This is a genomic window from Mesorhizobium sp. WSM4935, assembly GCF_029625735.1.
In the GTDB taxonomy this organism is placed as follows: domain Bacteria; phylum Pseudomonadota; class Alphaproteobacteria; order Rhizobiales; family Rhizobiaceae; genus Mesorhizobium.
In genome coordinates this window covers 226,003-339,756 of the sequence record NZ_JARTVR010000003.1, presented here as the reverse complement: position 1 = coordinate 339,756, position 113,754 = coordinate 226,003, and the positions used below count along the sequence as shown (strand labels likewise).

The following is a 113,754-nucleotide window of genomic DNA, read 5'->3' as shown; positions in this document are numbered from 1 at the left end:
GCATGATCTCGGCATCAAGAACAAGGTTTGGGTCAACCGCGGCCACGAGCCGGCCAACCCCTATTACGGCTACGTTGAGATCGCCGACATTTCTGGTCTGCCGGGCGTGGTCGGGCTTTGAGACAGGCGGATTGCCGATGAAATTCGTCTCCTACTGGCATGACACGGCTCCGGTATTTGCCGGCGGGGTAAAAGGCCCGGTCGAAGGGCACTACGACGCCGCCGTGATCGGCGGCGGCTTCACCGGTCTCGCTGCTGCGCGCCAATTGGCGAAGGGCGGCGCCAAGGTGGTCGTGCTGGAGGCGGAGCGGGTGGGCTGGGGCGCGTCCGGGCGCAATGGCGGGCACCTGAACAACGGTCTCGCCCACAGCTACCTTGCGGCCAAGGCGGAGCTCGGCAAGGAACGCGCAATCGCCCTCTACCGGGCGCTGGACGACTCCGTCGACACCATCGAGGCGCTGGTCGCCGAGGAGGGCATCGATTGCAATTTCCGCCGCGCCGGCAAGCTGAAGCTCGCCTCCAAGCCGCAGCATTTCGAAGCGATCGCCCGCAACTTCGAAGCCGTCCATGCCGAGGTCGATCCGGATACGGCGCTGTTGTCGGCGGCCGATCTCAAGTCCGAGATCGGATCGCCGTTCCATGGCGCGATGCTGTCGAGGAAAAGCGCCATGATGCATATGGGCCGCTATGCGGCTGGGCTGGCGATAGCCGCGGTTCGCCACGGCGCTGTCATCCACGAGAGTGCGGCGGTGACGCATCACAAACAGACCGGCAAAGGGCATGACCTGACCACTGCCCGCGGCCGTATCAGTGCCGACAACGTGCTGGTGGCGACCGGCGCCTACACCACGCCGAATTTCAGCTATTTCCGCCGCAGGATCATCTCCGTCGGTAGCTTCATCATCGCCACGCGGCCGCTGAGCGATGCGGAGATCGGCGCGACCATGCCGGGCAACCGGACATGCGTGACCTCGATGAACATCGGCAACTACTTCCGGCTTTCGCCCGACAAGCGCCTGATCTTCGGCGGCCGAGCGCGCTTCTCGGCGACATCGGACCAGCGCTCCGACGCCAAGAGCGGACAGATATTGCGGGCAAGCCTCGCGGCGATCTTCCCGCAGCTCGCCAAAGTCGAGATCGACTATTGCTGGGGCGGGCTGGTCGACATGACCAAGGATCGCTTCCCGCGGGCCGGCTATCATGACGGGGTGTGGTACGCGATGGGCTATTCCGGCCACGGTGCGCAGCTTTCCACCCAGCTCGGCATGACCATGGCCGATGCCATGCTCGGCCGCGAGGATCGCAATCCCATGAAGGGGCTCGAGTGGCCTGCCATTCCCGGCTATTCCGGCAAGCCCTGGTTCCTGCCGATGGTCGGCCTTTACTACAAGGCGCTCGACCGAATCCAGTGATCGGGTTGGGGTTTAGCCCAGCCCGCCCATGTGGAAACTCTTCAGTTCCAGATATTCCTCGATGCCGGCCTGCGCGCCCTCACGCCCGAGGCCGGACTGCTTGACGCCGCCGAAGGGAGCCACCTCCATCGAGACCGAGCCTGTGTTGAGCCCCACCATGCCGAACTCCAGCGCCTCGCCGACCCGCCAGGCGCGTTTCAGGTTCTCGGTGTAGAAGTAGGAGGCGAGCCCGTAAGGCGTGCCGTTGGCCAGCGCGATCGCCTCCTCTTCCGTCTCGAAACGGAAGAGCGGCGCAACCGGGCCGAAGGTTTCCTCGCCGGCAAGCTGCATCTCTTTTGTGGCGCCGGTCAGCACCAGCGGCGCGACATATTGAGGCCCCTCCGGCAGCACCGGCTTTTCCGTGACGATCGTGGCGCCTTTGGCGAGCGCGTCCTCGACATGACGATTGATCTTCTCGACCGCCGCCATGTTGATCATCGGCCCGATGGCGACGCCGGCTTGAGTACCTGGGCCGACCGTCATGGCGTTGACGCGGGCGCTTAGCTTTGCGGCGAAGGCGTCATAGACCTCAGCCTGGACGAGGATGCGGTTGGCGCACACGCAGGTCTGGCCGCCGTTGCGGAACTTCGACGCAAGCGCTCCCTCGACGGCGAGGTCGAGATCGGCGTCTTCGAAGACGATGAAGGGCGCGTTGCCGCCGAGCTCGAGGCTGAGCCTTTTCACACTGTCCGCCGCTCCGCGCATCAGCAGCGAGCCGACTCTGGTCGAACCGGTGAAGGAGATCTTGCGCACGGTCTCGTTCGCCATGATCTCGTTGCCGATCTCGGCCGGCATTCCGGTGACGATGTTGATGACGCCGGCGGGAATGCCCGCGCGTTCGGCGAGCACGCCGAGCGCCAGCGCCGAATAGGGCGTGAACTCGGACGGCTTGATGACCACCGTGCAGCCGGCGGCCAGCGCCGGCGCGACCTTGCGGGTGATCATGGCGTTGGGAAAGTTCCACGGCGTGACGATGCCGCACACGCCGACGGGTTCCTTCAGGACGATGATGCGGCGGTCTGATGTAGGCGAGGGGATGGTGTGGCCGTTGATGCGGCGCGCCTCCTCGGCGAACCATTTGACGAAGGAGGCGCCGTAGCGGATCTCGCCTCTGGCCTCGTCCAGCGGCTTGCCCTGTTCCGTCGTCAGGACCAGGGCGAGATCGTCCAGATGCGTGAGCATCAGGCCATGCCATGCCTCCAGCAGGGCAGCACGTTCGGCGTTGGTCTTCTTCCTCCAATCCCGATAGGCGGAAGCCGCGGCCTCTATGGCCGCACGGGTTTCCGGACCTGCCATGTCTGGTACCGTGCCTATCGATAGCTGTGTCGCCGGATCGATGATATCGACGGTTCTGCCGGAACCGGCCTCGACCCATCTGCCGCCGATCAGTCCGGCTTCGCGGAAGAGAGTTTTGTCTTTCAAGCCTTTCATCGAAAACGACCTTGCAATCATTTGAACGCCGCGACGACCGCGGCTGTGATGGCGTCTGTGCCGTCCTTGCCGGCGGTGGTTCCAATGCCCCGCGCGGTTGTCGCTTCAATCGCGTTCATGACGCGGCCGGCCGCGTCTTTTTCGCCGAGATGATCGAGCATCATTGCGCCGGACCATATGGCGGCGATCGGATTGGCGATGCCGAGATGGGCGATGTCGGGGGCGGAGCCGTGCACCGGCTCGAACATCGACGGCGCCGAACGGTCCGGGTTGATGTTGGCGGAGGCGGCGTAGCCGAGGCCCCCTTGGATCGCCGCGCCGATATCCGTCAATATGTCGCCGAACAGATTGGAGGCAACGACCACGTCGAGGCTCTGCGGCTCCATGATCATGCGCGCGGCGAGCGCGTCGACGTGATAGCTGGTCACCGCGACGTCCGGATAGTCTGCCGCCAGCTTCCGCGTGATCTCGTCCCAGAACACCATCGAGTATTTCTGCGCGTTGGACTTGGTGACGGAGGCAAGCCTGCCTCGTCGCGCGCGCGCCTGCTCGAAGCCGAAGCGCAGGATGCGCTCGACGCCGGCGCGGGTGAAGATCGAGGTCTCCACCGCGACCTCGTCCAGCGTGCCTTGGTGCACGCGTCCGCCGGCGCCGGAATATTCGCCTTCGGTGTTCTCGCGGATGCAAAGGATGTCGAAGCTCTCGGCCCGCAGCGGGCCCCTGACGCCCGGCAGCAAGCGGTGCGGCCGGATATTGGCGTATTGCACGAAGGCCTTGCGGATCGGCAGCAGCAGGCCGTGGAGCGAGACGGAATCCGGCACTTCGGCCGGCCGGCCGACGGCGCCGAGAAGAATGGCGTCGAAGCCGCGCAAGGTCTTGATGCCGTCCTCGGGCATCATGCGGCCGGTCTCCTTGAAGAAGCGGCAGGACCATGGGAATTCGGTTCCCCTGAGGATAAAGCCGGAGTGCTTGGCCGCTGTTTCCAGCACCGTCCAGGCGGCGGCGGTCACGTCGCGGCCGATGCCGTCACCGGGGATAAGGGCGATCGAGTAGGTTTTCATCGGTGTCTCTTCACAGGCTGATCAGGACGCTCTTGGTCCTGCGGTTGGCGAGATAGGCCTCGCGGCCGAGATCCTTGCCGATGCCGGAGCGCTTGTAGCCGCCGGTCGGCAGGATGTGGTCGCGCGAGCGGCTGTAGCGGTTGACCCAGACGGTGCCCGCTTCGAGCTTGCGCGCGAGACGGATCGTGCGCGACAGGTCGCAGGTGAACAGGCCGGAAGCCAAGCCATAGGTCGGATGGCTGGACAGCGCCAGCGCCTCGTCCTCGGTCTCGAAGGTCTGGACCGTCAGGACCGGGCCGAAGATCTCCTCGACGATCGCCGGATTGTTCTGATCGACATTGGCGATCAGCGTCGGCTCATAGAAATAGCCAGGGTGGTCCATGGCGGCGCCTCCGGCCAGGCATTTGCCGCCGGCCTCGACCGCGGCCCGCACGATCCCGTTGACACGCGCCCGCTGCCGTTCGGAGATGATCGGCGAATACTGCGTCGCCTCGTCCCAGGTCGGGGCGGGTCGCACCGCCCTCATTCGCTCAAGGATGGCCGCCGTCAACCTGTCGGCCACGCTCTTCTCGACGATCAGGCGCGTTCCGGCCACGCAAGCCTGGCCGGCGTTGAAGGTGACGCTGCCGGCGATTGCTGCTGCCGCCTTGTCGAGATCGGCATCGGCAAAGACGAGCTGCGGGCTCTTGCCGCCGAGCTCCAGCGTCATCGGCTTCACGCCGGTGCGGGCGATGTTCTCCATTATCGCCGAACCGGCGCGGGTGGAGCCGGTGAAGCTGACCTTGGCGATCTCGGGATGGCCGATCAAAGCCGTTCCGGTGGTCGAACCGTCGCCGAGCACCACGTTGACGAGTCCTGCCGGCAGACCGGCTTTGACGGCGAGCTGCGCCATATAGACGGTAGAGAAGGGCGTCATTTCCGAAGGCTTCAGTACGACCGCATTGCCCGCGGCCAGCGCCGGGCCGAGCTTCCAGCCGGCCATCGAGATCGGAAAATTCCAGGGCGTGATCGCGGCGACCACGCCATAGGGCTCGCTCATGATCATGCCGAGACTGGCGTCGTCGGTTGGCACGAGGTCGCTGCCTTCCTTGTCGGCGAATTCCGCGAAGAAGCGGATCTGCTCGGCGGTGACGGCGATGTCGCCGGCGATAAGCTGGCCCACGGGTCGCGTCGAGCACAGTGCCTCGATCCTGGCGAGCGTTTCGGCTTCCGCTTCCATCAGATCGGCCCAGGCCTGCAGCGCCCTGGTACGCTCGCGTGGCCGAACGCCGCCCCAGTTGCTGGCTTTCAGCGCCGCCTTGGCGCTTTCCACCGCGCGGTCGACCATGTCCACGCTGGCCACGGGGCAGGCGGTGTATGCCTTGCCGTCGGAAGGGCGGCGCATCTCGATCGCACCCTCGGCCGAAATCAGCTCCCCATCGATGAAGTGGCCGACGGGAAGACAGATTGAATCGGGATCGAAGCTCAGGCTCATTGGCAAACCACTCGGCAGCATCGGCTTGAGCCTAGCCCGTGCCGATACGCAGCATGCGCTGTTCGGCGAGCCGCCGCCGACGAATGTTGCGTGCTGGGGACAAGAGACGGCAAAATCTTCCGCGGCGGTCAGGGCCTGCGCGGACGCTCGCTAGCCCACGGTGACGTAGATCTTGCGCACGGTTTCGACGGTCTTCCAAACACCCGTGAAGCCCGGCTTCATGACGAAGCTGTCGCCGGCCCGATAGGTCACCGTTTCGCCGGCGTCGGGCGTGATTTCTACCACGCCGGCGAGGATATGGCAGAACTCGAAAGTCTCGCCCTTGATCGAGCGCGTTTCGCCGGGCGTGGCCTCCCAGACGCCGGTATGGACAAGATCATCCTTGGCGACATCCTGCGCCCAGGTCTTGAAGGCTGGGCTGCCGGCAATCAGCCGCTCTGGCAACGCGTTCGATTCGCGGGGCGAAAAGCTTGGGTTGATATCGATGGACTTGAGCAGGGACAAAGGATGGCCTTTCCAGTTGAATCTCAATAGCCGCGCGACCGATCGACGAGCCCGACGGGATCGAGACCGGCACGGTGGCGCTTGATGTTGTCGATGACGGCCTGCGCGGCGGTCGCGGGCTGGGTGACGCTGGCGATATGCGGGGTCAGGATGATCTTCGGATGCGACCAGAACGGATGTCTCGCGGGCAGCGGCTCGGGATCCGTCACGTCGATCACTGCCGACGACAGATGGCCGCTATCGAGCGCGGCGACAAGCGCCTCGTGGTCGAGCTGCGCACCCCGGCCCGTGTGAACGAGCGCGGCTCCTTCCGGCAGTTTCGCGAACAGGCCAGCGTTCAGAAATCCGCGTGTCTCCTCGGTTAGCGGCAGCAGGCAGATCAGTATGTCACTGGCCGCCAGCATCTGCTCCAGCCCAAGCTCACCATGATAGCAGGTCACGCCCTCGATCTGCCGCGGCGACCGGCTCCAGCCGGCGAGCGGGAAGCCGAAGGGTTTCAGCCGGTCGAGGACCGCCTGGCCGAGCTGCCCGAGGCCGAGCACGCCGATCCGACGCGACCCGGCCTGAGGCTGCGGGATGTCGCGCCATTCCCCGGCGCGCTGCTGCGCCAGATAAGCGGGCAGGTTGCGATGCAAGCCAAGCACGGCGAGCGTCACATATTCCTGCATCATGCGCACGATGCCTTCCTCGATCATACGCACGATCTTCACCTTTGCGGGCACCGCATCGAAGCTGAACTGGTCGACGCCGGCGCCGATCGAAAATAGGATCTCCAGGTTCCTGTAGCGCGCAAGGTTGTCCGGCACGGTCCAGGTGATCAGATAGCGCACGGCATCGGGATCGACGGTTTCGGCATTCGTCGCGAAGGAAAGGTCCGGCAGCTCTTTGGCGAAGGCCTCGGCAAAGACCGCGCCACGCCGCGGATCGGAGTTGAACAGGAAGGTCATTCCGGTTGCTCCTTCAAGCCGCGCAACGCGCCCCCAGCACCTCGATCATCCGCTGGCAGGCGGCGAGCTCGCTGGCGAGAATATATTCGTCCGGCTTGTGGGCGCGACCGATATCGCCGGGGCCGCAGATGATCGCATCGAAGCCGGCGGCCTGGTAAAGTCCGGCCTCCGTCCCGTAGCTGACGGCGGCTAAAGGTGCTTCGCCGGTCAATTCGCGCAGCAGCGCCGCCAGAGCCGCGTCTTGCGGCAGCGACAGCGCCGGATAGGCGCTGATCGGCTTCCATTCAACAACATAGCCTCGAGCGGCAAGGGCTTCAGCCCGCGCCTTGACCGGGGTGAGCAAGTCAGCCGGGTCGATGCCCGGTATTGCGCGCGCCTCGAGGTCGAGCCTGCAGCTGTCGGGGATGATGTTGACCGACTGGCCGCCTGCGATCACACCGGCTTGCAGCGAGGAATAGGCCGGCTCGAAGCTTGGGTCGGATGGGCCATGTGTCAGCCGCTCCGCTTCACTCACAGCGGCGTTCAATATGGCGGCCATCGCATGGATGGCGTTAAGCCCAAGATCCGGGCGCGAGGAATGCCCGGAGCGGCCGTTGATGATTACGCGGGCGGCCGCCTTGCCCTTGTGGCCGCGCACGGCACGCATTCCGCTCGGTTCGCCGACGATGACGCCGAGCGGCTTGGCGCAAAGTTCTGGAAGCCGGGCAATTAAGTGCGGCACGCCTCGGCACCCGATCTCCTCATCGTAAGAGAAGGCGAGGTGGATCGGCCTGGCGAGGCGCAGTCGCGCAAGCGCAGGCACAGCGGCGAGCGCGGCGGCGAGAAACCCCTTCATGTCGGTGGTGCCGCGTCCATAGAACCGTTCGCCCTCGCGGCGCAGCGAAAAAGGGGCCGAACTCCATTGCGGCTCGCCGGCGGGGACGACGTCCATATGGCCCGACAGGATGTAGCCCGGGACATCGGGGGGGCCGATGGTGGCGAAAAGATTTGAACGGTCGCCTTCCGGTCCTGGGAGGAGGGTGACCTTGGTGCCTTGTTCGGCGAGATGAGCCTCGATCCAGCCGGCAATGTCGCCGTTCGGCATGCCGGCGACCGATGGAAAGGCGACGAGACGGTCGAGGATGTCGAAGACGCCCATTCCAGCCCTCAAGGCATTTTAAGGTTCGCCGGGATCGGTGCCGTCGACCGTGTGCTGCAACAATTTCGGAGAAGGTGTGCGCGTTCTCTCGCGATTGCGTGCCGAAAGCGGAAGTGTTTCAGTTGAATCTTGCGTTGGTGCTCGACTTTCGAGCAAATCGTATTGGTCTGGGTTGTTTAGCGTTGGCGGGTAGGGTGGCCGTTGTGCGTCACTCACTGATACGGCAGTCTTTCAGAGGCACGGAATTGAAGCCGTCCGAAAGCTTGAAAATCGACGCCTTCTCGATGCAGATCGGCGACATCCAAGGCGTCGAACTCGACCGGCTGCACGCGCTTTCCCTGTCTGTGGGATGGCCGCATCGGGCCGAGGACTGGCAATTCCTGCGCGAAGCGGGACAAGGTTTCGTAGCGCTCGATGAGATCGGCCGGGTTCTCGGTTCGGCCATGTGGTTCCCGCATGGCGCCAGTTTCGCGACCATTGGGATGGTCATCACCTCGCCGCGGCTTCAGACGCTGGGGGCGGCGCAATGGCTGATGAAGCGGGTCCTCGACAAGGTTAGCGGATGCGACTTGCGCCTCAACGCAACCCGGGCGGCAAGGCGGCTTTATCTCTCGCTCGACTTCCAGCCGGAGAAGACCGTCTATCAATGCCAAGGCATCGCCCGCGTGCCGACGACGGAGAGCCCGGCTGAGGCGCGGGGCGACATCCGGATTTTGGACGCAAGCGATATTCCGGCGGCGATCGCGCTCGACGCGGCGGGCTTTGGCGTGAGGCGGACGGCGCTCATTGAAAAGCTCTTCGCGCATTCGATCGGCTATGGGCTTTTCGACGGGAAGAAGCTGACCGCCTTCGCGCTCTGCCGGCCGTTTGGGCGTGGCCATGTCGTGGGGCCTGTCGTGGCTCAAAGCGATGCCGACGCCGTTGCGATCGTGCGTCCGCACGTCGTCGACCATTCGGGGTCTTTCCTCAGGATCGACACGCACATGGACAGTGGCGAGTTCGCCGCCTTTCTCGCGCACGCCGGGATGCCGATCTTCGACACGGTGCTGACCATGTCGCTTGGCAAACGCCTCGCCGATTTCTCCTACGGCGACGCGGCTAGGCCGAAGACCTATGCCCTGGCGAGCCAAACTCTCGGGTAGGTGGGCGTTGGACTTGTACCGGTATAGCGCTTGCAATGCGAACGTCCAAACAAGGATAACGCCAGAACCCGCCAGGCCGCTCTCTGCCCGAAAGCGGTAGCCGGGGTCGTCCTTGGAGCGCCCGATCTTGGCGCCTATTTCTTCCATGTCCTGACGATGGAGTGTAATTAGATCGCCAAAATTTTTCGCATTCCGAGACCTTCGCGTGACCTTTGGTTCCTGCTTGTCGATCCGACCTTCCACGTCCAGCGCCCATTCCTCTGCACCTTACGACGCAGAAACGTCTCATTGAGATATTGCCCGTGCGGCGGATCTGGCCTCTCCAAGAGCCGGATTTTAGTTTAGTGAAGGTGGCCAATTCTTGTGCGCTCCGTGCACTGAGGCATCGAAAAACCAGAAAACGGGGCGTGTGGTGGCGTAAAATGGAGTGCACACGACGCGATTTAGTTCGCTGAAGTACGAAAAATGCAGAAGTATCAAGATGTTAGAATAGCCGTTGCACCAATGATGGACTGGACGGACAGTTAAGCAAAAACAGCCACTTACGAGATGTCGTGTGCAAAAATCGCACACGAAGGTTCTGCTTCTCTTCTTTTTTCGTTCCCACGATGACGCCGCCGACAGCCCTTTTCGGACGCACTTTTGCCGATGAAATTGACCACTCGGTCGAGGACGTTCGCTATGATATCCGCGGGACCTTAGTGACCCGTGCGGCGTCCAGTTTGGATTCCCGAAAGCTTCTCTAACTTCTGAGTCGTCCTCAGCCGAATTGCGGCTGCTCATGGGCAAGGTCGAATATTAGGGCCGGTTTTTGGATTTCGAAATGAGGGGACGATGGCTGGAAGTTCCTGTGAAACACAATCCGGGATTTTTTGATCGGAACCTCTTCTAGCCCCAGAGTTTCAATTTCACGCGCAGAGGAGCGATCACGGCCGGAAAGGCGGTGGAAGTTCAGGATGTCGAACACGTTTTGCGATTAGCAGAGAAATTGTCTGGGTGTTCGGCAGGTGTCGTGGCGTTCAGCCGTACGGGCGATCCCTCAAGCGGCGAGTTCGATGATGCTATCATCCTCTACGCGCGGTGCAGTGGGCTTCGGAAGGCGTGCCGAACAGCGTCATGATCTCGAAGCCATTCTTCATGCCGCAGATCACCATAGCCTTGGCCAGCCTACTCAACGATCAGCAGCCCGGCGACAACGCTTAGCTGCACGCACCCAACTGGACTCAAACCCATGACAGAAACTGTCACCGTCAAGTCGGAAGGCATGACGTTGTCCGCTCTTCTGGCCCGGCACTATCGCAACGCCTGCTTCGGCATGGTGGCGAAGACCTTCGCGCTCAACCAGGATCTCGCCGCGTCGGGGCCATATATGCCGTTTCTGCGTCAGAGGTCCCAGGAAGGCCCGACCCGTGTAATCCTGTGTCACTAAGATAAACGAGCCGGGCCACTGCAGTTTCGGGAGGATGTTGATGCCTGGCTCTCCAAAGGACGTCCTCGAGCTCGACGATATAGCCATGCTCAAGCGGGTCCTCAAGAAGTTGCTGCCGGTTGGGGACGCCACGGAAAAAGAATGGCTGGCGGGCGTCTTGGTTGCGGCCTTTCAAGCCGGGACACGAGACGAAGCCTCTGCTTAAGACGAATGGCAGGACCGGAGCAGGGGCAGATAATCCGTGAGGCCTTTAGCGTCGCAAAATGGAACAAGGTGCCGCTCGCTGCGTTCTGCACTCGGCGGTCGGTCCCTCGGGGGTGTTAGCCGCTAAAATCGCAAAGGGCCCGTCGCTTAGGCTTATTAGCTGCGACGGGCCTTACGTTAGAGATGGCTAAAAGTTTAATGGGTGGTCGAAGCAGAAGGAGCATAATGCTTCTCTGCCCCCGCGCCGCTTGAATCGGGGTAACGGCCCGGCCTGTCCGCCCGAAGTCCCCCGACTCCCCGCAGGCCGGGTACCGCGTTTGCTGGTTCGGCCGGTGGGAGGACCTCATGCCAATTCACCAGAGAGCGAGAGAGAGTCTGGCTTTTTCAGTCCTTCAGAAGTTGCGCCGCTCGGTCGAGTATTCGAAAAATTGAAGGACAAATATCAATCGTCTGAGCAACGCGAAGCCCTCGCATCTCGCCTGCTGGCAAATTACCCGGCTGGAATCAGGGACGAGGCCGAACTGCTGTCAGTATCTGCCCTTGGGGCGCTGAAAGAGGCGGGCGTACGCAGCCGGTTTGATTAAATCGGCTGAAGCATCCACCACCAGGTGGTCTGGAAAATCGAACTGGGGCGGGCTCAGAAAGATCTGGTCTGCTCCGCGCCCAGTTGCCTTAATACTTCTAAAAACACGTCGAACCGATCCTGCCCGACCTCTTGCGCCCACTGCATCTGTAGCTCGCGAAGGCAGGAGTAGAGGACCTCCGCAACCCGTCTGCCTCGCTCCGTCAGGTAGATTACCCGTCGATCACCCCCGGAGCCGACACGTCGCTCAAGGTAGCCAAGCGCTTCCATCTGACCAACAAGGTAGTTGGTCGCCTGCCGCGACATACGAAGTTGCCGCGCAAGCTCGGATGGCCTTACCCCGTCCGGGAGCGGGTAAGAGAAGATCGCGAAATGAGGCTCCTGCAAGTCGGTGAACCCGTGTCCGCGGATCGCCTCGCGTATCTTCGCCCTGACGTTCTGCCAGCAGAGCCGCAGCAGCGCCCCGACAAAGGGCGGCCCAGAAGTCTTCGCATCTTCCATCTTGTAAAGTCGCTTTACCCAGGTTATCGTAAAGCGACTTTACAACACGGAGGCGTGCTATGGAAGCGCAGCTTGGCGACGTGGTCCGTATCGGAGCCCTCGAACTCCGCTTTCTCCTCGATGAGACGAGTGGCCCCGGCAGTCTCGTGATGTTCGAGTTCGTCGTCCCTCCCGATGCTCGCGTGCCCGCGCCCCACTTCCACAAAGAGGTCGATGAGGTGATCTACGCCCTTGAAGGCACCACCACTACGACCTTGAGCGGACAGAAGCATGAGCTTCGGGCCGGCCAGAGCCTCTTCGTGCCGCGCGGTAGCGTGCATATCCACGAAAACCTGCATAGCGACACGGCACGGTCTCTCATTGTGATGACACCCGGCACAATTGGCAGAGGCTACTTCGAGGAGATAGCGCGCGAGGTGAACGTGCCCAGCAAGCCCGATCTCGGCAGAGTCAAGGAGATCATGCTGCGGCATGGCCTTGTGCCAGCTTAGAGCGCGACATTCTCGACCTCTCGCGCGAACCTGGGCCACAATCGGACTGCGGCGAGCAGGAGTAGTTTGCGCACCGCCGACTGTTGAAACCGCTTCCCGGCAACAGTGTCGTCGGCGAGGCCCGGCTCGCAAATCCTGTGTCAACCTTGATCCGCGGGCCGGGTTCGGGGTGCATTGCCCTTAGCGTCTTTCCCTATTCATAGCCTTGCCCGGCTTTGATTAAGGTCAAAGCGACCCAATTCGTTCCGGGATTACCTGCCTATGATAGCAATGAGAATGATCGGATGGCGTTGCAGAGCTCGGCTGATTCGATGGCGGAGAGATTACATGATCCTGAATAACGGCACTCTTGTCGCGGTGACCGATGGCGAGAGCCTGCGGCTGTTTCACAACAAGGGACAGGAACCCCATCTCGATCTCATCGAAGTCGAGGATCCCATCCTTGAACTGGCCCACGCCGGATCCGGAGGCCGGCATCGCAGCTCAACTGCCAATCCCGACGAGTCCCGGTTGCGTGAGGACGACTTCGCGGGATCGGTCGCGGCCTATCTCAATGATCAGGCGCATGAAACAGGATGCGAGCACATCTTGATCATCGCCGACCCCCGCACGCTTGGCGAGCTGCGGAGGCACTATCACCTGTCACTGAGCGCCAAACTTGTCGGCGAAATCGCCAAAGACTTGGTCAAGCATCCCTTGATGTCGATCAAAAGCGCCATAGAAGCTGCCTGATCGGTTGACGAGCTCGATCGACTCGATTGTATCCATGAACCCCCCTGATTTATACGCTCCAGCGATCGCAAGCGATCACTTGGCCGCGACCTTTGGCCATCGACAACCCGCCCGCAGTCTTCGTGGCGAGCGCGCCATGGCTGATGGCAGGGCGCGCTCGGCGCCGTCCTACTGAACTTTGATGGTTGCCCACATTCCGTTCATGAAATGATCGGGGATGTTGCAGAAGACCGCATAGAAGCCGGGCTTGAGATCAAGTGTCAGCGAGCCTGTCTTGCCTGGATCGAGTTCCGAGACCTCGCCCAGATGACCGGCCGCATCTTCGTCGACACGGTTCTCGTTCGAAACATATGGCAGCATCGTCTTTTTCGGGTCGGCCACAGGCACAACGATCATTTCATGGACCGTGGCCTTCGACGTGTTGGTTACATCGAAGGTCACCTTGCCTGCCGGCACAGCCTTCTTGTCGAGCTCAATCTTCATCGTCGCCGTGCTCATGTTTGCCGGCATGCCCATTCCCATCTTGGCATCCGGGTTCATGTCGCCATTCTTGTCCCACAATTTGACATTGACCGTTGAATCCGCGAACGCCGGCGCCGCGATCGTCAGCGCGGCCAATGCCAACCCAATTCTCAAAAACTGCATAGAAGTACTCCTGACCGCCACCCGGCGACCACGGTTAGCGGGCTGCTTGAAACATGATCGGTCGCGGGCGGTGCCTAGCAATCGCTACCTGACAGGACGCTGACGATCCCGTTGCGGTCCGAACGCTAGGTTGATGACTGGCTTACCCGCGACCGGCGACAATCGGCCGTTGCCGAAGTCTCGCGACCGGGCTGATGTCCTGCTCGGACCGCTTTGGCACTCAGCTCACGAGAGTGAAATGCGAACCTAGGAACACGAGGAACTGGCCGGTAATCAGAGGGACCCTCAAGATAGGGCCGCTCTCTCCGCTAGCTTGAACGGGTTGTCCGCGCACGCAAGGGTGCGCCTTCAGCACATCTCTCCAGATGGTTGGAAAATCCGATCCCTTGCTTCTTTCGGCGTTGCACGTGTCGACAAGTCTCGCGACGGCATTTTTCATCGAGCGGAATTTACCTTAAGTGCCTGATTGCAAGACATATCACCAATTATGACAGCAAAAATTTGATCTCGATCAATGCGTTGAAAAGAGCCGCTCACAGCGGTACCCATGCGCGTCCTCTCTTGCGGTAGCGATGATTGATGGCTGCCCATGCGACACGATGGGCTATTTCCTCTCGCCTCTCGCCGCGGTTGGTATATTCGTCCCAGGCGTGGTTGAACGCGGCGCGATAGATCTCCCTCGCATTCGGCGGGAGATATTCGCGGATTGGTGGAGGCAGATCCTCGATCGATGCGTATGGCATGGATACTCTCCCACGTCTCTAGTGTGAACGAACCCGTCGGATACATCGATGCCGAAGGGGTCCACACGCTGCTGGTTCCTTCTAGAGCCTGATGAAGGTGGATCCTTGATTCCGCGCAAAATCATGGTGCGCTGATAGGATCTGCGCTTAGCCGGGCAAGAGCATCATGATCGATGCTCCTGCCATCATTGCCGCGGCCACCCAGCCCAGAATGACGGTCGGCCAACCGGATGTGAAAGGTCCCATGACCGATCGGCTTGAGGCCAGCAATATGACCACCACCATGAGCGGCACCGCGACGACGCCGTTTATGACGGCGCTCCAGAACAGCGCCTTCATCGGGCTGATGGGCAGATATTGGATCATCAGCGCCGTCAGGATGCTTACCGCGATGACTCCATAGAAGCCGCGAGCATCGCTGGCCTTGAGCTCGAGGCCCTCGTGCCACCCCATGGCCTCCGCCATCGCATAGGCCGCCGAGCCTGCCAGGACGGGCACGCCGATCAATCCGACGCCCAATATCCCGGCGGCAAAAAGAACGAAGGCGAAATCGCCCGCCAGCGGCTGCAGGGCGCTCGCGGCCTGCGCCGCGGTTTCGATGTTCGTGATGCCAGCAACATTGAGCGTTACCGCTGTCGCCAGGATAATGAAGTAGGATGTCACGTCCGAATAGAACATGCCGCTCCAGGTGTCCCACCGGAGCCGGCGCAGCTCAGTCTCCGATCGGCTCGCATCGTCGATAAGGGGAGGATCGCCCTTCATCTCTTCCACCTCCTCGGACGCCTGCCAGAAAAAGAGATAGGGGCTGATCGTCGTGCCGAAGATCGCCACCGCCATTGTGGCGGTGTCCGAATTGAGCGCAAGCTTGGGCCACACGGTGCGCAGCGCCACCTCGCTCCATGGCACATGCACCGTGAAGAGCACCGCGGCATAGGCAAGCAGCGACAGTGTCAGCCATTTGAGGAAATTCACGTAGCGGTGATACGGAACGAGCACCTGCAGGATCAAAGTGCCGAAGCTGAAGAGCAGTGTGGCCGGATGGCTGTTCATACCGGTGACAAGCTCTGCGACCTCGCCCATGGCCGCTATGTCGGCGGCGATGTTCAATGTGTTCGCAACAAGAAGCAAAACCACAACGAATTTGAGCACGAATGGCGGGAAGAACGCCTTTATGTTCGCCGCAAGTCCCTTGCCCGTGACCCGGCCGATGCGCCCGCACATCGACTGGACTGCCGCCATCAGCGGGAAGCAGAGCGGCATCGCCCAAAGCATGTTGAGACCGAACTGGGCGCCCGCCTGCGAATAGGTCGCAATTCCGCTCGGATCATCGTCGGCAACCCCGGTGATCAAACCGGGTCCGACGCGTGCAAGTGGATGCTCCTTCAGGCGGCCGAGCAAGCTCCATGGCTTGCTACGTCCGGGTACTGCGCTGATGTTGCCGTCGATGGTGCCCATGGCCGTCCGGAAAAGAATCCGCGCCCTTCTAGTCCCGACCGTGTCCGACGATCTTTGACCTTGCTCAAAGCATGGGAAAACAACGCGCATAGGATGCGCTTTAATTTCGGCGCTGCGAGGTTTCCATGGCGGCCTTTTCTGCATCCGATCTGCTTCGGGTACTGCCCCAACTGCGAGCGTTCGCCATTTGCTTGGCGGATGACCGGAATATTGCGGACGCGCTGGTTGACGTGGTGCTTGTTCGCGCCTGGAACGGCGACCGGCATGTCACCTATAACGATGTCAGGCTGCTGCTTTTCAATCTCATGCATCGCGAATTTCATGGCTACGAGACCACCAGGACTCTGGCTCGTGTCCCTATGCGTCGGGCAGCGCTGCGAACATGCAGCGTGGATAGCACCGCCAGCTTGTTGCTGCGCGGACTTCATCCTGCCGAGCGTGAAGCGGTTGTCCTCTTGGATGCCTGCGGCTTTTCGGAACCCGACGCCGCGGCAATTTGCGAATGCGATATCCGGACCGTTCGCCTGAGGGCAAGCAACGCATCGGCAAAGCTTTCTCAGTCATTGCAGCCGGAGCGGTCCGCAGCAAAGCCGGCTCTTCGGCTGTGCCGAGCCTCTTGAGGCCCACGACTCCGCTGGAGACTACTATGGACAAGAAGCACAGTTTCAACATCGGCTACGCCGTCCTTGCGCTGGTGCTGTTCGGATTTTTCCAGCTCTGGCTAGGTTGGCGCGACGTCGCAGCTCTCCTACAGTGACGTCATGCGCCTGGTCGGCGAAGGCAGGGTCGCCTCGGTCACGCTGACCGAAACGACCATCCAGGGCCGGTTCAAGGAGCCGCAGGAGGGCAAGAGACTCTTCATCGCCGCGCGCGTTGACCCGGCTCCGGCCGAGCCTTCGAAAAGGCAGGCGTCAAGGTGTCGGGAGGCTCCGACAGCAACTGGTTGACGACCGTCCTCTCGTGGATCCAGCCGGCGCTGCTTTTCTTTGGGCTATGGATGTTTCTTTTCCGCGGCTTCGCCGAACGGCAAGGCATGGGCGGCCTGGTCAACATCGGCAAGTCCAAGGCCAAGGTCTATGTCGAGAGGCAGACCGGCGTGACGTTGCGTTCGACGACGTTGCCGGCGTCGACGAGGCGAAGCTTGAGCTCAAGGAGATCGTCTCCTTCCTGAAGGACAAGGACAAATATGGGCGCCTTGGCGCGCGCATCCCCAAAGGCACTCTTCTGGTCGGTCCGCCCGGGACCGGCAAGACGCTGATGGCGCGCGCAGTGGCTGGCGAAGCGGGGGTGCCGTTCTTCTCGATCTCCGGCTCCGAATTCGTCGAGATGTTCGTCGGAGTGGGCGCCGCGCGCGTACGAGATCTTTTCGAACAGGCAAGAGTGGCCGCGCCATGCATCATCTTCATCGACGAATTGGACGCGCTGGGGCGAGCGCGCAGCCCTTTTGCCGGCTATGGCGGCGCGGACGAGAAGGAGCAGACGCTGAACCAGCTCCTGTCGGAGTTGGACGGCTTCGATCCTCGCGTCGGCATAGTCCTTCTTGCCGCCACCAATCGGCCGGAAATTCTCAATCCGGCGCTGACACGCGCCGGCCGCTTCGATCGCCAGGTGGTGATCGACAGGCCTGACCGGAAGGGACGCGAGGCCATCCTGAAGGTTCACGCCCGCAGCGTTGCTATCGCGCCGGGCTTCGACATTGGCGAAGTGGCAGTCATCACCCCAGGTTTCACCGGCGCCGATCTCGCCTAATCTCGTGAACGAAGCCGCGATCTTTGCTACCCGGCGCAATGCCGACGAGGTGACGATGGATGATTTCACAAATGCGGTGGAGCGCATCGTGGCAGGTTCCGAACGCAAAAGCAGGCTGCTCAATCCGCGAGAGCGCGAGAGGGTCGCGTACCACGAGATGGGGCATGCGCTTGCCGCGGCCGCGCTCCTCAAGACAGATCCCGTGCACAAGGTGTCGATCATCCCGCGCTCGATCGGTGCGCTCGGCTACACCATGCAGCGCCCGACGGACGACCGTTTCCTGATCACCGAAAGTGAGCTGAAGGAGCGGATGGTTGCCCTGCTGGCTGGCCGGGCGGCGGAGGATATCGTCTATGGCGAGGTTTCGACCGGGGCTGCCGACGATCTCGCCAAGGCAACGGACGTGGCGCGCCAGAGCGTGACACGCTTTGGCATGAGCTCCGCTTTGGGTCAGGCAGTGCTCGAGGAACAAAAGCAGCAATGGCTGGGAGACGGGTCGCTGCGCCGGCGCGATTATTCGGAAGCCACTGCCCGGGAGGTCGATGTTGTCGTTCGCCAGATATTGGACGAGGCCTTCGCCGCGGCGCAAGAACTGCTTAGATCCCGGATGGGCGACCTTAAAGCCGGGGCCAGCCTGCTTCTCGAACGCGAGACGGTCACCCCTGACGATTTCCCGCCGCTGCGGCGCCGGGGCCCGACAACGGCCCAAGCCAGGAAGAAGGTTGACCTTGCTGCATAAGCTCACGCGGCGCAAGCTTTGGAAAAAACTCGTTTATCATCGTCAAGGGCGACAATGGCGACGCCTGGCGCTTGCCGGCTGGCCGACCCTTTCCTTGTTTGACTTTGATCAACGTAAGGGAGCGAACCGAGAGCCACATTTGTCAGGTCAGGAAACCGTGCTCCCTAAAACAGCGAGGTGCAAAAATGAGCAACAATACACTGAGACAAGACATTCTCGATGAGCTCGACTTCGATCCCGCCATCGATGCCGCGGATATTGGCGTAGCGGTTGACAACGGCGTCGTGACGCTGAGCGGCCACGTCCCGACTTACGCTCAGAAGGTCAAGGTCGAGGACGTCGTACGAAGCGTCAAGGGCGTGAAAGCCATAGCGCAGGAGATGGAAGTCCGTCCCTTCGGCACTAACAGGACCGCCGATGACGAGATCGCCAAGCGTGCCGTCAACACGATCGCCTGGAACACATCCGTTCCAAGCGGCGCGGTGCAGATCCGCGTGCAGGACGGTTGGGTGAAGCTCACCGGCAAGGTCGAATGGCAATACCAGAAGACCGCCGCGGATGACGCCGTGCGTCATCTCGCCGGCGTTGTCGGCGTGACCAACCAGATCGAAATCAAGCCGCAACCCTCGACCTATGACATCAAGCAGCGCATTGAGAATGCGCTGAAACGTAACGCGGAGCTCGAGGCGCAGGAGATCAAGGTCAACGTCCTCGACAATGGTGCCGTCAGGCTTGAAGGCCGGGTGCACGCCTGGTCGGAACGCAGGGTCGCCGAGCGCGCTGCCTGGTCCGCGGCGGGCGTGAAGACGGTCGAGGACCGGATCACGATCATCTGACAGGCAGGTATAGTCGCCTTAGAGATGCCTGTGCCCCAAGCGTTGGCATCTCTCGTTGGCCTGCCGCCGCAACAGAAATGATCTCATCCGTCATTTCATGAGCTTTCTGGATGTGGACACCAGGCGGCAAAGGAAGCGCTCAGCCTGTAACAGGCAAGCTTCTGGCCCCTAAAAGCTCGTGCTGATGGCGGATATCGCCAAGGTATCTGGCACAATCCGCTCGGCCATCTTCAATGGTGTCTCGCCGGTTGTTGGGCGCGAGCTGCACGATCAGCGTCAGTTTGACATCAGCCGATTGAGCCACACCTCGTCGAGCAGCGAGCGGGTAACGCCACCGAACACCCATTCTCTCAACCGGCTGTGTCCGTAGGCGCCCGACACCACGAGTTCGGCGCTCACCGAGGCGAAAAAATCGACGAGACGATTGTTCTCGTCATCGTCCGTCCTGATGATTTCGGTGCGTGCCTTGATGCCGTGACCGGCCAGGAACCCCGAGACGTCCTTGATGCTGTCCCGGAGCCAATCGTCAGGATTGCGATCGACCGCCACGACTGTGACCTCGTTGGCCATCGCCATCAGTGGCACGGCGTCCGCCACCGCGCGCCGCGCTTCACGCGTATCCTTCCACGCCACCACGACCTTGCGGGCCGGCAGATCCGCCGCGCCATGGGCCGCGACCAGAACGGGTCGACCGGCTCGCAGCATCAGCGACCCTGGATCGGCCGTGCGGTAGGAATCCCCCGTAGATGCACCCTGGGACGCACCAGTCACAACCAAATCGGCCATGCGAGCTCTCCTGGCCAGCGCATGGTCCGGATTTTCAATCTCTCCGTGCCAGTCTGTCTCGACCGCTCCGGCCACGAGATTGCCGAACTCGCCGCTCAGGTCGGCAAGGCGGCGCCGAATTTCATCCCGAGACTGTTCCCAGATCTCGGCGGCGATCGCCGCGCCCTCAGGCGCCATGGTCACCGGCAACGGAGCGTCCGCGGCGCAGAAGCCGACCAGACGCGCGTCAAAGCGCTTGGCCAAACTTGCACCTAGCCGTGTGAGTGGCTCGATCGGACCATCGATGTTGAGGTTCAGCAGGATTGATTTGTAGCTCATCGCACGCGCTTCCGGATTGTCTAGATGAGCTGAATCTTATCTTGGGAAAGTACTCGCGCCTTGATGCGGATCAAAGTCGTCTACGCGCCCGCCACGGTTCACGGCATCCGGGATTCGAAATGGATCACCTCGCCATCGACGACGAAGGCGCCGTTCCCGATATGATGGATGGTTCTCGGCTTCGGCTGACCTGGATCGGTCCAGGCTTGGAGCACTTCCAGCACGAACAGATTATATTTGTCGACCAGCCGCGTATCGACCACGCGGCATTCGAGGTTGGCGAAGCATTCGGCCACAAGCGGTGCCGATACCCGTTTGCCGGGCAGCGGCGTCAGCCATGCCGTTGCGAACTTGTCCGTATCCCGGCCAGAGCAATTGCCGATCTTCACGACCTTCTCGGCAAGGCCGACGTCAGGGATCCCAATCACGCACTCCTTCGTTTGACGCAAGGCGAAGAACGAGAGGTCGTCGCTTGATACCACGCAGGCGATCGTCGGCGGCGCGACCGCCACCATCGTGTGCCATGACATGGTCATGACATTTGAGCGGCCTTGCCCGGATCGCGTCGAAAGCAGGACGACCGGACCGGGTTCGATGAGCCGATAGACTTCGGCAAGCGGCAATTCCTTCATATCCGTCTCTCGCTTCGCATCGACTGTCAGTTACCCTGACTTTGTCGTGGCCATCGCCAGTCGTTGCCTTGATCGGCGTCAAAGCGAGATGCCGAGCCTGATGTCCATGAACCCGATTGATCGCGATCAATGCCGGCTTGCGCGGGCCCTGCGATGATTGCGACAATAAGGAACTCGTCCATGTCCGCTGAAGATATCTTGCTCTGGGGCGCCGTGCTCGTTCTCGGGTTTATCGCCGGAGCCGCGATCTATTTCGAATCCGCGTCTTTCCGGAAGAGTGAACGCTTGTCGGCAAGCCAGAGCACCAGCCGCCGCTCTCCGGCCCCGTCGGCCCAAAACAAATCTGTAAAGCGAGGAGCGAAGGGAAATACACCATGATCAGCAACCCGGAAGAGCCTAGTGCGCCCGAGCTGCTGCCCTTAGTCCAGGCCGGGCCAAAAATTCCTGCGCGCCATCGCGACCATGCAAGGGCATTCGATCCGCGCGCTGCTGCGCTATCAGCTTGAAAACGTGTCCTTCCTCAAGCGGCGATTGGACGATGACCTGAAACGTCTTGAGAGGTTGAGTGACGGTGGCGAAATCGTCGATGCCTTCGACGTGTTCGCTAACTTCATCCAGAACGCCTCTTTCGACTACGCGAACGAGGCGAGAAAATTCGCCATTGGGGCCAAACTTGCTCGGATACCGCCGGCCAGGTCCGCCACAAAGGCGAAGGCAACTATGGACGAGATGGCCGCCGCAACGCTTTCGCCGGCTTGCGCCAAATCAAAGTCGAGCTCTGATTCGTCGCTTATTCAGGAATGATGAAAAGTCGTGTCGTATCGATGATTGTCGCGCTTACGGTCGTTCTTGCTGGCGGGTCATCCGCCTGGGCGCAAGACAGTCTGCAGATCCTCCATGGCAAGGAGCTCGTGGAAGCAAACTGCGCCCGTTGTCACGCAATTGGCGCGACCGGCAAAAGTACGCATCCTGACGCACCGCCATTTCGTCTGCTGCACCTGCGTTACCCGATCGAGGATCTGGAAGAAGCGCTGGCGGAGGGGATATCGACAGGTCACCCTGACATGCCGGAATTTGTTGCTGATCCCCAACAGATCGGAGCCATTGTCGCTTACATCAGGAGCATGAGCCGATGACGAGTCACCGTTCGGCCTGCTCAGGATGCAAAGCTCTTGGCACAGCTCTGATCCTTGCCGGAGTCTGGCTCCTACCAACATTCTCGGTCGGTTGGGCCGCTGACCCCTCTCGCGTTGACAATGAGATGCCCTCGCTGGCGCCAATGCTCGAACGCGTTGTTCCCAGCGTCGTCAGCATCGCCATCCAGGGGAGGGGCAATGCTGAATCCGATCCGATGTCGTCTGACCCTTTCCTGAGAAAGTTCTTCGGGCTCCCGGAGCAACCCTCGGCAAGCGAACGCTCGTTCCAGGTGGCCGGTTCAGGCGTGATCGTCGACGCAAGGAACGGGTACGTGTTGACCAACACTCATCTGCTTCAAAACGCCGACGACATCACGGTGACCTTGCTGGATCACCGATCGTTTCCGGCCAAGGTGATCGGCATGGATCAGCCAACCGATGTCGCGATTGTGCAGATAAACGCCGACAGGCTGACTTCGCTGCCCCTGGGAGATTCCAGCGAGCTCAGGGTCGGCGATTACGTTGCCGCGGTCGGAAATCCATACGGTCTCAGCCAAACCGTCACGATGGGCATTGTCAGCGCATTGGGGCGATCCGGGCTTGGTTCCGACGGCCTGGAGAATTTTATCCAGACCGATGCGTCGATCAATCCCGGCAATTCGGGCGGCGCCCTGGTGAACCTGCAGGGGGAGCTGGTGGGCATCAACAGCGCCATTTTCGGACCGGCCGGCAGCAATGTCGGGATAGGCTTTGCGATTCCGTCCAATATGGCAAAGGACGCGGTGCGCGAGTTGATCGCCCACGGAAAGATCAGGCGCGGGGAACTCGGCGTGGTGATACAGGACCTCACGCCGTTGCTGGCCCAAGCCTTCAGGTTGAAGATTACCGCTGGCGCGCTCGTCAGTCGGGTCGTGACCGGATCGGCGGCAAGCAGCGCCGGCATCCTTGCTGGCGATGTAGTCGTTGCCGTGGACGGTCGGGCAATACGCAGCGACGTTGACCTTCGAACTGCGCTTGGACTGCTGGGCGCTGGCGCTAAAGCCAGGCTCACCATCAACCGGCACAATAAGGTTCTGGAGTTGCCGGTGGAGCTCAAGGAAGCAAACACAGTCAGCACGGCGCTGGTCAAAGGCGAGGGGTTGCTTGCCGGGGTCGCCCTGGCCGATATCTCGCCGGATTCGGCGGCCTATGGCCAAGCGGACGGCGCGGAGATCCTGGCTGTCGACCCGGACAGCGACGCTGCTAAGGCAGGGTTGATCGCCGGCGATTTCATCGTGAGCGTCGATCAGCAACCGGTGCACTCTGCCATTCAGGTGGCGCAGCAGGCCAACCAATTTAACAACCTGCTGCTGCTCGGGATCTTCCGTGCCGGGGATATCCGGTATGTCGTCGTTCCGTGAGCCACAGGTAATGCGCCTTACCACATTCGTGAAATGCATTTCTGCTTGTGGGCACTGTGTCGGCTTGATCCGACAATTCCATCCGGCTGGCCGTGGCATGCTTGATGTAAGCGATGACGGAGCAGCAAATATTCAACGATCCTGAAGACCGGATATTCTTCGCTACTTCCCCAAGATGTTGATCCAGCCCCGCGAAAGCGCATGCTCCGGATCTAGGATTTCATGGCAGGTGGATCACGACGGGTCTCTTGCTGGCGCCGGTTGGAATGGTCTTTTTCCTTAGTATCGGTATTGGCACAATGAAGCCCGCGGCCGCACAACAGGCCTTCTTGGATCTGCGCTGTTCTCATGGAAACATCTCTTTCGGCCGTGTTCCTTGTCTATTCTGGTGTAGGCGAAGGTCTTCTCCATCGCCGCGGCCACGTTCCGCACCATCAGCCTCGATACGCAACCGCGCGCGATCTGACGCCTTTCGGTTCGTTCCTGCTCATGGGCTTGGCCGCCTATGCTCAAACTCTCTGCGGCAATCCGCTTCTCGGCTATCGTCGTGAGGCGGGCCTCGATGCCATCGGCCTGTCGTGCTCAGCTGAAGGAAAGTTGACGTGCATCAAAGCGCGGAGTTCTGGCCCGTGCTGATCTACCGGCCTCTCATGGAGTCCGATATGATCTACACGACGATACTTGTTCAGCTCGACATCGATGCTCCGGCTACCCCACGCCTGCTTTTCGCACAGCAAATCGCGAAGAAATTTGAAGCGGATCTCATCGCCGTCGCCGCCGCCGAGCCTTCCGCTCCTGTGTCGCCAAGCGAGTCTGCGCCACTGGTGGCAGAGGTCCTGCGTCACCGAACCCACGAAGTCGAGGAGCGCATTAAGAGGCTAAAGGACGAGTTCTTCGCCGTCGCCGGCAAGGACGAACGCGCATCATGGCGTGCGGAACTCGATGATCCCACGCGCGCCGTTGCCCTGCATGCGCGTGCTGCCGATCTGGTGATCACCGGAGCGCCGGCCGCGGCAGCCGTCGGCGACTCCCAAAGGACCATAGACCCTGGTGCGTTGGTGTTGTCCCTGGGCCGGCCGGTTCTGTTTGCAGCCGACGGTCTCGCACCATTCAAAGGTGAGAGGGTGATGGTCGCCTGGAAAGATTGCCGCGAAGCGCGGCGGGCTGTGGTTGATGCCATGCCCTTCCTGCGCAATGCCAAGGAAGTGACCGTTTTCAACGCGGCTGAGGATGGAACGCTCGTCGCCAGGGATGGCGCGGCGGACGTAGTGCGCTTTCTGATGAAGCATGGCGTCAAGGCGAGATCCCAGCTGTTTGAGAGCGGAAGGATCTCGGTCGGCGACTCGATCATCGTCGAGGCCGATCGCATCGGAGCCGATCTCATCGTGGCCGGCGGCTATGGCCATAGCCGTTTCCGAGAATGGGCCTTCGGCGGCGCGACGCGGTCCTTGCTCAGCTCGGGCTCGTTCCACAGGCTGCTGTCCAACTGAAGTGCTTCATTCGCCCAAGTCCCTAAGTGGGCGCAACATCCTTGGAGAAACACCTATGCAGCTGCTGGCATCTCTGTTCTTGCCGACATATCCGGACCCGCCCGGGCCGAAAGTTGCGTCGAACGCGGTGGCCGTGGCCAGTCAACTCGGCGCCACGCTGGATGCGGCGGTCATCAACGTCGACATTCCGGACGTCTCGAACGCATTGTCCGGCTTGCTGCTCGACCTTCCCGCGAAGATCCGGGAAGCCAACGCAGGCAGCAGGAACCGGGGCAAGGCACTGCTGGAGACAGTCGCGTCCGAAGCTGCGCGATGCAAAGTCACTCTGACCAGTCAGGAGTTGAAAGCGCAGCCCGCTTTCATGGGTGAAACGGCCGCCAGGGAGGGGCGCTATTTTGACCTCTGCATGGTGGGATGGACGCGCAATATCGAGTCAATTCGTGCGACGGCGGAGGAAATGGTGTTCAGCTCCGGCCGGCCGACTTTGATTTTACCCGGTGACGAAGATGTCGGTGCGCTCGATCATGTGGTGATCGCCTGGGACGGCAGCCGCGTGGCTGCAAGGTCCGTAGCCGATGCCAGGCCATTCCTGGAGCGGGCATCAACGATATCGATCGTCACCGTGACGGATGAGAAAGCTCTGCCGCACGAAGATGCTGGCGATAGGTTGGCGCATGGTCTCGCGGCCCGGGGTCTGCGGGCGAGAGCCGAGTCGATCCACGCCGGCGACAATGAAATCGGCGCTGCGCTCGAGGACCATGCCATCAGGATCAATGGCAGCCTCCTTGTCATGGGCGGATGGGGCCATTCGCGTCTCAGGGATTTTGTGCTCGGCGGAGCAACCGAAGGGATACTTTCGGATCTGCGCTTGCCGGTGTTGATGTCCCATTAGACGGAACGCACCACTCGAACATGTGGACCTGAAGCAAATGCCGAGGGCGCCGGCCAAGCATCAAGTGTATGAACTGGGACCGAGCGCCGTGACCTCTTGTGGCCTGAGTGAGGCCGAAGCGCGGGCCAGACTTCTGGCCGAGGGGCCAAACGAGCTGCCTAGGTCCAATCGGCGTACGCCGTTTAGAATAGCCTTCGAGGTCATTCGCGAGCCGATGCTGGCCCTCCTGCTTGGCGGAGGCAGCGTCTATCTGCTTCTGGGCAACCTGGAGGAAGCGCTGATCCTGCTGGCATTTGGCACGATGTCGATCGGCATAACCATCATCCAGGAGACACGCACCGAGCGCGTTCTGGAAGCACTGCGTGATCTCACCAGCCCTCGCGCCCTGGTCATACGCGGTGGCGAACGCAAGCGAATTGCCGGTCGCGAGGTTGTTCGGGGAGATCTCGTCGTGGTCGGCGAGGGTGACCGGGTACCGGCCGACGCCAGGCTTCTCCAGAGCCAGGACCTTCAGAGCGACGAATCCCTGCTGACAGGCGAATCCGTGCCGGTCCGAAAGATTGCCGCCGAGGGCGCTCCGGCAACGATCGAGCGCCGGCCAGGCGGTGACGACCTCCCTTTTTTATTCTCTGGTTCGCTGATCGTTCGCGGTTCAGGGATTGGCGAAGTCCTTGCGACCGGGCCACGAAGTGAAATCGGGAAGATCGGGCACTCGCTGAGTTCAATGGAGGCAGACCCGCCGCGATTGCAGGGCGAGATGAGGCGCGTCGTACGCATTTTCGCGGTGGTCGGCGGTGCAGTCAGCGTCGCCGCGGTTTTGCTTTACGGGCTGCTGCGGGGCGGTTGGCTTGACGCCGTGCTTGCGGGCATCGCACTGGGCATGTCCATGCTGCCGGAAGAATTTCCCGTCGTGCTCACGATCTTCATGGCTATGGGGGCGTGGCGCATATCGCAGGCGCGCGTCCTGACCCGCAGGGCCGCCGCGATCGAAACGCTCGGCTCCGCCACGATCCTCTGCACTGACAAGACCGGGACCCTTACAGAGAACCGCATGACCATCGCCGAACTGCGGTCGGCGGATGGAAGGCGGTTGCTGCTGGCCGACAATCCGGAGACTGGCCTGCCGGCGGCATTCGCCGATGTGGTCGAGACTGGCGCGCTCGCCAGCGCGCAGATCCCTTTCGACCCCATGGAGATCGCATTTCACAGACTCGGCAGGGAACGGCTGCCCAAGCACAAGGGTGGTCCGGACAAGCCGGATTGGGAATTGGTCCACGCATATCCGCTTCGACCCGGCCTTCTGGCAATGTCGAATGTCTGGCGGTCGACCGGTGGCGAGGGCAATTCGCTGGTTGCGGCAAAAGGTGCGCCAGAAGCGATCGCGGAGCTGTGCCACCTGAGTGCGAGGGACCTGATGATCTTGCAGGGCTTGGTCGAAGCCATGGCGGCCGAGGGGTTACGGGTGCTCGGCGTGGCGCGCGCTTTTCATCGCGGCGCCGACTTGCCGGATACGCAGCATGATTTCAAATTCGAATTCCTCGGGCTGGTCGGCCTGACGGATCCTCTGCGCGCTCGCGTTCCCGAAGCCGTCAGCGACTGCCATTCTGCAGGCATCAAGGTGATGATGATCACCGGCGACTACCCGGCAACCGCCAAAATAATCGCGCGCCAGGCTGGGCTCGACACTGAAAGCGCAGTGACCGGCAGTGAGATGCAAGCGCTCAATGACGACGAACTGGCACTTCGCGTGAAAACAGCAACCGTGTTCGCTCGCATCATGCCCGAACAGAAACTCCGCATCGTGAACGCACTGAAGTCGAGTGGTGAAATCGTTGCCATGACCGGCGACGGGGTCAATGATGCGCCGTCGCTCAAGGCAGCCAACATCGGGATTGCCATGGGTGGGCGTGGCACCGACGTCGCGCGCGAAGCGTCGTCGATCGTCCTGCTCGATGATGATTTTGCTTCCATCGTCAAAGCCGTTCGGCTTGGCCGCCGCATCTTCGACAATCTGCGCAAAGCAATAGGGTTCATCTTCGCGGTCCACGTGCCGATCGCGGGTCTCTCGTTGCTGCCATTGCTGTTTGGCCTGCCGATCCTGTTCGGACCGATACACATCGCCTTTCTGGAGATGGTGATCGATCCCGTTTGCTCTCTGGTTTTCGAGGCCGAGAGCGAAGAAGACGATGTGATGCGCCGTCCGCCTCGCAATCCGGACTCGCCACTGTTCTCCGGGGCGTTGATCGGGTGGGGGCTGATCCAGGGGACGCTCGCCTTCGCGCTTCTCGCGGGCATCTACCTTTTCGCGCTGAGGCAAGACATGGCCGAGAACGAAATACGGGCGCTGACGTTTTTCTCGCTGGTGCTGACAATCGTAGGACTGATTTTTGTCAACCGCTCCTTCAGCGCATCCTTTTTGACCGCATTGATCAGGCCGAACCGGTCGCTCACGATTGTTGTGGTGGCTGTCGCGTCAATGCTGGGCGCGACGCTTTTGTTGCCGTTTGCCACTAGCCTCTTCCGCTTCGGACCATTGCATGTCGATGATCTGGCCGTGACGGTCGGCGCTGGACTTGCCGTGTTGGCATGTCTGGAGTTGCTGAAGCTATTTTGGCGGGATCAACTGAAGACCTAGCCGCAGCCTCAATGAGGCTCCCTGGTCACTTGCAGTGTCGGTCCGAGAAGACGTGGTTGCCAGTAAAGGCTGAAAACATGAGGCAAGCTTCCGGACGCACGGTTTTGGTGTTGGCGCAATGAAGGCCGACAATCCCCGAGTTGGCGGCCACCGCGCGGGGAGGGGTGTGCTAGCCGCCGCCGTGATCGTTGGGATTGTCGTATGCGCGCTTCTGGCCAAGCCATTCTTGGGGGCGATCACGTGGGCCCTGTCACTGGCAATCCTGTTTGCTCCTTTCCATGGCTGGATCGAGACGAAGTTGAAGCATCCCAGCCTTGCGGCGATGGTTTCGGTTTTGACGATAGCGCTGCTCGTCGCCATTCCGGCGGCTTTCGTGGTGGAGCGTCTGGTCGAGGAAGCTGCATCCGGGGCAGCCTCGGTCCGAACTCTGGTGGCTGATGGTCCAACGTCTCCTCGAAGCTCATCTCGGCATCGCACCTATCGGAAGGTGGATAGACCAGCAGATCGATCTGCCTTCGATGATGGCGAGTCTCGCGGCATGGCTGAGCAATGCTGGTGCGACTTTCGTCAAGGGCTCTGTGTTGCAAGCAGCTGAAGTCGTCCTGACGTTCTACATGCTGTTTTGTTTCCTGCGTGATCGGATCGCAGTCGCACGCTTCTTTCGCGATTGGATGCCGCTGGGGAGCACCGATGCCGAGCGATTGTTTCAGCGGGTGTTCGACACCCTCCACGCCACGGTATACGGGACGCTGGCTCTCGCAGCCGTTCAGGGTTCTTTGGGCGGGCTGATGTTCTGGATCCTAGGGTTGCCGACACCCCTTCTTTGGGGCGTGGTGATGAGCCTGCTTTCCGTCGTGCCGGTGTTGGGTTCTTTCATCGTATGGATACCGGCGGCAATCCTGCTCTTGCTTGATGGCCATTGGGGTAAGGCCCTGGTCCTTTCGGGCTGGGGCGCCATTGTTGTAGGCGGCATTGACAATGTCCTTCGCCCGATGTTGGTCGGAAACCAGCTGAGGCTTCACACGATTCCCGCTTTCATCTCGATGATAGGCGGGCTCGCCCTGTTCGGGGCACCCGGGTTCATCCCGGGGCCCCTGAGCGTCACAGTGACGATGCTGCTCGTGGAGGTATGGGCAGCGCTCTAAAAAGATCCGCGACTATTAGGACCAGAGATGATCTCCTTCTGAAGGTCCTGCGGACTGCACCATCGAGCAAGCTATACGGGCCCCTCTGCGCGATTTCACAGGTGCCTGTGGTTCTCGCCCGCGTACCGACAGACCACGCCCCATTGATACAGGTCAAATTCGCAAGCGCTGCCCGTGCTAAGAGTGTAAAATTTGGAGGCGAAATCAATGCTCTGGCGTCGTTGTGCTCTCATCGCCTTTCTGGGCGTATCCGTGGCATGGGCGTCGGGGATCGGTTTGACTCATTCGCAAGCAGCGCCTGCTGTTCCCGACATTGAAATCGAGCAATCGATCACATCGGCGACTGGCTACGACACAAACGCCGTCGAGGTCGCATCCAACGAATTCCAGATCGTTGTAGCTATCGTGAATAGCGACCTGAATGGCCCACTGATTACGCACCGCGATCGAGAGGCGGAGGCGGCGAAGATCGTCGAAGCAATAGTTGCCGTTCTCAAAGGCAACCCTGCCTATGAGAAATTGCTGGCAATTCACATCGATTACGTCTCGCGCGAGCCGCAGGCAAATCATTCACACGTGGTGGACGCTGTTGACTATCGTCGAAACCTGAACGGAAGCTTCGATTTGCACAGAACATAGAGATGGACGGCACATCGAGTGACCGCCGAACAGCAAGTCTACTGGGTCTTGAGCTTGCTCCCCTCGCAAGGCTGGCAGGCGGATAGACGACGATCTCGCCTCCAGGAGGCGCGCACCGAATCCTGGACCCCGCTTCGCGATCTCAGCCACGCGCTCGAACGAATGACAAGGCACTTGACGCGACTGCGAACGAGGGAATGCTCCGCGTCGCGGCTGCTTTCTGACCCCGATGGAGGCACATCATGCAGTGGTCCTACCCGATCCTCCGTGTCGGCGACACCGAGATCCGCATTCACCTGACCTTCCTGCTGCTGCTCGCCTGGATCGGCATCGCCTCCTTCCGGGAGGGTGGAACGTGGGCTGCGATCGAAGGCGTCGGCTTCATCGGCGCCGTGTTTGCCTGCGTGGTATTGCATGAACTCGGCCATGCCGCTGCTGCTAGCCGCTACGGCATCCGAACTCCAAAGATCACGCTCTTGCCGATCGGCGGCGTCGCGGAGTTGGAGCGCCTGCCCGAGAAGCCGTCGGAAGAGATGGTCGTGGCGCTCGCCGGCCCGCTGGTCAATGTCGTCATTGCCTCTTTCCTCGTCGTCGCGCTCGGAGCTACCGTCGGTATCGACGCGCTGACGTCGATGGACAACCCGCATGTCGCGTTCGTGGCTCGCCTCGCGGCGGTCAATGTTTGGCTGGTCCTGTTCAACCTCATTCCGGCCTTTCCGATGGATGGCGGGCGCGTGCTGCGCGCCGTGCTTGCCACGCGCTACGACCGCGTGCGCGCGACGCAGATTGCAGGGACTGTTGGTCAGTTCGCCGCCTTCGCCTTCGGCTTCATCGGTCTGGTCGCCGGCAACGTGCTGCTCATATTCGTTGCGATCTTCGTCTACCTCGCCGCCACTGCAGAAACGCAGGCGATGGGACTCGAGGCAGCGGCGCGTGCCATAAACATCCGCGACGTGATGATCAGCCGGTTCGAAAGCCTGCCGGCGACCGCGACCCTCGACGAGGCGGCACAGGCCCTGTTGCGCACGACGCAACACGAATTCCCAATCATCGACGGTGGCGGCAGATTGCGCGGCGTGCTGACGCGTGAGGGGCTCGTCGCCGGCCTGCAGCAGCGCGGCGGCCAGACTCCTGCGATCGAGGCAATGGCGGCAAATATCCCGGTGGTGCGCGACCATGAGAAGCTCATCAAGGCGCTCGAACCCCTGAAGAGTCGAGCCGCACCTGCCGTCGGCGTGGTTGATGCCGGAGGCCGCTTGGTCGGCTATGTCACAATCGAAAACATCGGCGAGCTCATGCTGCTGCGCAGCGCCGTCGCAAGCTGACATATCTTAACAGGGCCGCTGCCATGGATATACGGCGCTCAAGGTGACGAGGCGCTCCCACAAGGTGATGCTCCTGCTCGCAGCGCTCCATGTGAGCGGCATGGTGCTCGTCTCCTTGCGCCACAGCGAGAATCTGACGACGACACGGTGACCGGACCAAACGGGGGGAGCCAGGGCCCTGCCGATGTTGCCTGATTGCTTCCGGCCTGCCGTTCGTGAATCCGTTGGAGGCGGATCAAGTCGACACGGAAGGACTTTCGGTGGAAAGCGATTGGGCTTCCTACATCATCTAGCCGTGTCGTTTACGGCCTGTGACCATCGCTTTTGCCAAGTTCTCATGGTGCACGAAGCTCGCTAAGAGCACGCCGAGAATGTGGAAAACGACGAGGGCGAACGTCACATTGGCGAGCACGTCGTGCGCCTCCCCAACAGCGCTCCGAGCGCGGCCTTCGCCAGCCTCGTTCTCTTCCTGCTCCGAGGCCTGCGAGACCGCAATGGAAGATGTCTGCGCATAGAGAGACGCCAACGGCCCAGCACCTTCTTCCTCGGCGTAGCGGACGAGCCCCGTCGCGACCGTCGCTGCGAGAAAGGCGAGCAGCGCCAGAACCATCGCGCCACCGGCGGGGCTATGCCCTACGTAGCGCTTCGATCGCCCGCGAATGAGGTCCCAGAAATAGCTGATGGCCGCCGTCGGACCGGTTACAAAGTCGGAAAACCGGGCATGCCGTGGCCCAACAAAGCCCCATACGACGCGGGCTGCGACCAGCCCGCCGACAACATACCCAGCCCAGACGTGGACCGCCGTTGCGTCTTCCGTCAGATAGGCAACGAAGAACCCCACAGTGATTGTCCAATGCGCTATCCGAACGAAGGGATCCCACACAAATATCTCGGCAGCTCGATCATGCATTTCGATAACTCCTTGCTGGAATGATCTCACGACAAGCCAACTCAGCTTCCCTTGCGTTGACTTGAATCAAGCGCAAAAAGCCGCACGCGGTGCGACGTGACCGCCCGTGAACCGTAACTGTGTCGACCCGGCGGTTCCCTGACCCGTGGCGGGCGACTAATGGAGCCTGACCTTGCTCCCATCCGCAAGGCCAGCGGGCGGGTAAGCGACGACGGTTTCCCCAGGACGTACACCTTCCGCTACTGCAGCAGCGCGCGCCGAAAGGTGCGATATTTGTACTTGTTGCAGTCGTGCTCGACCGCCGTCCACAACGAAGACGTTCCAGGCTTCACCTCGCCGAAACAACGCGCCCATCGGCACGACGATTGCCTTGTCGATCTGGTCGACCACGATGCTGACCTCGACACGGTAGCCGTCGCCGAGACTGGTCCAAGTCTGCCGCGGCGAGACTATGTCGATGATGACCCAGACGCGCTGTTCTTCCACGCCGAGCGCGGAGATCTTGGTGAAGCCGGAAGGCTCGACACGCCGGACGATGCCCTGCAAATCCGAGGCCCCGCCCCATCGCCCGATGGTCACCTTGTCGCCCTGCCTTATACGGGCGGCATCGGTCGTCAACACGTCCACCGCGAGTTCTAGGTCGCCCGGGTCCCCCAGTTCGACTAAGGGGGCCGCCATGGAGACCACGCTCTCGCTTTCCTGTTCGACCCTGAGAACGCGTCCGTCTATGGGCGACACTACGGGGAAACCTTCGCTCGGATCGGCATTGCTGGCGGACTGCAATGCTGCTCGGGCCTGTTCCAGGACATGAGTAGCGGCATGCGAGCGGCGCTCGGCGGCATCCGCCTGCCGGCTTGCGGATTGGAACAGAGCTTCCTCTCTTTCCAATTGCGCAACGGCCGCCACATTGCGCCGGGCAAGCTGCCTGGTGCGCTCGCGACCCGCGCCGGCTTGAGCCAGGAGGACCTTGGCCTGCTCGTGAAGTGCTTCGGCCTCTTCGACGCCAGCCTCGGCTGCGCCGACCTGCGCTTCGAGCTCCTGCCGCACCCGTGAATCCAGCAAGGGCGACACAGGCGGCGTGATGATCGCCAGTTTTTGCCCCGTGTGCACGATATCACCGGCCTTCAGCATCAGCCGCTGGACGCGACCCGATAAAGGCGCCGACACCATATACCGATCCCGCACGCGCGTGCGGCCGTCTTCTTCGATCGTGTCCTGAAACGTCGTCGTCACGACGTCGGCGGTCTCGACGAGAATCGGCTGCGGCAAGAGGAGCCAATAGAGGCCGGCCGCCGCAATCAACACCAGCAAGAGTCCACCAGCGATCGAAGTAGGCCGATGCTTCATGATCAGTCTCGGGTCTTGAGGACGGCTACCAGATCGAGCCTGTCGATCTTTCGGCGGATCATGATGAAACTGGCGAAGGCCACGGCGATCACCAGAAGCGAGGCTATGACGTAACTGCTCGGATCGATCACGGGGGGAATTTGAAACGATTGGCTCGCTCGCGCTGAGGCAATAAGCTCGATCAGGTAGCGCCCGATCAGGAGTCCCAATGGAATCGCCACGACAAGCTCGACGACAAGCTCGCTGACGACGATCGCCGACACCTCGCGCCGAGTCAGCCCGATAATGCGCAGACCGGCCAGTTCCCAAGCGCGCTCCTGCAGGGCAATGCGTGCGCTGTTATAGACGACACCTATCGCGATCAGCATCCCGAACCCCGCCAGGATTAGTGCCCCGATCAACACCATTCCGCCAATCGTGTCGTTGAACAGTGACAGCCACAGAGCCTTTACCGAGCTTCCCTCGATCCTTGGCATCGACTTTATCCTGGACCAGACCAGTTCGGATTGAGCCGGGTCAATCCTGAGGGCCGCGACGTTCGCTACAGGACCTTCCCTCATCATGTGATTGAGCGCACTGCGGTCCATGATCACTGACGATCCCAAGATGTCGTCGGAGATCCTGCGGACGATGACTTCCCTCACCGCTCCGGCGCCTTCAAGCACGTCGATCGACACGGTGTCGCCCACATGAAGATCCAGCTGGCTTGCGATCTGCCGGCTTAGCATGATGCCGTCTGCCGGAATGGAAATTGGCTGGAGAGCCTTGTCCCTGGGAATTCTGAGCTCGGAGCCGGGATCCAGGCCAATGGCCGACGTGCGATAAGTTCGATAACCCGCTCGCAATCTGACAGGAACCACTCTCTGGAGTTCAGCATTCAGCACCCCGGGAAGCGCCATTAACTCGTAGAGTGCATCCGTGGAAACAGGTTCGGTGAAAGTGAGAAAGGCATCGCCGCGCTCGACCCGGCTGAAGCTGACGTCGACCATGTAGTCGATGGCATCGAACCAATAGAGCCCAAACAGGATAAGTGGAATGGCAAGGGCGATGCCGATGGTCGACAGCAGCGTCCTGATCGGCCTGCCCAGCGTTGTGCGGGCCGCAATGATATACTGCAGCGGGATGACGCGGCTCCCTGTAGTCTGGAGCCAAGCGAAGGTCCGCAGAGCAGGCGGCGTGGCGGGTCGCATGGCTTCGGCGGGTGGAAGCACAGCTATTCGATAGACCGATGTCGCAGCCGCAAGGTTCGCGGCGACGATGCTGACCAGCGTCGCCGCAACGAGAAGCCACGGCTCAAACCGCGCGTCGAGCGAAGGAAACCGGAAGAAGGCGCGGTAGCTTCCCACGACGCCAACGGCGAACCAGCACCCCAGGACGAGGCCTACGGCCGATCCCAGCAGCGCGATGACCGTGACCAACTTGAAGTAATGAAGCGCGATGGTGCCGTTGACGAATCCCAAGGCCTTGAGCGAAGCGATCTGTCCGCGTTGCGCTTCAACCATTCTGCCGATGACGACGTTGAGCAGAAACGCCGCGATGCCGAAGAAAACGGAAGGCATGAAAATGCTCAAGGTTTCCTGCTCCGCCAGCTCATCCGCAAGAAAGCGGTGCGAGGGCTGATCGCCGCGATCGTAGGCTCCCGTTCCGCCGTATGGAGCCAGCAAGCGGTCCACCTCCTCCAGCAAATGTTTGATACTTGCCTTCGGAGCCAGCGTCATTGCCACGTCATTGAATGCTCCTTTCATATCGAATGCACTGGCCACCGCGTCCTCGCCGGCCCATAGCACGACGAAGTTCCGATCGTCGGGAAGCGGCACTGCGGCCCGCGTGGCGAAGACGAACTCGGGCGACAAGGCGGAACCGACGACGCGAAAATCCTGCAGGCGCCCGTTGAGCACGACCTCAACGGGTTCTCCCATCCGCACGGCACGTGCCTCGGCATAGGCCGCGTTGACGATGACTTCTTTCGGATGCAACGGGTCGGGCCAGTGCCCTTGCACCAGATGGAGACGATTGAGCAGCGGATGCCCCTTGACCGGCAGCGAGATGATGCGTCCCGAGATCGGCAGGTTCGTGTCCTCGCGTATTATCCGAACCGGCTTCGCAACCCGCGGTTCGACGATGCCCATCCCATCAATCTCACGCAATCGGTCCGCGATAACCAGCGGCGCGCGCGTCAGGCCGGCAAAGAGGTCGGCGAAGTGCTCGTTGCGGTAGTGGCTCTCCATGGCGCCCACGAGCGCCCGATAGTTGGACACCGACATCACGAAGACGGCCACGCCAGCAGCGACGAGCATTGCTATGCTGAGTACCTGAAGCCGCATCGACCAGAGATCGCGCAGGACCTTGATGTCGAGGACATTCACCATTGCACGTCGTCGGCGGCGATGCGGTTCGGATTAGGTTCCTCCTTGACGATGCGCCCACCGCTCAGCCGCAAGACGCGGTCAGCCATTCCAGCGATTGCCGAGTTATGGGTGATGACGATGGTCGTCGTGCCTAGCTGCGCGTTCACCTTGGCGATCGCCGCAAGAACCATCCGGCCGGTATCCACGTCGAGGGCGCCGGTCGGTTCGTCGCAAAGCAGGATATCAGGTCGCTTCACGATCGCGCGAGCCACGGCTACCCGCTGCTGTTCTCCGCCTGATAATTGCGATGGGAAGTGATCTGCGCGATGTGACAGTCCGACGAGTTCCAGCGCTTCCCTGGCAGTCATCGGATCGCTGGCAATCTGCGCAACCAGCCTCACGTTCTCTTCGACACTGAGGCTTGGTATCAAATTGTAGAACTGGAAGACGAAGCCGACATGCTCGCGCCTGTATGTGGTTAGCTCATCGTCGCCAGCTCCCGTCAGTTGGTGATCGCGCCACTTTGCCGAGCCTGACGTTGGAGCGTCCAGTCCACCAAGGATATTAAGAAGAGTCGACTTGCCCGAACCGGAGGGCCCAAGAAGGACGATGAACTCGCCTTGCCGAATATCAAGGTCGACGTCCTTGAGAGCTACGACGCAAGAATCCCCCGAGCCATACACCTTGCTCAATCCACGGGCGGTAAAGACCGGGCCCGTCGGTGGTGTTGCTGGACTATTCGCCTCTCGCTCGCTAGCTTGCAGGTGAGGTCTCCGGCCTCGCCGGCGCAAGAGCGCTGCCAAGGCGGGCAGGTAACGTGAGATCATTGTCGCGGATCTTCGCTTGCCGGTATTGATATCGTGCTAGGCGCGGCAAAGTCGATCATCGAAGGGATTGAGTTGGACCGGCTTCAAATTTGACCGGCGTATTGTGCCCCTCGATAAGGACCTCGTCCCATCGTCGCCCAGATCGTCTTGCCAGGTGTCGGTAACGCGGCATCTTAGATCCATGCCGACTTCGATCTTGTCCATTCTCTGTGCCATGCTGGACTTCCGTTCTCTTTGCGGCGCCTCTGCTACGCTTCCCGTCTTTTGGCGTCATTTGCCTCGACTACATCGACATTTCCGGTTCAAGCGTGCGCTCTTTGGCCGGCTCCGGAATCTCGGTCATGGTCGCTTCAGTCAGGAGCAGCACGCTGGCGACGGAGACGGCGTTTTCCAGGGCGATGCGGACCACTTTGGTCGGGTCGATGATGCCGGCTTCGACCAGGTCGACATATTCCTTGCGGCCGGCGTCGAAGCCGAAGTTCCCTTGCCCTCCATCATCCTGGCAATGACCACGCCGCCGTCGACCGCGGAATTCTCGGCGATCTGACGCGCAGGCATTCCGAGCGCGCGCTTGAGGATCTGGACACCGGTGCGTTCATCGCCTTCGCAGCGCGCTTCCTCCTCGGTGACCGCGCCTATGCAGCGCAGCAAGGCCAGTCCCCCACCAGGCACGATACCTTCCGCCACTGCCGCCTTGGTGGCGCTGATGGCGTCGTCCAGCGCTTCCTTTTTTGACTTCATTTCGGCTTCTGTCGGTGCGCCGACCTTGATGACAGCCACGCCGCCGGCGAGCTTGGCTAGCCGCTCCTGAAGCTTCTCACGGTCATAATCGCTGGTTGTATCGCTGATCTCGCGCCGGATCTGCTCGACGCGTCCCTTGATGGCGGTCTGGTCGCCGCTGCCGCCGATGATGGTCGAATTGTCCTTGTCGACGACCACGCGCTTGGCGCGTCCCAGTTGAGCCAGCGTCACATTCTCCAGCTTCAGGCCGACATCTTCGGAAATCACCTGCCCACCCGTCAGGACGGCGATGTCCTGCAACATGGCCTTGCGCCGGTCGCCGAAGCCCGGCGCCTTCACGGCGCAGTTCTTGAACGTGCCACGGATCTGGTTGACGATAAGCGTGGCAAGGGCCTCGCCCTCGACGTCTTCCGAGATCACCAGCAGAGGCGAACCTGATTTGGCCACGGCCTCCAGCAGCTTGATGAGGTCGTTGAGCGAGGAGATCTTCTTCTCGACCATGAGCACGAGCGCGTCTTCGAGCACCGCTTCCATCTTCTCTGTGTCGGTCACGAAATAAGGCGAGAGGAAGCCGCGGTCGAACTGCATGCCTTCGACCACGTCGAGCACCGTTTCGGTGGTCTTGGATTCCTCGACCGTGATCACACCTTCGCCGCCAACCTTCTCCATCGCCTGACCAATCAGTTCACCGATGACAGGATCGTTGTGCGCGGAGATCGTCGCCGCCTGTTCCTTCTCGCGCCTCGTCGAGACGGGCCGCGATATCTGCTTGAGCGTATCGATTGCGCGCTTCGCTGCACGGTCGAGCCCGCGCTTGATATCGATCGCGCTGGCGCCAGCAACGACGTTGCGCACGCCGTCGGCAAATATCGCATGGGCGATGATCGTCGAAGTGCTCGTACCGTCCCCGACCATATCGCCTGTCTTCTCGGCCGCCTGCCGAAGCATGCGCGCGCCAAGGTTCTCTTCCGGGTCCTTCAGGTCGAATTCCTTGGCGATCGTCACCCCATCGTTGCAAACGATCGGGGCGCCCCATTTCCTTTCGATCAGAACTGACTTCGAACGCGGACCGAGCGTCACCCGCACGGCATCGGCAAGCTGAGTGGCGCCGCGAAGAATCTTTTCGCGCGCCGCTGAGCGGAATAATACCTGTTTGTGAGCCATGGTCGCCTCCGGGTGTCAGACCGATTCCCATAGCTCTGCTTTCGCCGACCGGCTTTGATGCGCATCAATTGCGCTATGGCGACAAGTCTGCCGTGTTGACCGCGATCAATGTCGACAACGTCTTTGGCTGCTCTGCTGCCGCTTGCTCACATCAGGAGGGGGGCATGCGGACGAACGAAACACCGCACTACGATGCCAGCGTCAACACGACGGGCTGCTGCCCCAAATTCAACCCAGGCGGCTGGGACGATCAGGAATTGCACTTGACCGACAAGCCGTTCGTGCGAGCGACAACCCGCAGCGTCATGCATGTCCCGGTGAATATGGGCAGCGTCTTTGCCCGTGTTAACGAGCATATCGACGCCGCCGCCTCTGCCGAAGGCCACTTCATCGTCCTAAGCCGCGATCTGTCGCCTTGTACAAGCGAGCATCTTTTTTCGGTTTCGAAGGCTGTGCCCGAGGAGGAAATGATCACGCCGACGGGCGACTTCGTCACCAAGGTTTTTGAAGGGGCGTTCGAGCAGGTAAGCGGCTGGCACCAGGAAATGCTCGAGATCGCGCGCCAGCGCGATCCCAACCTACCGATGTATATTTCTTCTATACGACCTGCCCGAAATGCGCCGCGGCATACGGTAAGAACTACGTCGTTGGCGTCGCGGCCGTGGCTTGGCTCCTGCAGGTCAACGCCTTGCGATGCCACAAAGGATTGAGATATCCACTCGCTTCCAGGTCATGCGGGTCGATCTTCGCTCGTCCCTTGGAGGAGCTTTCGCAATGACTAGAAATGGCGGTTTCCTGCTGGTCATGCTCATTGCCCTGGCGACCGCGGCCGGTGTGGCTTTCTTGCTTTACAGGAGCGAGCTTGGTCGTCTGCGCCACGCCGTCGGCCAGGGCAGCATGGTCGCCAACCTCGACATTGGCACGATCGAATATGCCGACACCGGTGCGGGCATTCCGCTGCTGTCGATCCACGGCGCAGGCGGCGGTTTTGACCAGGGACTCGCCCTTGCTGGCGATCTTGCGGGTCTAGGCTTTCGAGTCATCGCGCCGTCGCGCTTCGGCTATCTGCGCACGCCGGTTCCGCGAGACGCTTCTCCAGCCGGACAGGGCGACGCCCACGCGGCGCTGCTTTCGAGACTTAACGTCCCCAAAGCGGTGGTTGTCGGCGTTTCGGCCGGCGCTCGTTCGGCGGTCGAGCTGGCACTGCGGCATCCTGACAAGGTAGCCGCTCTCATCCTGATAGTCCCCGCGCTTTATTCGCCCACCAGCCCCGTCTCGATCGATGTGAGTCTCGGCAACAGGTTCGCCTTCTGGGCCGTCAATGTCGGCGGCGATTTCGCATGGTGGGCCGCCGAGACCGTCGCTCCGTCGATACTCATTCGCTTTGTCGGCGTGCGGCCGGCGCTGGTAGCGGTCGCGCCCCAGGCCGAGAGGGAACGCGTGATGAGCTTTGTCAGGAGCGTCGAGCCGCTGTCGCTGCGTTTCCCCGGAATCAAAATAGACAGCGTCCCCGAGCTGCATGAGCTGCCGTTGGAAGAAATCACTGCGCCGACAATGATCATCTCCGCGCGCGACGATCTTTTCAAGACGCTGCCGGCGGCCGAATTCGCAGCCAGTAGGATCCCCGGTGCAAAGCTGGTCGTCTACGACACCGGTGGACATCTTTTGGTTGGACACGCGAAGCAGGTTCGCAACGCGGTCCGCGTGTTCTTGGAAGGAGCTGGCGTGATTCCATGATCCGATAGGCCTGACGGCGACACAGGTTGCTCAGCATCGGCGCCTGATCCAGATGGCATATAGCGAGGCTGATCGAATAACGGGACTGGACAGCGGCAACCGGATCGCGCCAGCGCTCAAATTTCAAACTGACCCACCACCCGACCCCGCAACGGGAGGGCCGTTGCGCCGCTATGCGAGCACGTCGCGACCGCGGTTGATCTCGCGCAAAGTGGAACCCGACCAACGGCGTAGAGTATCATTCATCCAAGGTGGAGCAAGCCAATGCAGAAGGCGTTGATGAAGTCCGTCGCGGCAGCGAGCGCCGCTCTGGCCCTTGTGCCCAGCGCGGCGTGGGCGCAGGCACCATCCGACATCGGAGGGTACGGTTGGGGATCCCACATGATGGGGTGGGCCGAAGGTTGGTATCCCATGATTTTCGGTCCGCTGTTCATGATCCTCTTCCTCGCGGCGTTGGTGGCAATCGCGGTCATTCTCGTCCGCTGGCTGGGTGGACCGTTGTCGGGGCCAGTGTCTCCGCATCACCCGGTCGCGAGCCGCGCACCGCTTGATATTCTTCGCGAGCGATTTGCGCGCGGCGAGATCGACAAGGAAGAATTCGAGGAAAGGCGCCGCGTGCTCGGCGAATAGGTGGCGTTGGCGCCTGACTGCGACGATGATTCCGACCGAAGCTATGCTTCGAACCGGGTGCCTTGTCGGCCCTTGACGATCTCCGCGGCGTCCTCGAGCCAGCCGATCGCCGAAGGATTGCCCGTCGCTTGAACGAATTCGATCGCGGCATCGATCTTGGGTCCCATCGAGCCGGCCGGAAAGTCGCTCCCGGACAATTCTGTTGCCCCGACCCTCCGAAGCGCGCGGGCCTCCGGCCTGCCATAGCCGACATAGACCGCATCCACATCCGTGAGCATCAGCAGCATGTCGGCCTTCAACTGGCGCGCCAGCAGCGAGCTGGCCAGATCCTTGTCGATGACGGCTTCGACGCCAACCATGCCGCCGTCCTCGCGCGCAATGACGGGGACGCCGCCGCCACCTGTGCATATGACGGTGACATCGTGCTCGACGAGGAAGGAGATGACGGGTGCCTCCAGAATCTCGATCGGACGAGGCGAGGGCACCACCCGGCGCCATTTGTCGCCATCGGGCGCTATGGACCAACCGCGCTCTCCCGCGAGCCGTCGCGCTGTCGTTTCGTCATAGACCGGGCCGATCGGCTTTGTCGGACGGGAAAATGCGGGATCGTGCGGATCGACTCTCACCTGGGTGAGCAGTGTCGCGTACAGTCTCTGAGAGGCGAGGTTGGCGAGCTCCTGCTCGATCATGTAGCCGATCATGCCGGCACTCTCGGCGCCCAAAACGTCGAGCGGGAAAGCGCCGTCCGGTGAGCCCGCCGACTGCAGTGCAAGCAGGCCGACCTGCGGGCCGTTGCCATGCGTGACCACAAGCGAATGGTCTTCTTCAATCAGCGCTGCCAGCGCGGACGCGGCGCGCTTGACGTTGTTGCGCTGGTTTTCGGCAGTCATGGGTTCGCCGCGCCGCAACAGCGCGTTCCCGCCGAGGGCCGTCACGATCAGCATGTCAGTTGCCGATCGTGGCGACGAGCAGCGCCTTTATCGTGTGCATGCGGTTCTCCGCCTGGTCGAAGACGATCGAGGCGCCGGACTCGAACACCTCGTCTGTCACCTCCATGCAGTCGATGCCGAATTCCCGCGCGATATAGGCGCCGACCTCGGTATCGGTGTCATGAAATGCCGGCAGGCAGTGCATGAATTTCACATGCGGATTGCCGCTGGCCGCCATCACGTCCTTCGTCACCCGATAGGGCGTCAGAAGACGGATGCGATCCGGCCATCCGGACTTGTCCTCCCCCATCGACATCCAGACATCGGTGTAGATGAAATCGACGTCCTGGACGCAGCCGGCAATGTCTTCGTCCAGCCGGAAGCGGCCGCCGCTGTTCCCCGCCAATTCCTTGACATGTGCGCAAAATTCTTCGTCTGGCCACAGCTCCTTCGGCGAGGCGATGCGCATGTCGATGCCGACCTTGGCCGCCCCCAATGCCAGCGACTGGGCGACATTGTCCCGACCCTCGCCAACGAAAGCGACGATCATGTCCGACAGATGCTTGTGCGTGAATTCGCGCATCGTCATGAAATCGGCGAGGATCTGCGTCGGATGCGCTTCATCCGTCAGGCCGTTGTAGACGGGCACGCCGGCATTCGCCGCCAGCATCTCGGCCTGATGCTGGGCAAAACCGCGATACTCGATGGCGTCATAGATCCGCCCGAGCACGCGCGCGGTATCCTTCATGGATTCCTTGTGCCCGATATGGCTGCCCGAGGGGCCGAAATACGTGACGTGGGCGCCTTGATCATATGCGGCCACTTCGAAGCCGGTCCGTGTGCGTGTCGAATCCTTTTCGAAGATGAGCGCGATGTTCTTGCGAACGAGGCGGGGTATCTCGTGTCCCGCCTGCTTGGCGGCCTTCAGGTCGGCAGCCAACTTCAGGAGGAAACGGATTTCTTCGGCCGAAAGGTCATCGAGCGAAAGCACCGAACGGCCATGCAGATTGATCGACATTGGATGTCCTTTCAGATCGGGTCGCGTGCGATAGGGCAGGTCATGCAATGGCCGCCGCCCCGGCCGCGGCTGAGCTCGGCACCCTCGATGGTGATCACCTCGATCCCCGCGCGCCGCAACAGCGTGTTGGTGTAGACGTTGCGGTCGTAGCCGATGACGACACCCGGCTCGACCGCGACAACGTTGTTACCGTCATCCCACTGCTCCCGCTCCGCCTCGTAGCGGTCGCCGCCGGTGGCGATGATCCGCAGTGATTTCAGATCGAGCGCTTCCGCTACGACCTTTGCAAAAGGGGCGCTCTCTTCCCTGACCTCGACCGCAGCATCGCCGTCTCCAGGCCGGATCGAGAAGGTACGCAGCCTGTCGACCACGGGCGGATACATGGTGGCAAGGTCCCGGTCGCAGAAGGTGAAGACGGTATCGAGATGCATGAAAGAGCGGTCGCGCGGCATCAGCGCCGCGATCACGCGCGTGGCCTCTCCGGCTGCGAACAGACTGCGGGCGAGGTCGCCGACTGCCTGCGGCGTGGTGCGCTCTCCCATCCCGACGAGAACGACGCCCCCGCCGACGGGCATGACGTCGCCGCCTTCCAGGCTGACGCCTGTTCCGGCCTGGGGCGATACCAACGGAATGCCGCTGTCACGGAAATGCGGGTGGAAACGGTAGACCGCCTCGACATTGGCCGCTTCCGGCCGCCTGGCGGGCCAGTACATCGCATTCACGGAGACGGAGCGATAGATCCAGCAGGAACTGTCGCGGGTGAAGAGCTGGTTGGGCAATGGCGGGAGGACGAAGTCCTGGGGCGCAAGCGTCCTTCCGGTCAGCCCCTTGGGCTCGAACGGCAGTTCGGCACGCGCAATACCGCCGACGAGGCAGGTTGCCAGCAGGCCGGCCGACATCTCGTTCAGCCAGCCCCGCATCTCGTCGACCATGTCCAGGCCGACCACACCGGCATGCACGCGGCGATCGAGAAGCCAGTCGCGGGCCATGCCGAGGCCCATGGTCTCAGCAAGCAGTTCGCCGAACGAATGCACCACCACGCCGCGCTCGCGCAGGGCATCGACGAACACGTCGTGCTCCTGGCGCGCCCGTTTCACCCACAGCACGTCGTCGAACAGCAGCGACTTGCAGTTGTCGGGCGTCAGCCTGCGCAGGCTGAGATCCGGCCTGTGGACCATCACCTCGCGCAGGCGGCCGACTTCCGAATGAACCCCCAGATTTGCCATGGGACGGCCTTTCAAAGCGCGCTGACAGCGCCGGTCCACATCTCGTAGGCGGCGAGGATTGCTATTGCGACCAGCGCGACTGCAAGGAACGCTTCCACGGGATGGAAGACACGCTGATTGTTCTCGCGGCGGGCCCAGACGTAGAAGATGACGCCGGGTGCATAGAGGATCGCGCACATGAACAGATACGCAGGTCCTGCCGCATAGACGAGCCACAGCCCGTAGATCGTCGCCACCATGCCGGCAACGAGCGGTCCTGTTCTGCCTTCGCCGGTTCGATAGCTTTCCCCGGTCAACGCCAATTTGGCGGCGAAAGCGCCGGAGAAGATGTAAGGCACGAGGATGGCGGCCGAGGCGATGTAGAAGAGCGCCTGGTAAGTGCTTTGGGCGAAGAGCGTGATCACCAGGAAGGCCTGGACGAGCACGTTCGTGATCAGAAGCGACGTCGAGGGAACGCCGCGTCCGCTTTCCCGGCCAAAGAACTTCGGCATGGTCCCGTCTTTGCCGGCCGCGTGCGGGATTTCGGCGGCAAGCAAGGTCCAGCTCAGGAAGGCGCCGATGACCGAGACGACGAGCGCGAGATTGATGAGCACGGCGCCCCAGGGGCCGACAACTGCCTCCAGCACACCCGCCATCGAAGGGTTCTTGAGGGCGGCGAGTTCGGGCTGGCTCAGGATGCCAAGCGAAAGCAGCGACACCAGCGCGTAGAGCGCGAGGCAGGCGAAGAAGCCAAGCACCGTCGCGGTCGCGATATCCTTGCGGCGCTCCGCCCGGGCGGAGAAAACGCTGGCGCCCTCTATGCCGATGAACACCCACAGCGTCACCAGCATCGTGCTCTTGACCTGAGCCGCGACAGTCCCGAGCGAGGCATTGCCGAGAGCCGTGAAGTCGAGCGACCAGACATTGAGCTTGAATGCGACGGCGGCGACGCCGACGAAGAGGACGACGGGAGCAATCTTGGCCATGGTCACGACGGTGTTGACGACCGCAGCCTGGCGAATGCCGGCAAGGATCAGGAAGTGGATGACCCACAACAGGATGGATGCTCCGAGCACCGCCTGCCAGGTGTTCCCGTCACCGAAGGCGGGAAAGAAATAAGACAGTGCGCTGAACACGACCACCGCGTAGGAGACGTTGCCGACCCAAGCGCTGATCCAATAGCCCCAGGCACTGTTGAAGCCGATGAACGGACCAAAGCCGGCCCTGGCATAGGCGTAGGGGCCGGCGTCGAGCTCGGGCCGGCGCACCGCCAGCGACTGGTAGACGAACACAAGCGCAAGCATGCCGACCGCTGTGATGGCCCATCCGATGAGGATCGCAAGCGGGCCGGCGCCGGCAGCCATGTTCTGGGGAAGGCTGAACACGCCCGAGCCCACCATCGAGCCGATCACGAGCGCTGTCAGCGATCCCAGTCGCAGCTTGGTGGACGCCGGACTTACAGCTTCTTGCCCGATAGGGATATTGATGTCTGTTGTGGCCATGAGGCCCTCCCACCTTTGGAACGATGGAAGCAGTTCAGCAGGAAAGCAGGCGGGCAGCTTTGATACGGGTCAAATCAGGATCTCAGCGTCGGCGATGCGGCCGCAACAATCCTACCGGAGCAGCACAGCGCAGTAGCCCGCGACAGCTGCGGCCAAATTCATGCCGGCCAGGGGCAACCAGAATCTCACCGGACCCGCAAAACCTGCCAGGAACAGGCGTCCGATTGCGTTGGCCAGAAGCGCCGTCAGCACCGCATGTCCAACGGTTTCGATCGATATCGACTGCTTGGCCAGCCGTAGGGCGCTGAGCACCGAAGCGTCGACGTCAAACGCACCCGCGATCGCGGAACTCGCCAACAGGCCTTGTTCCTTGAATTGAAAGGCCAGCGCGGCGCTCGCTGTCGAGGCGACCGCGAACAGCAATGCAAAGATCAGCAACGGCATTAGTTCGAATGGATTGCGCGTCGCGCCGGGGCTCTCTGGCTTCCGGCCGTGAATTGCCAATGCGATCGTTCCGCAGACGCCAAATGCCAGCGCGGCAGCCAGCGCGGGCACGGCGATGAAGGCGGTCACCGCCGGCGCCAGTATCAAAACCACGAGGCACACACGCAAGATCGAGATCATCGCGGCCAGCGAAGCCGCGCCCGCGAAGGACAAGGAATTGTCCGACGCATTGGCCATGCGAGCCAGTGACAGGGTTACGGCGGTCGACGAGACCGCGGCGCCGGCAAGCGCGCTCACAATCAAGCCACGAGCGTTTCCGAGGACACGCACGGCGACGTAGCCAACGAACGAAATCGAGGCCATCAGCACCGTCAGCAGCCAGATTTCCCGCGGATTGAAGCCACCCCACGGGTCATATGTCCGATCGGGCAGCAGGGGCAGGACTACGGCCGTCATCACGGCCAGGACCAATGCCGAGCGAAGCTCGATCCAGGTCAGACGCTTCAGGAGTCCATGCAAGATTTCGCGACTGGCGAGAAGTGCCGCCAACGCCGCGCCACCTGCGGCCGCGACGCGGGAATCGCCAGCCACGCAGAGCGCGCCGAGGGCAAACACGGAGAGGCCCGCAATGACGGTCGTAACGCTGAAATCCTCATCATGCACGGCCTCGCGAGCCTTGTACCACGCAAAGATGCCTGCGAAGGCAAGGAAGGCGGCAATCAATACCGAGATGGCATTGGTCGCTTCGGCCAATGCCGCGGCAACGCCGCCGAGAAGTCCGACGATGCCGAATGTGCGAATGCCGGCTGTTCGGCTCCTGTCAGGCGAGTCGCGTTCTCTCCAGCCGCGCTCCACTCCAACGAGCAGGCCTATCGCCAAGGCGACGGCGAGTTGGACGATGAGCGAATCCATGATGCGCCTCAGGCCAGCTGCATTTGCAGCCTGCCTCTTCCATTGGGGGCAGGCTTGCCACAACTTGAGCTTGAGCTCGCCATGGTCGGGTTAGTTCTGCGACGCCTCTCGGCCCGAAACCTCCACGATGAAGATGCTGAAGAACACATGGGGAAGATGCTCCGCGTCTGAGGAGGCTATCGGCTTGAGCGCGCCTGGCTCCCACCAGTCGGCGTGCCTGCTCAGCAACGACCATGCGTGATCGCGCTGCACCTTGTGTCCGATCCGATCCGGAAGTTCCTCATACCGGCCATTGACGACCACGCTCCTCCAGCCTCGGCCGGCGTCATGTTCGCCGACATGCACCGAAACGAGCGGATTGGCACGCATCCAATCGATCTTCCTGCCCGCCATTGAAAATGCGTAGAGGCGGTTGTCAGAATAGGCATAGTAGAATGGCACGACATAGGGCTGCCCGTCCTTGGCGCAGGCCAGGTGACCGACGCGGTTGGCCATCAGCAGTTTTGTGCATTCCAGGGCGGAAAGTGTGCGGATCTGCATCGATGAAGCTCCTAAGTGCCGGCGTCGTGCCGTGATTTGTTGGGGGTTTGCGCCCCGGAACGCCTTCTTTCCTCGGCATTGCGCCAATCTCCGCGGGCCGCGGCCATCACGTCGAGAATCTCGCTGTCGGAAAGCTGCGGGAAGTTGCCATAGTAATAGCTGAGCGCACGAAAGCGCGCAGGCTGATTGAGGCAGATCGTCAGATCAGCTTCCTGCGCAAGTTCGTCGACGACCTCTGGCGGAGCCACCGGCAAAGCGACAATAATCTTTCGCGGCGAACGGCGCTTCAACGCACGAATCGCGACCTTCATCGTCGTGCCGGTGGCAGCCCCATCGTCGACGATAACAACCGTTTTGCCGGCAACCGACAGCGGCCGACCTTTCCCACGATATTCCGTCCGGCGCCGCTCCAATTCGGGGCGCTCCTGCGCGATCAGAACACGAAGGGCGCTGTTCCCGAGAGCGTAAGCTTCCACGATCTCCCGGTTGAGAACGACATCCGGTGGGTCTCCGTCCACGATAGCGGCAACGGCCAGCTCCGGATTTCCCGGCGCTCCTACTTTTCGAACGATCGCCAGATCGAGTGGTGCCTTGAGGACCTTGGCCACCTCGGCAGCAACGGGTACGCCGCCACGCGGCAAGGCGAGTACAATTGGATCCTGCAACTGCAGGAGCTCCAGCGAGGCACCAAGCTTTTGCCCAGCATCTTGTCGATCGCGAAACATCGATCATCCCTCTGGCCAGAGCTCACGCAGCGACTTCTTCATCGAGTTTCGGACCTGGACGATCTCGCCGTGCGAGATGTGGCGGTCGAGAAGCTTGAAGACCGCCCTGATGGCGTTGTCGACATCGATCTCCGGTTCGTAGCCAAAGCTGTTGCGGACGCAGATGATGAAGTCGCGCTTCCTGCGGTCCCAGGCTGATGCGGCCGGATTCCAACCTTCGAAGTAGATGCCTCTGATCAGCGTCGGCAACTGAGCCGACAGATCGGCCATTTCTTCGGGCGAGAGCCAGTCGCGCAAGGCATGTAACACCGATTTCAATAATCGAAATGCGCTCTGTTCGTTCCAATCCAGATCCCTGGCGAGTTCGTTAACCCATTGCTGCGCCTGCTCGGCGGAGTGGGTGATGGACGTGTGTGAAACTGAATGGGTCATCTTTGTCATCCTTCAACTCGGTTCGATTTTCGCTTGGGCCGGACCGGTGTGCATTGCGCGGATCTTACTCCCCGCCCTCAGCCGCCCGCATTGTTCACCAGGAGCGGAATGATTCGGTCGGTCTTGGCGACGGCGGGACGGCCGGATGCAGCATAGGGAATGCCCAGCGCATCCCAGGTCTCGACCAGCGCGTCCTGCAATTCGGCGATCAGCGCGTCCGAATGGAACGGCGTCGGCGTGATGCGCAGCCGCTCGGTGCCGCGTGGCACGGTCGGATAGTTGATCGGCTGGATGTAGATGCCGTGCACGCCAAGCAGCCGGTCGCTGGCCATCTTGCAAAGCTCGGGATCGCCGACCAGCACCGGCACGATATGGGTAGCCGATTCCATCACGGGCAGGCCCGCGGCGGAAAGCACCTGCTTGGTGCGAGCCGCCTGGCGCTGCTGCGCGTCGCGCTCGGCCTGCGAGCGCTTCAGATGCCTGATCGAGGTGGTGGCCGCCGCTGCAATCGCCGGCGGCAGCGCGGTGGTGAAGATGAAGCCCGGCGCATAGGAGCGCACGGCGTCGATGACAGCACTGGTGCCGGTGATGTAGCCGCCCAGCGTGCCGAAGGCCTTGGCCAGGGTGCCCTCGATGACGTCGATGCGGTCGGCCAGGCCTTCGCGCTCGGTGATGCCGCCGCCGCGCAGGCCGTACATGCCCACCGCATGGACCTCGTCGATATAGGTCATGGCGTTGTAGCGTTCGGCGAGCTCGACGATCTGCTTGATCGGCGCGATGTCACCGTCCATCGAATAGACGCTCTCGAAGACGATCAGCTTGGCGCGCTCGCGCCCGGCGGTCTGCAGCAGGCTTTCCAGATGCGCGACGTCGTTGTGGCGGAAGATTTTCTTCTCGGCGCCCGAGCGCCGCACGCCTTCGATCATCGAGGCATGGTTCAACTCGTCCGAGATGATCAGGCAGTTGGGCAGAAGCCGGGCAATGGTCGAGATCGAGGCTTCGTTGGAGACGAAGCCGGAGGTGAACACCAGTGCCGCTTCCTTGTCATGCAGGTCGGCGAGTTCATGCTCGAGTTCGACCAGCGGATTGGAGGTGCCGGAGATGTTGCGGGTGCCGCCGGCGCCCGAGCCCATCTTGCCGGCCGCCGTCTGGAAGGCGGTGATCACATCCGCGTTCTGGCCCATGCCGAGATAGTCGTTGGAGCACCATACGGTGATTTCCTGGGCGCGGCCGTTGGAACGCCAGATGGCGCGCGGGAACTTGCCCACCATGCGCTCGAGGTCGGCGAAGACGCGGTAGCGACGCTCGGCGTGGAGCTGGTCGATCGCGTCTTCGAAGAACCGCTGGTAATTCATTCCCGAAGTCTCCTGTCCAAGTGGCGACCCGTAGCCGCCGGAGGTTCTTCGATTACGTTTGCCGATAAAGGACGGTTCTCACATTGAGCCAGGTCAAATTCTTAAATGCAGGCAAAAACGCGTGAATTAGTCTGGGCCTTGGCCCAAAGGCCGGGAGTCAGGAGAATGTGACTGAATCGGGTAGGATGACGGCCAGGTCCGGTGTAAGCTCAAAACGTTTCAGCGGCGTTTGAGGACTGTCGTGGACCGGTTCATCGCACGGGCCAATATCGCCCATTTCGAAGATTTGCTCGCCCTGGAAACCGATCCGGAGAAGCGGCGGGTCATTGAAGACTTGCTTGCTCGCGAGCGGCATAAGCTCGAAATCGCGGAACGGCAGGCCGTTATCGACAGGAAGGATGCTCCTTCTAAACCGGACGATTAAACTCGGTAAGCTGATACAGCCAGTTCGAAAAGCAGTGCCAGTGCACCTTTCAGGCACTGGCACTCGTATCGCCACTAGCCGGCTTTGACGGTGATCTTTTTCTCAGCCTTCTGGGCTTCCGCCGTCTTCGGGAGCTTCACGGTGAGCACCCCCTTGGTGAAGCTGGCGTCGATCTTGTCGGCATCCACTCCGTCGGGCAACTGGAACGATCGCTGGAAGGAGCCATAGCGCCGCTCCGAGAGATAATAATCCTTCTCTTTTTCTTCCTTCTCCTCGTTCTTCTCGCCTTTGATGGTCAGGACGTTATTGGCAAGCTTGATGTCGACGTTCTTTTCGTCGATGCCCGGAAGTTCCGCGGTGATCTCGAACCCGCTGGCCTTTTCGACTAGATCCATCGCCGGTGCTACCGGCCAGGTAATGCTGCGCAATGCAGGAAGTTCGCTGCCGAAGAGCGAATGCGTGGACGGCAGGCGGAAATCGAACGGATGAAAATCATCGAAAACCCGGTCGATTTCGCGACGCAGGCTCTCGAATGGCCCCACCCAATTGTCGGTCCGGGCGGAGGCGGAGGCATTCTTCTCGGTCCTCACAGGCAGTTTGGTAGCGGCTTCAGCCATGGGTTCTCTCCAAAGAACGGTTGATCAGCAGGTACCGCTGTCTTCCGCTCTTCCGACCGCGGATTGCCCCGCAGGTGTTGGAGCCGGAGGTCGGCGGACCCGCTCGACAGGCTTGCTCGCTGAATTGGCGCATCTGCTTCGCAAATTTCCGCGTTTGGCGCGGATCGTCGCGCCCGCCTTGCCAATTCATGCTGACCCGTCGAGGTCGGCATCAAAGCACCGCCGTGAACAGGCATCGTTGATCCGCGTCAAACGGCAAGAAGTCGATTTCGGATCCAGCGCCGCAACGATCCAATGCCCAAGCGGAGCGATTTTGACTGCTGTCAAGTCGTCAGCTGGCTTTGCCGTAGACGGGGTCACCTCTATGGGGAGCAGCCATCATGGAGATGTTGTCGATCTCAGGCACGTTCCGACAGCGGATTGCCATGAAAAAAAGCACCGGCGGCCGAAAAGTGATTCAAATCAAAGCGCGGGACGGCGCTTCCAGCACACTGATTGGATGTGGAATCCCATCGCAAGCGCACCATCGGGCCGCAATCTCGAACTCGCTGTCATCGACAACGATGGCGTGCATGCGCTTGTGTTTCCCTGTGAGAAGGCTTCCACAGGCTGGAAGAATGTCGTGACCGGGATGCGCGTCGACATACGCCCCACGCATTGGCGTGCCTGGAACCCAGAGGAATATCAGGGCAACTCGCTGCAGGATCCGATTTAACTTTTCGAGTCGGCGATCAATGCCATACGTACCAGGTGCGAGAGACTGCCTGCTCCCATCTTGCTCATCACATTGGCGCGATGGATTTCAACTGTGCGCGGGCTGATGCCGAGATCGTAGGCAATCGTCTTGTTCGGCAAACCTGAGACGAGCCCGTCTAGCACTTGCCGCTCACGTTCCGACAGCGTGCCGAGATTCTTCCGGATCTCGCTTGACTGGGGGTGTGCCGCAACGGGCTGGCTGCGGTGATACAAGGCGTTACGAATGCCGTCGATGAGCACCTGATCATCGAACGGCTTTTCGATGAAATCAGCCGCCCCCTCCTTCATTGCCTGGACGGCAAGCGCAACATCGGCGTGGCCCGTGATGACGATCACCGGCACTTCAAGACCGCGGGATTTCAGTTGCCGCAGGAACTCGATGCCGTCGATACCGGGCATGCGCACATCGGTGACAATGCAGCCCTCGACCAGCTTCGGCTCTGTTGCCAAAAATGCTGTCGCCGACTCGTAGAGTCGCACCGCAAAGTCGGCCGTCGCGAGAAGAAAGCCTAGCGATTTGCGGACATCGACATCATCGTCGACTACATGCACGACATCATTGGCCACTGTCGACCTCTTCCTTTTCTACCGAGCGCAAAGTGAAGCGGAAGGCTGTTCCGCCACCGGGCATCGACTCCGCCCAGATATGGCCACCGTGCGACTCGATGATAGTGCGACAAATAGATAACCCCACCCCCATCCCGTGCTTCTTCGTCGTGACGAAGGGCTGGAAGAGTTGGGCCGAAACCTCGGGCGTCAGCCCCGGCCCGGTGTCGATCACGCCAACCTCTGCCATCCCATCACGTCGAGAGGCTGTCGAGATACGCAACTCCCGGCGCGGCGCGCCCTGCATGGCCTCCACGGCGTTTCTCATAAGATTGAGGAGTACCTGCTCGATCTGGATTCGATCGGTCAGAACAAGCTCTGCCGCTGGGTCGAGGTCATAGGTGACGCGCACGTCGGCCTCTCTCGCGCCAACGAGAGCGAGCGATGAGGCATCCTCGATAAGCGCTGGCAGGCGTTCGACCTGGCGCTCGCTTTCTCCCCTGGCAACAAAATCCCTCAGGCGACGAATGACGTCACCGGCGCGCAAGGCCTGCTCCGCGGCTTTTTCGACAGCCTCTCGCAACATAGTGGCGTTCTCGTCGCTGCTTTTCTCAAGCAGACGGCGGCTGCCTTTGAGATAGTTTGTGATGGCCGTCAGCGGTTGATTGATCTCATGCGCCAAGGTCGAGGCCATTTCGCCGAGCGCGGTGAACCTTGCCATGTGAAGCAGTTCCTGTTGCTGCTCCTGCATCCTGGCCTCTGTTCTGTGGCGTTCCGTCAGGTCGCGGCAGAAGCCGGTGAAGAAGCGGCCTGTTCCCGGATGCATTTCGCCGACGGAGAGTTCCATCGGAAAGGTGGATCCGTCCTTGCGCATCCCCGTTACCGTGCGGCCTATCCCGATGATGCGCCGCTCGCCGGTCGTCAGATAACGATGCATGTATGCGTCATGCTCTTCCCGGTACGGGGAGGGCATCAGCATCTTGACGTTTTGGCCAATGACCTCGCCGGCCTTGTAGCCGAACAATGTCTCGGCGGCCGTGCTGAAGGACTGGATGTTGGCGCTCTCGTCTATGACGACCATGGCATCGGGCACCGTCGCCAGGATTGAGCGCAGGTGATCCTCACGCAGCTGCAGGGCGGCGTTGGCGAAGGACAGCTCGCTGACATCCGTGCCTTGAACGAATATCGCTGTAATTTGGCCGTCCTTAGCTCTGAGGGGCTGATAAACGAAGTCCAGGATGCGTTCTTCCGCGCCCCCCGTTTCGGCGTTGCGGTAGACGACCTTGACACCTCGGCCCACATAGGGCTCGCCGCTTTCGTAGACGCGGTCCAGCAATTCGAAAAAGCCCTGGCCTTCGAGGTCGGGAAAGGCTTCGCGCGCCGATCTGCCGATGATTTTTCGCTGGCCGACCATTCGCTTATAGGCGGCATTCGCTAGCTCGAACACATGCCCGGGCTCTCTGAGCAATGTCATGAAACCCGGCGCCTGCTCGAACATCAATGCAAGCAGCCCATGTTCCGGCTGATCGTCATCATCGGGCTGCCGAGCTGACGAAGCAGCCGCGTCAGTGCTGGCGTCCGCGATAGCTGGGTCTCCCTTGCTCACATCAGATCCTGCTTCTGAATGAAGATAGCGGTTGCTGATTTAGCACCCCGGCACCCGCACAGGCTACCGATTTGACCAGTATCAAGGTTCTGCAGTCAACCAGATGGCAATCAGGAGGACATACGTCATTTCTGAGGTGCACGCATGTCCTACAAAACGATCATCGTCAACCTGGCCGTTGATTCAGACCCGATGCCGATCATAAAGCTGGCTACGGAACTCGCGCAAGGCTTCGATGCCCGTCTCATTGGCTTCGCGGCCGCCGACGTGCCGCCTTTGGTGGCAACGGACAAAGGCATGGTTTACGAAGGCGAGATCATGCAAGTGGATCGCAGGGAGATTGCGGAACGTCTCGCCGAGCTGCATGACAGTTTTGAAAAGGCTTCCCTTAGTAGCTTGTGGACGCAGTATTTTTGCGGCCCGACCCGGGCTCTGGGTTTGGTAGCTCGTTCTGCCGATCTCATCCTGACCGCTAATGGCGGGGAGGATGTTTATCGCGCCGTCGACATCGGGAGCCTTGTGCTCGGAACCGGGCGCCCAGTGCTGGTCGCGGCGGGCAATGCCGAGCATCTCCTCGGAGGGACCGTCCTTGTCGCGTGGAAGGACAGCCGGGAGGCACGAAGAGCGTTGGCCGATGCCTTGCCGCTCCTTACCAAGGCCAAAAAGGTTGTCGTCGCCACAATGGAAGCCCGCTTGGGAACGGATGTTCGAGACAGCCTCGCCGACGTCGCGGTGTTTCTGGAGCAGCACGGCATCATGGCGCGAACCGAAGTGATCATGGGTGAGGCGGACGGCGACAGGCTGGTGGCGTTCGCACGCTCCATCCATGCCGATCTGATCGTTTCCGGGGCTTACGGTCACAGCCGGTTGAGGGAATGGGCCTTTGGCGGCGTTACGCGCTCGCTGATCGGCGAGAGTGGCATCAGTCGTCTCCTTTCGAACTGAATGCCGGGTCATGGCGACCGGATTTGCAGACGACACGGACCGGCCGACCGCCATGGCGAGCGCGGCGCTATCGGTCAACCGCCCCCCTGGCGCTGCCGAGCATGCTTACTGGTCGCTCGAGACAGATCGATTGGTCGAGCAACTGGAGACCTCCACATCCGGTCTTTTGAGCGTCGATGCCGCGATCCGGCTCGGCAAATTCGGCCGTAACGCGCTGGCCCCGCGCTCAAGCGGATCGGCATTCACCGTCTTCGCCCGTCAATTTCGCAGCCCGCTGGTGCTTATCCTTGTCTTTGCCGCGGCCGTCTCGGTGTTTGTCGGCGAGGGCCATGAGGCGGTGATCATCGGCGCGATCGTGCTTGCAAGCTGCGTCCTCAGCTTCACCCAGGAATATGGAGCCTCCCGGGCGATGGAGGCGCTCCAGCAGCGCATCTCCCGCAAGGCCACGGTGCTGCGCGACAGCTTCGAGCAAAGCGTCGATGTCGAGACCATCGTTCCTGGCGACGTCGTCTGCCTGTCGGCCGGCAATCTCATCCCGGTCGATGGCGTGATCCTGGAGGCGCGGGATTTCAATGTCAGCGAGTCCGTTCTGACCGGCGAGACCTTTCCCGTTGTGAAGTCCGCCGGCCGGTCGGCTTCCGGTGCCGGCATCGCGCAGCGGACCAATGCGGTCTTCACCGGCACGTCGGTTCGCAGCGGAACAGCGAAGGTGCTTGCGGTCGCCACGGGAGCGCGCACCGAATTCGCGTCGATCGCCGAGGCCTTGGAGAGACGAGTCCCGGAGACCGAGTTCGCGCGCGGCATCAGGATGTTCGGATATCTGATGACCGAAATCATGCTTGCGATCGTCATCCTGGTGTTCTTCGCCAACGTGATGCTCCATCGGCCCTTGATCGAGTCGCTGCTGTTCTCGCTTGCTCTCGCGGTCGGCCTGACACCCGAACTGCTTCCCGCGATCATCAGCGTCACCCTGGCCAGTGGCGCGCGGGCGATGGCCGCCAGCGGCGTCATGGTGCGTCGTCTCGATGCGATCGAGAATCTCGGCAGCATGGACCTGCTCTGTACGGACAAGACAGGAACATTGACGGAAGGCGTCATCCGCCTCGATGGATCGTTCGATGTCGAGGGCAAGCCTTCGAGCGAGGTCCTGCTTTGGGCCCGGCTGAACGCAATGCTGCAGACCGGGCTGAAGAACCCTTTGGACGAGGCAATAACGACGGCGCAGCCTGTGCGGGACGATCTGTACCGTTTCACCAAGATCGACGAGATCCCATACGATTTTGTTCGCAAGCGGTTGTCGGTAGCCGTGCGGGAAGGGATGCGCGAAGAGATACTCATCACCAAGGGAGCCGTCCACAATGTTCTCGATGTGTGTTCGCTCGTGCAGGGTCCGCACGGTTCGAGATCCCTGGACCTGGCGGAGCGCGAGGCCATCGAGGAGAAATTCAGACACTGGAGTGCGCAAGGCTATCGGGTTCTTGGCCTGGCGATCCGGCGATTTCAGAACAAGGCGGGCTTCAGCCGTGACGACGAAACCGCAATGGCGTTCGGCGGTTTCCTGCTCTTTCTCGATCCGCCAAAGGAAGGGGTGCGCAAGACGTTGTCGGCACTTGCCGATCGCGGCATCGGCGTCAAGGTCATTTCCGGCGACAACCGCTATGTCGCCGCGCATCTGGCCGAAGCCGTCGGCCTCCGGTCCGACAGGATCATGACCGGCGAGGATCTGTCGAAGCTGACGAAGAATGGACTTCTTGCCGGTGTGCGCAAAACCGACCTCTTCGTCGAGATCGATCCGAACCAGAAGGAGCGCATTGTCGAGGCGCTGCGCCGCAGCGGCCACGTCGTCGGCTATCTAGGCGACGGCATCAACGACGCGCCGGCGCTGCACGAAGCCGATATAGGCATCTCGGTCGACACGGCTGTTGATGTGGCTCGCGAAGCCGCGGACATCATCTTGCTCAAGCGCGACCTGAGCGTGTTGGTGCGGGGCGTCGAGGATGGCCGCAGAACATTCGCCAACACGATGAAGTACATCTCGATCACGACCAGCGCCAACTTCGGCAACATGATCAGCATGGCGGCGGCGTCTCTCTACCTGCCGTTTCTGCCGCTGCTGGCCAAGCAGATCCTGCTCAACAATTTTCTGGCGGATATTCCCGCGCTTGCGATTGCAAGCGACAATGTCGATCCGGACCAGCTTCGGCGCCCCCGCCATTGGGATATCCATTTCGTCAGAAAGTTCATGATCAGCTTCGGGCTCGTCAGCTCGCTGTTCGACCTTTTGACGTTTGCCTTCCTGCTGTATGTCGCGCACGCCGAGGCATCGATGTTCCGGACCGGCTGGTTTGTGGAGTCCCTGCTGACGCAACTCTTGATCCCGCTTGTCATTCGTACCCGGAAAGCCTTCTGGACCAGCCGCCCTAGCCGGTTGCTCGCGGCGCTCGCATTGACGGTCGGCGGCATTGCCATCTCAATCCCCTACACGCCTGTCGCGAACTGGTTGGCCATGGTGCCTTTGCCCCTGCCTGTGCTATTGGGGCTGCTCGCGATCACGGCGACGTATGTTGTTGTCTCCGAGCTGACCAAGCACCTGCTCTTCGATCACGAAAACGGCAAGCCGCGCGGACGAAGGAATTCAGGTCGGGACCGATCCGTAAGCAAATCGGCCCGCCTGGCTGGCTGAGCCAGGCGGGAAGCGGCGAGCAATAGAGAGCATGCCGGTGTTAACCTCCGACCGCAGCCTTGGTGACATTCACGCCAAGATCATAGACGAGCTGGCCCCCATAATAGCCGGTTGCCGTGACCAGGACCGCGCCGGCTATTTCAATGGCGGGAATAGCGAAACCCAGCGTCCTGAGTTCGCGATTTCGGATCCACAGCGCAAGCCGGATGACGCCCCATCCCAGAAAGGTAAAGGCGCTGATCGTGCCCAAGCCCTCATGTATCTCGGCTATTTCACTGCTGAAGCCGGCGGCCTCGGCATAATCAAGGGCCATCCCGCCGAAGAGCCAGGTGACGATGGCCAACAATCCCGCGGCGACGGCGACAAAGGTCGAAATCGTTCCGACGCCGGAGCGCATCGTTACCGCGTTGCTGCCGGCAAGCGCGGCGATATCGATGATCACGAGCGTGTAGATGAGCACAATGGGGAAATGCACCAGAATGGGATGGACGTGTTGGATCGCAGGCATCGGAAATTCTCTCCAGGAACGGTGAAAGGGGCAGCGTCAGACGTTCAGGTCCGTCAATCGTCGCTGTCGCCGAAACCTTCGTCGTCCCGATCAGCGCGAGCGCCGGACACGGATTTGCCGGCGTCGCATGCGTCATCGTCGACCCCTTTGACCGACTTCGGACCGGCAGAGCTCATCATGGGGATAGCCTGCAGGTCGATAGTTGTCGCGGAATCGGCCGGTGCTGCCGCGCATGACGCCTGGATGGATTCAGCGGCAGCGGGCATGGCAAAAGCGGTGAGACCTCCGAGGGCGACAAATAAAACAGGGAGATTGCGCATGATCTTCGTATCCTTCTCTGCCCACCCATCATCGGGCGCGGTGGCCCTTTGATAGAGATCTCGTGCTTGCCGCCGGCTGACGATGACTGACAGCGTTTTGACAGCTTTGGCGTGCGACAGCTCCCTCCCATGAAAACCGTGTTGATGCGCCTGGCAGTCCTGGCCGTGCTTATGCTGGCCATGTCCCTAGCCGTCCGCGCGCAGGACGACGACGATGATCACGATCGGGCACGCGAGCTTTATGAGCGCGGCGAGATCGAGGGCCTCGCCGATATCATGGCCATTGTCCGCGCCAAGGCTCCCGGTGAGATCGTTGCGGTCGATCTTATACGGGCAGGGGGCAAGTGGGTCTATCGATTCCAGGTGATCGCTGCCGATGGCAGGCGAAGGATCGTTGACGTCGATGCCGGGGCGGGCGGCGTCTCGAGTGGTGAGGGCGACCGCAAATGAAGATACTCGTGGCCGAGGACGAACCGCGTATCGCGGCCGATATCGGTGCGGTCTTGAAGGCGTCGGGCATGGCGGTCGATATCGTGAACGACGGAGAAGCGGCCTGGTTTGCCGGAGATGTCGAGAACTACGATGCGGCGATCCTGGACCTGGGATTGCCGAAGCTCGACGGCCTCACGGTGCTGAAGCGCTGGCGTGGCAATGGCCGGCGTTTTCCGGTGCTGATCCTGACGGCGCGGGGCCTGTGGACCGAGCGCGTCGAGGGTATCAATGCCGGCGCCGACGACTACCTTCCGAAGCCGTTCGAGATGGAGGAACTGCTTGCACGGCTGCGCGCCATCCTGCGCCGTTCAAGCGGGCAGGCGGCGCCGGTGCTGAAATCGGGCCCTTTGCTGCTCGACACGCGCCAGATGCGCATCTCGCTGCGCGGCGTCCCTATGGCGCTTTCACCGTTGGAGTATCGCCTCCTCGCCTTTCTCATGCATCATGCAGGTCGTGTGGTCGCGCCGACTGAACTGGCGGAGCATCTATACAGCTCCGACAATGACCGTGACCCGAACACGATCGAAGTCATCGTCGCGCGTCTGCGGCGGAAGCTTGGCAGCGATGTGATCGTGACGCGACGCGGGTTCGGATACCTGGTGCCCGACGGACCTGACTGATGCGCAATTCGATCCGCTTCAGGCTGTGGTCGGCCGCAGCCATATCGGTCGTGATCGCGCTTGGCGCAGCCGGCGTTGGCCTGCGTTATTTGTTCGAGCTGAATGTCGAGCGTCGCGTTGTCAGCGAGCTGACTGTCGATCTCAACGAGCTGATCGGCGCGACAAGCTTCGCAGCCGATGGCCGTCTGTCGGTCACGTCGACGATATCCGACCAGCGTTTCGCCATTCCGCTGTCGGGGCACTACTGGCAGGTGGAGGATCTGGCCACGCACAACCTCGTGCGATCGCGTTCGCTGTGGGATGCTACGCTCGCTTTGCCTGGCCAGGCGACCGGCGGTGAACTGCGCAAGGCAGAACTCACCGGGCCGGGCGGCGAGCTCACCGTTGCCGTCTTGCGCACGATCACCGATACCAACGGGCGTGCGTTCCGCGCGGTCGTGGCGGAAGACCATCGCAACGTGGAAGTCTCTGTCGGCGAATATGTCCGTGATCTGGCGCCAGCGCTCATGGTCCTCGCACTCGCCCTGATGGGAGCGTTCTTCATCCAGATCACCGTCGGTTTGGCGCCGCTGGAAGGCTTGCGGGTCGCCGTCAGAAACGTGATCGCGCAGCGCACCGCTCGGCTCGACGTGGCCGCACCGGCCGAGGTGCAGCCACTCGCCGACGAAATAAATCGCCTGCTCGACGCTCAGGAGAAAGCCCTCTCGCGGGCCCGCTCGCGCGCCACCGATCTTGCGCATGGCCTCAAGACCCCTCTTCAGGTGCTGTCCGCCGATATTCGAACCCTGCGCAAAAAAGGCGAAACCGAGCTTGCCGACGAGATCGAAAAGAGTACCGGTGCCATCCGCCGCCACGTCGAGCGGGAATTGGCGCGCGCCCGTCTGGCGCCTGGGGTCTCCGGCAAGGCTGCATGCCGGGTCCGGGAGGTGGCAGCTGGCGTGATCGCAGTGGTCAAACGCACGCCACAGGGCAAGCAGCTCTCGTTCGAGATTGATAGCACCGAGGATTTCATGGCGCCTATCGACGAAGGCGATCTATCGGAGATCCTGGGCAACCTGTTGGAAAATGCCGTGCGGTTCGCGAAATCGCTGATCCGCGTCAGCGCATCCGCGACGGCAGGCGAGGTCATCATCGCCGTGGTCGACGATGGCGCGGGGATCCCCGAGGCCGCACGGCATGCCGCCTTGTCCCGTGGCGTGCAGCTCGACAGCAGGGGCGGCGGCAGCGGTCTCGGCCTGGCGATCGTCTCGGATATTGTCGAGGCGTATGGCGGTCGCCTTGCGATGGCGAACGCCGGTCCTGGCCTGGCGGTTACGATCCACCTGCCTCGGCATGATTGAGCGTCAGGCAAAACCGGGGAAGTAGTCGACCTTTATCCTAGAACGGCTGACGCCCATGGCCAGAAGCTTCTGGCGCAACGCCTTGACCATCGCCTGGGGGCCGGAAATGTAGAAGGTGCGCTCGAGGTAGTCGGGCATGGTGAGGCGCACCAGGCGGGCGTCTATATAACCGGAATACTGGCCGCGCACGGCGCCTTTGGCCACCGCGTGGTAGGTTCTTATGCCCAGTTCGCGTTTCGCGGATCCGAGCACGTCTCGATAGGCGATGTCTTCCTGGCCTTCCGTTCCATAGAGAACGACGATGGGCCGTATTTCCTTGCGATCAATGAGATATTGCAGCATCGAGCGGAACGGCGTGATGCCGATACCGCCCGCCAGGAAAGCGATCTTGGTTTTCGGATCGGACGGCAGCGTGAAATCGCCGGCCAGTTGCGAAGCGTGGATCGTGGCGCCGGGCTTCATGGCGCCCAGCGCCCGTTTGAAGGCGCTCGATTGCGGATAGAACTTGACGCCTAGCCGCACCGATTGCTCGGTGGGAGATGAGGCGACGGTGAAATAGCGCCGGTTGCCGCGATTGTCGGAATGGTCGAGGCCTAGCGTCCACTCAAGATACTGGCCCGCCTGGAAGGCAAGCTTCCGCGGCGAGCTGAAGATGAAGTCATAGCTGTCGGCGGCCGTTTGCTCGATGCGTTCCAGTGTCAGCACGAAGCGGCCCTTCGGGCCAACCAAATAGGCGAAGAGATTGCCTGCCAGAAGCGCAAGTTCGGGTGTGAAATAGAACGAGCCGATATGGATGTTGGGCGCGAACAGGAAGCCGACGATGGCGGCAAAGGCGATACGCGGCCAGCGCTGTGCAGGCGCGGTCAGCGGCTCGGTCAGCATCACGAAGGCGAAGAACAGCAGCGGCGACGAGCTCAACGTCTCCTTGAGGGCATCGCCATATCGCGCGGGCTCGGTCGTCGCCAGGACGGTCATCACAGCCGCGGCCACAAATGTCGCGACGAGATCCAGGCGACGTAGCTTTCGGACAATGAGGATGCCGCCGATCAGCACCAGGGGAAGCAGCCAGGGATTGCCACCGACCCACCAGGTGGCGGGTCTGTCCAGCAGCAGCGCCGACAGCGCCACGCCGAAAGCCGATGGATTGAACAGATGTTTTCGGCCGACGGCGAAGATGAACTTGGATGAGATCGCCCAGACAGAAGCGAAAGCGACGGCTGCGATGCCGTTCAGGTCCGTGACGGCAACCGGATCCAGGATGAGGGCCAGAATGAGTGCGGTGATGTAGACGGATTCGCTGTTCGCCGGAACCTCGAAGACCAGCGCGAAGGCCTTGTTGGTAACCCAGCAGGCCGATATCGTCAGGGCTGTGGTGTCAGCAAATGCAAGCGGATCATGTGGCACGAGCTTGACGAAGCAGAAGGCGAAGGCCGTGCCCAGCAGCGCCATCAGATAATAGAGCACCAGCCGGTACATGGTCAGGTGGTCCAGGAACCGGTCGATTGCCTTGATCATGGTACGCAAAGGTCTCCGAATCTGCTTGTCGGCGTGGCGCGGCCGTTGATGTCGACGAGATAGCCCTCCAGTCCCGGAGTCTGCTCGATGAAGAGAATACCGTCCCGGCCCATGGCGAAGGCAGCGGTGGCGAAGCGATCGGCCTCCAGCACATCGGATCCGATGACCGTCAGGCTGACGATGTCGGTGATGGCGTCGGAAGGCTCATGGGGATTGTAGATGTGCTGGCCGCGCGCATAGGTGCCAGACGTGGCGACGCCGCGACCGCGCGGATAGATGATCTTGATGATCTCGTCCGCCTTGAAGGGGTTGCGGACGCCGACGCTCCAGTCTTGCCCGGATGCACTCTTGCCCAAGGACTGAATGTCGCCGCCCGCGTCGATGAAGAAGTGGCAGACACCGGCCTGGCGGACAATTTCGGCGGCATTGCGGATGGCCCAGCCCTTGACGATACCGGACGGGTCAAGCGAGCCATCGGCCTTGCGGATGTCGAAAAATCCACCTGTCTCGTTCTTTGTCCGCTCGGCGAGCGCCAGCACCTGCATCATCTCGCCGCTCCAATCCCTGACCGGAACGTCGCCCCGGTTGATGGCGGAAATCTCGCTGTCGGTCCTGTAGGTGCTGAAGCGCCGATCGATTTGCTCGAAATAGTCGAAGACGGAGTCGATCAGCGTGCCGGGCACGCCACCGACATCTACCGTGATCGGCATTCCCATCAGAATTCGGGTTTCGCGCATGGCGTCAGGAAGAAGCCTTCCTCAAGGCGCCGCCGAGGGACTGGATAAAGGCCTTGCTGGTCAGCGTCGCGCCCGAGATGATGTCCACATCGGCGCTTTGCGCGCTGATCGCTTCGTCGCGCAGCATCGGCAATGCCTGCCGGTTGATGTTGACCGACGTACGGCGGTCATTGGGGTATTTCAGGACCTTGAGTGCCGTGAGGCGGCCATCCTGGACAAGGGCCTGGATCTGAATGATGCCGTAGTAGGCGTCGGCCGCAGGGCCGGTGAAGACTCCGTCGGTATAGCCGTGCGCCGCGAGCTTCATGCCCGCCTGGATGAAGCTCGCTTGGGGATAATCCGGCCGCGGCTGCGGAATGGGAATGTAGACGGTTGGCGTTACCGCGAATGACAGTGCCTGTGGCAGCGCGCGATCCGCTCTCGGGAGTTCCACCTTCGGCGCCGCTGGCGCAGGCGATGGATGTGTGATTTCCGGGTGGCTATCGGCAAAGGCGGGCCGTGAGGCCGCTACGGCAATCGTCGCGGAGGTATCCTTCCTGGCTTCGACCGTTTTGCGTGGTGCCGGCACCCTTGGCACATCCAACTGGGGAACCACCGGCTGGGTCGCCGCCGGCGCTCGAACGGGATCGGCCGGGGCAAGCGAAGTGACCGGCGGCAACGCGCTCTGCTCTGCCGCATTGGCCCCTTGTGTGTCGATCAGATCGTTGTCGGGAAGCTTGCCTGCCTGATCCCAGACATAAGCTCCTGACGAGGCGATCACGAAGAGAGACAAGGCGATCTGTTTCATAAGCATTGTTCCAGTTCGAACGCGCTGCGGGTGGACCGTTGCGTGGTGTCGGGAGCAATATCTCATGAGCCAGCTGACAACTGGCTGTCAGCGACTGGGTTTGCGAGAAATATCCGATCGGCGGACTGCGGTCGCAAATTGACTTTGATCAAGGCATTTGCTCGGGTCGAGGGGCAGTCTTGGTCGAGCTGCCTTCCTCTGCTGGCCGATGTGGACGCAAACGATGACCGAACCGATTGTTCCCTTGCTCAGATGAGTCGCCTTCATACCGAAAATCACCTGGTGTCGCGCATCGGCTGGTTGCGCGCCGCGGTGCTCGGCGCCAACGACGGCATCGCCTCGACCGCCAGCCTGATCATTGGGGTTGCAAGCGCCAACGCCACCACGGCCAGCGTGCTGGTGGCCGGCGTCGCGGGTCTGGTGGCGGGCGCCATGTCGATGGCCGCCGGCGAATATGTGTCGGTCAGCTCCCAGGCTGACACCGAGCACGCAGATCTCGCGCGTGAACGGAAGGAACTGGCTAGCCAACCCGAGTTCGAGAGGCAGGAGCTTGCCCAGATCTACGTGGATCGCGGTGTGGAGCCTCAGTTGGCGTTGCAGGTGGCTGACCAGTTGATGGCCAAGGACGCTCTTGGCGTGCACGCCCGCGACGAACTTGGTATTTCCGAAGTAACCGCTGCGCGACCGATACTGGCCGCGCTCGCTTCGGCGGCGGCGTTTTCAATCGGCGCGCTCCTGCCGTTGGCGATGGTGCTGCTGTCGCCGCCCGCGAGACTGGTTGCCGTCGTTTCCATCGCGTCACTGTTGTTCCTGGCCGTGCTCGGTGCGATCGGCGCGAGGGCTGGCGGCGCCAATGTACTGAAAGCCACCGCTCGCGTCACTTTTTGGGGTGCGCTGGCAATGGCACTAACCGCAGGCATTGGAGCAATATTCGGTACCGTCAGCTAGGTTCCTCGGCGAGAAAGTCGGTCCGTCTGGCGAAGCAATTCCACGAAATGGATAGCTCCTTGATCGAGATCAACGTCGCGTGCCGCCTCAGATGGCAATGAACTGTCGTCTGGGGAGGTGACGACATGAGCTTTCTCGAATATCTGATCGGTGTTGACGCCAGAACTGCGTTGATGGGACGCATGATGCAGAAGACGGGTGTCGACAGGCAGCTGAAAGTTGTCGCGGATCATGCAGCCGTCACCAGCCGTGCTGTCGACCGGTGCCGGTCTTGCGGCCATCAGGACGAATGCGCGGCCTGGCTCGACGAAACCGCGCATGCCGACCATCCGCCCGCCTATTGTCGCAATAGCGACTTGATCGCTCGATTGCAGTCCGTTCGTGATTGAGCCTTGATGCTGAACGAAACGAGCTGCTTGACGAGCGGGAGCAACCAAGCTCGGAAGGCCCGGCGGTAGACTGATGTCAAACAGCCTGTTTCTTCTCGAAGCATTTCTGGTCTTTGTCGCTCCGGGGCCAACCAACGCTCTCCTGATGGCGGGCGCGGCCAAGCGCGAGCAGACGACCAGGCTCCTGGCGGCACAGGCGTGCGGCTACGGGATCGCGGCAGGTTTCTGGCTCATGTCGCGTCCATTGATGCCGCCTGACGCCATTCAGACGCTCAAATTCATCGCGGTTGGATGGCTTTCAGTCCTTGGGCTGCGCCTGATGGCCAGCAACCCTATCGACGTATCGGGCCGCCGCGATCGCCTTTCGCTGCTGGCAACCACCGCGCTCAACCCGAAGGCTTTCATCTATTGCCTGGCGATGGTGCCGATGGGTGCTGGCCCGGACGAACTTGGTGTCTCCTGGCTGATCCTTGTCGGAAACACCGCCTTGACGGGATCGCTTTGGGTTTTGCTGGGCAAGCGGCTTCGCGGAGGCAGGCGGATAGCCGATAAGGTCGTGGGCGCGGCGCTTGTTGGATTTGCCATGCTGCTGCTTCGGCCGTTGTTTATCGCGATCTGACGCACGTCAGGAAGCGCTGAGCGCACCGCGCCTGTCGCGGTTAGGCTCAGGGGCCGAACCAACATCGAGCGATAAACGCCGACGCCCCGTCACGAGACAAGCACGACCGACAACGGTCCGGCGCAGAAGAGCTTGTCCGTGACTTTCTTGACCCCGGCGACGTTCTCCGCAGCAACAACGGCGGCCTTTCGCTGGCGCTCGTCGAAAATGGCGCCGTTCAGTTCGACCTCTCCTTTTTTGACAGTTACACCGATAAGATCGCCGCCGATGCTCCAGGATTGCCCTCTCAGTTCGGCGACAATGTTCCTGCGTATGACCTCGTCATCGATCGTGGTCGCGCCTGATTTCGGCAACGTGCGAAGGAGGGTGCGCATCAGATCGGAGCGGCTGACGATGCCGACAATGTTGCCCGCATCAAGGATCGGGACGTTTCTAATGTCGTTTATCACCATGAGCTCGACGATGTCGGCCAGCGAGGCGCCGGGCGCTGCCGAAACGACGCCGGTCGTCATCACCTCGTCCACCCGGCGTCCATTCGAACGAACGTATTCGTCGGCCGCCTTGCCAGGACCAACAAGAAATTCGAGCCAGCGAGGCCGCGCCCGCCTGGTGCCAAGCTCGCCTCGGCGCAGGAAATCGCCTTCACTGATGACGCCAGTCAACAATCCGTCGTCTCCCACGACCGGCAGGCAACGGATGTTCCCGGTCAGCATCAGATGGGCCGCTTCCGCGACCGAAGCGGAGGCGGCGATCGTGACCACCGGCGCCGTCATGATGTCCTGAGCTTGCATCGAAATCTCCCGCCTTTCGTCAGGGCCTTTTTCGGACATAGGGGGCAACGGCGCTTTGATACGCGTCAGTTTGATTGCCGCCCCTCGTTGTCTCGCACTTCGGGCTCGAACAGAATCCGCTCGGCAGCGCCATCGAGATCTTCGTACTGGCCACTGCGCAGCGCCCACAGGAAGCCGGACAAGCCGAGTGCGCCCAGGAACAGGGCTACCGGAATGAGATAGACGAGCGTGGTCATGGACGAGCCGCGCTGATGAGGTCGGAGCGGCGTCGGGCCGGGGAGGCTTCAGGTGCCGCTCGCGCCGTTGCCAGAAGCCGCATCGCATTGGCGATGACGATCAGCGAGGAGGCGCTCATCGCGATCGCCGCGATGAGCGGCGTCACATAGCCCAGAACGGCGATCGGAACGGCGAAGGCGTTATACACGATCGCGATGCCGATGTTCTCGCGAATGAGACGGCCAGCTTTGCGAGAGACATCCATCGCCAGTGGGACCCCAAGCAGACTTTCGCGCAGGAAGACGAAATCCGCGGCCTGGCGGCCAATGTCGGCCGCAGTTGCCGGAGCCATCGAAACGTAGGCTGCTCGCAATGCCGGTGTGTCGTTGAGGCCGTCGCCCACCATCAGCACCTTGTGCCCGGCGCGGGTCAGCGTTTCGATCCACTCCACCTTTCCCGAGGGCAGCAGCGCAGGAACGAAGCTGTCGATTCCCAACGATTTGGCAACTTCGCCGCAGGCCTTCGCGGTGTCTCCGGACAACATATCGACCGAAGCCCCGGCGTTCTTCAACTCTCGGATCGTTGCCTTAGCGTCTTGCCGAAGGGCGTCCTCGAAGGCGAAGCACGCGACGATGTTTCCATTCTTGGAAAGCACGGTGCCGCCATAGCCGCCGAGCTTGCCTTCGCCGCCAGTGCTGGCCTTCCAGCCCGCCCATCCGCGTCTTCCAAGCCGCCACGTATTCCCTCCCGTTATGGCTTCGATGCCGAAGCCCGGATGCTCACTGACAGATTCGACACTGGGCTGGCCGACATACGCCGCGTAAGGGGCGATCGCTCTCGAGAACGGATGGTGGGAATGAGTCGCCATGTCTGCCGCGATCGCAAGAACGGTCGGATCGATCGAGGATGCATTCATCAGTTTTGGACGCCCGAGCGTGAGCGTCCCGGTCTTGTCGAACACAGCCGTGTCGATCGCGGCGAGACGCTCCATGGCTGAACCGTCCTTGACCATGATGCCGGCCTCAAACAGGCGTCTGGCCGCAACGACCTGAACGATCGGAACCGCAAGGCCGAGCGCGCAGGGGCAGGTTATGATCAGCACGGCGATGGCGATGGTGAGAGCCTGGTGCCAATCGCCGGAAGCGGCCATCCAGCCGAGGAATGTCACAAAGGCCGCCAGATGGACGACGGGCGCATAGAGCCCGGATACGCGATCGGCGATACGACGGTAACGCGAGCGGCCGCTTTCCGCGGCCTCCATCAGCCGAACCATTTCCGCCAGAAACGAATCCTTCGCGGCGGCGGTTGCCTGCATCGTCAGCGGGCCGGTCAGGTTGAGCGTGCCGGCCTGCACGTGAGCGCCGGCTCCGACCGCCTTTGGAGCGCTCTCCCCGGAGACGATCGAGCAATCCAGGTCGGAATTCCCGCTGACGATATCGCCGTCCACCGGTATGCGTTCTCCAGCGGCGATGAGCAGGCGCATTCCGGGCATCAGTTCGGCGAGGGGCAGGTATTCGCGCTTGCCGTCGTCGCCCAAGACAAGCGAACCTCGCGACGCCAGCCTCGATAGACCATTGACGGCAGTCCGCGCCCGCTCCCGCATGACATGGTCCAGGGTGCGGCCGATCAGCAGGAAGAAAAGCAGCGAAACCGAGGCGTCGAAATAGGCGTGTTCGCCATGGTTGATCGTCTCGTAAAGGCTCATCGCGTAAGCAAGCGACACACCCACCACGATCGGAACGTCCATGTTCATGCGGCCATGGCGCAGCGCGTTCGCGGCAGAGCGGAAGTAGATGCCGCCGGCGAAAGCCAGCGCCGGGATGGCGATCAACGCGGACAGCCAATGAAACAGATCCCGCGTCGCTCCGTCGGCGCCGGACCAGACCGACACCGACAGCAGCATGATGTTGCCGGCCGCAAAGCCGGCAACGGCGACGGCGCGGATCAACTCCGATAGCGTCCTGTCCTTCTCGTCGATTTCCCGATCGAACAGATGTGCTTGATAACCGAGACGACCGAGCACCGCAAAGAACGGCGGTACAGCATCTCCGTGCCAGAGGATTGATACACGCTTCGTCGACAGGTTGACGCGAGCGGATTCGACATTCTCGAGCGAGTCGAGCGCAGCTTCGATCGATTGGATACAAGCCCCGCAATGAATCGTCGGCACCGAGAGGTCAGTCTGATGGATGCCGCCGCCCAAAGAGCGGCTGGCCAGCTTCACTTCTTCGCTGGACGGCACAGCGGATGCCGCGTCCGCGGCCTCCAGAGCCATCTCGGCTCCCGGCGCGCAACAGCTCATTGCAGGGCTCCGTTCTCGATCATGACGCGGCGAACATCGCGGAAAGGAGAGGCAAGGCCCGCGTCGGCGTCGATCTCGACGATCCAGACGCCGTCCTTCGGCGTGTGCCGCACGGCAAACTCTACTGCGCTCCCCGGTGTGGTGCCGGCCGGCGCGGGAAGCGTGAGCGCCTCGTCTTCCGCCTCGTAAGCCGGATGCCGGAACAATATTCTGACGCCATGCAGCGGCAGCGTTTTGCCATCCGCATCAACCAGACTGTAGCGGACTTCTCCAGAGGCGATGGCGAGCTTGCCTGTCCAGCCTAGTGCCGCCTGCGCTCGTCCTTTCCGAGCCTCCTCATTGAACTGCTGGCTCGCCCCATAGGTATTCTCGACGACGAGGCCGGTCCAGCTCTTCCGGGCCAGCATGGCCATGGTGACGTTGACCCCGATCACCACGGCGAAGAACGCCAGAATGGAGATCAACATGTGCTTGCCGGTGAACTCGCGCGGCTTGCGCATTTCGACGCTCATCTGCTGTTCTCCGGGGCATTGAAAGTGGCCGTGTATTCGGCGGCTTCGGAACTTGCCGTGTCGTCTATGCGGAATTTGAACGTCTGCGCCGGCTTCCTGATCTGATCGGCCGGCTGACGGACGAAGACCTTCAGCGTCTTCAGCCGGTCGGGTTCAACCCGGATGGAGAACGAGCGACTTGCGGGTTCGTCGATGCCCACAATGCTCATCTCGCCGCCGTCGAGACCCTGCAGCGTGACCTCGATCGTCCTCGGCTCAGGTATCATGTTGAGCAGTTTGACGGTGTAGCCGTTGCGGATGGAGCCGTCCGAGAGGGTCACGAACTGAGGATTGCGGTCGTGCAGGACATTCAGTTCCAGCCGTTCACGCGTCAGCAGCGAATAGACGAGGACCAATCCGATCGCCGACCATGCGCCGAGATAGATGTAGGTGCGCAACCGGAAGATCTTGCCCAGATGGAAATGCGCCAGGCCGTCGACGAAAGCGCCGCTCGTTGTTCTTACCAGCGACGGATCGACTGAACGTGTGCCACCCGCGGTCGCGACCGCCATGTTCGCGTTGTAGTCCGCCAATGTTGCGTAGGAGATCAGCCCGCGCTCGCGGCCGAGCTTGTCCATGACACCATCGCAGGCATCGATGCAGAGCGCGCAGGTAATGCATTCGAGCTGCTGTCCGTCGCGGATGTCGATCCCCATCGGGCAGACGGCAACGCAGGCGTTGCAGTCGACGCAATCGCCGGCCGGCAAACCGGCGGCAAGAGCCTTCTTGGCGTGGCGCGAACGCGGTTCGCCGCGCCAGTCGTTGTATGTGACGGTCAGCGAGTTTTCATCGAGCATGGCGGCCTGAATTCGCGGCCAGGGGCACATGTAAGTGCAGACCTGTTCGCGCATCAGTCCGCCAAAGACGTAGGTTGTGCCGGTGAGCACAGCGATCGTGACATAGGCGACAGGCGCGGCCGTGCCGGTGACGACTTCGCCGAGCAGCTTCGGCGCATCGGCGAAGTAGAAAATCCAGGCGCCGCCCGTGGCGACCGCGATGATGAGCCAGATCACATGCTTGGATGCGCGCAGGACAAGTTTGCGCATACCCCACGGGGCCCCTTCAAGCTTGATGCGGGCATTGCGATCGCCTTCGATCGCGCGCTCAACGACGAGGAACAGGTCCACCCAGACCGTCTGTGGGCAGGCATAGCCGCACCAGGCTCGTCCGACCGTCGATGTGATCAGGAAAAGGCCGATGCCCGCCATCATGAGAAGACCGGCAACGTAGTAGAATTCCTGTGGCCAGATCTCAATGAAGAAGAAATAAAACCGGCGATTGGCCAGATCGACGAGGACGGCCTGGTCGGGTGCAAACGGGCCGCGATCCCAGCGCAGCCATGGCGTCACGTAATAGATGCCGAGCGTGATCGCCATCACCAGCCATTTGAACTGGCGGAAGCGGCCGGATGCTCGCTTTGGAAAGATTTTCTTGCGCGCGGCGTAAAGCGGCTGTCGAGTCCGTGCGGAGTTGACCGCTTCGGCCTCGAGCCGTTCCACTTGCGTCTGATCCAGCACGATTTTCTCCAATCGCTGCGAAGCGGTGCCGCCTTTGCGGGGCAGTCTTGCAATCGCTCACGCTGCATCGCGTTGATGCAGGTCAAATTAGGGATCAAAACAAGTCGAGGCCCGGCGTCGCCGGGCCTCGTCGCCTGGCTGCCGAGAGCAAAGAACAGGCCCGCGCCTATTCTCCACCGCCAAGCGAATGGACGTAGACGGCCAGTTCCTTAACTGTCGTCTCGCCGAGCCGGCCGACCCATGCGGGCATCACGCCGTTCTTCGGCGTACGCACCTGCGAAGCGATCGCCGCCTCGCCGGAGCCATGGAGCCAGATCGCATCCGTCAGATCGGGTGCGCCGAGGTCGCGATTGCCTTTTGCGTTGTCGCCGTGGCAGGCGGCGCAATTGTCAGCGAAGACCTTCGCGCCAGGTTCGATCAAGCTCTTCTCGCGCACCGGTCCCGAAAGGCTGGCTACGAAGGCGCTGACCTGCGCGATCTGATCCGGCTTAAGCACGTCGACAAAGGCTGGCATCTCGGACTGGCGGGTCTCGGCGTCGGCCGCGAACCGGATGCCGTGGGTGATCGTCTGCTGGATCTGCTCCGCCTTGCCGCCCCAAAGCCAATCGTCGTCATTGAGGTTCGGAAAGTCTGGCGATCCTTGGGCGCCGGAGCCGTGGCACTGCACGCAGTTGACCTTGAATGCAGCGCCGCCCGCCGCAACCGCGAATTCGCGCAAAGCGTCGTCCGTGGCAATCTCCGAGACCGTCTTGGATTGTATTGCCGCCACATATTTTGCCTTGGCTGACTCCGCTGCGGCCAGTTCATTCTTGACGCCGTTGCGGCTGGAAAAGCCTATAACGCCCTTGGTAGCGGAACTCAGCATCGGCCATGCGGGGTAGGCAATCGTGTAGGCGATCGCCCAGGCGATGGTGATGTAAAAGGTTATCACCCACCAGCGTGGCAACGGGTTGTTCAGTTCCTTGATCCCGTCCCACTCATGGCCGGTGGTCGTGACGCCCGAGATTTCATCGATATGCTCATTGCTCATGATCAGTCGTCCTGGAGAGGGATCTGGGCGGCGTGGTCGGCATGCGCCTTGCCACCCGGGCGAAGCGCAAAAGCAATGCAGCCGACAAAGAACAGGGCCATGGCAAGCAAGCCCCAACTATCGGCGAATTCCCGCATCAAGTTGTAGTCCATTGGTTGATCTCCTCAGCGGTAGCCGGCGGCTTCGTCGTAGTTCTTGAAATCGACAAGAGTGCCGAGCATCTGAAGGTAGGCCACCAAGGCGTCCATCTCGGTGACCTGCTGGGGGTTGCCGTCGAAGTCGCCGGTCTTGGCCTTTGGATATCTCTTCTCCAGGCCCGACGTGTCCGCATTGGGATCGGCCTGCGCCATCAGATCCGCATTGGCATTGGCGATCATGTCGTCGGAGTAGGGGACGCCGACGCGCCGGTTGGCGACAAGATGTGTCGAAAAGTTCTTCACCTCGATCGGCGTGTCCTTCAGGAACGCGTAGCGCGGCATGATCGACTCGGGCACGACGGAACGCGGATCGCTAAGATGCTGGACGTGCCAGCTGTTGGAGTAGCGGTCGCCGACGCGAGCGAGATCCGGGCCGGTTCGCTTGGATCCCCACTGGAACGGGTGGTCGTACATCGACTCGGCCGCCAGGCTGTAGTGGCCGTAGCGCTCCACCTCGTCGCGGAATGGCCTGATCATCTGGCTGTGGCAGAGATAGCATCCCTCGCGCACGTAGATGTTGCGACCGGCAAGCTCGAGCGGCGAGTAGGGCCGCATGCCGTCGACCTTCTCGATCGTGTTGTCGAGATAGAAGAGCGGCGCGATCTCGACGATGCCGCCGACTGTCACTACCAGCAGGGATCCGACGAGAAGCAGGGTTGCGTTCTTCTCGATCAGAGCGTGTCTATCCATCAGGCCCATGTCAGGCTCCTCATTCGGCAGGCTGGAGAGCGGGCGCGGAGCCCGGCAGGGTTTGTTCCTCGCGCTGGTAGCCGCGGATGGTCATGGTGATGTTCCAGGCCATGATCAGGGCGCCGGCGAGATACATGGCGCCGCCGGCGGCGCGCATGATGTAATAGGGATGCATGGCGGCGACGGTCTCGGCGAAGGAATAGACGAGGAAGCCCTGTTCGTCGTACTCGCGCCACATGAGCCCCTGCATGATGCCGGAAACCCACATCACTGCCGCGTAGACCACGATGCCGAGCGTGGCCAGCCAGAAGTGCCACGTCACGAGTCGGGTCGAATAGAGTTGCGGCCGGTTCCACAGTTTAGGCACCATGTAGTAGATGGCGCCGAACGAGATCAGGCCGACCCAGCCGAGCGCGCCGGAATGGACATGGCCGATTGTCCAGTCGGTGTAGTGGGACAACGAGTTGACGGTCTTGATCGACATCATCGGGCCTTCGAAGGTCGACATGCCGTAGAAGGCGATCGCCGCGACCATCATGCGGACGATCGGGTCCGTGCGGATCTTGTCCCAGGCGCCGGAGAGCGTCATGAGGCCGTTGATCATGCCGCCCCAGGAAGGCATCCACAGCATGATCGAGAACACCATGCCCAGCGTCTGCGCCCAGTCGGGCAGGGCGGTGTAGTGGAGGTGGTGCGGGCCCGCCCAGATGTACAGGAAGATCAGCGCCCAGAAGTGAATGATCGAAAGGCGGTAGGAATAGACCGGCCGGTTCACCTGCTTGGGCACGAAATAATACATCATGCCGAGGAAGCCCGCGGTCAGGAAGAAGCCGACCGCATTGTGCCCGTACCACCACTGAGTGAGCGCGTCCTGCACACCTGAGAAGGCTGAGTAGCTCTTTGATCCCAGGAACGAGGCCGGAATCGACAGGTTGTTGACGACGTGCAGCATCGCGATGGTGACGATGAAGGACAGGTAGAACCAGTTGGCGACGTAGATGTGCGGTTCCTTGCGCTTCAAAATGGTGCCAAGGAAGAGGATCAGATACGCGACCCAGACGATCGTCAGCCAGATGTCGACATACCATTCCGGCTCGGCGTATTCGCGGCTCTCGGTGATCCCCAGTAGATAGCCGGTCGCGGCCATGACGATGAAGAGCTGATATCCCCAGAACACGAACCAGGCGAGATTGCCGCCAAACAGCCGCGCCCGACAGGTGCGCTGCACGACATAAAGCGATGTGCAAAGCAGCGCGTTGCCGCCAAAGGCAAAGACGACGCCGGAGGTGTGAACAGGCCGCAGCCGGCCGAAATTGAACCAGGGTTGGATGTTTAGGTCGGGGAAAGCAAGCTGAAGCGCGATGATGACGCCCACCAGCATGCCGACGACGCCCCAGAACATGGTCGCTATGGCACCGTAGCGGATCGGACCATCCATATAGGCGTCAGGGACGACTGGCGCCGCGGGCTTGAAATCCGAATTACGGAGCAAGATCGCGGTGAAGCCAGCCACCGCGAAGAACAAAACCCACATGTGCTGGCGAAAAGGTTCATCCGCGCCGAAGCCGGCCGCCACAAGGGCCGCAAAAGCAAACAGCCCTAAAAGGACGATCTCTGTGCCAAATTTCATCGCAAGTCCCCGATCTCGAACTAGCGGCTGATGCCGACGCACGCATGAGTTCCGCAATCGGAGTGCGGTGGCTTTGATCTTGGTCAAAGCCGGTTGGATTTCGGCTTGGTCGGCATCTGCTCCGGGGAAATCACCCAAACCAGCGAGCGGTCAGGCAACTGACCGCATTCGTGGGAGGATGGATTGAAAGCTCGCAAAGCTCAGCTTTTGCAGTTGGCGAAGGCCGCACGCATTGCGAACCGTTACGGCGGCGCCCGGCTCATCCCCGGCCGCTGCTGGTGCGATCAACTCAGCTTGCGTTTTCCTGCGACAAAGGCGCAGCCGAAGCCGAGTAAGGCTCCACGCGCTGGCCGAGACAGTTAATCCCTGCCTTCACCGAGCTGTGCTCGCGCCGCGCTTACGGAAGGGGCGTAGGCTGCAAGCGGCCGCCGAACCCCATGAGTGATCAGCATACGGCGCACCTGCGGGGAGGCGCCGGCGACGATGAACCGGACCCCAGCGCGGTTCGCCTTTTTGGCCACGCCCTCGATCACGTTCGCAGCGGTTGAATCGAGGAATGGCACATCCGAACAGTCGAGCACGAAATTGCGGGGCTGGTCGGCTATTCTGTCAAGTGTCGACGCTACGGTGGCCGCCGCGCCGAAGAAGAAGGCGCCGGAAATGCGGTAGATCACCGTGTCGGGATCCGTCGCGATGGCCGGATCATAGGCAATCCGCGCAACGCCGGCGTCGTCGGCGCGGTCGTCCACGACAGGCGGGGCATGTGCCTGGACCTCGACCGAGCGCGCCATGCGGCCAATGAACAGCAACGACCCGAGCGCGAAGCCGACCACGATGCCGGTTGTGAGGTCGCGCAAGATGACGAGCGCGAACGTGACGATCAGCACCAGCGCGTCCCCACGCGACGACCTCAGCAATGCCGCCACGGCGGACCTCTCCACCATATTCCAGGCCACTATCGCCAGCACGCCCGCGAGGGCTGGAAGCGGGATGTACCTGGCAAGCGGGGCCGCCACAAGCATAAACAGGAGGATGAAAAGAGAGTGGAACATTCCGGATGCGGGTCCGTGGGCGCCGGCTCGGATGTTCGTGGCGGTGCGTGCGATCAGCCCGGTCACGCAGATGCCGCCGAACAGCGCTGAGCCAATGTTGGCTGCGCCCTGGGCTACCAGTTCACAGTTGGAGCGATGGCGCCGGCCCGTCATGCCGTCTGCGACAACGGCGGAGAGCAGCGACTCGATGGCCGCCAGGAGCGCGAATGAGAATGCGTCCGGCAGCACGGCCGCCATCTTGTCGAGGCCGAGCGTCGGCAGCGCCGGTTGCGGCAGCGTGCGTGGGATGCCGCCGAACTGGCTGCCGATCGTCGCGACCGGAAGCTGGAGCAAAATCACGGCCAGCGAAGCTGCCCCGACCGCCACCAGAAAGCCTGGCCAGGAGGGCCGCCAGCGTTTCAGCCCGACAATGACAGCGATGGTAAGCGCTGCGATTGCAACAGCGGCTGGATTGAAGGTGCCGGCCGCTTGCGTGAGCGCGATCAGTCTGGGCACAAGATCGCCCGGCTCCTTGCCGGGGAGCGTCAGGCCGAACAGGTCATGCATCTGGCTGGACAGGATGATGACGGCAATGCCCGCCGTGAAGCCAACAGTCACTGGATACGGAATGAATTTTATGTACGTGCCAAGGCGCAGATAACCAGCGGCAATGAGAAACATGCCCGCAATCAGCGTCGCCAGGATCAGGCCGTCCACGCCGTGTCGGTCGACGGTGGAAGCCACCAGAACGATAAAGGCGCCTGCCGGGCCACCGATCTGGAAGCGACTGCCGCCCAGTGCTCCGACCAGGAATCCGCCGACAATCCCGGTATAGAGCCCGCGCGCCGGCTCAACGTGTGAGGCGATTGCGATTGCCATCGAAAGTGGCAGCGCCACGATCGCCACAGTGAGTCCGGCAATCATGTCTGCCCGCAATTGCTCCAGGCCGTAACCCTCGCGCAGCACTGTAACCAGCTTGGGAGTAAACAGCTCCGCGAAGCTCGGTCGCTCCTGCCGGTTTCCCTCCTGAGGGATGTCACTCATGTTTAGTATCCGCGCCATGACCAGTCCTGGCTAGCTTGATCATCTCCGATGCGTGCGCGCCGCATAAGCCAGCGGCGCGCTCCACCGGACTGGATATAGAAGTACAGGTACGGCCGTCTTAGGCTTTAGTCGATGCACACTGCTGATCCCGAACCCAAAGACCCTGATGCGTCTCGCCTTTGGTGAGCTGTTGTCGCGACTTAGGGCCTGTTCGGCATTGATCGAAATCAAAGCTGCGGCGGTCGAGGGTGGCTAGCTTGCGGCCCATGCAACAGAAAGCCCTGAACAATACTCACCTACATTTGAACCGCGCCTTAGAAGAGAACGTACCCCGTTACACGAGCTATCCAACGGCCCCGCATTTTCATCCGGGGGTCGACGGGGTGATTGTTCACGGATGGATGGATGCGCTTGAAGGCGATGACGAGATATCGCTCTATCTGCATATCCCCTATTGCGACCGTTTGTGCTGGTTCTGCGCTTGCCATACCAAGCAGACGCGCCACTATGCGCCCGTCGCCACCTTCCTGCGTTCGCTCCACAAGGAGATCGAAACGATCGCCGGCCTCCTGCGCGGCAGAGGCAGGGTCCGGGCTGTCCATTTCGGCGGCGGCTCCCCAACGATGCTCAAGCCGGACGATATACTGATGCTGGGAAAAGCCTTGCGGGATCAGTTCGACTTTCTCGACGACGCGAGCCTCAGCGTCGAGATCGACCCCAACGACATGGACGAAGGCCGGATCGATGCCTTCGCCGCGATCGGCATGTCCAGAGCGAGCCTCGGTGTCCAGGATTTCGATCCCAAGGTGCAGAGGGCAATCAATCGCGAGCAAAGTTTCGCGCTGACCAAGAGCATTGTGGATGCAGTGCGCGCGCGGGGAGTTCACTCTGTAAACCTGGACCTCCTCTATGGGCTCCCGCACCAGACCTGCGAGAGCGTTGCCGCAACTGTCGCTCAGGCACTGACGCTGACGCCAGACCGGCTGGCGTTGTTCGGCTACGCCCATGTGCCATGGTTCAAGAAACACCAGACTATGATCGATGAGGCTTGGCTGCCCGATTCCACGGCGCGCCTGGTGCAATCGCGCCATGCCGCTCAGCTGATCGTCGATGCCGGCTACGAGGCGGTGGGGCTGGATCATTTCGCAAAACCGTGGGATGCGCTGGCGGTTGCCGCGCGTGCCGGCAAGATCCGCCGTAATTTCCAGGGTTATACCGAGGATCAGTGCGAGACATTAATCGGGCTTGGCCCATCCTCGATCAGCCGGTATCGCCAGGGGTATGCGCAAAACATCGTCGCGACCGGCGAGTACGAGAAGGCCGTGGATCCGGGGCAACTGGCAATAGCGCGAGGTATCGAGTTCAGCCTCGATGATCCGGCGCGGGGCTGGATCATCGAGCGCCTTATGTGCAATTTCACCTTCTCGGCCGTGGACCTTGTCGAACGCTTTGGTGCCGTCGGGCAAGGGCTGCTCTGCGAAGCGAGCCGCTTGGCCATCAGCAGCCAGGGCGGGCTTCTCCGGCTCGAGGGCGAGAACTTCATTGTCCCCGAGGAAAGCCGTCCGCTCGTCCGGACAGTGGCGGCGAAGTTCGACAAATATCTGAGAAATGGAACCGGCAGGCACTCGCTGGCGGTTTAAGGGCGGAACCGTGGATCAGAAGTGCTCGCCGATCTTGAAGGGACCGACACGAGTTCCGGCCGCGATCAGATAGGCGGTCGACCAGCCGATCAGCAGAAAGCCGTTGATACCTTCCAGGGCCGCCAGAATGCGCCAGCCAGGGGCGGGCACCACATCTCCGTAGCCGACCGTCGAAAAGGTGATGGTCGAAAAGTAGAGCGCCGTCTCGAAGTCGCTCAGGATCCTGAGTAGCCGGTAGATGCCGGCCCATAGCCAGACTTCCGCCGTCATGACCGCAAAAAGTCCCATCACTACGCTGATCATGGCGATGACCCGGCTGCGCCGGCCATGCATACGGAAGAGCGCGACAAGATGCGCCATCACGCGCGTGATCGCGATAAGGCCGAAGGTGTGGATCAGGACCGTCAGACTGATGACGAGCGTGCCGACGCAAAGGTTAAGGATCATTCGAGGACACTACGGCCCGAAACGCCCTGTTCCTTGCGCCAGATCAAACCTCCCGGTCCGGTCGTCCCGGGAACGCCTTACTGGCCGTCTGTGAGCGTGGCACGATCAAGGCGAAAGAACATGGCGAGCTTCAGGCTTGCGGCGATCCGTTTCGCTCGTTCGACGAACACCGCCGCGGTTTCGGGCGCGAACAGCTCTGCCGCCGTTTCATCGAAGAGGGCCAGCCATATGTCGAAGTCGGACTCGGTGACGTCCTCGAGCTTCGCATGAGCCGGGACTGGTCGCCCCTGATAGTCGCCGCTCTTCAATATGACGGAGCACCAGAAGTCCGTCATCTTCTCAAGATGGGGTTCCCAGTCGCCAACGATTTCTCGGGCGAAAATCGGGCCGAGCCGCTCATGTCGTCTCACCTTGGAGTAGAATTTGCGGACCAGCGTCCCTATCGAAGCCCGATCGACGCCGGGGCGCGTCAATGGCTGTTCGGGGGCAGGGCGAACGCTGTCAAGCAGGACGGGGTTCGAAGTCATTCATATTCCTTGTTCTCTAGTCACTCAGGTCAAGCCAAGGCGACGAAGGGCCTGCGCGAGGCTGCTGCGATCGCGAACAAGGCGAAAGCCGAGATTGTCCGGCGGGGTGCCGACCGCGCAGCCGCCGCTTTTGCCGTCGCGTATGAAGTTCGACATGTAAGTGCGGTGGAAACCCTCCACAACATGCACGCCACAATTGCTGACCGAACTGGCGACGGCACCGCCCGACATCGTCACATGGGCATAGCAGGTCGACGTCCATTCCCAGACGTTGCCGGCGATATCCGCAACATCTCTTGAGTTGGTTCCGAATGCCCCAACGGGCCGCGGTTCAGGATCCGCCTTGCGGCCGAGCGCGGACTCGTTGCGATATTGGGTGAGCCATCGCCTCGCCGGATCGGCCGGGTCGCCCTCACCAGCTTCTATATCGGCTCGAAACCGCTCGGCCGCCGCATAGGCCCACTCGACATCCGTCGGCAGCCGCCACGTCTTGCCCGTTTTTGCCGATAGCCAATTCGCATAAGCCGCCGCATCGAGGAAGCTGACGCCCGTCGCCGGGACGTTGCCGACAACGCTCGAATCGGCAGGCTTGCAGGCGCCGTCCGAAACGCAACGGTCATAGTCTGACGCCGTGACCTGGAACTTCATGATTTCCAGAGGCGTATCGATGGTTTCTTTCGCCACAGGCGCAGGCACGGGATGGTTGTCCCTGAGGAATTCGCCAGGCTGTGGGTGTTCGAATGACCCGGGCTTTAGGGTTACCATTTCCGCCACCGCAGCTGGAACCCGGGACCGAGAGGACGTCCCGTCGATCGCGTTGCTGACGCCCAGTCCGATGAGGGCGGCGGCAGCGATGGTTCCAATTGTGAAGACAGGATCGAAGGACATGTTCAAAGTCCGCCTGCAGGTTCGACCCGCCGGCCGCGCCGGCAGGTCGTGGTAGACCGTCTTTCCGGTTTACGAGGCAATCGCCTTGGGAGCCTCGACCTGCATCATCAGATCGTCGTCCCAGGTCCCATCGACGGTGAAATGCGCGGTGGCGCCGAGCTCAACGGCCTCGATCAGGTTGTGATTGACATAGGCGTAGACGCCCGGCTGCCGGAAAGTATAGAGCGCCGCGCCCGCCGAACCGCCGCGAATGAACCAGGTTTCCATATCCTTGGCGGGCGGGTTCGCGAACTTGCCGCCTTCCCAGACGAAGTCGCCATGGCCGCCGATCAGGTGCGGGCGGGTGTCGCGATTGGCCTGCGAGTGGACGATCAGCACCGTTTCCCCGACCTTGGCCTTCATGGCGTTTTCTCCGGTCAGCGATCCGGCCTTGCCGTTGAACACGACATGCGTCGGGATCAGCCCGCGCATCACCTTCAAGGTGTCGTCGTAGTTGTCGCCGGCCGAGTCGTACTTCTTGAATTTCCCCTGCTCGTCGCGCGGGATATAGAAATCGTTCTCGCCGACATAGTAGATGCGGTCATAGCGGACGGGCTTGCCCTTCTCGTCCTTCAGTCCGTCGCGCGGCAGGACCATCACCGCGCCGCTCATCCCCGACACGACATGCCACGGGATCATCGCGCCGCCAGGGGCGCAATGGTAGACGAATGTGCCCGACCTGGTCGCTTTGAAGCGCAACGTCACTTGCTCGCCCGGGTTGATCAGCGTCAGCGCGCCGCCGCCGAGCCCGCCGGTCGCCGCATGGAAATCGATATTGTGGGCGAGTGTGTTGGTGTCGGGATTGATCAGCGTGAGCTCGAGATAGTCGCCCTCATGCACGACCATCAGAGGGCCCGGGATGGAGCCATTGTAGGTCATGGCGTTGAGCTGCGTGCCGTCGGCGTCGATGACCACCGGCTTCTCCTCGATCTTCATGGTGAACTCGACAACCTTGGGCCCCCCCTTGGCCACCTGATCGTGAGCGTGCACAAAAGGCGGCGCGACCAGGGTCACCTTTTCGCGTGGCAGCCCGGCCACATCTTTCGCGGCGGCCATTACAGGCGCAGAGCCGATGGTGGCGACGGCGGCGGCGGTCAGAACAGAACCCAGCAGAGCTTCGCGTCTGGTAAGCATTCTTCATCTCCTCAACTTCAACGATTTCGATGAAGCCAGAATAGCGTCCTGTTTCGGCGTGTCTTTGCGTTTGCGCAAATCTGAACAAACCGATGTTCGATTTCAGAGGCGATTGCGGGTCCATATCGGTTACAGGATGTCATTGCAGCGACGTACCCAATCTCAAATGAAAATGGCCGGGTCAGACCTCTCCCCAGGTCTGCCCGGCCAGTGCTTCCGGCTCGCCACCGCCGGAGGCAGTCCCACATGTTGTCGGATCAGTTCGCAACGGCTTTGGTCGCCTCGGCGAACAGTTCGGCGAAGACCGGCTTTGCCTTACCGATCTGCTTGACGGCCTCCGCCGCGTCCAGGTTCACCGGCTTGCCGACGACGATCAGCGCCACCATGCCCATGCCATAGTGGGGGGCACACTTCACGCCATAGACACCTTCCTTGGTGAGGGTGACCGTGATCTCCTCGCTCGGCTTGCCCTTGAACGCTTCGGCGCCGTCCGGGATCATGCCCTTGATGATCTCGGCGTTATGGGTCTTGTCGGTCGGCACGAACTTGATGGTGTCGCCGGGAGCGGCGCGGACGAAGTCGGGCTGGAAGACCATCAAGCCCTTGTCACCCTTGTTCAGCATCTGGACGACATGTTCTTCGGCATTTGCAGCGCCAGCAATTGAGAGCAACGCGATCGCCGCAGCGATGAGGGGCAGTTTCATTGGAATAGTCCTTTCTTTGGTTCACCACGGCATCAACCGTTGCGCCCTTGTAGATCGCCGGACGACTTGGCGATTTGCGCTGGCGCAAATTGCTCGCCGAAATTGAGGGTGCGGGGGGCAAGTAAACGGAGCACGACTCCTACCAGACTTCATGCGCCGCTCTTGCGGCGCGTTTGCAGGCGCGGGCGCATCAGCACTCCACCGAAGCGCACGGCGTAGCCGAGGAAAGCGGCAACCCAGAGCCCTGCCGACATATGCAGGAGAACGGCTATGCCCGGAGCCATGGCGGCCGCTACGCGCAGAATGGCGGCGATGACGATTGCAGCCAAGATCGCCCGTATTCCACTGTCCGGCGCCAGCTCGCGGCCGGTATGGCCCAGGGACGCGCGGGCCATGACGGCAAGGGTCATGCAGGCCACCGCTCCCACGGCCAGCGCATGAATGCCGGCCACCATAGGAACTACTTCCGGCGCGAGCACGGCCAGTCCGGCAAGTAACAGGCCTAACGGCACAAAGGCGAACGCAACGTGCAGGACCAGGACCAACGGGTCGGCCAGCGTCCGGTCGCCGGCCCAGCGGGTTAGCCGAACGGCGTTGAACATTGCTGCGGCAATCAGCAACGCACCGGTGCCCGTGTTTTCGGGAAAGAATGTCCATGCGGCAAGGCCGAAGGCGGAGAGCGCGATCGTTCCAACATCAAACCTGCTGAATGGTGCGGGAAGCCGGCCGGGCTTCTCGCGGACCAGCCAGTTGCGGGTGAAACTGGGGATTATCCGCCCGCCGATAATCGTGACGAGAATAACGACGGCTCCAAGGCCCAGGCGGCGGCTGATGTCGGAGACGCCTTGGAAGTGCGCCTCGGCATGAAACGTGACGTTTGCCACAAGAAGGACCGTGACAGGCAGGAGGACCTTGAGGTTTCGCCAGTTTCGCCCGGCGAGGATTTCGGTTGCCGCGGCAGTGACCACCGCAAGGAGAAACGAGCAGTCTATGACTGCGCTCAAAAGCCAGCCCGTTTCCTCGGAAAAGAACACAGCCACGCGGCCTGCGATCCAGAGCAGCACCAGCATCAGCAAGCGAGCATCCTGAACGGGAAGGCGTCCGGTCCAGTTTGGGATCGCAGTGAGCAGGAAGCCTGTCACGACCGCCGTCAGGTAGCCAAAGAGCAGTTCGTGGATGTGCCAGTCGAGAGGCGAGAACAGGCTAAGGGTTTCAAGCTTGCCGTAATAGAGGGGCAGCCACATAAGCATGGCAGTGGCCGCTTGCAGCGACGCCAGCAAGAAGAATGGTCGGAAACCGTAGGAGAGTATCGCCGGATAAGCGCTAGGCCGCGTCCGCGGAATCGCCATGATATGCCTCGTTGAAATCTGGGCAAAGGTGCCCATGCGAAATCTTCTATCCCAGTTCCAGGAAGAGACATTTGCCTAAGCGCAAACAAGAGAGAGACTGGGCGGCGGCAGCGACAAAAGGCTTCCCTTGCCGATAGCCCGTCCCTCGTGACACAGTCCGCAACCTGGGGCTCCGCAGTTGAGTTGGGGAGGGAAGGCAGTTGGCAAGCCTTGATCGATCATTGATTGCCGGGCTGTCCGTCTTCGACGGAATCGCTGCGGCGGACCTCGATCGCATAATCAGCCAGGCGAGATCCATTCGGATCGCCAGGGATCAGCCGGTGTTCGAGCAGGAACAGGAGGCGCATTCTTTCTTCCTGCTGCTTGACGGCCATGTGCGCGTGGTGAAATCGACTCCGGATGGGCAGGAGGTCACCGTGCGCTACATAAGCCCGGGCGAACTGATGGGGATCGCCAGCGCGCTAGGCCGGACGACCTATCCCGCAAATGCCGTCGCGGCCGTCGATTGCGTGGTTCTTGCCTGGCCAAGCCAGCTGTGGCCCACATTCGCGACGAGGTTCCCGAGCTTCAGCGCCAACACCTACAAGGTTGTCGGATCCAGGCTTCAGGATGCCCACACGCGCGTCATCGAGATGTCCACCGAACAGGTGGAGCAGCGGGTCGCGCATGCATTGCTGAAGCTGGTAAAGCAGTCGGGGAAAAAGACCGAGGAAGGGATCCTGATCGACTTTCCGATTTCACGCCAGGACATCGCGGAAATGACGGGCACCACGCTTCATACGGTCAGCCGCTTGCTTTCAGCCTGGGAGGACCAGAGCCTGGTCAAGAGCGGTCGCCAAAGAGTCGTCGTGGTCGAGCCGCATAAGCTCCTCGTCATCGCTGAAGGCCGCGCGGGTAAGAGCTAGTTCGCGTTGCTTTCGATGACCGACTCCAGATCGCGGCGAAGCTGATCTTCATCCAATTCATGCTCGCGCGCCGCATCCGAAACGGTGTGGAAGGAAGCGATCGGGCAGCCGACGCACAGCATTCCATGGTTGAGAACGACACGGATTGCCGCCGGCGTCTCGCGCATGATCCCGTCCATCGTCGCATCATCGTTCAGTTTGCGTTTCATCTTGCCTGTCCGCATTTTGCGAACAGCTATCCTGAGTGACCTCTTCAATGGGTTCGTTGCTCTGAAGCAAAGAAGGCGTTGTCTTGCCTTACGGGATGCAGTTTTGCGACGCCGTCTGGAGCCGCCGTCGGCCTGCCTCGGCATTTTGCGATGGATCAAAGCCCGCCGGCTCCCTGTCGGGTAGATCGATGGCGGCCAGTCTTGACACGGATTGGCTATGAACCGGTGGCAGCATTAATGCGTTGTGCCTCAGCCGGCGTCGGCTTGGAACCAGCGAAGGAATGAGAAATGACCGAGCGTCCCAGCGCCAATCGCTTGTCCGCCCAGGAGTTGCACGACATAGATGCCTACTGGCGGGCCGCCAACTACCTGACCATCGGGCAGATCTACCTGCTCGACAATCCGCTGCTAAGCGAGCCGCTCCGGTTGGAGCATGTCAAGCCAAGGCTGCTCGGCCATTGGGGAACCTCGCCGGGTCTCAGCTTCATCTATGCGCATCTCAACCGCGCTATCAGGCAGCGCGATGCCAATGTCATCTATATCTGCGGGCCCGGCCATGGTGGACCCGCCATGGTGGCGAATACCTATCTCGAGGGCACTTACAGCGAGGTCAATCCGGATATCGCATTGAACGAAGCCGGGATGAAGAAGCTCTTCCGGCAGTTCTCGTTTCCAGGCGGCATCCCAAGTCATGCGGCGCCCGACGTGCCCGGTTCGATCCATGAAGGCGGCGAGCTCGGCTACGCGCTTTCGCACGCCTATGGCGCGGCCTTCGACAACCCGGACCTTATCGTCGCCTGCGTCGTCGGCGACGGCGAGGCGGAAACCGGGCCGCTCGCCACCTCCTGGCATTCCAACAAGTTCCTCAACCCTGCACTCGACGGCGCGGTGCTGCCGATCCTTCACCTCAACGGCTACAAGATCGCCAATCCCACCATTCTTGCCCGCATCCCCGAGGAGGAGCTGCGTGCGCTGTTCGTCGGTTACGGCTACGAGCCACTGTTCGTCGAGGGCGACGATCCGGCCTTGATGCATGAGCGGATGGCGGTCGTGCTCGACGATGCGCTCGACCGCATCAAGGCGATTCAGGACGCGGCCCGCAGCGGCGCAAAGACCGCACAGCCGCGGCCGACCTGGCCGATGATCGTGCTGCGAAGCCCGAAGGGCTGGACCGGCCCCAAGGAGGTCGACGGGCTGAAGACCGAGGGGTTCTGGCGCGCCCACCAGGTTCCGCTCTCCGGCCTTGCCGAAAACCCGGCGCATCTGAAGATGCTCGAGGAGTGGATGAGAAGCTACCGGCCCGAAGAGCTTTTCGATGCCGCCGGCGCGCCCGTGGCCGCGATCCGCGCCATGGCGCCGGAAGGCGAAAGGCGGATGAGCGCCAACCCGCATGCCAATGGCGGCCTGCTGCGCCGGTCTCTGGAACTGCCGCCGTTGCAGGAGCATGCGGTTCCGATCGAACAGCCTGGAAGCGTCAAGGCGGAATCGACGCGTGCGATGGGCAGTTTCCTGCGCGACGTCATGGCAATGAATAAAGGCACCAGGAACTTCCGCATCGTTGGGCCTGACGAGACTGCTTCGAACCGGTTGCAGGATGTCTTCGAGGTGACGGAGCGCGCCTGGATGGAAGAGCTCCTGCCTGAGGACGTGCATCTCGGTCGAGAAGGCAGGGTCCTGGAAATCCTGTCGGAACATACCTGCCAGGGTTGGCTGGAGGGTTACCTGCTCACCGGACGTCACGGCTTCTTCTCCTGCTACGAGGCCTTCACGCATATCGTCGATTCCATGTTCAACCAGCATGCGAAATGGCTGGATGCCTGCCGCAAGCTCGCCTGGCGGCGACCGATCGCCTCCCTGAACTATCTGTTGTCCAGCCATGTCTGGCAGCAGGAGCACAATGGCTTCAGCCATCAGGATCCAGGTTTCATCGACGTGGCGTTGAACAAGAAGGCAGATGTCGTGCGCGTCTATCTGCCGGCGGACGCCAACAGCCTGCTTTGCGTGACCGACCATGTGCTGCGCACATGGAACCGTATCAACGTCATCGTCGCCGGCAAAGCCAATTCTTGGCAGTGGCTGTCCATTGACGAGGCGAAAGTCCACTGCAACGCCGGCATCGGCATATGGGAATGGGCATCGACCGACGGCGGGGCCGAGCCGGATGTGGTGATGGCCTGCGCCGGCGACGTGCCGACGCTCGAGACGCTGGCTGCCGTTCAAATCCTGAGACGCCACATTCCCGACCTCAAGGTCCGGGTGGTCAACATCGTCGATCTGATGACCCTGCAGCCAAAGGAACATCATCCGCACGGGCTTTCGGATCGCGAGTTCGATGCTTTGTTCACCAGGGACAAGCCCGTCATCTTCGCTTATCACGGCTATCCCTGGACCATCCATCGCCTGACCTACCGGCGGACCAATCACGACAACATCCATGTGCGCGGCTACAACGAGGAAGGGACGACGACGACACCCTTCGACATGACCGTGCTCAACGGGCTCGACCGGTACCATCTGGTGCTGGGCGTGCTCGACCGTATTCCCGAACCGGCCGGTGCTCACATCCGGCTGAAACAAGCCATGGAAGGCAAGCTGATCGAGCACCAAGCCTATATCCGCGAGCACGGACAGGACATGCCCGAGATCCTCGGCTGGAAATGGGAGCAATAGCCGATGCCGAAGGGCCAGGCTGAGAGCTTCCGACCCACAAAAGTGGCCGGAGCCAGTCGATCATGACGGATGTGATTCTTGTCCTCAACGGCGGCTCATCGAGCCTGAAGTTCGCCGCCTTTCAAGGGCGCGACGAGCTTCATCTGCTGGTGCGAGGCAGCGTCTCGTCGATCGGCGAGCGGCCCCGGCTTCACGTGGCGCCCACGGCGAGGACGCCGCCCTTCGACAAGAGCCTCGGCGAGCAACCGATCTCCATCGACGAGGCGTTCGAAGCCGTTGCATCCTATCTGGCGGACCGTGGCCTGTTGCGCCGGGTGCGCAGGGTCGGGCACCGGATCGTGCATGGCGGCCGGGAATTTGCCCGCGCAACGCTGCTCGACCAGCGCACGCTCGGTGCCTTGCGCGGGCTCGCGCCGCTCGCCCCGATTCATCAGGCGATCAACCTGGACCTCGTCGACTTGGCCCGCGGTCTTCTGCCCGGCGCCATCCAGGTTGGCTGTTTCGATACAGCCTTTCATGCGACGCAGCCCGATCTCGCGAGACTCTATGGCCTGCCGCACGAGATGTCGGAGCAAGGCATTATGTCCTATGGTTTCCACGGGCTTTCCTACAGCCATATCGCCAGCGAGCTCCGCAACCGTTACGGCGCCGCCGCCGGCGGCAAAACGATCGTTGCGCACCTTGGCAGCGGGGCGAGCCTTTGCGCGATGAAGGCGGGCGCAAGTCATGCCACCACCATGGGTTTCTCGACGCTTGACGGCCTCGTCATGAGCACGCGTTGCGGGGCGATCGATCCCGGCGTCCTCCTGCACCTTCTGCAAGACCGGAAGCTATCGTCCGATGAACTGACCGACTTGCTCTACGAACGATCCGGTCTGCTCGGGGTATCCGGCATCTCCGGGAATATGCAGACGCTGCTTGCGTCGAAAGATCCGGCGGCCAAGCGCGCCGTCGATCTCTTTGTCTATCGTGTCGGGCGTGAGATAGGGTCGCTTGCCGCGGCGATCGGCGGGCTTGATACGCTCGTGTTCACCGCAGGCATCGGCGAACATGCGCCGGTGATCCGACAGAGGATCTGCGAAACCGCGGGATGGCTGGGCGTTGCGCTCGACAAAGAGCTGAACGCGAACAGCGAAGAATTGGTCAGCACCGGGGATTCCCCTGTCGACGTGCTTGTCATTGCGGCCGACGAAGAGCGTGCGGTGGCTGCGGAGCTGCTCAATTTCGAAGGCAAAGACTAAAATGATTTTCGCCCGGAAGCGGGCGGCGCTCCCGGGCGATATCGTCAAAACGAATGCGACCCACCTTAGCCCGGCAACTTGGCGCCGAGCTTACGCTGAACCAGGACAAGCGTCGGATCGCCAGGATCCGTCGCGACAATGAAGCCCATCTCGCGCTCAAGCTTGATCGCAGCGCGGTTCTCGCGGCTCTCGATCGACTCGATCGTCTCGATGTCATGGTCGTCGGCGTAACGCGCTATATAGCCGAGAAACTCCCAGCCGATGCCGAGATGCTTGCGATCCTCGCGGATGCAGATGGCGACTTCGCCGCGACGGTCGGCCGGATCGGCTGCGAGGGTCGCCACCGCGATCAACGTTCCGTTAGTCGAAAAGGCGAGGAAGTTATGGATGTGCGGGTCGTCGGAGCGGGTCATTGCCACCAGCCGCTCATGCGACACTTCGCGCACGGCGCCCAGGAAACGGAAGCGCAGATCCTCTGGCGTTACGTGTTTGAAGAACTCGGCGACGAGTGGCTCGTCTTCAGGGCGGGCGCGGCGCACTTCGAACCGAAATCCGGTGTGCGTGATGAGCGTGTTTTTCATTGTCATCCCTTTCAGGATTGATAGGTGGAATTGGCTCGAATGCTTCATTCCCCCATCGCCAGCAGCGTGTCCCGTTTGAGGATCTCGATGCTGCGAAGGCTGAGCAGACGGATCACGCCCTTCTCCTTCAGGCGGGTGAAGACCCGCGAGACGGTTTCGATCGTGAGGCCGAGATAATCGCCGATGTCGTTGCGCGACATCGGCAGTTCCACCTGCCTCAACCCGCCCTGGCGCTCCGACATTTCGACGAGGAATGCGGCGACGCGCTCGATCGCGTTCTGGCGGCCAAGCACCAGGAGATGTTCTTGCGCCCGGGTCAGGCCTTTGAGGGCGAGGGGCAGGAGCTGGCGGGACATGTCCATGCCCGAGGGAGTGCGATAGACCCTGACACCGGTTGCGTTGATCGCTTCGGCGAAGAAGTGATGGGTGGTGTCGGCCTCGAAGCCGAATGTCTCTCCCGCCAGATGGAACGCGCTGATCTGCCTGCGGCCGTCAGCGAGCAGGCGGTAGATGCGGACCGCGCCGAATTCGACCTGGTAGAGGGCGCCCGCCTTCTCGCCCTGGGCGTAAATCTCGGCGCCTGCCGTGAAGAAGCTGACCGGCGTCGCCGGCCCTTCGAAGAAGGGCGCAGGGCTCTGATGGGGAAGATAGGACGGCAGTGTGATCTTGGCGGAGGCTTGAGCGTACATGGCTTTGGTTCCGGTGAATTTGTGACAACAGAAATCGCGCAAATCCCGCCATTCCGAAATTCGGTTATGTCCCTACGGGAAACTACTTAGAGCCGAGACCAAAGCGCCCGATCGATCGAGGCTTCGCCGAGGGAGTCGAGCACTGTGCGATTGACCACGATCAAGGTCGGCATAATTGGCTGGGCGATTATTCGGTCAGAACCAACTGCGGGAACATGGCCATGACCTCCGACACTGTCGAAATCTGGGCTGGGGTACTCGGCCTCGCCTATCTCGCCGCCTTAGGCCTTTATTTCGAAATACTTTCTGCTCGGAAGCGCAGTCACGTCGCAGCGAGTTACGGCTTCGGCCGCCACGCGCGGTCGCAGACAGTGAAACGCAGGCAATAGGCCGATCCACGCCAGGCAGCGCATTTCCGTTTTGTCGCCGAGCGCGGAAGGGACTTGGTCCCAATCACCTCCGGATCGAGGCTGTGTCATGAAAGCAATGGTGTTGGAGAGGCCCGGCACTCCTTTGAGGGCTATCGATCGCCCCGACCCGACGCCGCGACCCGGCGAAATAAGGCTCAGGGTCGAAGCCTGCGCCGTCTGCCGGACCGACCTGCATGTCGTGGATGGCGATCTGCCGAGGCCGAAGTTGCCGCTTGTTCCCGGCCACGAAATCGTCGGCGTCGTCGACCTGGTTGGCGAGGGCGTGTCACAGTCACGGCTCGGCCAGAGAGTAGGCGTCCCTTGGCTGGGACATACTTGCGGGCATTGTCCTTATTGTGTCGCCGGTTCCGAGAACCTTTGCGATCTGCCTTTTTTCACCGGCTACACGCGCGATGGCGGCTTTGCCAGTCATGTGGTTGCCGGCGAGCGTTTCGCGTTCGAGCTCGATGCCATGGCGGATCCAGTGTCGCTGGCGCCGCTTCTATGTGCAGGGCTGATCGGTTGGCGCTGTCTCAAGAAGGCGGGCGGCGGCAGACGGCTCGGGATATACGGCTTCGGCGCCGCCGCGCATATCATCACGCAGGTAGCGGTCTGGGAGGGACGCGAGATCTTCGCCTTCACGCGGCGTGGCGATGTTCAGGCACAGGAATTCGCGCGCTCGTTGGGCGTTGTCTGGGCAGGATCGTCAGAAGAACTGCCCAACGCCGAGCTTGACGCGGCGATCATCTTCGCCCCGGTCGGTGACCTGGTGCCGACGGCCTTGCGGACTGTACGCAAGGGCGGGCGCGTGGTTTGCGGCGGCATCCACATGAGCGACATCCCGTCGATGCCCTACCGGCTTCTCTGGGAAGAAAGAGAATTGGTGTCAGTCGCCAACCTTACCCGTCGCGATGCGGAGGAGTTCTTTCCGATAGCGAAGCTCGCTCAGGTGCGCACGCACACAAAGGTCTATCCGCTGGGGCAGGCCAATCAAGCGCTGGACGATTTGCGGATGGGCAGGCTGAGTGGCGCCGCCGTCCTGCGGCCGTGACATTCGGCAGACTAAAGCGCGTCGCGATCTTTCAGATTCTCCATGCGCTTTGGGTTTTTTTGATTTTCCGCATGTCTTCCTCCCGAAACCGGTTCGCACTTTCGGGAGACATGCTTTACACCGCGCGTTCGCCCAACCGTTGCATCTGTTTGAGCCAACTCGCCCGTTTTGCCTCACTGGCGCTTGCGACCATGCCAAATAACGTTTCCCTCACCGGCCTGATGCCGACAAAGTTGAGAATGCCGCGGCGCATGCCGGCTATCCCGTGGCTGAGGAACCAGATTCGGTAGACGGTCGCGGGCATGCCCATCGTCACCACCAGCCTGGCTGAGCGGCCGCGCAGCAGGGATTTGGCGAAACCTTGGCCTTTGGCAGGGTAGGCGAACGCCGTTCCCGGTCGCATCACCTGCTCGAGGAATGCTTTGAGCAGGGCGGGCACAGTGCCCAGCCAAAGCGGGAAGACAAAGACGAAATGCTCCGCCCAAACGACCGCCTCGGCGGCTTCCTTGAGACTGTCGGGGATGGCTCCGTGCTCGAACTCCTGCATCGTCCGAAGGAACGGAATGTCCACCGAGGCAAGATCGATCTTGCGCACGATATGGCCAGCGCGTTCGGCGCCGTCGGCGTATGCAGAGGCCAAGGCGCGGCAGAGCCGCTCCGGGGACGGGTCGGGGTGGGCAATGACAATGAGGATACGGCGCGGCACCACTTGGCTCCTACCAACGGACGAAGCTGCTAGGGTCGTTCCACGCGGGCGACTTGGTATGTGTGGATGGCTCCGTTGCGAGTGATTGAGACGTATTCTCCGGTCACAAAGCGTTCCTCGCCGAAATGGAAGCCGACTTCGTCGTCACGATCACCCTCGGCATAGTCAAAATACCACTGCCCGCCGGGTTTGCGGCGCAAGCGGCCGATAAGATCGTCTTCGCCGGTGCGGAAACGACGGACACGACAGAAACCCTTGTGCGATTTCCACTCGTCGGCATTCAACCGTCCCTCATCGGTTAGCGGTGCCAGAACGTCGTAGCCTTCCTCGCGGTCGCCCTCCGGATGGCTCTTTTCGCGAGCCAGAAGCAGGCGGATGGTCCTGAAGTTCGGGGTGAGATCATGCAACGTGGTCATGGCATTCTCCGTTTCAGCCAATTCCTAACGCAGCGCCTGTGCGCCACCTTGACCAGGATCAAACGGGCGCTTGGTCGCCGGTTAGAGCTCAGTTGCCGCCAGCCGGAGCGTGGTTGCGAACCCAATTGACGATCTGGCTGGTGCTCATCGCGCCCGAGATACGAGCAATCTCCTGCTGGTGGTGGAAAAGGATCATGGTGGGGATGCCGCGAACAGCCAGCCTCGCCGCGATGGCCTGCTCCTTGTCGGAGTTCAGCTTGACCAGCCGAATGTGAGGCTCAAGGGCCTTGGCGGCGGCTTCATAGGCTGGCGCCATCATCTTGCAGGGACCGCACCAAGGAGCCCACACGTCGACGAGGACGGGCAGACTGCCGCGCCCGACCTGACGATCGAAGTTTGCGCCGTCGATGTCTTGCGGAAGTCCCGAAAACAGCAGGGCGCCGCACTTGCCGCATTTAGCGTCGGCACTGTTGCGGCCGAGCGGCAGGCGATTGACCACGCCGCATTTGGTGCAAACGACCAGATTATCCTGCGTCATGGCCTTTCAGTTCTCCTGGTTCCATTTGTTTGCAGACGTCCCTCGCCAAGCGCGCGCAGCGCATTGAGGATAACTGCGACGTCTATCCCTTCTTGGAGTAACGCGCCTGCCACCGGCGTCAGGAGCCCCATCGCGGCCGCCATCATCGCGGCGCCCGAAAGGGCCAGTCCGACGATGATGCTCTGCAGGGCAATGCCGCGCGTGCGCCTGGCGATCCGCAACGCCTCCGCAACCGGAAGCAGGCTGTCGGTCAGCACGACAACATCGGCGGCCTCCGAGGAGGCCGTCCCGCCGCGCGCTCCTAGCGCGATGCCAACGGTCGCCGCGGCGAGCGCAGGAGCATCGTTGATGCCGTCGCCGACCATCATCGTCGGCGCCGTCGCCTTCTCGGCCTCAACTGTTCCGACCTTGTCCGCCGGCGCGGCATCGGCAAACACGGCGTCGAGGTTGAGGGAAGCGGAAATCTTTTCAGCGGCTGCGCCATCGTCGCCCGTGAGCATGATTATCCGCGTGACGCCTGTCGAACGCAAGGCGCGAACCGTCTCGACAGCATCCTGGCGTATGGCATCTCCGAATGTGAAGATGCCGGCAAGTCGGCCGTCCAAGGCGACGAACACCCTCAGTACTTGCGCGCCCTGGTGCCGTTTTTCTCCACTTTCCGCCCATCTTGGCAGCGGCTCGGCCCCAAGAACGAGTGAACGCGACCCCGCGGCGACCAAAATCCCGTCCACCAGACCCTTGAGGCCTTCTCCACGATGCTCGCGGACGTCCCAAGGTTGGGAAAGCGTCAGCCTTCCATACCGGGCGATGCGAACGATCGAATCGGCAAGGACATGGTGGGAGGCCTGTTCCAGGGAGGCCAGCAGCCGCAGCAGCTCATCGGCTGGTTCGCCCGGGGCGACGTCGATCTCGATCAGCTCGGCGCCGCCCAGCGTCAAGGTTCCGGTCTTGTCGAAGATTGCGGTGCGTATCCGGGCGAGCGCCTCCAGCGCCGCGCTGCCTTTCATGAGAATGCCGGCGCGGGCAGCGCGCGATACGCCTCCGATGAACGCAACCGGCGCCGCGAGGATCAGCGGGCAGGGCGTGGCCACCACCAGAACCGCGAGCCCGCGGATCGGGTCACCCGAAAGCCGCCAGGCGATTCCGGCGAGCAGCAGCGTGACCGGAAGCAAGAGCAGCGCGAAGCGATCAGCGATGCGTATGAATGGCGCTTTGGCCGTTTGCGCGGCCGCGACCATGCGCACGATCGCGGCGTAGGTGCTGTTGTCGGCGATAGCCGAGGCCCGCATGACAAAGGCTTCGCCGGCATTGACGGTGCCGCTGCGCAATGCATCGCCGGCGGCGCGACGCTCGGGCAGGGGCTCGCCGGTGACGGTCGATTCATCCAACAAGGCCGACGTGTCGATCAGGATTCCGTCGACCGGCAGCAACTCGCCGGCGCGCACCAGAAGCTCGTCGCCGACCGCCACTTGCCCGATCTGAACCGTCTCGGTGCCCTGTGCCGATTTACGATGCGCCACGCGCGGCGCCCTGTCGGTCAGCGCTCTGAGATTGCGTTCCGCCCTGCCGCGCGCGAAGTCCTCCAGCACCGTGCCGCCGGCATACATAAGGGCGACAACTATTGCTGCAAGAGCCTGCCCCAGCAGCAGCGCCGCCGACATCGAAACCAGCGCGATCGCATCGACGCCGATCCGGCCGATCCAGAAATCGCGCAAGATGGAGATAGCGAGTGTGACAACGACAGGCAGGGTTGCCGCTGTCCAGATAATCTCGGGTGAGAGGGGACCAGCGCCGCTCCGCCACACGATCAACCCGAGCGCCAAACCCGCTATAGCGATGAGCAGCAGCGCGCGCCGTAATGCGGACTCCTCCATGGCCCCATCAAAGTTCGCTGATCAACTCCTGCAGCAACAACCGGACATCCTTTGCTGTTGCGGCAAGTGTTGGATTTTCGATGGCCGCCATCGCCACTGCCGGATCGACTGCGGCAATCTCCACCTCGCCTGGCGACATCTCGGTTACAATCACGTTGCAAGGCAGCAGCGCGCCGATCTTGTCCTCCGCCTGCAGAGCCCGCCACGCGAAATGCGGATTGCAGGCGCCGAGTATCATATAGGGCTTGAAGTCCACGCCCAGCTTGACCTTCATCGTATGCTGGACATCGATCCGCGTCAGGATGCCGAAGCCCTTGCCCGCGAGCCCTTTGGTGACATGTTCGATGGCCGCGGGGAACGCCATCTCGATGGTCTTGCTGAAATAGTAGCTCATCGCATTCTCCTTCGACACGATCTCTGCGGCGGGGACAACTTTGTTGCAGCGTCGGCTTTAGCTAACCCGCAGGAAGCCAGTGACGCTTTGATCCAGCGCAATGAAAGCTCGCCGCCTTCGGTGAATGTGCCGGCAGGAGTCTTGCGGGATGACGATCCGAAATCTCGAATATGCGGCCTCACCGAAATCCGTCGCTGTCGTCGGCGCGACCGAACGCGCTGGTTCTGTCGGGCGTGTCGTCTTCAACAACATCGTCGGCGGCGGTTTTGAGGGAGAGATCTGGCCGGTTAATCCCAAATACGCGCTGGTGGCCGGTCATCGTTGCTATGGCAGCATTGACGACCTGCCGGGCGTTCCCGATCTGGCCGTGATCGTTACCCCTCCCGACTCCGTCCCCGGTATCGTGCGCGAGCTGGCTGAGAGGGGAACACGAGTAGCCGTCGTCATCACGGCGGGGCTCAATCACGCAAACGGACTGCGCCAGGCAATGCTGGATGCCGCCCGACCCTCACTGATGCGCATCATCGGGCCGAACACAGTCGGATTGATGGTTCCCCCAGCGAAGCTCAACGCAAGTTTTGCTCACATGGCGGCTCGCCCGGGGAACATCGCGCTGATCTCGCAGTCCGGTGCGATCGCGACATCGCTGATTGACTGGGCGGCCGAAAACAATGTCGGCTTTTCCCGGATCATCTCGCTTGGCGACATGGCGGACGTTGACGTCGGCGACTGCCTCGACATGCTGGCCGGCGATTTCCACACGCGAGCCATTGTGATGTACGTCGAAACGATACCCAATCCGCGCAAGTTCATGTCGGCCGCGCGGGCGGCGGCGCGCCTGAAGCCGGTCATCGCGATCAAGCCTGGCCGGTCCGAGCTGGCCGCCCGGGCGGCGGCGACACATACAGGCGCGCTTTCGGGCGCGGACAGAGTGGTGGACGCCGCCTTTCGGCGGGCAGGGGTGCTTCGTGTGGGTGACCTCGCTGATTTGCTCGATGCGGCCGAGACGGTTGCGCGCCACGCTCCGCTCGAGTGGGCACGCGTCGGCATTGTCACCAATGGCGGCGGCGCCGGCGTTCTTGCCGTCGACAAGCTCGTCGATCGTGGCGGCGAGTTGGCTGAACTTGCGCCTTCGAGGATCACGCGGCTCGACCATGTACTGCCGCCGACCTGGTCGCATGCAAACCCGATCGACATCGTCGGGGATGCGGCGCCGGAGCGCTACGGGGCCGCGCTCGATGCATTGGCGGCGGATCCGGGGACGGACGTCATCCTGGTGATGAACTGCCCCACCGGGGTTGGTTCTTCGGCAAACGCCGCAAGGAAGGTGGCCGTGCTTGGCGACGACGGCGAGATCCGCGGAAAACCGCTCCTGGCGTGCTGGCTCGGTGAGCACACGGCTCGCGAGGGCCGGCAGATCCTGACGCAAGCCGGCATCGCCAGCTTCGAAACGCCGGAGGACGCGGCGATCGCGGCGTCCTATCTCAGCGAATGGTCGCGAGCCCAGCGGGCGCTTCTGCGGACTCCCTCGAGTCGGGGCGGCGACCTGGCCGATGGCAGGGCATCGGCGCATGCGATCTTCCGGCAGGTGGCAGGGGAAGGGCGGTGCATGCTGACGGAGCCTGAAGCAAAAGCGGCGATCGCCGCCTACGGTATCGCCGTGCCGAGAACCATTGTCGCCGGCTCCGTCGCGGAAGTGGCGCTGGCAGCCGGCGAGCTTCTCGAAAGCTCGGAAAGAGTGGTCGTCAAATTGCTGTCGAAAGTGGTTTCACACAAGTCCGATGTCGGCGGCGTGGTGCTCGACATCGCGACCGCCGACAAGGCCGCCGAGGCCGCCCGGTTGATCGAGCAGCGCTTGAGCGCGTGGGCGGCGGGGTCGAAACCGGACGGCTACACCGTGCAAACAATGGTCGCGCGCAAGCATGCGCAGGAACTCATTTTGGGCATGAGCGTGGATCCGATGTTCGGGCCGGTCATTCTGTTTGGCGCCGGCGGCACAGCTGTCGAAGTCGTGAACGACACCGCGATCGCCCTGCCGCCGCTTGACGACGTGCTGGCTACAGACGCGATCGACGCGACCAGGATAGGCCGCCTGCTTGCCGGCTATCGCGATTGCAAGCCAGCCGATCGAGCCGCAATCATCGCCGCGCTTAACGGCCTGTCGCAAATGATCGTCGACTTTCCCTGCCTGGTGTCTCTCGACATCAACCCGCTGCTGGCCGATGCAGAGGGTGTGATCGCGCTCGACGCCCGCATCGAGATCGACCCGCGACGGGTGGATGAAGCGGCGCCGAATCCGGCTCTTGCGATCAGACCCTATCCGTCGGGATGGAGCCGCGATTTTCTCTCCGATGGCCTCTCCTTCCACATCCGACCGATCATGCCGGCGGACGTAGCGCTCTATCCCGCGTTCCTGGCCAGGATTTCACCCGATGACCTGCGGCTACGCTTCCTGTCGCTGCGAAAGAACTTTCCGGATCAGATGCTGAAGCGGCTCACGCAGCTGGACTATGATCGCGACATCGCGTTCGTCGCGCTGGAAAATGACAGCGGAGCGCTGGCCGGAATCGGCCGGCTTTCCTGCGACCCGGATCACAGGACCGGCGAATTTGCCTTGCTTGTTCGGTCGGACGTTCAGGGCCATGGCCTCGGGTGGGGCTTGCTGCAACAGCTTATCGACTATGCGAAGGCTGACGGCGTCGGTCGCATCGAAGGCATAATCCTCAACGAGAATAGCAAGATGCTGACAATGTGCCGCGAATTCGGTTTCCAGGTTGCGCACCATCCCGGCGAGCCTGGGCTGTCTGTGGCGACGCTGAAGGTCAGCTAAGCGACGGCGGCGTTTATCTCATCCTGTCTTTCTGAAGCTGACTGTGGTTGAAGCCGTGTCTTCGATCAGGGCCACCATCTCGGTGGTTATTTCAGCCACGCCGCGGTCGGCCTCGATCTTGCGCCAGGTCAATACACCGGCGTCACGCTGCAATTGCCGCCACAGGATGTCAACCGTGGCATCCGACGGGCCGCCCTTGCGCTCGCTGACACGATGCCAAAGCACGGACGGGTCGGCCGCCAGCCAAAATCCCGCAAAGGGGACATTCGACTCGCTCGCGGTGCGCTCGATCCTGTCGCGATCCTCCGGTCTGTCGAACACAGCGTCGGCGACGACGGAGCCGCCTTCGGCCAGGATCAGTTGCGAACGCCAGGCGATCTGGCGATAGACGCGTTCAGAGACGCCGGGCCGGTAGGCCTTGTCCGGCAGCTTGGTCTCGGCAGCCACGCCATGCATGGCCTTGCGGATGCGGTCGCTCTCGACGATGCGGGCGCCCGGTGGCGCGCCAATCCGCGGCGCAAGCGCTTCGGCGACCGTTGTCTTGCCCGAGCCGCTCAGACCGCCGATTGCGACGAGCCGAGGCGGCGTTTCGACGAGCTGAGCCTGTGCGAGCTCGAAATAGGATCGTGCTTCGGCTATTAGCTTTGCGCGGTCCTGGCTGCCCTCTTCGACCTGCGTCGCCGTCACGTGAGCGCGCACCGCGGCCCGCACCGCCACCAAGAACGGCAGCAGGATGAAGCCGTCCTCGTCGTCGGCATCGTCGAGGTAGCGGTTCATCACCAGATTGGCGAACTCCGGAAAACCGCGATGCCAAAGGTCCATCAGCAGGAATGCGAGATCGTAGAGCACATCGACGTTGGCAATCTGATCGTTGAACTCGATGCAATCGAACAGGCGAGGCTCGCCTTCGAGGACACAGATATTGCGCAGATGCAGGTCGCCATGGCAGCGGCGGACCCGGCCCGCCGCCTCACGCCGGTCAAGCAGGCCGGCATGGCGGGCGAGAGCGGCGCGAAATGCAGCGTCGAGCGCCTCGATCTCCATTTCATCGAACACGCGGCTCGTCGCGAATCCAGCCGAGTTGATGTCAAGCACGCCGCCGATATTCGCCGCTCCTCCGCCGGCATGGATCACGTCGGCGCCGCGGTGATACTGCGCAATCATGCGCGCCACGCCCGTCATCAGCGCGGGGGTCAGCTTCCCTGTGGTGGCCATACGATCGAGGAGGTTCGACTGCTCGAAGCGAACCATCTCGATAACGGCGTCAACCGGTTCGCCTGACCCATCCAGGGCAAGCCTGTCTTCTTCGCGCGTGATGCGGTGGACACCGAGATAGAGACCTGGCGCCGTCCTGGAATTCAACTCCACTTCCTTCTCGCACGCGGCAACCCGCAGCTGCGGCGTCGAAAAATCGACATAGGGCAGCTTGACTGCGCGTTTCATCTTGAATGCGCGCTGACCGACAAGGAATATGCGGGAAATGTGGGTTTCGATCGTCTCGACCGGGCCAGCCTCGCTATAGGTGGCAGGGTCCATCAGCATGTCGACCACGACGTCTTGGTTCTGAACGATCATCGCATGCGCCTTGATATTGATTGAATCATCCTTCGGGCTCGCCGGCAACGCCAGTGGTGTCAGCGTTGCAACGTCTTGACGTAACCTGCGAGGTTTTGAATGCGTTCCGTGGTGACAGCCTCCCCGCCGTATGGACCGTATTTCTTGACGTCGTCAGGCAGGAACTGGTTGCCCCAGACCGGCATATCGCGCTCGCCATGCTCGGGTACGAGGCCGCGACCGTCGATCGTCGCGTAGACCCGCCAGTAAGGGAACTCCCCGCCATTGCGCTTCGTGAGCGTGGTCAAATCCGCGGGACGTTTCCGCAACACGTCGGCCATTGGTCCGTCGCCCCTGCCATCCACGCCGTGGCAAACGGCGCAAGAGTTCAGATATTCCTGCTCTCCATTGCTCATCTGCTGTCCCGCCGCGCCGCTCAGCGTCAGCACCAAGAAAGCTATTGTCGTCCCGAATCTCATTTTGATCCGCCTCCAGCCATCGGGGGTCAGGCTAAGGCGTGTCGCGCGCGCAGACGTTGACCGGGATCAATCTTGAGAGGGATCGGTTTGATTCAGCGCAAGGACGGCTTCCGATCACCTGGCTACGGCTACTCATCTGTGAACTTTTACGACCAAGGAGTTGCCGCCATGCCATTCAAGACATTGCTCACGGTTACAGGGGCCGATCAAGGAGAGGATGATCTCAGGCTTGCCACCGGCCTGTGCGAAGAAATTGACGCCCATCTCTCGGTGCTTGTCCTGGTGATCGCGGCGCCTCCCTCTGGCGGAGCCTATGCCGAGGTGGTTTCGCCGGCTTGGCTCGCGGAGCGAGAGGCCGAAATGGAAATGCTGCAGAAGCGGATTTCGGCCGTTTCCAAAATTCTGTCGGCGAGCCCCGTATCGACGGACCAGAGCGATGACTACCCGGACCATGCATGGGCGGATGAGGTCATCGGGCGGCGCGCGCGTTACGCCGACCTAACCGTCCTTGGATCGGATTTGCTTTTGAGCAAAACGCTCAAGGAGAAAGTGATCGAGGGCGCGCTGTTTTCGTCCGGGAAGCCACTCCTGCTTGTCCCCAGAGGGACGACTGCGACGTTGAGGCCGAAACGCGTCCTGGTCGCATGGGACGCCAGCCTGGAAGCGACGCGCGCCGTGCGGGAGTCGCTCGACATTCTTTCACGTGCCGATGAGGTGCGGATAGTGATGGTCGACCCGATCGACGACGAACGGCACCACGGCGCGGAACCAGGCGCGGACGTGGCGACCTATCTCTCTCGTCACGGAGCGAAGGTGACCGTAGACCGACTGCCGAGCTCAAACCACTCGATCGCCGATGTTCTGCGCCAGCACGCCGTCGACACCGGCGCCGAGCTCATGGTCATGGGTGCCTATGGCCATTCCCGGCTTCGCGAGCGGATTTTCGGCGGCGTGAGTAGATCGATGATCGAGGACCCGGGACTGCCGATCATCATGGCTCGTTGAAAGCTGTATCGGCGAAAGGCGAATTCGAATCCCTATGCTTCGCTGTCCGAGTGACCTGTATGTTGTCCCGACGCCGGCAGAGTAGCTACTGGGAGCATGTTAGCGCTGGCGCGATTGTGGGAGCGCCAGACGACCACAAGGCACACTGATGCATCGCTATTCGCAGATCACCATTGCAATTCATTGGCTGACGGCCGTGCTCGTGGTGGTCGCGTGGTTCACTGCCGCAGGGGGCCGGCACGCGCGGACGGATCCCTCCTACGTTCACTTTACGGTGGGGCTCGCCGTGTGGCTGTTGGTCATTCCTCGTCTGTTGGCCCGATGGCTGGGCGCCGCGCCCCGGATCGAGGATCCGCAAAAACCATGGCTCGGTCTCGCAGCGCGTGCCGGACACAGCCTCCTTTATCTTCTCCTGATTGCGCTGCCGCTGAGCGGTTGGTACGCCGCTTCTCGGCTCGGCGTGGCGGTCTCCTTTCTTGGTTTCGATCTGCCGAGCCTGACGGCGCCGGTGCAGGGCGCTCCAGGAGAGATCGCCGATTTGCACGAGACCGGCGGAACGCTGATCCTTTGGCTCGCGGGACTGCACGCGGTGATCGCGCTCTGGCATCAATTCATTTTGAAAGACCGGACGCTCGAGCGCATGAATCCCATTGCGCCGCCCGATTTGACTGGGATCAACGATAAGTTTCCAATCTTCTAATCTCTTTCGTCATGTTTTGGTTCGCCAGACCATACGAGAGAATACGAAGGAAACAGGTTGGCGAACCAGCTGCTGTCATATTGTTTCTCAAGAGACGAAGCCGTTCGCCAGAGTTGATTCAAGAAGCTGATCCGGACACTCGACGACCCCGTTCATCTTCTCCGGAACGGCGGCATTGCGCCTCTTGCGGCCATTGAGATCAGCTCTCCTCATCAAAAGGTGGACGGTGCCTGCTCAACCGGTGATCTTCAAGTTGCTGATTGCCATGATTGCAGTGCGGAGATGCAGCGCTCCAACTTGCGCAGACGGCTTTTATGACTCCGAATCTGATAGCCGACAGCGATCAGCTCTCTTGGCTTAGCACCTTTTGGAACAAGCAGTTCCTGTTCAAGCCGGGTTGATCTGTTGTGTGAGCTCTTGGGCCTCAGCGAGCCGCTGTTGCCGAATCCAGCCGCGACCTCGCATTGCTACCAGACCTGCGGTTGCTCAGCCCAAAGCCCCTGGCGCCAGCCGCGATGATAAAAAGGCAACTCAGCATATTCCAATGTGGCGTCTCCCTTTCAATCAGTAGGGTCCCCGGACCCACGCCGGAATATGCCGCCCTCTAAGAAAGTGGCAAGGCCTTGATACCACCATTTTCGCTATGAGGCTCTCCGCAGAGCCACTCGGCGTCCTCTCGATGATCTCACAGGCTGCGCTTCGCGGTCCGTCGATGGAGCCATCCCGCCGTTGGGAGACGTTTCCTGCGAGCTCTCCTGCAATTTGACCAGCCGATAACCTGGATAGCGGATGACTGTGGTCGACCTCGCGAGAAACAGTGCCCACGGCTGCGGCATCTCTGTGCCGGATAAGCGCATGATGGACCGCTTTTCCGAGCGCCATTCGGGCAGAACCGGCGCTAGCGCTCCGGCCCTTCCTTCGTACTCGACAAAGAAAATCGGGAGCTAGCTGATCGGTGAACCGATCGCCGCGAAGTACTTGGTCATCCAGTAGACGTTCACCTTGAATTTGCCGATCGGCGGCTTCGCCTCGGCAAAGGTCTTGTCCTTCTTTTGTGTTGAACGGCTGATTGCGATCCTTGGCGTCCACCTGCTCACGCCTACGCCTCTCGTGAGGTCGAGCCTCGCGCAAAACGCACGAAACTGTTCCACATGTCCTGGCACACCTGTTCGCGATGTCCCCAGCCCAAATAGATCAGTGATGTACACGGTGCCCTTCGCCGGGGGCTGTCGGTCCCGCATCCCGCCTGACGGCGGCGCTATGCTGATGCTCCTTCGGCCGCCCTGTTGAACCGGTCTCAGGGCCACGAACTTTCTCCAGCACCGAACTGACATGGTCCCGCTGGCTGGCATTTCGGTGCTTCCGGTCTTGTACGCCCTTGTTTGCTGAGCTGGGGGAGAGGCGCGGCCTTTCTCCCACAAAAGTCAGAGGAGGAGCGGGTTTCCGGTGACGGGTTGAGAGCCAGAGGAGAGTCCTCCGGCGCCCGTCGCGGAGAACCGCGATGCCTTGTCGGAACAATCGAGCCCGCGCCGTTGTCGATCGCAGCAACCTCTATGACGATATCACCGACAAGATCATCGCCGAGCTGGAGGCAGGTCGCTTTCCGTGGGTCCAGCCCTGGGGGACAGCCGCTGCAAAGGCGCCTTTCTCGATGCCGAGAAACGCCTCCACCGGCAGAGCCTATAGCGGGATCAACGTGCTTATTCTCTGGGGCGCCGTGGTCGAACACGGGTTTCAAACGCAAAGCTGGCTGACCTTCCGGCAGGCCATGTCGCTCGGTGGAAAAGTCCGGAAAGGCGAGACCGGTACCACTGTGGTCTACGTTGATCGCTTTGTTCCCGATGACGAGAAGAAGCGCGCCAGCGAGACTGGCGAGGATGCCCGAGCGATCCCGTTCCTCAAGCGCTTCACGGTCTTCAATGTCCAGCAATGTGAGAATTTGCCTGACGAGACCGCTATTCAGCCGCCATTGCCCGATCAGAACTTGATCGAGCCGCGGGTCAAGACGTTAATCGACGCGGCCGGCATCGAGTTTCGCATTGGCGGGGACAGAGCCTGTTACATGCCAATCCACGACTATGTTCAGGTGCCGCCGCCGCAAGCCTTCTTCGATCCAATCAACTGGCATCGTACGGCCCTCCATGAACTTGGTCACGCAACCGGCCATACAACACGGCTTGCTCGTGATCTTTCGGGTTCTTTCGGCACCAAGAAATATGCGTTCGAGGAACTGGTGGCCGAGATCAGCGCAGCTTTCGCCTGCGCGGCGCTCGGCATCTACCCTACGGTGCGGCATGCCGATTACATCGGCTCTTGGCTCGATGTGTTGCGAGAGGACAATCGCGCCATCGTGCGCGCCGCCAGCCAAGCCAGCAAAGCAACTGACTGGCTGCTCAGCCATCTGCCTGAGAACGTCGATATACCGATCTCGGCTCATGCCGAGCTGCCTTAGCCGTTAAAAGCATTCCGCGGGTGTACGGATTCTGCGAGCCGCTGCTGATGGACTGCGGTGGCCGACATGCAGGCGAAGGAGAGGGAGAAATTTGAGTGGGTTTTCGCGACGGGTTCAGGACTGAGAGAGAGGCTCTCGGCGCCCGTCGCGGAGAAGCCAGATGACCACTGCCGTTCAGAAGATCACCTTGTCGTCCGCGCGCGACATTCCTTTCAACAAGCTGGTGCTTGCCCAGACCAACGTCCGGCGCATCAAAGCAGGCATCTCGATCGACGAGCTCGCTGCCTCGATCGCCCGCCGCGGCCTGATTCAGAGCATCCATGTTCGTCCTGTTCTCGATGCCGATGGCAAGGAGACCGGCATGTTCGAGATACCGGCTGGCGGTCGCCGCTACCGCGCACTTGAAATGCTTGTGAAGCAGAAGCGGCTCGCCAGGACCACGCCGGTTCCCTGCGTCGTCGGCAGTGCGTCCAGCTCGGTCCGGGCCGAGGAGGTCTCGCTTGCGGAGAATATCGAGCACGCGCCGCTTCATCCTCTCGATCAGTTTCGAGCTTTCAAGGACCTGCGCGAAAAGGGCATGTCGGAGGAGGAGATCGCGTCCGCCTTCTTCATCTCGGTCACCATAGTCAAGCAGCGCCTCAAGCTAACCGCTGTGTCGCCAGCGCTCCTCGACATCTATGCCGACGACGGCATGACGATCGCCCAGCTCGAGGCGTTCTCGGTCAGCAACGACCACGCTCGACAGGAGCAGGTCTGGGAAGCGATCAAGAACAGCTGGTCGAAGGAACCATATCAAATCCGCCGCATGTTGACCGAGAACGCAGCGCGCGCTTCCGACAAGCGGGCCGTCTTCGTGGGTCTCGACGCCTACGAGGGGGCGGGCGGCGATGTGCTGCGCGATCTCTTCCAGTCGGACCATGGCGGGTGGCTGCAGGATGTCGCCCTGCTTGATCGCCTTGTCACCGAGAAACTTAAGATGATCGCCGACGAAATCGCCAATGAGGGCTGGAAATGGATCGAGGTCGCGGTGAGTTTCCCCTATGGCGCGACGAATGGCTTGCGTGAACTCGAAGGAACGCCGGTCGACCTGTCCAAGGACGAGCAGGCGACGCTCGATGCGCTGCGGAATGAGTTCGATAAGCTGCAAGCTGAATATGAGGAAGCCGACGAGTTGCCAGACGCGGTCGATCAGCGGTTCGGCGAACTTGAAACGGCCATCAAAACGCTGCAGGCGCGTCCCGTACGCTTCGAACCAGCAGACATGGCGCGCGCCGGCGTGTTCATCAGCGTGGATGCGGACGGGTCGCTTCTCGTCGAACGTGGCTATGTGAAGCCCGAAGACGACGTTCCGGTTGCGCCAGAGACCGACAGCGAGCCCGACGTCGCTGGATCCGACGATCCAGCAACGACGGGCTCGGTACAGCGTCCAACAATCACCGTCGGCGTCCAGTCGACCGAGCCGGAGGACGATGACGAGAATGGCATCAAGCCATTGCCCGATCGGCTGATCATGGAACTGACCGCCGAGCGCACGTTGGCGTTGCGGGATAAACTCGCGAATGATCCGGCGACGGCGTTCCTTACCGTGCTTCACAAGCTCGTCCGGGACGCGTTCTTCCGCCACAGCTCGCAAGGCGTCGCGATGGAAGTCTCGGTACGCAACACTGTCTTTTCGGCGCAGTCTGCCGATCTTCGCGATACGCCCTATGCGCGGTCAATCGAAGCCCGCCACAAGGCCTGGGAGGCACGTCTTGCGGGTGATGTCGCCGACCTTTGGGACGTGCTCACAGGTCTCACCGACACTGAACGCGCTGAACTGTTCGCCCATTGCGCATCCTTCGGCGTGAATGCCCTTTATGAACGGGCCGATCGCTATGGCAATGGCGCCATCTCCGCGCATGGCGTCCAGCAGCGCCTTGCGGAAGCCGACCATCTTGCCCGCGTGCTCGGATTGGACATGGCACAGGCTGGTTGGCGGCCAACAGTTGGCAATTATCTCGGTCGCGTCACCAAAGCCCGTATCCTTGAGGCCGTCCGGGAAGGCGAGGGGGAGCGCGCGGCCCAGCTGATCGATCACCTCAAGAAAGGCGACATGGCCAAGGAAGCGGAACGACTGCTTGCGGACAGCGGGTGGCTTCCTGAACCACTGCGGCTTGCCGACATCGATGCGCAGGCAGCCGCCTCCAACTCGCACAATCAGGGCGAGCCGCTGCCCGAATTCCTCGCGGGCGACGAGGAAGATGAATTGGCCGACGCCCAAGAGGAACAGCAGCTCGACGCCGCCGAATAGGTATCCCTCCACGCAGGTCCTGGCCGTCCGGCGCTCGCAAGAGCGCCGGACATTTCTTTGCTGGACAGACCCAGAGTGAAAGTTCGGCCGAGGCGGGTTGAGCCCGTGCGGTCAGAGAGAGAGCTGGCGGGCTTTCCCACTGTCGCTCTCCGAGGTCTTCCCGATGAACGTTTTGCTTCCTACCGCCGCCGCCAATCCCGTCTTATCTGCATCGACACCTCGCAACCCAGCTGCTGCCATCCATGCCGCGGCCTTGCGGCTTGTTCCCCATCTTGAACGCGGCCAACGTATCGAGGCAGCGGTATTGCGCAGCGCGATGGAGGCGTCATTTGGCGCGTCCGACGCCAGCGGCGCCTGGGACGGGATGCCTGTGAGGCGGCGACCGTACTATTCCTGCGCAAATACGGAAAACCACTTTTCCGCAAAGCCGCTTCCCCGGCTGCACGGCTCTCTGCATTGGCCAGGATCGCCGGGTTGCTTCCGACCCATACACGCCGATCCGAGGAGGCCCAGGCCTTCCAGCAGTTCTCGACGCCGATTCCGCTGGCCTTGGCCAGCATGACCGCGGCGTCGCTCACGCCCGCCGACCGGGTTCTGGAGCCCTCCGCGGGGACCGGATTGCTTGCGGTTCTCGCCGAGGTCGCCGGTTCCGGTCTCATCCTCAACGAGCTGGCCGAAACCCGCGCCGAACTGCTCGCGTTCCTCTTTCCGGCGATCTCGGTCACGCGCTTCGACGCTGCCCAGATCGACGATCATCTCAATCCCGCTGCCGTTCCCAGCGTGGTCATCATGAATCCGCCATTCTCGGTCATGGCGAACGTCTCCCGACGCATGAGAGACGCCGTCTATCGCCACATCGCCTCGGCACTGGCGCGACTTGCCCCGGGCGGCCGGCTGGTCGCGATCACCGGGGCGAACTTCTCGCCCGAGCTGCCTGTCTGGCGCGACTGCTTCGTCCGGCTGCAAGAGCGCGGCCGCGTTGTGTTCACCGCGGTGATCGCGGGCTCGGTCTATGCCAAGCACGGAACAACCATCGAGACGCGCCTGACCGTCATCGACAAGGCGCCGGCCGAGGATGCGGCTCGCTTCCCCGAATCCGCCGGTGTTGCGCCCGACGTTGCGACGCTGCTCCACTGGATCGAGCGGGACATCCCGCCGCGCATGGCTGTCAGGCTGCCGCAGGTCGCATCAGACGCCGCGCCTCGCAGCGTTCGCGGCTATCTCGCCCGAGCCGCAGCCGCCTCGCCCGCGCGGCGCACGGCTGAGATCGAGGGCGTGCCGCTCGACTATGAGACGGTGGAGTGGACGCCGCCCTCGGGCGGCCGGCTATCGGACGCGATCTACGAAGCATATAGGCTCCAGTCGATTCGCATCCCGGGCGCGCAGCCGCATCCTACCAATCTGGTGCAGTCGGCCGCGATGGCATCGGTCGCGCCGCCGAAGCCGAGCTATCGCCCGACGCTTCCGACCGCGATCATCACCGACGGCATGCTCTCCGACGCGCAGCTCGAGACGGTGATCTATGCCGGCGAGGCCCATAGCGAATATCTCGCCGGCGCCTGGACGGTGGACGAGACCGGGGATTTCGTCAGCGCTGCGGCAGACACCGCGGCGAGTGCCGTCCGATTCCGCCGGGGCTTCATGCTCGGCGACGGCACCGGCGCTGGCAAGGGTCGCCAGTCGGCCGGCATCATCCTCGACAACTGGCTCCAGGGCCGGCGCAAGGCGGTCTGGATCTCCAAATCCGACAAGCTGCTCGAGGACGCGCAGCGCGACTGGTCAGCGCTCGGCATGGAGCGCCTGCTGGTCACACCGCTCTCGCGCTTCCCGCAAGGGACATCGATCCGGTTGGACGAAGGCGTCCTTTTCACCACCTACGCTACTCTACGGTCTGACGACCGCGGGGAGAAGCTTTCGCGTGTCAAGCAGATCGTCGAATGGTTGGGGTCCGATTTCGACGGAGTGATCATTTTCGACGAGTCCCACGCGATGCAGAACGCCGGCGGCGGCAAGGGAGAACGGGGCGACGTAGCCCCGTCGCAGCAAGGCCGTGCGGGGCTCCGTCTCCAGCATGCCCTGCCGAGTGCTCGCGTGGTCTATGTCTCGGCGACCGGCGCGACCACCGTCCATAATCTCGCCTACGCCCAGCGGCTCGGTCTGTGGGGCGGCGAGGATTTCCCGTTCGCCAACCGCGCCGAATTCATCGAGGCGGTCGAGAATGGCGGCGTCGCGGCCATGGAGGTGCTCGCCCGCGACCTGCGCGCGCTCGGCCTCTACACCGCGCGGTCGCTCTCCTTTGACGGCGTCGCATACGAGCTGGTCGAGCATAAGCTCACAGCCGAGCAGACCCGGATCTACGATGCCTATGCCGGCGCTTTCGCGATCATCCACAATCATCTCGACGCGGCGATGCAGGCCGCTAACATCACCGGAGAGAGCGGCACGCTGAACCGGCAGGCGAAGTCGGCCGCACGCTCGGCCTTCGAGAGCGCCAAGCAGCGCTTCTTCGGCCATCTGCTGACCAGCATGAAGACACCAACGCTGGTGCGCTCGATCGAGCGGGACCTGGCGGACGGCCATTCCGCCGTCATTCAGATCGTCTCGACCGGCGAAGCCCTGATGGAGCGCCGCCTGGCCGAGATCCCGACCGAGGAATGGAACGACATCCGCGTCGACATCACACCGCGCGAGTATGTCCTCGACTATCTCGCCCATTCCTTCCCGGTTCAGCTCTACGAGCCGTTCTCGGACAGCGAGGGCAATCTGTCGTCGCGACCCGTCTACCGCGATGGCCAGCCCGTCGAGAGCCGGGAAGCCGTCGCGCGTCGCGACGAGCTGATCGAACGGCTTGCATCACTGCCGCCGGTCCCCGGCGCCCTCGACCAGATTGTCCAGCGCTTCGGCACCGATGTCGTCGCCGAGGTCACGGGGCGCTCGCGTCGCGTGGTGCGCAAGGGCGAGCGTCTTGTGGTGGAGAACCGGGCCGCTTCCGCCAATCTCGCCGAAGCCGCCGCCTTCATGGATGACGACAAGCGCGTCCTCGTCTTCTCGGACGCCGGCGGCACCGGCCGCAGCTATCACGCCGACCTTGCCGCCAGGAATCAGCGCCTGCGCATCCACTACCTACTGGAGCCGGGCTGGAAGGCCGATGCCGCGATCCAGGGTCTTGGTCGCACCAATCGGACCAACCAGGCGCAGCCGCCGCTTTTCCGGCCGATCGCGACCGACGTGAAGGCCGAGAAGCGGTTTCTCTCGACGATCGCGCGTCGGCTCGACACGCTGGGCGCCATCACCCGAGGCCAGCGCCAGACCGGCGGCCAAGGCCTGTTCCGGCCCGAGGACAACCTGGAATCGCACTATGCGCGCGACGCTCTGCGCCAGCTCTACTTGCTGCTCGTCCGCGGCAAGGTCGACGGATGCTCGCTCGAACGCTTCGAGTCCGCAACCGGCCTGAAGCTGATGGATGACAATGGCATCAAGGACGAGCTGCCGCCGATCACCACCTTCCTCAATCGTCTGCTGGCGCTGACGATCGACCTGCAGGGCGTGCTGTTCACGGCGTTCGAGCAGCTCCTCACCGCCAAAATCGAAGGCGCGATCAGAAGCGGCGTCTATGACGTCGGGCTCGAAACGCTGCAGGCCGAGAGCTTCGTCGTCACCGACACCCAGGTGATCCAAACGCATCCGGGCACTGGCGCGGAGACGCGGCTGCTCACCATCACGCGCCGGGAGCGCAATCGACCGACCACGTTGGTGGACGCGCTCAACCATTGCTCCGATCTGCGCGCCCGGCTGCTGGTCAATGGCCGCTCCGGTCGTGCTGCCGTCCAGATGCCCGCGCCGTCGATCATGCTCGATGATGGCGAGATCGAGCGCCGCGTCTGCCTGATCCGCCCGATGGAGCAGCACTACGCACCACTGCGCATGATGGAGGAGAGCCATTGGGAGGACGTGGATCGGGATCGTTTCGCCGCCGCATGGGAGGCCGAGCTCGCCGAAATCCCGCAATTCTCCAATAGCACGATCCATGTGGTGGCGGGCTTGCTGCTCCCGATCTGGAAGCGCTTGCCCGAGGAATCGATGCGGGTCTATCGCCTGCAGACGGACGCCGGCGAGCGCATCATCGGTCGCCGAGTCTCGCCGGCTTGGGCCGCCAATGCGGCGTCGTCCGCCACGAGCAAGCTGACGCCGGAAGATACCTTCGCCGCCCTGATGGACGGCACGATGGTCCTCGATCTCGCCGAATGTCTGCAGCTCCGGCGCGCCCGCGTCATGAGCGTCTATCGGCTGGAGCTGACCGGCTTCACCGAAGCGATGCGCGATCGGTTGCGGGCCTATGGTCTCTTCAGCGAGATCATCTCGTGGAAGCTCCGCTTCTTCATCCCGATCGACGCCAGCGGCCCGACCGTGCTCGCCAAACTGCTCGACACCTATCCGATCACGCGCTTGTCCGATCGCGAGGCTGCGTGATGGCCCGCCGCGACGCATCCGACCTCGCGTACCGTCTCGGCCAGCAGGCCGAGGCGGTGTGCCGGCACTATCTCTCCAGCGGCCGCCGAGAGGGCCGCTACTGGCTGGTGGGCGATGTACGCAACACGCCCGGCCGCTCCATGTACGTCCGGCTGAAGGACTCGCCGAAAGGCCCGGCCGGAAAATGGACCGACGCCGCAACCGGCGAGCATGGCGATCTCCTCGACGTGATCCGGGAGAGCTGTGGCCTCATCGACTTTAAAGACGTTGCCGACGAAGCGCGGACGTTCCTCTCCATGCCGCACCCCGAGGCGCATGCATCCAGGAAGCAAGCGCCTGCACCGCACGGATCACCAGAGGCGGCCCGGCGCCTCATCCGGATGTCGCAGCCGATCATGGGCACGATCGTGCAAGCGTATCTCCGCGAACGTGCAATTACGGATTTACGCGGAACCGGAAGCCTGCATTTCCACCCGCGCTGCTACTATCGCCCGGACGAGCATTCGCCGACCGAGACCTGGCCGGCGATGATTGCGGCCGTCACCGATCTCGGCGGCAGCATCACCGGAGCGCATCGCACCTGGCTCGATCCGCGCCACAGGGAAAAGGCGCCTCTCGATACACCGCGCAGGGCGATGGGCGATCTTCTCGGCAACGCGGTCCGCTTTGGCATCGGCGGCGAAGTCATGGCGGCCGGCGAAGGCATCGAAACTGTGCTGTCCGCTCGACAGGTCTTGCCCGACATGCCGATGATGGCTGCGCTCTCGGCGGCTCATCTCGCTGCCATCCTGTTCCCGGACACACTGCGCCGGCTCTACATCCTCCGCGACGACGATCCGGCCGGTGACAGCGCGCGAGATACCCTGGTCGAACGGGCGAACGCGGTAGGGATCGAGGCGATCGTCATCTCGCCCCAGCTCGGGGACTTCAACGAGGATCTCAGCACGCTCGGCATTGACGCGATCCGCAGCCAGACGCGGGTGCAGATTGGGTCGCAGGACGTCGCACGATTCATGGCGATAGCGGCCTAACCGGCACGAGGAACGTGGCGGGACGTCTCGCCGTGCCCCTCCGGATGCCTCTCGTTTGAGAGGACCGCGCCTCGGCCTTCCAGAGGGCGATCGGCCCACAAGCCGGCCGACCCGGCAATGGCTAAGGCCGACTATTTTCCGGCGTCCCGAGTCCACCCCACGCGGCAGGCTACGTGGGGACCCCGGCTCGGGCCTTTCCATCGCGAGACAAAATAGCCGGCCTTAGCCATCGAGCCCTGCGCTGCGCTCCAGGTGCCGGGCTGTCCCGCCCGTGGGCTTCGTCGCCATGAAGGCCGCGAAGGTCGCGGTCCGACCGACGGAGCATCCCATGCGCGAGCACGACGATTACGACACTACCCAAGAATCCTCACCGACCGACCATGTCCTCAACGAACTGCAGCTTCACGGATATCGGCCCTTCGCCGACGAACCTGGTCAGCGGCTCCTGCCGGACGGCAACGCGGTCGCGGGCGCCGTCGCAGACATCTTTGACGCCCTGATCGCGACGCTGGAGGACACGCGACTCGAACCCGACCTTGACCATCTCCTCTGGTCGACCGTCAACGTTTTCCACCGCGCGACCGAGCGGATCGGGCGCGAGCTGGACGAGAACGAGCAGGCACAGAAGCGGGCGCAGCGGGAACAGGACGGAAGCGAGGTGAAATCGGTCGAACTGGAGCGCCTGATCGTTGAGGGCATGACGCTGATCGAGCGCCAGAACGCCTTCGAGCTGATGCGCGACCAGGCCGCCGAACATTACGAGCGCCACGTTGGGAAGCCTTGGCTCCCGCGCAGCGGATCGAAGGTCAACCATCGCAATCTCACGTCCGCGATGATCGACAGTCGCGACTTCCTGATGGCGAAGAGGCGCGCCGAGCAGGAGGTGCTCCTGCCGCCCGGCCCGAAGATCGTCGTCACCGGCGGACTCGACTACGACGATCACCGGCTGATCTGGGCGAAGCTTGACCAGGTGCATGTGAAGCATCCGGACATGGTGCTGGTCCACGGCAAGTCGCCAAGGGGCGCCGAGAAGATCGCCTCCCTGTGGGCGAAGAACCGCAACGTGCCGCAGATCGGGTTCGCCCCCGACTGGACCAAGCACGGCCGCGCAGCGCCCTTCAAGCGCAACGACGAGATCCTGGAAATTGTGCCCAAGGGCGTGATGCACTTTCCGGGTACGGGCATCAACGACAATCTCGCCGACAAGGCCAAGAAGCTCGGCATCCCGGTCTGGAGGTTCGGCGGCGCGTGAGCGCCGCCC

General features: G+C 62.0%; 102 protein-coding genes and 4 pseudogenes (1 of these 106 only partly in view). 45 read left to right on the top strand and 61 right to left on the bottom strand.

All coding sequences use genetic code 11. From position 1 onward, the window contains the following. Together P9273_RS09685 and P9273_RS09680 are read left to right on the top strand one after the other, a co-directional pair. Nucleotides 1-121, top strand: the 3' portion of a protein-coding gene (locus P9273_RS09685; protein WP_278048710.1) for a haloacid dehalogenase type II. 548 nt of this gene lie to the left of the window's left edge; only the last 121 of its 669 coding nucleotides appear in the window; the start codon falls outside the window, past its left edge; it ends in the stop codon at nucleotides 119-121. A gap of 16 nt (nucleotides 122-137) precedes the next feature. Next, the gene (locus P9273_RS09680) at nucleotides 138-1,412 is read left to right on the top strand and encodes an NAD(P)/FAD-dependent oxidoreductase (protein ID WP_278048709.1); all 1,275 of its coding nucleotides are present in this window, start codon (nucleotides 138-140) and stop codon (nucleotides 1,410-1,412) included. Between the two features lie 12 nt (nucleotides 1,413-1,424). Here the strand turns inward: P9273_RS09680 and P9273_RS09675 are convergent, their stop codons facing one another. The 6 genes from P9273_RS09675 to argE all read right to left on the bottom strand — a co-directional run bounded on the left by P9273_RS09675 (nucleotide 1,425) and on the right by argE (nucleotide 8,006). After that, on the bottom strand, nucleotides 1,425-2,882 hold the full coding sequence (locus tag P9273_RS09675; protein ID WP_278048708.1) for an NAD-dependent succinate-semialdehyde dehydrogenase: 1,458 nt from the start codon (nucleotides 2,880-2,882) through the stop codon (nucleotides 1,425-1,427). Nucleotides 2,883-2,899: 17 nt separating this feature from the next. Continuing rightward, nucleotides 2,900-3,943, bottom strand: coding sequence for a tartrate dehydrogenase (locus P9273_RS09670; RefSeq protein WP_278048707.1), 1,044 nt, complete (start codon nucleotides 3,941-3,943; stop codon nucleotides 2,900-2,902). A gap of 10 nt (nucleotides 3,944-3,953) precedes the next feature. Beyond that, nucleotides 3,954-5,417, bottom strand: coding sequence for an aldehyde dehydrogenase family protein (locus P9273_RS09665; RefSeq protein ID WP_278048706.1), 1,464 nt, complete (start codon nucleotides 5,415-5,417; stop codon nucleotides 3,954-3,956). A gap of 150 nt (nucleotides 5,418-5,567) precedes the next feature. Further along, on the bottom strand, nucleotides 5,568-5,921 hold the full coding sequence (locus P9273_RS09660; RefSeq protein ID WP_278048704.1) for a cupin domain-containing protein: 354 nt from the start codon (nucleotides 5,919-5,921) through the stop codon (nucleotides 5,568-5,570). Nucleotides 5,922-5,944: 23 nt separating this feature from the next. Further along, a complete protein-coding gene (locus P9273_RS09655; protein ID WP_278048703.1) occupies nucleotides 5,945-6,868 on the bottom strand; it encodes a 2-hydroxyacid dehydrogenase in 924 nt (307 codons plus the stop codon). 13 nt (nucleotides 6,869-6,881) lie between these two features. Continuing rightward, on the bottom strand, nucleotides 6,882-8,006 hold the full coding sequence (gene argE, locus P9273_RS09650; protein WP_278048702.1) for an acetylornithine deacetylase: 1,125 nt from the start codon (nucleotides 8,004-8,006) through the stop codon (nucleotides 6,882-6,884). 284 nt (nucleotides 8,007-8,290) lie between these two features. Here argE and P9273_RS09645 point away from each other — a divergent pair, with 284 nt between their 5' ends. Together P9273_RS09645 and P9273_RS09640 are read left to right on the top strand one after the other, a co-directional pair. Beyond that, nucleotides 8,291-9,148 (top strand): GNAT family N-acetyltransferase, encoded by an 858-nt coding sequence (locus tag P9273_RS09645; protein ID WP_278049024.1) that lies wholly within the window; start codon nucleotides 8,291-8,293, stop codon nucleotides 9,146-9,148. 1,231 nt (nucleotides 9,149-10,379) lie between these two features. Then, nucleotides 10,380-10,577: a hypothetical protein gene (locus P9273_RS09640; protein ID WP_278048701.1), complete on the top strand. Its 198-nt coding sequence runs from the start codon at nucleotides 10,380-10,382 to the stop codon at nucleotides 10,575-10,577. An 841-nt stretch (nucleotides 10,578-11,418) separates the two neighbouring features. Here the strand turns inward: P9273_RS09640 and P9273_RS09630 are convergent. Next, nucleotides 11,419-11,865, bottom strand: a complete 447-nt coding sequence (locus P9273_RS09630) for a MarR family winged helix-turn-helix transcriptional regulator (RefSeq protein ID WP_278048700.1) — start codon at nucleotides 11,863-11,865, stop codon at nucleotides 11,419-11,421. Between the two features lie 59 nt (nucleotides 11,866-11,924). Between P9273_RS09630 and P9273_RS09625 the strand changes: the two genes are divergently transcribed. Together P9273_RS09625 and P9273_RS09620 are read left to right on the top strand one after the other, a co-directional pair. Then, complete coding sequence (locus P9273_RS09625; protein WP_278048699.1) at nucleotides 11,925-12,356, top strand: cupin domain-containing protein; 432 nt, start codon at nucleotides 11,925-11,927, stop codon at nucleotides 12,354-12,356. A 327-nt stretch (nucleotides 12,357-12,683) separates the two neighbouring features. Then, a complete protein-coding gene (locus P9273_RS09620) occupies nucleotides 12,684-13,088 on the top strand; it encodes a host attachment family protein (protein ID WP_278048698.1) in 405 nt (134 codons plus the stop codon). 168 nt (nucleotides 13,089-13,256) lie between these two features. Here P9273_RS09620 and P9273_RS09615 read toward each other — a convergent pair whose 3' ends face one another. The 3 genes from P9273_RS09615 to P9273_RS09605 form a co-directional block, all read right to left on the bottom strand. Beyond that, complete coding sequence (locus P9273_RS09615; RefSeq protein ID WP_278048697.1) at nucleotides 13,257-13,814, bottom strand: plastocyanin/azurin family copper-binding protein; 558 nt, start codon at nucleotides 13,812-13,814, stop codon at nucleotides 13,257-13,259. A 452-nt stretch (nucleotides 13,815-14,266) separates the two neighbouring features. Then, the gene (locus tag P9273_RS09610; protein ID WP_278048696.1) at nucleotides 14,267-14,476 is read right to left on the bottom strand and encodes a ChaB family protein; all 210 of its coding nucleotides are present in this window, start codon (nucleotides 14,474-14,476) and stop codon (nucleotides 14,267-14,269) included. Nucleotides 14,477-14,623: 147 nt separating this feature from the next. Further along, entirely contained in the window at nucleotides 14,624-16,075 is a 1,452-nt protein-coding gene (locus P9273_RS09605; protein WP_278048695.1) for an NRAMP family divalent metal transporter, read from the bottom strand. Here P9273_RS09605 and P9273_RS09600 point away from each other — a divergent pair. The 3 genes and pseudogenes from P9273_RS09600 (at nucleotide 16,057) to P9273_RS09590 (ending at nucleotide 19,255) form a co-directional block, all read left to right on the top strand. Beyond that, nucleotides 16,057-16,551 (top strand): sigma factor-like helix-turn-helix DNA-binding protein, encoded by a 495-nt coding sequence (locus P9273_RS09600; protein ID WP_278048694.1) that lies wholly within the window; start codon nucleotides 16,057-16,059, stop codon nucleotides 16,549-16,551. The two genes, P9273_RS09605 and P9273_RS09600, sit on opposite strands and share 19 nt — an antisense overlap. Nucleotides 16,552-16,577: 26 nt before the next feature. Further along, nucleotides 16,578-18,419: pseudogene (gene ftsH, locus P9273_RS09595) on the top strand (ATP-dependent zinc metalloprotease FtsH). A gap of 185 nt (nucleotides 18,420-18,604) precedes the next feature. After that, the gene (locus P9273_RS09590; protein WP_278048693.1) at nucleotides 18,605-19,255 is read left to right on the top strand and encodes a BON domain-containing protein; all 651 of its coding nucleotides are present in this window, start codon (nucleotides 18,605-18,607) and stop codon (nucleotides 19,253-19,255) included. A gap of 276 nt (nucleotides 19,256-19,531) precedes the next feature. Here the strand turns inward: P9273_RS09590 and P9273_RS09585 are convergent, their stop codons facing one another. Next, entirely contained in the window at nucleotides 19,532-20,359 is an 828-nt protein-coding gene (locus P9273_RS09585; RefSeq protein ID WP_278048692.1) for a universal stress protein, read from the bottom strand. A 98-nt stretch (nucleotides 20,360-20,457) separates the two neighbouring features. Next, the gene (locus P9273_RS09580) at nucleotides 20,458-20,991 is read right to left on the bottom strand and encodes a flavin reductase family protein (protein ID WP_278048691.1); all 534 of its coding nucleotides are present in this window, start codon (nucleotides 20,989-20,991) and stop codon (nucleotides 20,458-20,460) included. A gap of 462 nt (nucleotides 20,992-21,453) precedes the next feature. Between P9273_RS09580 and P9273_RS09575 the strand changes: the two genes are divergently transcribed. The 10 genes from P9273_RS09575 (at nucleotide 21,454) to P9273_RS09530 (ending at nucleotide 31,653) form a co-directional block, all read left to right on the top strand. Continuing rightward, entirely contained in the window at nucleotides 21,454-21,795 is a 342-nt protein-coding gene (locus tag P9273_RS09575) for a phasin family protein (RefSeq protein WP_278048690.1), read from the top strand. Next, nucleotides 21,795-22,127 carry a c-type cytochrome gene (locus tag P9273_RS09570; RefSeq protein ID WP_278048689.1) on the top strand — a complete coding sequence of 111 codons (333 nt, stop codon included), beginning with the start codon at nucleotides 21,795-21,797 and terminating at the stop codon, nucleotides 22,125-22,127. Before P9273_RS09575 ends, P9273_RS09570 begins: the two co-directional genes overlap by 1 nt. 143 nt (nucleotides 22,128-22,270) lie before the next feature. Continuing rightward, on the top strand, nucleotides 22,271-23,527 hold the full coding sequence (locus P9273_RS09565) for a Do family serine endopeptidase (protein WP_278048688.1): 1,257 nt from the start codon (nucleotides 22,271-22,273) through the stop codon (nucleotides 23,525-23,527). Between the two features lie 348 nt (nucleotides 23,528-23,875). Beyond that, the gene (locus P9273_RS09560; protein ID WP_278048687.1) at nucleotides 23,876-24,163 is read left to right on the top strand and encodes a hypothetical protein; all 288 of its coding nucleotides are present in this window, start codon (nucleotides 23,876-23,878) and stop codon (nucleotides 24,161-24,163) included. A 26-nt stretch (nucleotides 24,164-24,189) separates the two neighbouring features. Continuing rightward, complete coding sequence (locus P9273_RS09555) at nucleotides 24,190-25,017, top strand: universal stress protein (protein ID WP_278048686.1); 828 nt, start codon at nucleotides 24,190-24,192, stop codon at nucleotides 25,015-25,017. 55 nt (nucleotides 25,018-25,072) lie between these two features. Further along, nucleotides 25,073-25,909, top strand: a complete 837-nt coding sequence (locus P9273_RS09550; RefSeq protein WP_278048685.1) for a universal stress protein — start codon at nucleotides 25,073-25,075, stop codon at nucleotides 25,907-25,909. Nucleotides 25,910-25,946: 37 nt separating this feature from the next. Beyond that, nucleotides 25,947-28,544, top strand: coding sequence for a cation-translocating P-type ATPase (locus P9273_RS09545; protein ID WP_278048684.1), 2,598 nt, complete (start codon nucleotides 25,947-25,949; stop codon nucleotides 28,542-28,544). A 437-nt stretch (nucleotides 28,545-28,981) separates the two neighbouring features. Beyond that, nucleotides 28,982-29,689 carry an AI-2E family transporter gene (locus tag P9273_RS09540; RefSeq protein ID WP_278048683.1) on the top strand — a complete coding sequence of 236 codons (708 nt, stop codon included), beginning with the start codon at nucleotides 28,982-28,984 and terminating at the stop codon, nucleotides 29,687-29,689. Nucleotides 29,690-29,896: 207 nt separating this feature from the next. After that, nucleotides 29,897-30,328, top strand: coding sequence for a hypothetical protein (locus P9273_RS09535; RefSeq protein ID WP_278048681.1), 432 nt, complete (start codon nucleotides 29,897-29,899; stop codon nucleotides 30,326-30,328). 242 nt (nucleotides 30,329-30,570) lie between these two features. After that, the gene (locus P9273_RS09530) at nucleotides 30,571-31,653 is read left to right on the top strand and encodes a site-2 protease family protein (protein ID WP_278048680.1); all 1,083 of its coding nucleotides are present in this window, start codon (nucleotides 30,571-30,573) and stop codon (nucleotides 31,651-31,653) included. Between the two features lie 289 nt (nucleotides 31,654-31,942). Here P9273_RS09530 and P9273_RS09525 read toward each other — a convergent pair whose 3' ends face one another. From P9273_RS09525 to groL, 5 genes and pseudogenes are all read right to left on the bottom strand, one after another. Then, nucleotides 31,943-32,563: a cytochrome b/b6 domain-containing protein gene (locus P9273_RS09525; RefSeq protein ID WP_278048679.1), complete on the bottom strand. Its 621-nt coding sequence runs from the start codon at nucleotides 32,561-32,563 to the stop codon at nucleotides 31,943-31,945. A 156-nt stretch (nucleotides 32,564-32,719) separates the two neighbouring features. Continuing rightward, nucleotides 32,720-33,910 carry an efflux RND transporter periplasmic adaptor subunit gene (locus tag P9273_RS09520; RefSeq protein WP_278048678.1) on the bottom strand — a complete coding sequence of 397 codons (1,191 nt, stop codon included), beginning with the start codon at nucleotides 33,908-33,910 and terminating at the stop codon, nucleotides 32,720-32,722. Between the two features lie 2 nt (nucleotides 33,911-33,912). Further along, nucleotides 33,913-36,279: an ABC transporter permease gene (locus P9273_RS09515; protein ID WP_278048677.1), complete on the bottom strand. Its 2,367-nt coding sequence runs from the start codon at nucleotides 36,277-36,279 to the stop codon at nucleotides 33,913-33,915. Next, nucleotides 36,273-36,950 carry an ABC transporter ATP-binding protein gene (locus tag P9273_RS09510; RefSeq protein WP_442920202.1) on the bottom strand — a complete coding sequence of 226 codons (678 nt, stop codon included), beginning with the start codon at nucleotides 36,948-36,950 and terminating at the stop codon, nucleotides 36,273-36,275. Before P9273_RS09510 ends, P9273_RS09515 begins: the two co-directional genes overlap by 7 nt. 418 nt (nucleotides 36,951-37,368) lie before the next feature. Next, nucleotides 37,369-38,990, bottom strand: a pseudogene (gene groL / locus P9273_RS09505) (chaperonin GroEL). A 164-nt stretch (nucleotides 38,991-39,154) separates the two neighbouring features. Here groL and P9273_RS09500 point away from each other — a divergent pair. The 3 genes and pseudogenes from P9273_RS09500 to P9273_RS09490 all read left to right on the top strand — a co-directional run bounded on the left by P9273_RS09500 (nucleotide 39,155) and on the right by P9273_RS09490 (nucleotide 41,357). Further along, a pseudogene (locus P9273_RS09500) lies at nucleotides 39,155-39,768 on the top strand (hydrolase). Further along, nucleotides 39,765-40,727, top strand: a complete 963-nt coding sequence (locus P9273_RS09495) for an alpha/beta fold hydrolase (protein WP_278048675.1) — start codon at nucleotides 39,765-39,767, stop codon at nucleotides 40,725-40,727. Before P9273_RS09500 ends, P9273_RS09495 begins: the two are co-directional and overlap by 4 nt. Nucleotides 40,728-40,991: 264 nt before the next feature. Next, entirely contained in the window at nucleotides 40,992-41,357 is a 366-nt protein-coding gene (locus P9273_RS09490) for an SHOCT domain-containing protein (protein WP_278048674.1), read from the top strand. A 41-nt stretch (nucleotides 41,358-41,398) separates the two neighbouring features. Here the strand turns inward: P9273_RS09490 and arcC are convergent, their stop codons facing one another. From arcC to hemA, 9 genes are all read right to left on the bottom strand, one after another. Continuing rightward, nucleotides 41,399-42,301 (bottom strand): carbamate kinase, encoded by a 903-nt coding sequence (gene arcC, locus P9273_RS09485; protein ID WP_278048673.1) that lies wholly within the window; start codon nucleotides 42,299-42,301, stop codon nucleotides 41,399-41,401. Nucleotide 42,302: 1 nt separating this feature from the next. Then, nucleotides 42,303-43,304, bottom strand: coding sequence for an ornithine carbamoyltransferase (argF, locus tag P9273_RS09480; RefSeq protein ID WP_278048672.1), 1,002 nt, complete (start codon nucleotides 43,302-43,304; stop codon nucleotides 42,303-42,305). Nucleotides 43,305-43,315: 11 nt separating this feature from the next. Continuing rightward, nucleotides 43,316-44,530, bottom strand: coding sequence for an arginine deiminase (locus tag P9273_RS09475; RefSeq protein WP_278048671.1), 1,215 nt, complete (start codon nucleotides 44,528-44,530; stop codon nucleotides 43,316-43,318). An 11-nt stretch (nucleotides 44,531-44,541) separates the two neighbouring features. Beyond that, nucleotides 44,542-46,011, bottom strand: a complete 1,470-nt coding sequence (gene arcD / locus P9273_RS09470) for an arginine-ornithine antiporter (RefSeq protein ID WP_278048670.1) — start codon at nucleotides 46,009-46,011, stop codon at nucleotides 44,542-44,544. A gap of 111 nt (nucleotides 46,012-46,122) precedes the next feature. After that, a complete protein-coding gene (locus tag P9273_RS09465) occupies nucleotides 46,123-47,367 on the bottom strand; it encodes an MgtC/SapB family protein (protein ID WP_278048669.1) in 1,245 nt (414 codons plus the stop codon). Nucleotides 47,368-47,457: 90 nt separating this feature from the next. Then, nucleotides 47,458-47,907 carry a pyridoxamine 5'-phosphate oxidase family protein gene (locus P9273_RS09460; RefSeq protein ID WP_278048668.1) on the bottom strand — a complete coding sequence of 150 codons (450 nt, stop codon included), beginning with the start codon at nucleotides 47,905-47,907 and terminating at the stop codon, nucleotides 47,458-47,460. Between the two features lie 11 nt (nucleotides 47,908-47,918). Beyond that, nucleotides 47,919-48,632, bottom strand: coding sequence for a phosphoribosyltransferase (locus tag P9273_RS09455; RefSeq protein ID WP_278048667.1), 714 nt, complete (start codon nucleotides 48,630-48,632; stop codon nucleotides 47,919-47,921). 3 nt (nucleotides 48,633-48,635) lie between these two features. Next, nucleotides 48,636-49,064, bottom strand: a complete 429-nt coding sequence (locus tag P9273_RS09450; protein WP_278048666.1) for a DUF2267 domain-containing protein — start codon at nucleotides 49,062-49,064, stop codon at nucleotides 48,636-48,638. 77 nt (nucleotides 49,065-49,141) lie between these two features. Next, nucleotides 49,142-50,419, bottom strand: coding sequence for a 5-aminolevulinate synthase (gene hemA, locus P9273_RS09445; RefSeq protein WP_278048665.1), 1,278 nt, complete (start codon nucleotides 50,417-50,419; stop codon nucleotides 49,142-49,144). A gap of 241 nt (nucleotides 50,420-50,660) precedes the next feature. Between hemA and P9273_RS09440 the strand changes: the two genes are divergently transcribed. Continuing rightward, nucleotides 50,661-50,843: a hypothetical protein gene (locus tag P9273_RS09440; RefSeq protein ID WP_278048664.1), complete on the top strand. Its 183-nt coding sequence runs from the start codon at nucleotides 50,661-50,663 to the stop codon at nucleotides 50,841-50,843. A gap of 74 nt (nucleotides 50,844-50,917) precedes the next feature. Here P9273_RS09440 and P9273_RS09435 read toward each other — a convergent pair whose 3' ends face one another. Then, the gene (locus tag P9273_RS09435; RefSeq protein WP_278048663.1) at nucleotides 50,918-51,460 is read right to left on the bottom strand and encodes an Hsp20/alpha crystallin family protein; all 543 of its coding nucleotides are present in this window, start codon (nucleotides 51,458-51,460) and stop codon (nucleotides 50,918-50,920) included. Here P9273_RS09435 and P9273_RS32255 point away from each other — a divergent pair. Continuing rightward, a complete protein-coding gene (locus P9273_RS32255) occupies nucleotides 51,459-52,175 on the top strand; it encodes a hypothetical protein (RefSeq protein WP_336619376.1) in 717 nt (238 codons plus the stop codon). The genes P9273_RS09435 and P9273_RS32255 overlap by 2 nt on opposite strands. Here P9273_RS32255 and fixJ read toward each other — a convergent pair. Continuing rightward, complete coding sequence (fixJ, locus tag P9273_RS09425; protein ID WP_278048662.1) at nucleotides 52,172-52,783, bottom strand: response regulator FixJ; 612 nt, start codon at nucleotides 52,781-52,783, stop codon at nucleotides 52,172-52,174. The genes P9273_RS32255 and fixJ overlap by 4 nt on opposite strands. Continuing rightward, the gene (locus P9273_RS09420; RefSeq protein WP_278049020.1) at nucleotides 52,773-54,260 is read right to left on the bottom strand and encodes a PAS domain-containing sensor histidine kinase; all 1,488 of its coding nucleotides are present in this window, start codon (nucleotides 54,258-54,260) and stop codon (nucleotides 52,773-52,775) included. The genes fixJ and P9273_RS09420 overlap by 11 nt, the downstream gene beginning before the upstream one ends. Before the next feature lie 252 nt (nucleotides 54,261-54,512). On the opposite strand from P9273_RS09420, the gene P9273_RS09415 reads away from it, so the two are divergent. Both P9273_RS09415 and mgtA read left to right on the top strand, forming a co-directional pair. Then, nucleotides 54,513-55,313: a universal stress protein gene (locus P9273_RS09415; protein WP_278048661.1), complete on the top strand. Its 801-nt coding sequence runs from the start codon at nucleotides 54,513-54,515 to the stop codon at nucleotides 55,311-55,313. Nucleotides 55,314-55,365: 52 nt separating this feature from the next. Beyond that, a complete protein-coding gene (gene mgtA / locus P9273_RS09410) occupies nucleotides 55,366-57,996 on the top strand; it encodes a magnesium-translocating P-type ATPase (protein WP_278048660.1) in 2,631 nt (876 codons plus the stop codon). Nucleotides 57,997-58,036: 40 nt separating this feature from the next. Here the strand turns inward: mgtA and P9273_RS09405 are convergent, their stop codons facing one another. Continuing rightward, nucleotides 58,037-58,504 carry a DUF2231 domain-containing protein gene (locus tag P9273_RS09405; RefSeq protein ID WP_336619375.1) on the bottom strand — a complete coding sequence of 156 codons (468 nt, stop codon included), beginning with the start codon at nucleotides 58,502-58,504 and terminating at the stop codon, nucleotides 58,037-58,039. A 53-nt stretch (nucleotides 58,505-58,557) separates the two neighbouring features. After that, nucleotides 58,558-58,824: a hypothetical protein gene (locus P9273_RS09400; RefSeq protein WP_278048658.1), complete on the bottom strand. Its 267-nt coding sequence runs from the start codon at nucleotides 58,822-58,824 to the stop codon at nucleotides 58,558-58,560. Nucleotides 58,825-58,953: 129 nt separating this feature from the next. Between P9273_RS09400 and P9273_RS09395 the strand changes: the two genes are divergently transcribed. Genes P9273_RS09395 through P9273_RS09385 form a run of 3 tightly spaced genes read left to right on the top strand, consistent with a single transcriptional unit; the run spans nucleotide 58,954 to nucleotide 61,276 of the window. Continuing rightward, entirely contained in the window at nucleotides 58,954-59,274 is a 321-nt protein-coding gene (locus P9273_RS09395; RefSeq protein WP_278048657.1) for a PepSY domain-containing protein, read from the top strand. Beyond that, on the top strand, nucleotides 59,271-59,936 hold the full coding sequence (locus P9273_RS09390) for a response regulator transcription factor (RefSeq protein WP_278048656.1): 666 nt from the start codon (nucleotides 59,271-59,273) through the stop codon (nucleotides 59,934-59,936). Before P9273_RS09395 ends, P9273_RS09390 begins: the two co-directional genes overlap by 4 nt. Beyond that, nucleotides 59,936-61,276, top strand: a complete 1,341-nt coding sequence (locus P9273_RS09385; protein WP_278048655.1) for a sensor histidine kinase — start codon at nucleotides 59,936-59,938, stop codon at nucleotides 61,274-61,276. Before P9273_RS09390 ends, P9273_RS09385 begins: the two co-directional genes overlap by 1 nt. Nucleotides 61,277-61,279: 3 nt before the next feature. On the opposite strand, the gene P9273_RS09380 is transcribed toward P9273_RS09385, so the two are convergent. The 3 genes from P9273_RS09380 to P9273_RS09370 are packed head-to-tail and all read right to left on the bottom strand — an operon-like array spanning nucleotide 61,280 to nucleotide 64,315. Then, nucleotides 61,280-62,791, bottom strand: a complete 1,512-nt coding sequence (locus tag P9273_RS09380; RefSeq protein WP_278048654.1) for an RnfABCDGE type electron transport complex subunit D — start codon at nucleotides 62,789-62,791, stop codon at nucleotides 61,280-61,282. Then, the gene (locus P9273_RS09375; protein ID WP_278048653.1) at nucleotides 62,788-63,501 is read right to left on the bottom strand and encodes an FAD:protein FMN transferase; all 714 of its coding nucleotides are present in this window, start codon (nucleotides 63,499-63,501) and stop codon (nucleotides 62,788-62,790) included. The genes P9273_RS09380 and P9273_RS09375 overlap by 4 nt, the downstream gene beginning before the upstream one ends. A 31-nt stretch (nucleotides 63,502-63,532) precedes the next feature. Next, nucleotides 63,533-64,315 (bottom strand): FMN-binding protein, encoded by a 783-nt coding sequence (locus tag P9273_RS09370; protein WP_278048652.1) that lies wholly within the window; start codon nucleotides 64,313-64,315, stop codon nucleotides 63,533-63,535. Between the two features lie 252 nt (nucleotides 64,316-64,567). On the opposite strand from P9273_RS09370, the gene P9273_RS09365 reads away from it, so the two are divergent. The 3 genes from P9273_RS09365 to P9273_RS09355 all read left to right on the top strand — a co-directional run bounded on the left by P9273_RS09365 (nucleotide 64,568) and on the right by P9273_RS09355 (nucleotide 66,271). Further along, nucleotides 64,568-65,263, top strand: coding sequence for a VIT1/CCC1 transporter family protein (locus P9273_RS09365; protein ID WP_278049019.1), 696 nt, complete (start codon nucleotides 64,568-64,570; stop codon nucleotides 65,261-65,263). A gap of 125 nt (nucleotides 65,264-65,388) precedes the next feature. After that, complete coding sequence (locus P9273_RS09360) at nucleotides 65,389-65,652, top strand: DUF6455 family protein (RefSeq protein WP_278048651.1); 264 nt, start codon at nucleotides 65,389-65,391, stop codon at nucleotides 65,650-65,652. Nucleotides 65,653-65,725: 73 nt separating this feature from the next. Further along, entirely contained in the window at nucleotides 65,726-66,271 is a 546-nt protein-coding gene (locus P9273_RS09355; protein ID WP_278048650.1) for a hypothetical protein, read from the top strand. An 89-nt stretch (nucleotides 66,272-66,360) separates the two neighbouring features. Here P9273_RS09355 and P9273_RS09350 read toward each other — a convergent pair whose 3' ends face one another. From P9273_RS09350 to P9273_RS09305, 10 genes are all read right to left on the bottom strand, one after another. Then, the gene (locus P9273_RS09350; protein ID WP_336619374.1) at nucleotides 66,361-67,101 is read right to left on the bottom strand and encodes a CBS domain-containing protein; all 741 of its coding nucleotides are present in this window, start codon (nucleotides 67,099-67,101) and stop codon (nucleotides 66,361-66,363) included. Between the two features lie 26 nt (nucleotides 67,102-67,127). After that, entirely contained in the window at nucleotides 67,128-67,298 is a 171-nt protein-coding gene (ccoS, locus tag P9273_RS09345; protein WP_278048649.1) for a cbb3-type cytochrome oxidase assembly protein CcoS, read from the bottom strand. Continuing rightward, a complete protein-coding gene (locus tag P9273_RS09340; RefSeq protein WP_278048648.1) occupies nucleotides 67,295-69,580 on the bottom strand; it encodes a cation-translocating P-type ATPase in 2,286 nt (761 codons plus the stop codon). Before P9273_RS09340 ends, ccoS begins: the two co-directional genes overlap by 4 nt. After that, nucleotides 69,577-70,092 (bottom strand): FixH family protein, encoded by a 516-nt coding sequence (locus tag P9273_RS09335; RefSeq protein WP_278048647.1) that lies wholly within the window; start codon nucleotides 70,090-70,092, stop codon nucleotides 69,577-69,579. Before P9273_RS09335 ends, P9273_RS09340 begins: the two co-directional genes overlap by 4 nt. Then, entirely contained in the window at nucleotides 70,089-71,648 is a 1,560-nt protein-coding gene (gene ccoG / locus P9273_RS09330) for a cytochrome c oxidase accessory protein CcoG (RefSeq protein ID WP_278048646.1), read from the bottom strand. Before ccoG ends, P9273_RS09335 begins: the two co-directional genes overlap by 4 nt. A 166-nt stretch (nucleotides 71,649-71,814) precedes the next feature. Then, nucleotides 71,815-72,678, bottom strand: a complete 864-nt coding sequence (ccoP, locus tag P9273_RS09325) for a cytochrome-c oxidase, cbb3-type subunit III (protein ID WP_278048645.1) — start codon at nucleotides 72,676-72,678, stop codon at nucleotides 71,815-71,817. Between the two features lie 2 nt (nucleotides 72,679-72,680). Continuing rightward, nucleotides 72,681-72,830, bottom strand: coding sequence for a cbb3-type cytochrome c oxidase subunit 3 (locus P9273_RS09320; protein ID WP_112097608.1), 150 nt, complete (start codon nucleotides 72,828-72,830; stop codon nucleotides 72,681-72,683). 12 nt (nucleotides 72,831-72,842) lie between these two features. Beyond that, nucleotides 72,843-73,574 carry a cytochrome-c oxidase, cbb3-type subunit II gene (gene ccoO, locus P9273_RS09315; RefSeq protein WP_140836256.1) on the bottom strand — a complete coding sequence of 244 codons (732 nt, stop codon included), beginning with the start codon at nucleotides 73,572-73,574 and terminating at the stop codon, nucleotides 72,843-72,845. 10 nt (nucleotides 73,575-73,584) lie between these two features. Then, the gene (ccoN, locus tag P9273_RS09310) at nucleotides 73,585-75,195 is read right to left on the bottom strand and encodes a cytochrome-c oxidase, cbb3-type subunit I (protein ID WP_278048644.1); all 1,611 of its coding nucleotides are present in this window, start codon (nucleotides 75,193-75,195) and stop codon (nucleotides 73,585-73,587) included. 359 nt (nucleotides 75,196-75,554) lie between these two features. Continuing rightward, complete coding sequence (locus P9273_RS09305; RefSeq protein ID WP_278048643.1) at nucleotides 75,555-77,270, bottom strand: SulP family inorganic anion transporter; 1,716 nt, start codon at nucleotides 77,268-77,270, stop codon at nucleotides 75,555-75,557. A 266-nt stretch (nucleotides 77,271-77,536) separates the two neighbouring features. Between P9273_RS09305 and hemN the strand changes: the two genes are divergently transcribed. Continuing rightward, nucleotides 77,537-78,910: an oxygen-independent coproporphyrinogen III oxidase gene (hemN, locus tag P9273_RS09300; protein ID WP_278048642.1), complete on the top strand. Its 1,374-nt coding sequence runs from the start codon at nucleotides 77,537-77,539 to the stop codon at nucleotides 78,908-78,910. A gap of 15 nt (nucleotides 78,911-78,925) precedes the next feature. On the opposite strand, the gene P9273_RS09295 is transcribed toward hemN, so the two are convergent. The 6 genes from P9273_RS09295 to P9273_RS09270 form a co-directional block, all read right to left on the bottom strand. Next, nucleotides 78,926-79,357, bottom strand: a complete 432-nt coding sequence (locus tag P9273_RS09295) for a potassium channel family protein (RefSeq protein ID WP_278048641.1) — start codon at nucleotides 79,355-79,357, stop codon at nucleotides 78,926-78,928. A gap of 77 nt (nucleotides 79,358-79,434) precedes the next feature. Next, complete coding sequence (locus tag P9273_RS09290) at nucleotides 79,435-79,884, bottom strand: group III truncated hemoglobin (protein ID WP_278048640.1); 450 nt, start codon at nucleotides 79,882-79,884, stop codon at nucleotides 79,435-79,437. 24 nt (nucleotides 79,885-79,908) lie between these two features. Beyond that, complete coding sequence (locus tag P9273_RS09285) at nucleotides 79,909-80,772, bottom strand: SUMF1/EgtB/PvdO family nonheme iron enzyme (protein ID WP_278048639.1); 864 nt, start codon at nucleotides 80,770-80,772, stop codon at nucleotides 79,909-79,911. A 69-nt stretch (nucleotides 80,773-80,841) separates the two neighbouring features. Next, the gene (nirK, locus tag P9273_RS09280; protein WP_278048637.1) at nucleotides 80,842-81,945 is read right to left on the bottom strand and encodes a copper-containing nitrite reductase; all 1,104 of its coding nucleotides are present in this window, start codon (nucleotides 81,943-81,945) and stop codon (nucleotides 80,842-80,844) included. A 257-nt stretch (nucleotides 81,946-82,202) separates the two neighbouring features. Further along, on the bottom strand, nucleotides 82,203-82,649 hold the full coding sequence (locus tag P9273_RS09275; RefSeq protein ID WP_278048635.1) for a pseudoazurin: 447 nt from the start codon (nucleotides 82,647-82,649) through the stop codon (nucleotides 82,203-82,205). 149 nt (nucleotides 82,650-82,798) lie between these two features. After that, on the bottom strand, nucleotides 82,799-83,998 hold the full coding sequence (locus P9273_RS09270; RefSeq protein ID WP_278049017.1) for an NnrS family protein: 1,200 nt from the start codon (nucleotides 83,996-83,998) through the stop codon (nucleotides 82,799-82,801). Between the two features lie 200 nt (nucleotides 83,999-84,198). Here P9273_RS09270 and P9273_RS09265 point away from each other — a divergent pair, with 200 nt between their 5' ends. Then, the gene (locus tag P9273_RS09265; protein WP_278048634.1) at nucleotides 84,199-84,903 is read left to right on the top strand and encodes a Crp/Fnr family transcriptional regulator; all 705 of its coding nucleotides are present in this window, start codon (nucleotides 84,199-84,201) and stop codon (nucleotides 84,901-84,903) included. Here P9273_RS09265 and P9273_RS09260 read toward each other — a convergent pair. Beyond that, the gene (locus P9273_RS09260) at nucleotides 84,900-85,127 is read right to left on the bottom strand and encodes a DUF1858 domain-containing protein (RefSeq protein WP_336619373.1); all 228 of its coding nucleotides are present in this window, start codon (nucleotides 85,125-85,127) and stop codon (nucleotides 84,900-84,902) included. The genes P9273_RS09265 and P9273_RS09260 overlap by 4 nt on opposite strands. Nucleotides 85,128-85,400: 273 nt before the next feature. Here P9273_RS09260 and P9273_RS09255 point away from each other — a divergent pair, with 273 nt between their 5' ends. Further along, nucleotides 85,401-87,782 (top strand): phosphoketolase family protein, encoded by a 2,382-nt coding sequence (locus P9273_RS09255; RefSeq protein ID WP_278048633.1) that lies wholly within the window; start codon nucleotides 85,401-85,403, stop codon nucleotides 87,780-87,782. 62 nt (nucleotides 87,783-87,844) lie between these two features. After that, entirely contained in the window at nucleotides 87,845-89,023 is a 1,179-nt protein-coding gene (locus P9273_RS09250; RefSeq protein ID WP_278048632.1) for an acetate/propionate family kinase, read from the top strand. Nucleotides 89,024-89,088: 65 nt separating this feature from the next. Here P9273_RS09250 and P9273_RS09245 read toward each other — a convergent pair whose 3' ends face one another. Together P9273_RS09245 and P9273_RS09240 are read right to left on the bottom strand one after the other, a co-directional pair. Beyond that, nucleotides 89,089-89,604: a GNAT family N-acetyltransferase gene (locus P9273_RS09245; protein ID WP_278048631.1), complete on the bottom strand. Its 516-nt coding sequence runs from the start codon at nucleotides 89,602-89,604 to the stop codon at nucleotides 89,089-89,091. A gap of 44 nt (nucleotides 89,605-89,648) precedes the next feature. Continuing rightward, entirely contained in the window at nucleotides 89,649-90,293 is a 645-nt protein-coding gene (locus tag P9273_RS09240; protein ID WP_278048630.1) for a helix-turn-helix domain-containing protein, read from the bottom strand. A gap of 477 nt (nucleotides 90,294-90,770) precedes the next feature. Here P9273_RS09240 and P9273_RS09235 point away from each other — a divergent pair, with 477 nt between their 5' ends. After that, entirely contained in the window at nucleotides 90,771-91,754 is a 984-nt protein-coding gene (locus tag P9273_RS09235; protein ID WP_278048629.1) for a zinc-dependent alcohol dehydrogenase family protein, read from the top strand. Between the two features lie 115 nt (nucleotides 91,755-91,869). Here the strand turns inward: P9273_RS09235 and P9273_RS09230 are convergent, their stop codons facing one another. The 5 genes from P9273_RS09230 to P9273_RS09210 all read right to left on the bottom strand — a co-directional run bounded on the left by P9273_RS09230 (nucleotide 91,870) and on the right by P9273_RS09210 (nucleotide 95,682). Further along, nucleotides 91,870-92,460, bottom strand: coding sequence for an NAD(P)H-dependent oxidoreductase (locus P9273_RS09230; protein ID WP_278048628.1), 591 nt, complete (start codon nucleotides 92,458-92,460; stop codon nucleotides 91,870-91,872). 29 nt (nucleotides 92,461-92,489) lie between these two features. Beyond that, nucleotides 92,490-92,876, bottom strand: coding sequence for a hypothetical protein (locus tag P9273_RS09225; RefSeq protein WP_278048627.1), 387 nt, complete (start codon nucleotides 92,874-92,876; stop codon nucleotides 92,490-92,492). Between the two features lie 88 nt (nucleotides 92,877-92,964). Next, the gene (trxC, locus tag P9273_RS09220) at nucleotides 92,965-93,414 is read right to left on the bottom strand and encodes a thioredoxin TrxC (protein ID WP_278048626.1); all 450 of its coding nucleotides are present in this window, start codon (nucleotides 93,412-93,414) and stop codon (nucleotides 92,965-92,967) included. Next, on the bottom strand, nucleotides 93,411-95,288 hold the full coding sequence (locus P9273_RS09215; protein WP_278048625.1) for a heavy metal translocating P-type ATPase: 1,878 nt from the start codon (nucleotides 95,286-95,288) through the stop codon (nucleotides 93,411-93,413). Before P9273_RS09215 ends, trxC begins: the two co-directional genes overlap by 4 nt. 7 nt (nucleotides 95,289-95,295) lie before the next feature. Then, complete coding sequence (locus tag P9273_RS09210) at nucleotides 95,296-95,682, bottom strand: DUF302 domain-containing protein (protein WP_278048624.1); 387 nt, start codon at nucleotides 95,680-95,682, stop codon at nucleotides 95,296-95,298. Nucleotides 95,683-95,830: 148 nt separating this feature from the next. On the opposite strand from P9273_RS09210, the gene P9273_RS09205 reads away from it, so the two are divergent. Next, on the top strand, nucleotides 95,831-98,512 hold the full coding sequence (locus tag P9273_RS09205; protein ID WP_278048623.1) for a bifunctional acetate--CoA ligase family protein/GNAT family N-acetyltransferase: 2,682 nt from the start codon (nucleotides 95,831-95,833) through the stop codon (nucleotides 98,510-98,512). 18 nt (nucleotides 98,513-98,530) lie between these two features. Here the strand turns inward: P9273_RS09205 and P9273_RS09200 are convergent, their stop codons facing one another. Then, nucleotides 98,531-100,087, bottom strand: a complete 1,557-nt coding sequence (locus P9273_RS09200; RefSeq protein WP_278048622.1) for a bifunctional aminoglycoside phosphotransferase/ATP-binding protein — start codon at nucleotides 100,085-100,087, stop codon at nucleotides 98,531-98,533. A 59-nt stretch (nucleotides 100,088-100,146) separates the two neighbouring features. Next, nucleotides 100,147-100,515, bottom strand: a complete 369-nt coding sequence (locus P9273_RS09195) for a c-type cytochrome (protein WP_442920208.1) — start codon at nucleotides 100,513-100,515, stop codon at nucleotides 100,147-100,149. Between the two features lie 198 nt (nucleotides 100,516-100,713). Between P9273_RS09195 and P9273_RS09190 the strand changes: the two genes are divergently transcribed. Next, the gene (locus P9273_RS09190; RefSeq protein ID WP_278048620.1) at nucleotides 100,714-101,550 is read left to right on the top strand and encodes a universal stress protein; all 837 of its coding nucleotides are present in this window, start codon (nucleotides 100,714-100,716) and stop codon (nucleotides 101,548-101,550) included. A 148-nt stretch (nucleotides 101,551-101,698) separates the two neighbouring features. Then, entirely contained in the window at nucleotides 101,699-102,250 is a 552-nt protein-coding gene (locus P9273_RS09185; RefSeq protein WP_278048619.1) for a cytochrome b, read from the top strand. Nucleotides 102,251-103,194: 944 nt separating this feature from the next. Here P9273_RS09185 and P9273_RS09180 read toward each other — a convergent pair. Continuing rightward, the gene (locus tag P9273_RS09180; protein ID WP_278048618.1) at nucleotides 103,195-103,347 is read right to left on the bottom strand and encodes a hypothetical protein; all 153 of its coding nucleotides are present in this window, start codon (nucleotides 103,345-103,347) and stop codon (nucleotides 103,195-103,197) included. A 404-nt stretch (nucleotides 103,348-103,751) separates the two neighbouring features. Between P9273_RS09180 and P9273_RS09175 the strand changes: the two genes are divergently transcribed. The 5 genes and pseudogenes from P9273_RS09175 to P9273_RS09155 all read left to right on the top strand — a co-directional run bounded on the left by P9273_RS09175 (nucleotide 103,752) and on the right by P9273_RS09155 (nucleotide 113,745). Beyond that, nucleotides 103,752-104,702 carry an ArdC family protein gene (locus P9273_RS09175; RefSeq protein ID WP_278048617.1) on the top strand — a complete coding sequence of 317 codons (951 nt, stop codon included), beginning with the start codon at nucleotides 103,752-103,754 and terminating at the stop codon, nucleotides 104,700-104,702. Nucleotides 104,703-104,862: 160 nt separating this feature from the next. After that, on the top strand, nucleotides 104,863-106,992 hold the full coding sequence (locus P9273_RS09170; RefSeq protein WP_278048616.1) for a ParB/RepB/Spo0J family partition protein: 2,130 nt from the start codon (nucleotides 104,863-104,865) through the stop codon (nucleotides 106,990-106,992). A 163-nt stretch (nucleotides 106,993-107,155) separates the two neighbouring features. Next, nucleotides 107,156-111,462, top strand: a pseudogene (locus P9273_RS09165) (strawberry notch-like NTP hydrolase domain-containing protein). Next, nucleotides 111,462-112,493 carry a DUF7146 domain-containing protein gene (locus P9273_RS09160; RefSeq protein ID WP_278048615.1) on the top strand — a complete coding sequence of 344 codons (1,032 nt, stop codon included), beginning with the start codon at nucleotides 111,462-111,464 and terminating at the stop codon, nucleotides 112,491-112,493. Before P9273_RS09165 ends, P9273_RS09160 begins: the two are co-directional and overlap by 1 nt. A gap of 328 nt (nucleotides 112,494-112,821) precedes the next feature. Continuing rightward, nucleotides 112,822-113,745, top strand: a complete 924-nt coding sequence (locus tag P9273_RS09155; RefSeq protein ID WP_278048614.1) for a DUF2493 domain-containing protein — start codon at nucleotides 112,822-112,824, stop codon at nucleotides 113,743-113,745. Nucleotides 113,746-113,754 lie beyond the last annotated feature (9 nt).

Bases quoted from the DNA above. Each gene is read 5' to 3' on its own strand.
- P9273_RS09680 (WP_278048709.1), top strand. From the start codon at position 138: ATGAAATTCGTCTCCTACTGGCATGACACGGCTCCGGTATTTGCCGGC.
- P9273_RS09675 (WP_278048708.1), bottom strand. From the start codon at position 2,882: ATGAAAGGCTTGAAAGACAAAACTCTCTTCCGCGAAGCCGGACTGATC.
- P9273_RS09670 (WP_278048707.1), bottom strand. From the start codon at position 3,943: ATGAAAACCTACTCGATCGCCCTTATCCCCGGTGACGGCATCGGCCGC.
- P9273_RS09665 (WP_278048706.1), bottom strand. From the start codon at position 5,417: ATGAGCCTGAGCTTCGATCCCGATTCAATCTGTCTTCCCGTCGGCCAC.
- P9273_RS09655 (WP_278048703.1), bottom strand. From the start codon at position 6,868: ATGACCTTCCTGTTCAACTCCGATCCGCGGCGTGGCGCGGTCTTTGCC.
- argE (WP_278048702.1), bottom strand. From the start codon at position 8,006: ATGGGCGTCTTCGACATCCTCGACCGTCTCGTCGCCTTTCCATCGGTC.
- P9273_RS09645 (WP_278049024.1), top strand. From the start codon at position 8,291: ATGCAGATCGGCGACATCCAAGGCGTCGAACTCGACCGGCTGCACGCG.
- P9273_RS09640 (WP_278048701.1), top strand. From the start codon at position 10,380: ATGACAGAAACTGTCACCGTCAAGTCGGAAGGCATGACGTTGTCCGCT.
- P9273_RS09630 (WP_278048700.1), bottom strand. From the start codon at position 11,865: ATGGAAGATGCGAAGACTTCTGGGCCGCCCTTTGTCGGGGCGCTGCTG.
- P9273_RS09625 (WP_278048699.1), top strand. From the start codon at position 11,925: ATGGAAGCGCAGCTTGGCGACGTGGTCCGTATCGGAGCCCTCGAACTC.
- P9273_RS09620 (WP_278048698.1), top strand. From the start codon at position 12,684: ATGATCCTGAATAACGGCACTCTTGTCGCGGTGACCGATGGCGAGAGC.
- P9273_RS09610 (WP_278048696.1), bottom strand. From the start codon at position 14,476: ATGCCATACGCATCGATCGAGGATCTGCCTCCACCAATCCGCGAATAT.
- P9273_RS09600 (WP_278048694.1), top strand. From the start codon at position 16,057: ATGGCGGCCTTTTCTGCATCCGATCTGCTTCGGGTACTGCCCCAACTG.
- P9273_RS09605 (WP_278048695.1), bottom strand. From the start codon at position 16,075: ATGCAGAAAAGGCCGCCATGGAAACCTCGCAGCGCCGAAATTAAAGCG.
- P9273_RS09590 (WP_278048693.1), top strand. From the start codon at position 18,605: ATGAGCAACAATACACTGAGACAAGACATTCTCGATGAGCTCGACTTC.
- P9273_RS09585 (WP_278048692.1), bottom strand. From the start codon at position 20,359: ATGAGCTACAAATCAATCCTGCTGAACCTCAACATCGATGGTCCGATC.
- P9273_RS09580 (WP_278048691.1), bottom strand. From the start codon at position 20,991: ATGAAGGAATTGCCGCTTGCCGAAGTCTATCGGCTCATCGAACCCGGT.
- P9273_RS09575 (WP_278048690.1), top strand. From the start codon at position 21,454: ATGCAAGGGCATTCGATCCGCGCGCTGCTGCGCTATCAGCTTGAAAAC.
- P9273_RS09570 (WP_278048689.1), top strand. From the start codon at position 21,795: ATGAAAAGTCGTGTCGTATCGATGATTGTCGCGCTTACGGTCGTTCTT.
- P9273_RS09565 (WP_278048688.1), top strand. From the start codon at position 22,271: ATGCTCGAACGCGTTGTTCCCAGCGTCGTCAGCATCGCCATCCAGGGG.
- P9273_RS09560 (WP_278048687.1), top strand. From the start codon at position 23,876: ATGGAAACATCTCTTTCGGCCGTGTTCCTTGTCTATTCTGGTGTAGGC.
- P9273_RS09555 (WP_278048686.1), top strand. From the start codon at position 24,190: ATGATCTACACGACGATACTTGTTCAGCTCGACATCGATGCTCCGGCT.
- P9273_RS09550 (WP_278048685.1), top strand. From the start codon at position 25,073: ATGCAGCTGCTGGCATCTCTGTTCTTGCCGACATATCCGGACCCGCCC.
- P9273_RS09545 (WP_278048684.1), top strand. From the start codon at position 25,947: ATGCCGAGGGCGCCGGCCAAGCATCAAGTGTATGAACTGGGACCGAGC.
- P9273_RS09540 (WP_278048683.1), top strand. From the start codon at position 28,982: ATGGTCCAACGTCTCCTCGAAGCTCATCTCGGCATCGCACCTATCGGA.
- P9273_RS09535 (WP_278048681.1), top strand. From the start codon at position 29,897: ATGCTCTGGCGTCGTTGTGCTCTCATCGCCTTTCTGGGCGTATCCGTG.
- P9273_RS09530 (WP_278048680.1), top strand. From the start codon at position 30,571: ATGCAGTGGTCCTACCCGATCCTCCGTGTCGGCGACACCGAGATCCGC.
- P9273_RS09525 (WP_278048679.1), bottom strand. From the start codon at position 32,563: ATGCATGATCGAGCTGCCGAGATATTTGTGTGGGATCCCTTCGTTCGG.
- P9273_RS09520 (WP_278048678.1), bottom strand. From the start codon at position 33,910: ATGAAGCATCGGCCTACTTCGATCGCTGGTGGACTCTTGCTGGTGTTG.
- P9273_RS09515 (WP_278048677.1), bottom strand. From the start codon at position 36,279: ATGGTGAATGTCCTCGACATCAAGGTCCTGCGCGATCTCTGGTCGATG.
- P9273_RS09495 (WP_278048675.1), top strand. From the start codon at position 39,765: ATGACTAGAAATGGCGGTTTCCTGCTGGTCATGCTCATTGCCCTGGCG.
- P9273_RS09490 (WP_278048674.1), top strand. From the start codon at position 40,992: ATGCAGAAGGCGTTGATGAAGTCCGTCGCGGCAGCGAGCGCCGCTCTG.
- arcC (WP_278048673.1), bottom strand. From the start codon at position 42,301: ATGCTGATCGTGACGGCCCTCGGCGGGAACGCGCTGTTGCGGCGCGGC.
- argF (WP_278048672.1), bottom strand. From the start codon at position 43,304: ATGTCGATCAATCTGCATGGCCGTTCGGTGCTTTCGCTCGATGACCTT.
- P9273_RS09475 (WP_278048671.1), bottom strand. From the start codon at position 44,530: ATGGCAAATCTGGGGGTTCATTCGGAAGTCGGCCGCCTGCGCGAGGTG.
- arcD (WP_278048670.1), bottom strand. From the start codon at position 46,011: ATGGCCACAACAGACATCAATATCCCTATCGGGCAAGAAGCTGTAAGT.
- P9273_RS09465 (WP_278048669.1), bottom strand. From the start codon at position 47,367: ATGGATTCGCTCATCGTCCAACTCGCCGTCGCCTTGGCGATAGGCCTG.
- P9273_RS09460 (WP_278048668.1), bottom strand. From the start codon at position 47,907: ATGCAGATCCGCACACTTTCCGCCCTGGAATGCACAAAACTGCTGATG.
- P9273_RS09455 (WP_278048667.1), bottom strand. From the start codon at position 48,632: ATGTTTCGCGATCGACAAGATGCTGGGCAAAAGCTTGGTGCCTCGCTG.
- P9273_RS09450 (WP_278048666.1), bottom strand. From the start codon at position 49,064: ATGACCCATTCAGTTTCACACACGTCCATCACCCACTCCGCCGAGCAG.
- hemA (WP_278048665.1), bottom strand. From the start codon at position 50,419: ATGAATTACCAGCGGTTCTTCGAAGACGCGATCGACCAGCTCCACGCC.
- P9273_RS32255 (WP_336619376.1), top strand. From the start codon at position 51,459: ATGGGTTCTCTCCAAAGAACGGTTGATCAGCAGGTACCGCTGTCTTCC.
- P9273_RS09435 (WP_278048663.1), bottom strand. From the start codon at position 51,460: ATGGCTGAAGCCGCTACCAAACTGCCTGTGAGGACCGAGAAGAATGCC.
- P9273_RS09420 (WP_278049020.1), bottom strand. From the start codon at position 54,260: ATGTTCGAGCAGGCGCCGGGTTTCATGACATTGCTCAGAGAGCCCGGG.
- P9273_RS09415 (WP_278048661.1), top strand. From the start codon at position 54,513: ATGTCCTACAAAACGATCATCGTCAACCTGGCCGTTGATTCAGACCCG.
- mgtA (WP_278048660.1), top strand. From the start codon at position 55,366: ATGGCGAGCGCGGCGCTATCGGTCAACCGCCCCCCTGGCGCTGCCGAG.
- P9273_RS09405 (WP_336619375.1), bottom strand. From the start codon at position 58,504: ATGCCTGCGATCCAACACGTCCATCCCATTCTGGTGCATTTCCCCATT.
- P9273_RS09400 (WP_278048658.1), bottom strand. From the start codon at position 58,824: ATGCGCAATCTCCCTGTTTTATTTGTCGCCCTCGGAGGTCTCACCGCT.
- P9273_RS09395 (WP_278048657.1), top strand. From the start codon at position 58,954: ATGAAAACCGTGTTGATGCGCCTGGCAGTCCTGGCCGTGCTTATGCTG.
- P9273_RS09390 (WP_278048656.1), top strand. From the start codon at position 59,271: ATGAAGATACTCGTGGCCGAGGACGAACCGCGTATCGCGGCCGATATC.
- P9273_RS09385 (WP_278048655.1), top strand. From the start codon at position 59,936: ATGCGCAATTCGATCCGCTTCAGGCTGTGGTCGGCCGCAGCCATATCG.
- P9273_RS09380 (WP_278048654.1), bottom strand. From the start codon at position 62,791: ATGATCAAGGCAATCGACCGGTTCCTGGACCACCTGACCATGTACCGG.
- P9273_RS09375 (WP_278048653.1), bottom strand. From the start codon at position 63,501: ATGCCGATCACGGTAGATGTCGGTGGCGTGCCCGGCACGCTGATCGAC.
- P9273_RS09370 (WP_278048652.1), bottom strand. From the start codon at position 64,315: ATGAAACAGATCGCCTTGTCTCTCTTCGTGATCGCCTCGTCAGGAGCT.
- P9273_RS09365 (WP_278049019.1), top strand. From the start codon at position 64,568: ATGAGTCGCCTTCATACCGAAAATCACCTGGTGTCGCGCATCGGCTGG.
- P9273_RS09360 (WP_278048651.1), top strand. From the start codon at position 65,389: ATGAGCTTTCTCGAATATCTGATCGGTGTTGACGCCAGAACTGCGTTG.
- P9273_RS09355 (WP_278048650.1), top strand. From the start codon at position 65,726: ATGTCAAACAGCCTGTTTCTTCTCGAAGCATTTCTGGTCTTTGTCGCT.
- P9273_RS09350 (WP_336619374.1), bottom strand. From the start codon at position 67,101: ATGTCCGAAAAAGGCCCTGACGAAAGGCGGGAGATTTCGATGCAAGCT.
- ccoS (WP_278048649.1), bottom strand. From the start codon at position 67,298: ATGACCACGCTCGTCTATCTCATTCCGGTAGCCCTGTTCCTGGGCGCA.
- P9273_RS09340 (WP_278048648.1), bottom strand. From the start codon at position 69,580: ATGAGCTGTTGCGCGCCGGGAGCCGAGATGGCTCTGGAGGCCGCGGAC.
- P9273_RS09335 (WP_278048647.1), bottom strand. From the start codon at position 70,092: ATGAGCGTCGAAATGCGCAAGCCGCGCGAGTTCACCGGCAAGCACATG.
- ccoP (WP_278048645.1), bottom strand. From the start codon at position 72,678: ATGAGCAATGAGCATATCGATGAAATCTCGGGCGTCACGACCACCGGC.
- P9273_RS09320 (WP_112097608.1), bottom strand. From the start codon at position 72,830: ATGGACTACAACTTGATGCGGGAATTCGCCGATAGTTGGGGCTTGCTT.
- ccoO (WP_140836256.1), bottom strand. From the start codon at position 73,574: ATGGGCCTGATGGATAGACACGCTCTGATCGAGAAGAACGCAACCCTG.
- ccoN (WP_278048644.1), bottom strand. From the start codon at position 75,195: ATGAAATTTGGCACAGAGATCGTCCTTTTAGGGCTGTTTGCTTTTGCG.
- P9273_RS09305 (WP_278048643.1), bottom strand. From the start codon at position 77,270: ATGAGTGACATCCCTCAGGAGGGAAACCGGCAGGAGCGACCGAGCTTC.
- hemN (WP_278048642.1), top strand. From the start codon at position 77,537: ATGCAACAGAAAGCCCTGAACAATACTCACCTACATTTGAACCGCGCC.
- P9273_RS09295 (WP_278048641.1), bottom strand. From the start codon at position 79,357: ATGATCCTTAACCTTTGCGTCGGCACGCTCGTCATCAGTCTGACGGTC.
- P9273_RS09290 (WP_278048640.1), bottom strand. From the start codon at position 79,884: ATGACTTCGAACCCCGTCCTGCTTGACAGCGTTCGCCCTGCCCCCGAA.
- P9273_RS09285 (WP_278048639.1), bottom strand. From the start codon at position 80,772: ATGTCCTTCGATCCTGTCTTCACAATTGGAACCATCGCTGCCGCCGCC.
- nirK (WP_278048637.1), bottom strand. From the start codon at position 81,945: ATGCTTACCAGACGCGAAGCTCTGCTGGGTTCTGTTCTGACCGCCGCC.
- P9273_RS09275 (WP_278048635.1), bottom strand. From the start codon at position 82,649: ATGAAACTGCCCCTCATCGCTGCGGCGATCGCGTTGCTCTCAATTGCT.
- P9273_RS09270 (WP_278049017.1), bottom strand. From the start codon at position 83,998: ATGGCGATTCCGCGGACGCGGCCTAGCGCTTATCCGGCGATACTCTCC.
- P9273_RS09260 (WP_336619373.1), bottom strand. From the start codon at position 85,127: ATGCGGACAGGCAAGATGAAACGCAAACTGAACGATGATGCGACGATG.
- P9273_RS09255 (WP_278048633.1), top strand. From the start codon at position 85,401: ATGACCGAGCGTCCCAGCGCCAATCGCTTGTCCGCCCAGGAGTTGCAC.
- P9273_RS09250 (WP_278048632.1), top strand. From the start codon at position 87,845: ATGACGGATGTGATTCTTGTCCTCAACGGCGGCTCATCGAGCCTGAAG.
- P9273_RS09245 (WP_278048631.1), bottom strand. From the start codon at position 89,604: ATGAAAAACACGCTCATCACGCACACCGGATTTCGGTTCGAAGTGCGC.
- P9273_RS09240 (WP_278048630.1), bottom strand. From the start codon at position 90,293: ATGTACGCTCAAGCCTCCGCCAAGATCACACTGCCGTCCTATCTTCCC.
- P9273_RS09235 (WP_278048629.1), top strand. From the start codon at position 90,771: ATGAAAGCAATGGTGTTGGAGAGGCCCGGCACTCCTTTGAGGGCTATC.
- P9273_RS09225 (WP_278048627.1), bottom strand. From the start codon at position 92,876: ATGACCACGTTGCATGATCTCACCCCGAACTTCAGGACCATCCGCCTG.
- trxC (WP_278048626.1), bottom strand. From the start codon at position 93,414: ATGACGCAGGATAATCTGGTCGTTTGCACCAAATGCGGCGTGGTCAAT.
- P9273_RS09215 (WP_278048625.1), bottom strand. From the start codon at position 95,288: ATGGAGGAGTCCGCATTACGGCGCGCGCTGCTGCTCATCGCTATAGCG.
- P9273_RS09210 (WP_278048624.1), bottom strand. From the start codon at position 95,682: ATGAGCTACTATTTCAGCAAGACCATCGAGATGGCGTTCCCCGCGGCC.
- P9273_RS09205 (WP_278048623.1), top strand. From the start codon at position 95,831: ATGACGATCCGAAATCTCGAATATGCGGCCTCACCGAAATCCGTCGCT.
- P9273_RS09200 (WP_278048622.1), bottom strand. From the start codon at position 100,087: ATGATCGTTCAGAACCAAGACGTCGTGGTCGACATGCTGATGGACCCT.
- P9273_RS09190 (WP_278048620.1), top strand. From the start codon at position 100,714: ATGCCATTCAAGACATTGCTCACGGTTACAGGGGCCGATCAAGGAGAG.
- P9273_RS09185 (WP_278048619.1), top strand. From the start codon at position 101,699: ATGCATCGCTATTCGCAGATCACCATTGCAATTCATTGGCTGACGGCC.
- P9273_RS09175 (WP_278048617.1), top strand. From the start codon at position 103,752: ATGCCTTGTCGGAACAATCGAGCCCGCGCCGTTGTCGATCGCAGCAAC.
- P9273_RS09170 (WP_278048616.1), top strand. From the start codon at position 104,863: ATGACCACTGCCGTTCAGAAGATCACCTTGTCGTCCGCGCGCGACATT.
- P9273_RS09160 (WP_278048615.1), top strand. From the start codon at position 111,462: ATGGCCCGCCGCGACGCATCCGACCTCGCGTACCGTCTCGGCCAGCAG.
- P9273_RS09155 (WP_278048614.1), top strand. From the start codon at position 112,822: ATGCGCGAGCACGACGATTACGACACTACCCAAGAATCCTCACCGACC.